This window comes from Paenibacillus sp. J31P190 (assembly GCF_059692075.1).
In genome coordinates, this window is the sequence record NZ_JCAUAS010000021.1 from 1 (window position 1) to 115,343 (window position 115,343).

93 protein-coding genes, 1 rRNA gene, 1 pseudogene and 1 riboswitch (1 of these 96 running past the window's edge) are annotated in these 115,343 nt (G+C 44.7%); of the genes and pseudogenes, 86 read left to right on the forward strand and 9 right to left on the reverse strand.

The genetic code is table 11. The annotated features are described in order from the left end of the window. From rrf to AC58U0_RS28120, 27 genes are all read left to right on the forward strand, one after another. A 5S ribosomal RNA gene (gene rrf / locus AC58U0_RS27990) occupies positions 1-110 on the forward strand; the annotation flags it as partial. A 502-nt stretch (positions 111-612) separates the two neighbouring features. Further along, complete coding sequence (gene chrB / locus AC58U0_RS27995) at positions 613-1,203, forward strand: chromate efflux transporter ChrB (RefSeq protein WP_497382137.1); 591 nt, start codon at positions 613-615, stop codon at positions 1,201-1,203. Beyond that, on the forward strand, positions 1,200-1,733 hold the full coding sequence (gene chrA / locus AC58U0_RS28000; protein ID WP_307551886.1) for a chromate efflux transporter ChrA: 534 nt from the start codon (positions 1,200-1,202) through the stop codon (positions 1,731-1,733). Before chrB ends, chrA begins: the two co-directional genes overlap by 4 nt. A 398-nt stretch (positions 1,734-2,131) precedes the next feature. Next, positions 2,132-3,637, forward strand: coding sequence for an ABC transporter ATP-binding protein (locus tag AC58U0_RS28005; RefSeq protein WP_497382240.1), 1,506 nt, complete (start codon positions 2,132-2,134; stop codon positions 3,635-3,637). Continuing rightward, on the forward strand, positions 3,634-4,755 hold the full coding sequence (locus tag AC58U0_RS28010; RefSeq protein ID WP_497382138.1) for an ABC transporter permease: 1,122 nt from the start codon (positions 3,634-3,636) through the stop codon (positions 4,753-4,755). The genes AC58U0_RS28005 and AC58U0_RS28010 overlap by 4 nt, the downstream gene beginning before the upstream one ends. 57 nt (positions 4,756-4,812) lie before the next feature. Then, positions 4,813-5,742 carry an ABC transporter permease gene (locus AC58U0_RS28015; RefSeq protein ID WP_497382139.1) on the forward strand — a complete coding sequence of 310 codons (930 nt, stop codon included), beginning with the start codon at positions 4,813-4,815 and terminating at the stop codon, positions 5,740-5,742. 26 nt (positions 5,743-5,768) lie between these two features. Further along, entirely contained in the window at positions 5,769-6,251 is a 483-nt protein-coding gene (locus AC58U0_RS28020; RefSeq protein ID WP_057301961.1) for a nucleoside deaminase, read from the forward strand. A gap of 189 nt (positions 6,252-6,440) precedes the next feature. Then, positions 6,441-7,574: a multiple monosaccharide ABC transporter substrate-binding protein gene (chvE, locus tag AC58U0_RS28025; RefSeq protein WP_497382140.1), complete on the forward strand. Its 1,134-nt coding sequence runs from the start codon at positions 6,441-6,443 to the stop codon at positions 7,572-7,574. A gap of 90 nt (positions 7,575-7,664) precedes the next feature. Then, the gene (mmsA, locus tag AC58U0_RS28030; protein WP_497382141.1) at positions 7,665-9,215 is read left to right on the forward strand and encodes a multiple monosaccharide ABC transporter ATP-binding protein; all 1,551 of its coding nucleotides are present in this window, start codon (positions 7,665-7,667) and stop codon (positions 9,213-9,215) included. Next, entirely contained in the window at positions 9,199-10,362 is a 1,164-nt protein-coding gene (gene mmsB, locus AC58U0_RS28035; protein WP_497382142.1) for a multiple monosaccharide ABC transporter permease, read from the forward strand. Before mmsA ends, mmsB begins: the two co-directional genes overlap by 17 nt. Before the next feature lie 92 nt (positions 10,363-10,454). Continuing rightward, positions 10,455-12,176: a methyl-accepting chemotaxis protein gene (locus AC58U0_RS28040; protein WP_497382143.1), complete on the forward strand. Its 1,722-nt coding sequence runs from the start codon at positions 10,455-10,457 to the stop codon at positions 12,174-12,176. Between the two features lie 38 nt (positions 12,177-12,214). Beyond that, positions 12,215-13,231, forward strand: coding sequence for a substrate-binding domain-containing protein (locus AC58U0_RS28045; protein WP_497382144.1), 1,017 nt, complete (start codon positions 12,215-12,217; stop codon positions 13,229-13,231). Between the two features lie 31 nt (positions 13,232-13,262). Continuing rightward, positions 13,263-15,122 (forward strand): cache domain-containing sensor histidine kinase, encoded by a 1,860-nt coding sequence (locus tag AC58U0_RS28050; protein ID WP_497382145.1) that lies wholly within the window; start codon positions 13,263-13,265, stop codon positions 15,120-15,122. Further along, the gene (locus tag AC58U0_RS28055; protein WP_497382146.1) at positions 15,119-16,336 is read left to right on the forward strand and encodes a response regulator transcription factor; all 1,218 of its coding nucleotides are present in this window, start codon (positions 15,119-15,121) and stop codon (positions 16,334-16,336) included. The genes AC58U0_RS28050 and AC58U0_RS28055 overlap by 4 nt, the downstream gene beginning before the upstream one ends. Before the next feature lie 261 nt (positions 16,337-16,597). Further along, a complete protein-coding gene (gene pucL / locus AC58U0_RS28060; RefSeq protein ID WP_497382147.1) occupies positions 16,598-18,067 on the forward strand; it encodes a factor-independent urate hydroxylase in 1,470 nt (489 codons plus the stop codon). Continuing rightward, positions 18,064-18,420, forward strand: a complete 357-nt coding sequence (gene uraH / locus AC58U0_RS28065; protein WP_497382148.1) for a hydroxyisourate hydrolase — start codon at positions 18,064-18,066, stop codon at positions 18,418-18,420. Before pucL ends, uraH begins: the two co-directional genes overlap by 4 nt. Before the next feature lie 48 nt (positions 18,421-18,468). Further along, a complete protein-coding gene (locus AC58U0_RS28070; protein ID WP_497382149.1) occupies positions 18,469-19,875 on the forward strand; it encodes an allantoinase in 1,407 nt (468 codons plus the stop codon). Next, entirely contained in the window at positions 19,872-21,152 is a 1,281-nt protein-coding gene (locus AC58U0_RS28075; RefSeq protein ID WP_497382241.1) for a Zn-dependent hydrolase, read from the forward strand. The genes AC58U0_RS28070 and AC58U0_RS28075 overlap by 4 nt, the downstream gene beginning before the upstream one ends. After that, positions 21,139-22,383: a pyridoxal-phosphate-dependent aminotransferase family protein gene (locus tag AC58U0_RS28080; RefSeq protein ID WP_497382150.1), complete on the forward strand. Its 1,245-nt coding sequence runs from the start codon at positions 21,139-21,141 to the stop codon at positions 22,381-22,383. Before AC58U0_RS28075 ends, AC58U0_RS28080 begins: the two co-directional genes overlap by 14 nt. Continuing rightward, entirely contained in the window at positions 22,377-23,972 is a 1,596-nt protein-coding gene (gene ggt, locus AC58U0_RS28085) for a gamma-glutamyltransferase (RefSeq protein ID WP_497382151.1), read from the forward strand. The genes AC58U0_RS28080 and ggt overlap by 7 nt, the downstream gene beginning before the upstream one ends. Before the next feature lie 34 nt (positions 23,973-24,006). Further along, complete coding sequence (locus tag AC58U0_RS28090; RefSeq protein WP_497382152.1) at positions 24,007-24,996, forward strand: XdhC family protein; 990 nt, start codon at positions 24,007-24,009, stop codon at positions 24,994-24,996. Between the two features lie 5 nt (positions 24,997-25,001). Next, the gene (locus tag AC58U0_RS28095) at positions 25,002-25,646 is read left to right on the forward strand and encodes a nucleotidyltransferase family protein (protein WP_497382153.1); all 645 of its coding nucleotides are present in this window, start codon (positions 25,002-25,004) and stop codon (positions 25,644-25,646) included. 668 nt (positions 25,647-26,314) lie between these two features. Beyond that, positions 26,315-27,235 (forward strand): FAD binding domain-containing protein, encoded by a 921-nt coding sequence (locus AC58U0_RS28100; protein WP_497382154.1) that lies wholly within the window; start codon positions 26,315-26,317, stop codon positions 27,233-27,235. Then, positions 27,219-29,657, forward strand: a complete 2,439-nt coding sequence (locus AC58U0_RS28105; protein WP_497382155.1) for a molybdopterin cofactor-binding domain-containing protein — start codon at positions 27,219-27,221, stop codon at positions 29,655-29,657. Before AC58U0_RS28100 ends, AC58U0_RS28105 begins: the two co-directional genes overlap by 17 nt. After that, positions 29,650-30,135, forward strand: a complete 486-nt coding sequence (locus AC58U0_RS28110; protein WP_057301944.1) for a (2Fe-2S)-binding protein — start codon at positions 29,650-29,652, stop codon at positions 30,133-30,135. Before AC58U0_RS28105 ends, AC58U0_RS28110 begins: the two co-directional genes overlap by 8 nt. Before the next feature lie 7 nt (positions 30,136-30,142). Further along, positions 30,143-31,288: a BMP family ABC transporter substrate-binding protein gene (locus AC58U0_RS28115; RefSeq protein WP_497382156.1), complete on the forward strand. Its 1,146-nt coding sequence runs from the start codon at positions 30,143-30,145 to the stop codon at positions 31,286-31,288. Positions 31,289-31,309: 21 nt separating this feature from the next. Next, positions 31,310-32,287, forward strand: coding sequence for an aromatic ring-hydroxylating dioxygenase subunit alpha (locus tag AC58U0_RS28120; protein ID WP_497382157.1), 978 nt, complete (start codon positions 31,310-31,312; stop codon positions 32,285-32,287). Positions 32,288-32,387: 100 nt separating this feature from the next. Here AC58U0_RS28120 and AC58U0_RS28125 read toward each other — a convergent pair whose 3' ends face one another. Together AC58U0_RS28125 and AC58U0_RS28130 are read right to left on the reverse strand one after the other, a co-directional pair. Further along, positions 32,388-32,825 (reverse strand): hypothetical protein, encoded by a 438-nt coding sequence (locus AC58U0_RS28125; protein WP_497382158.1) that lies wholly within the window; start codon positions 32,823-32,825, stop codon positions 32,388-32,390. 243 nt (positions 32,826-33,068) lie between these two features. After that, on the reverse strand, positions 33,069-33,269 hold the full coding sequence (locus AC58U0_RS28130) for a hypothetical protein (protein ID WP_497382159.1): 201 nt from the start codon (positions 33,267-33,269) through the stop codon (positions 33,069-33,071). A gap of 70 nt (positions 33,270-33,339) precedes the next feature. Here AC58U0_RS28130 and AC58U0_RS28135 point away from each other — a divergent pair, with 70 nt between their 5' ends. The 5 genes from AC58U0_RS28135 to AC58U0_RS28155 all read left to right on the forward strand — a co-directional run bounded on the left by AC58U0_RS28135 (position 33,340) and on the right by AC58U0_RS28155 (position 39,590). Beyond that, positions 33,340-35,661 (forward strand): ATP-binding protein, encoded by a 2,322-nt coding sequence (locus tag AC58U0_RS28135; RefSeq protein WP_497382161.1) that lies wholly within the window; start codon positions 33,340-33,342, stop codon positions 35,659-35,661. Further along, the gene (locus tag AC58U0_RS28140) at positions 35,658-36,296 is read left to right on the forward strand and encodes a response regulator (protein ID WP_497382162.1); all 639 of its coding nucleotides are present in this window, start codon (positions 35,658-35,660) and stop codon (positions 36,294-36,296) included. The genes AC58U0_RS28135 and AC58U0_RS28140 overlap by 4 nt, the downstream gene beginning before the upstream one ends. A gap of 11 nt (positions 36,297-36,307) precedes the next feature. Continuing rightward, a complete protein-coding gene (locus AC58U0_RS28145) occupies positions 36,308-37,228 on the forward strand; it encodes a polyprenyl synthetase family protein (RefSeq protein ID WP_497382163.1) in 921 nt (306 codons plus the stop codon). 560 nt (positions 37,229-37,788) lie between these two features. Further along, positions 37,789-39,252 (forward strand): catalase, encoded by a 1,464-nt coding sequence (locus tag AC58U0_RS28150; RefSeq protein WP_497382164.1) that lies wholly within the window; start codon positions 37,789-37,791, stop codon positions 39,250-39,252. A 65-nt stretch (positions 39,253-39,317) separates the two neighbouring features. After that, positions 39,318-39,590: a Fur family transcriptional regulator gene (locus AC58U0_RS28155; RefSeq protein WP_057301935.1), complete on the forward strand. Its 273-nt coding sequence runs from the start codon at positions 39,318-39,320 to the stop codon at positions 39,588-39,590. A 484-nt stretch (positions 39,591-40,074) separates the two neighbouring features. Here AC58U0_RS28155 and AC58U0_RS28160 read toward each other — a convergent pair whose 3' ends face one another. Beyond that, complete coding sequence (locus AC58U0_RS28160; protein WP_497382165.1) at positions 40,075-41,136, reverse strand: DctP family TRAP transporter solute-binding subunit; 1,062 nt, start codon at positions 41,134-41,136, stop codon at positions 40,075-40,077. Between the two features lie 116 nt (positions 41,137-41,252). Here AC58U0_RS28160 and AC58U0_RS28165 point away from each other — a divergent pair, with 116 nt between their 5' ends. From AC58U0_RS28165 to AC58U0_RS28285, 25 genes are all read left to right on the forward strand, one after another. Then, on the forward strand, positions 41,253-42,851 hold the full coding sequence (locus tag AC58U0_RS28165; protein ID WP_497382166.1) for an ATP-binding protein: 1,599 nt from the start codon (positions 41,253-41,255) through the stop codon (positions 42,849-42,851). After that, entirely contained in the window at positions 42,829-43,545 is a 717-nt protein-coding gene (locus tag AC58U0_RS28170) for a response regulator (protein ID WP_497382167.1), read from the forward strand. Before AC58U0_RS28165 ends, AC58U0_RS28170 begins: the two co-directional genes overlap by 23 nt. A 128-nt stretch (positions 43,546-43,673) precedes the next feature. Beyond that, entirely contained in the window at positions 43,674-45,098 is a 1,425-nt protein-coding gene (locus AC58U0_RS28175) for an NAD-dependent malic enzyme (RefSeq protein ID WP_497382168.1), read from the forward strand. A gap of 86 nt (positions 45,099-45,184) precedes the next feature. Then, positions 45,185-46,471, forward strand: a complete 1,287-nt coding sequence (locus tag AC58U0_RS28180; protein ID WP_497382242.1) for a dicarboxylate/amino acid:cation symporter — start codon at positions 45,185-45,187, stop codon at positions 46,469-46,471. Positions 46,472-47,182: 711 nt separating this feature from the next. After that, a riboswitch (purine riboswitch) is annotated at positions 47,183-47,284 on the forward strand. A gap of 160 nt (positions 47,285-47,444) precedes the next feature. Then, positions 47,445-47,930: a 5-(carboxyamino)imidazole ribonucleotide mutase gene (gene purE / locus AC58U0_RS28185; RefSeq protein ID WP_029198283.1), complete on the forward strand. Its 486-nt coding sequence runs from the start codon at positions 47,445-47,447 to the stop codon at positions 47,928-47,930. Next, complete coding sequence (gene purK, locus AC58U0_RS28190) at positions 47,927-49,108, forward strand: 5-(carboxyamino)imidazole ribonucleotide synthase (RefSeq protein ID WP_497382169.1); 1,182 nt, start codon at positions 47,927-47,929, stop codon at positions 49,106-49,108. Before purE ends, purK begins: the two co-directional genes overlap by 4 nt. A gap of 26 nt (positions 49,109-49,134) precedes the next feature. Next, positions 49,135-50,430 carry an adenylosuccinate lyase gene (purB, locus tag AC58U0_RS28195; protein WP_047676348.1) on the forward strand — a complete coding sequence of 432 codons (1,296 nt, stop codon included), beginning with the start codon at positions 49,135-49,137 and terminating at the stop codon, positions 50,428-50,430. Positions 50,431-50,465: 35 nt separating this feature from the next. Then, positions 50,466-51,356 carry a phosphoribosylaminoimidazolesuccinocarboxamide synthase gene (locus tag AC58U0_RS28200; RefSeq protein WP_497382170.1) on the forward strand — a complete coding sequence of 297 codons (891 nt, stop codon included), beginning with the start codon at positions 50,466-50,468 and terminating at the stop codon, positions 51,354-51,356. Positions 51,357-51,731: 375 nt separating this feature from the next. Then, entirely contained in the window at positions 51,732-51,971 is a 240-nt protein-coding gene (gene purS, locus AC58U0_RS28205) for a phosphoribosylformylglycinamidine synthase subunit PurS (protein WP_029198287.1), read from the forward strand. 151 nt (positions 51,972-52,122) lie between these two features. After that, complete coding sequence (gene purQ / locus AC58U0_RS28210) at positions 52,123-52,818, forward strand: phosphoribosylformylglycinamidine synthase subunit PurQ (protein WP_047676351.1); 696 nt, start codon at positions 52,123-52,125, stop codon at positions 52,816-52,818. Continuing rightward, a complete protein-coding gene (purL, locus tag AC58U0_RS28215; RefSeq protein ID WP_497382171.1) occupies positions 52,796-55,039 on the forward strand; it encodes a phosphoribosylformylglycinamidine synthase subunit PurL in 2,244 nt (747 codons plus the stop codon). Before purQ ends, purL begins: the two co-directional genes overlap by 23 nt. After that, entirely contained in the window at positions 55,024-56,556 is a 1,533-nt protein-coding gene (gene purF, locus AC58U0_RS28220; RefSeq protein ID WP_497382172.1) for an amidophosphoribosyltransferase, read from the forward strand. Before purL ends, purF begins: the two co-directional genes overlap by 16 nt. A 108-nt stretch (positions 56,557-56,664) precedes the next feature. After that, positions 56,665-57,705: a phosphoribosylformylglycinamidine cyclo-ligase gene (gene purM, locus AC58U0_RS28225; RefSeq protein WP_060645814.1), complete on the forward strand. Its 1,041-nt coding sequence runs from the start codon at positions 56,665-56,667 to the stop codon at positions 57,703-57,705. Continuing rightward, positions 57,705-58,316, forward strand: a complete 612-nt coding sequence (gene purN / locus AC58U0_RS28230; protein ID WP_497382173.1) for a phosphoribosylglycinamide formyltransferase — start codon at positions 57,705-57,707, stop codon at positions 58,314-58,316. Before purM ends, purN begins: the two co-directional genes overlap by 1 nt. Before the next feature lie 197 nt (positions 58,317-58,513). Further along, positions 58,514-60,061: a bifunctional phosphoribosylaminoimidazolecarboxamide formyltransferase/IMP cyclohydrolase gene (purH, locus tag AC58U0_RS28235; RefSeq protein WP_497382174.1), complete on the forward strand. Its 1,548-nt coding sequence runs from the start codon at positions 58,514-58,516 to the stop codon at positions 60,059-60,061. A gap of 67 nt (positions 60,062-60,128) precedes the next feature. Continuing rightward, the gene (gene purD, locus AC58U0_RS28240; protein WP_497382175.1) at positions 60,129-61,388 is read left to right on the forward strand and encodes a phosphoribosylamine--glycine ligase; all 1,260 of its coding nucleotides are present in this window, start codon (positions 60,129-60,131) and stop codon (positions 61,386-61,388) included. A gap of 294 nt (positions 61,389-61,682) precedes the next feature. Beyond that, positions 61,683-64,841, forward strand: a complete 3,159-nt coding sequence (locus tag AC58U0_RS28245) for an S-layer homology domain-containing protein (RefSeq protein ID WP_497382176.1) — start codon at positions 61,683-61,685, stop codon at positions 64,839-64,841. Between the two features lie 209 nt (positions 64,842-65,050). Next, a complete protein-coding gene (locus tag AC58U0_RS28250) occupies positions 65,051-66,787 on the forward strand; it encodes a sensor histidine kinase (RefSeq protein WP_497382177.1) in 1,737 nt (578 codons plus the stop codon). Continuing rightward, complete coding sequence (locus tag AC58U0_RS28255; protein WP_497382178.1) at positions 66,784-67,569, forward strand: response regulator transcription factor; 786 nt, start codon at positions 66,784-66,786, stop codon at positions 67,567-67,569. The genes AC58U0_RS28250 and AC58U0_RS28255 overlap by 4 nt, the downstream gene beginning before the upstream one ends. A gap of 159 nt (positions 67,570-67,728) precedes the next feature. Further along, the gene (locus AC58U0_RS28260) at positions 67,729-69,372 is read left to right on the forward strand and encodes an extracellular solute-binding protein (RefSeq protein WP_497382179.1); all 1,644 of its coding nucleotides are present in this window, start codon (positions 67,729-67,731) and stop codon (positions 69,370-69,372) included. A 91-nt stretch (positions 69,373-69,463) separates the two neighbouring features. Continuing rightward, positions 69,464-70,354, forward strand: a complete 891-nt coding sequence (locus AC58U0_RS28265; protein ID WP_497382180.1) for an ABC transporter permease — start codon at positions 69,464-69,466, stop codon at positions 70,352-70,354. An 18-nt stretch (positions 70,355-70,372) separates the two neighbouring features. Then, positions 70,373-71,260 carry a carbohydrate ABC transporter permease gene (locus AC58U0_RS28270; RefSeq protein WP_497382181.1) on the forward strand — a complete coding sequence of 296 codons (888 nt, stop codon included), beginning with the start codon at positions 70,373-70,375 and terminating at the stop codon, positions 71,258-71,260. Positions 71,261-71,297: 37 nt separating this feature from the next. Further along, on the forward strand, positions 71,298-72,077 hold the full coding sequence (locus tag AC58U0_RS28275; protein ID WP_497382182.1) for an endonuclease/exonuclease/phosphatase family protein: 780 nt from the start codon (positions 71,298-71,300) through the stop codon (positions 72,075-72,077). A gap of 27 nt (positions 72,078-72,104) precedes the next feature. Further along, entirely contained in the window at positions 72,105-73,385 is a 1,281-nt protein-coding gene (locus AC58U0_RS28280; RefSeq protein ID WP_497382183.1) for a CehA/McbA family metallohydrolase, read from the forward strand. Positions 73,386-74,039: 654 nt separating this feature from the next. Beyond that, positions 74,040-76,088, forward strand: coding sequence for a methyl-accepting chemotaxis protein (locus AC58U0_RS28285; protein ID WP_497382184.1), 2,049 nt, complete (start codon positions 74,040-74,042; stop codon positions 76,086-76,088). 14 nt (positions 76,089-76,102) lie between these two features. Here AC58U0_RS28285 and AC58U0_RS28290 read toward each other — a convergent pair whose 3' ends face one another. Next, positions 76,103-76,231 carry a hypothetical protein gene (locus AC58U0_RS28290; protein ID WP_497382185.1) on the reverse strand — a complete coding sequence of 43 codons (129 nt, stop codon included), beginning with the start codon at positions 76,229-76,231 and terminating at the stop codon, positions 76,103-76,105. A gap of 215 nt (positions 76,232-76,446) precedes the next feature. On the opposite strand from AC58U0_RS28290, the gene AC58U0_RS28295 reads away from it, so the two are divergent. Both AC58U0_RS28295 and AC58U0_RS28300 read left to right on the forward strand, forming a co-directional pair. Continuing rightward, positions 76,447-77,430 carry an N-acetylmuramoyl-L-alanine amidase family protein gene (locus AC58U0_RS28295; protein WP_497382186.1) on the forward strand — a complete coding sequence of 328 codons (984 nt, stop codon included), beginning with the start codon at positions 76,447-76,449 and terminating at the stop codon, positions 77,428-77,430. A 304-nt stretch (positions 77,431-77,734) separates the two neighbouring features. Then, positions 77,735-78,520: a DODA-type extradiol aromatic ring-opening family dioxygenase gene (locus AC58U0_RS28300; protein WP_497382187.1), complete on the forward strand. Its 786-nt coding sequence runs from the start codon at positions 77,735-77,737 to the stop codon at positions 78,518-78,520. 340 nt (positions 78,521-78,860) lie between these two features. On the opposite strand, the gene AC58U0_RS28305 is transcribed toward AC58U0_RS28300, so the two are convergent. Continuing rightward, positions 78,861-79,274, reverse strand: coding sequence for a thiol-disulfide oxidoreductase DCC family protein (locus tag AC58U0_RS28305; RefSeq protein WP_497382188.1), 414 nt, complete (start codon positions 79,272-79,274; stop codon positions 78,861-78,863). A 345-nt stretch (positions 79,275-79,619) separates the two neighbouring features. Here AC58U0_RS28305 and AC58U0_RS28310 point away from each other — a divergent pair, with 345 nt between their 5' ends. Further along, positions 79,620-80,864, forward strand: a complete 1,245-nt coding sequence (locus AC58U0_RS28310; protein WP_497382189.1) for a DUF3048 domain-containing protein — start codon at positions 79,620-79,622, stop codon at positions 80,862-80,864. 138 nt (positions 80,865-81,002) lie between these two features. Here the strand turns inward: AC58U0_RS28310 and AC58U0_RS28315 are convergent, their stop codons facing one another. After that, positions 81,003-81,635 carry an aminotransferase gene (locus AC58U0_RS28315; protein ID WP_497382190.1) on the reverse strand — a complete coding sequence of 211 codons (633 nt, stop codon included), beginning with the start codon at positions 81,633-81,635 and terminating at the stop codon, positions 81,003-81,005. A 239-nt stretch (positions 81,636-81,874) separates the two neighbouring features. Between AC58U0_RS28315 and AC58U0_RS28320 the strand changes: the two genes are divergently transcribed. The 5 genes from AC58U0_RS28320 to AC58U0_RS28340 all read left to right on the forward strand — a co-directional run bounded on the left by AC58U0_RS28320 (position 81,875) and on the right by AC58U0_RS28340 (position 86,774). Beyond that, complete coding sequence (locus AC58U0_RS28320; RefSeq protein ID WP_029198698.1) at positions 81,875-82,165, forward strand: YerC/YecD family TrpR-related protein; 291 nt, start codon at positions 81,875-81,877, stop codon at positions 82,163-82,165. A gap of 123 nt (positions 82,166-82,288) precedes the next feature. Next, entirely contained in the window at positions 82,289-83,122 is an 834-nt protein-coding gene (locus tag AC58U0_RS28325) for a sirohydrochlorin chelatase (RefSeq protein WP_497382191.1), read from the forward strand. After that, positions 83,101-84,087, forward strand: coding sequence for a diacylglycerol kinase (locus AC58U0_RS28330; protein ID WP_497382192.1), 987 nt, complete (start codon positions 83,101-83,103; stop codon positions 84,085-84,087). The genes AC58U0_RS28325 and AC58U0_RS28330 overlap by 22 nt, the downstream gene beginning before the upstream one ends. A 244-nt stretch (positions 84,088-84,331) precedes the next feature. Next, positions 84,332-85,762 (forward strand): 23S rRNA (uracil(1939)-C(5))-methyltransferase RlmD, encoded by a 1,431-nt coding sequence (rlmD, locus tag AC58U0_RS28335; RefSeq protein ID WP_497382193.1) that lies wholly within the window; start codon positions 84,332-84,334, stop codon positions 85,760-85,762. Positions 85,763-85,973: 211 nt separating this feature from the next. Next, on the forward strand, positions 85,974-86,774 hold the full coding sequence (locus AC58U0_RS28340) for an HNH endonuclease (RefSeq protein ID WP_497382194.1): 801 nt from the start codon (positions 85,974-85,976) through the stop codon (positions 86,772-86,774). Positions 86,775-87,196: 422 nt separating this feature from the next. Here the strand turns inward: AC58U0_RS28340 and AC58U0_RS28345 are convergent, their stop codons facing one another. Continuing rightward, positions 87,197-87,595, reverse strand: coding sequence for a helix-turn-helix domain-containing protein (locus tag AC58U0_RS28345; protein ID WP_497382195.1), 399 nt, complete (start codon positions 87,593-87,595; stop codon positions 87,197-87,199). A 328-nt stretch (positions 87,596-87,923) separates the two neighbouring features. Between AC58U0_RS28345 and AC58U0_RS28350 the strand changes: the two genes are divergently transcribed. The 5 genes from AC58U0_RS28350 to AC58U0_RS28370 all read left to right on the forward strand — a co-directional run bounded on the left by AC58U0_RS28350 (position 87,924) and on the right by AC58U0_RS28370 (position 94,416). Beyond that, entirely contained in the window at positions 87,924-88,979 is a 1,056-nt protein-coding gene (locus AC58U0_RS28350) for a DNA cytosine methyltransferase (protein ID WP_497382196.1), read from the forward strand. Between the two features lie 10 nt (positions 88,980-88,989). After that, positions 88,990-90,942 (forward strand): hypothetical protein, encoded by a 1,953-nt coding sequence (locus AC58U0_RS28355; protein ID WP_497382197.1) that lies wholly within the window; start codon positions 88,990-88,992, stop codon positions 90,940-90,942. Beyond that, positions 90,932-91,795: a hypothetical protein gene (locus AC58U0_RS28360; RefSeq protein ID WP_497382198.1), complete on the forward strand. Its 864-nt coding sequence runs from the start codon at positions 90,932-90,934 to the stop codon at positions 91,793-91,795. Before AC58U0_RS28355 ends, AC58U0_RS28360 begins: the two co-directional genes overlap by 11 nt. An 11-nt stretch (positions 91,796-91,806) precedes the next feature. Beyond that, on the forward strand, positions 91,807-92,547 hold the full coding sequence (locus AC58U0_RS28365; RefSeq protein WP_497382199.1) for a DUF6339 family protein: 741 nt from the start codon (positions 91,807-91,809) through the stop codon (positions 92,545-92,547). A gap of 171 nt (positions 92,548-92,718) precedes the next feature. Continuing rightward, on the forward strand, positions 92,719-94,416 hold the full coding sequence (locus AC58U0_RS28370; RefSeq protein ID WP_497382200.1) for a DNA cytosine methyltransferase: 1,698 nt from the start codon (positions 92,719-92,721) through the stop codon (positions 94,414-94,416). Positions 94,417-94,430: 14 nt separating this feature from the next. Here AC58U0_RS28370 and AC58U0_RS28375 read toward each other — a convergent pair whose 3' ends face one another. Continuing rightward, positions 94,431-95,108 (reverse strand): HhH-GPD family protein, encoded by a 678-nt coding sequence (locus AC58U0_RS28375; protein ID WP_497382201.1) that lies wholly within the window; start codon positions 95,106-95,108, stop codon positions 94,431-94,433. Between the two features lie 263 nt (positions 95,109-95,371). On the opposite strand from AC58U0_RS28375, the gene AC58U0_RS28380 reads away from it, so the two are divergent. From AC58U0_RS28380 to AC58U0_RS28445, 14 genes and pseudogenes are all read left to right on the forward strand, one after another. Further along, complete coding sequence (locus AC58U0_RS28380) at positions 95,372-96,799, forward strand: ATP-binding protein (RefSeq protein WP_497382202.1); 1,428 nt, start codon at positions 95,372-95,374, stop codon at positions 96,797-96,799. Further along, positions 96,789-99,428: a Z1 domain-containing protein gene (locus tag AC58U0_RS28385; protein WP_497382204.1), complete on the forward strand. Its 2,640-nt coding sequence runs from the start codon at positions 96,789-96,791 to the stop codon at positions 99,426-99,428. Before AC58U0_RS28380 ends, AC58U0_RS28385 begins: the two co-directional genes overlap by 11 nt. Next, positions 99,421-100,392, forward strand: coding sequence for a PD-(D/E)XK motif protein (locus AC58U0_RS28390; RefSeq protein ID WP_497382205.1), 972 nt, complete (start codon positions 99,421-99,423; stop codon positions 100,390-100,392). The genes AC58U0_RS28385 and AC58U0_RS28390 overlap by 8 nt, the downstream gene beginning before the upstream one ends. Next, positions 100,389-102,425 carry an AIPR family protein gene (locus AC58U0_RS28395; protein WP_497382206.1) on the forward strand — a complete coding sequence of 679 codons (2,037 nt, stop codon included), beginning with the start codon at positions 100,389-100,391 and terminating at the stop codon, positions 102,423-102,425. Before AC58U0_RS28390 ends, AC58U0_RS28395 begins: the two co-directional genes overlap by 4 nt. A gap of 433 nt (positions 102,426-102,858) precedes the next feature. Beyond that, positions 102,859-103,257, forward strand: coding sequence for an RNase A-like domain-containing protein (locus AC58U0_RS28400; RefSeq protein WP_497382207.1), 399 nt, complete (start codon positions 102,859-102,861; stop codon positions 103,255-103,257). A 15-nt stretch (positions 103,258-103,272) separates the two neighbouring features. Then, a complete protein-coding gene (locus AC58U0_RS28405) occupies positions 103,273-106,185 on the forward strand; it encodes a Z1 domain-containing protein (RefSeq protein ID WP_497382208.1) in 2,913 nt (970 codons plus the stop codon). A gap of 386 nt (positions 106,186-106,571) precedes the next feature. Beyond that, the gene (locus tag AC58U0_RS28410; protein ID WP_497382209.1) at positions 106,572-106,823 is read left to right on the forward strand and encodes a DUF8727 domain-containing protein; all 252 of its coding nucleotides are present in this window, start codon (positions 106,572-106,574) and stop codon (positions 106,821-106,823) included. Continuing rightward, complete coding sequence (locus AC58U0_RS28415) at positions 106,795-109,200, forward strand: DUF2357 domain-containing protein (RefSeq protein WP_497382210.1); 2,406 nt, start codon at positions 106,795-106,797, stop codon at positions 109,198-109,200. Before AC58U0_RS28410 ends, AC58U0_RS28415 begins: the two co-directional genes overlap by 29 nt. Before the next feature lie 122 nt (positions 109,201-109,322). Next, positions 109,323-109,592: a hypothetical protein gene (locus AC58U0_RS28420; RefSeq protein ID WP_047676411.1), complete on the forward strand. Its 270-nt coding sequence runs from the start codon at positions 109,323-109,325 to the stop codon at positions 109,590-109,592. Between the two features lie 512 nt (positions 109,593-110,104). Beyond that, positions 110,105-110,245: pseudogene (locus AC58U0_RS28425) on the forward strand (hypothetical protein); the annotation flags it as partial. Between the two features lie 33 nt (positions 110,246-110,278). Next, entirely contained in the window at positions 110,279-110,677 is a 399-nt protein-coding gene (locus AC58U0_RS28430) for a copper amine oxidase N-terminal domain-containing protein (protein WP_497382243.1), read from the forward strand. Between the two features lie 156 nt (positions 110,678-110,833). Further along, entirely contained in the window at positions 110,834-111,574 is a 741-nt protein-coding gene (locus AC58U0_RS28435) for a Fic family protein (RefSeq protein ID WP_497382211.1), read from the forward strand. A gap of 87 nt (positions 111,575-111,661) precedes the next feature. Beyond that, positions 111,662-111,973, forward strand: a complete 312-nt coding sequence (locus AC58U0_RS28440; RefSeq protein WP_056830839.1) for a DUF1806 family protein — start codon at positions 111,662-111,664, stop codon at positions 111,971-111,973. Next, positions 111,970-112,674, forward strand: coding sequence for a PIG-L family deacetylase (locus AC58U0_RS28445; protein WP_497382212.1), 705 nt, complete (start codon positions 111,970-111,972; stop codon positions 112,672-112,674). Before AC58U0_RS28440 ends, AC58U0_RS28445 begins: the two co-directional genes overlap by 4 nt. A gap of 13 nt (positions 112,675-112,687) precedes the next feature. Here AC58U0_RS28445 and AC58U0_RS28450 read toward each other — a convergent pair whose 3' ends face one another. Continuing rightward, entirely contained in the window at positions 112,688-113,848 is a 1,161-nt protein-coding gene (locus tag AC58U0_RS28450; protein WP_497382213.1) for an acyl-CoA dehydrogenase family protein, read from the reverse strand. 445 nt (positions 113,849-114,293) lie between these two features. On the opposite strand from AC58U0_RS28450, the gene cysD reads away from it, so the two are divergent. Continuing rightward, positions 114,294-115,217 (forward strand): sulfate adenylyltransferase subunit CysD, encoded by a 924-nt coding sequence (gene cysD, locus AC58U0_RS28455; protein WP_268795864.1) that lies wholly within the window; start codon positions 114,294-114,296, stop codon positions 115,215-115,217. A 1-nt stretch (position 115,218) separates the two neighbouring features. After that, positions 115,219-115,343 carry the beginning of a GTP-binding protein gene (locus AC58U0_RS28460; protein WP_497382214.1) on the forward strand. The gene runs 1,609 nt beyond the window's last position, so 125 of the gene's 1,734 nt are visible here — the first part of the coding sequence; it begins with the start codon at positions 115,219-115,221; the stop codon falls past the right edge of the window.

Here is a 115,343-nt window from a genome sequence, read left to right on the forward strand (position 1 = left end):
ATGATGGCGGAGGGGACCCACGCGTTCCCATCTCGAACACGACCGTTAAGCCCTCCAGCGTCGATGGTACTTGAACCGCAGGGTTCTGGGAGAGTAGAACGTTGCCAAGCAATTAAAACCTTACAAGGAGAAATCCTCGTAAGGTTTTTTTTATTTACAGGTGTTTGGATAGGTCAGAAAGCTTATCCTGTGTAAGAGTCTCTAAAGACTCCTATTTCCACGAAAAGCACCAGAAATACAAAAATAGCAGTCTCTAGAAGCTCTTATTCTGCTAAAAGCAACCCAACTCCAAGCCCTATCCCACAAATAAGAGTCTCTAAAGGCTCCAATTTCACAGAAAGTACCCATAAAATCAAAAATAGCAGTCTCTAGAAGCTCTAATATTTCCCAACGCTTACCCACACTAAGCGCCCGCGTACAGCTTTTACACAAATTCAAGCCAAAACCCAAGAAATTGAAGAATCTTTGTCATTTTTACAAAGATGAGAAAAGAATCGAATGAATCCTTTCAACTTATATTACAATAAAGCTTAGTTTACTTTGTGTAGAGATACTTTGGTTCGCAACCACAGATCCCGATAAATGGTGATACAGAGACAGGAGTGATACATAGTGGGGAATACCTATGTTCAGATAGGTATGGCGATGTTCCGGACGGGGATATTGGGATATGGCGGCGGGCCGTCGATTGTGCCATTGATACGGTACGAGGCGGTTACGCGGTTTCAATGGATGAAGGATGAGGAATTCATGGAAGTGCTGGCGATAGCTAATACGCTGCCGGGACCGATAGCAACGAAGCTTGCGGGCTATTTGGGATATCGGCTCAAAGGCGGATGGGGAGCGGCGATTGGTGTTTTAGCTCACATCGTTCCTACCTGTGTAGCCATGGTGGGGCTGTATTCGTTTATTAATTTCTTTAGTACTTCTCAAGTGATTAAAGGCATGATAGCGGCGGTAGTTCCTATTGTAGCGGTGATGTTAGGCGTGATGGCATATGAGTTCGGAGAGAAAGCGGTAAAAGGCTTGGGTTGGGTGGCAGGTCTCACATTTTTTGTTATTTCATTCTTGCTGCTGCAGACTTTCTCTGTGCATCCGGCTATCGTTATTTTTATGTTTTTACTATATGGTGCTTTTCATCATAAGCTAAAGGACAAGTGGGGCAAGAACAAGAAGCAGCTTGGCAAAGGTGATGGCGTATGAGTGAGTGGTGGCATTTACTTGTTAGCTTCTTTTTAGCCAATGTGTTCGGATATGGAGGAGGACCCTCGTCGATCCCGCTGATGTATCAAGAGATTGTTCCGAATCATGCTTGGATGACCAGCAGTGGATTCTCGAACATGTTAGCGCTTGGGAATGCGCTGCCTGGACCGATTGCTACGAAAATAGCCGCGTATGTCGGCTTTCAAATCGGTGGTTGGGTCGGCGTTCTAATTGCGGTGGCTGCAACAGTTGTTCCTTCTATTATTGCACTCATCATTTTGCTGAATATCCTCCAGAAATATAAGCAATCTTCGGTAATCAAAGGAATGACGCTGCTAGTCCAGCCTGTTATCGCGATCATGATGGTGTTGGTCACGTGGAGCAGTATGGTGGAATCTACGAAAACGATAGGATACTTGCAGTTTATTGGTATTGCCGCAGTAGCTTTCTACCTCATTCAAAAGAGAAAGATTCACCCTGCGTTTGTGATTGTGGCTGGTTTCATTTATGGCGGTATATTTCTTTCCTGATTTCTTTCCTGATTTCTTTCGTGATGAAAAGAATAGGATAGTAAAAGGAGCATTCTTCAAAGAGGAGTGCTCCTTTTTGTTGTCCGCGTAACTTAACATAACATTATCGGGAGGGGGAGCCTTTATACTTTGGGATCAAGCACAAATGAATCGTCATTTTTTGTTAGATGCCCAAATATGATGTAATGTTAATTGACGTGTTATTCACCTGAACAGTATAGTGGGTGAAGATAGATATGTACTAGGTTCGCGTAAGGTATGGCCTAAATGATACCCAAATTATGGTTTTAAGAAACAGCAGATCCCAAAATGGGAGATGCTGTTTTGAATATATAGGGGTGTGTAAAGGACGAGAAGGAGGGGGCTCATTGCTTAAAACGGAGGGTTATTCAGTTGAGATGAACCAGATCGTCAAGCAATTTGGTTCTGTTGTAGCTAATAATCATGTTGATTTCCGGGCAAAAGCTGGAGAGATTCATGCATTATTAGGTGAGAACGGCGCCGGTAAAAGTACAATGATGTGCATGCTCTCAGGTGTATATCGTCCAACAAGCGGAGAGATTCTTATCCACGGTGAGAAGGTACGAATTCGTTCGCCTAAGGATGCGATGAACTTAGGGGTTGGCATGGTCTTTCAGAATTTTCGACTTGTTCAAACGTTAACTGCCGCGGAGAATATTGTACTTGGGGAGTCGTCTTCGTTCTGGCGCGGCCCACGATGGTTAGCTAGAAAGTCCGAGGAGATCGAGGGAATATCGAAACATTTTGGGCTACCGTTTCCGGTGGACCGGCCCATTTGGCAGCTGTCTGTCGGGGAACAGCAGCGTGTTGAAATTGTGAAGACGCTCTATCGTGGAGCGGATTTAATTATTTTGGATGAGCCTACCTCGGTGTTGACGCCAGGTGAGGTGGATCAGTTGTTTGAGACACTGAATCGCATGAAAGAAGAAGGCAAGACCGTCATTATGACGACGCATAAACTCAAGGAGGTTATGTTTGCTTCGGATCGCATATCGGTCATGCGTAAAGGCGAGATGATCGCAACGATGGCGAAGTCAGAAACGAATGAGAGGGAACTGGCGCAGCTGATGGTCGGCAAGGAGAGCCTGGAAAGTCAGACGGCTGTTAGAGAGAAATCGCTAGGAAAGCCGATGCTTGTGGTGGGTGGTTTGGATGTGTATGCGGAGCATGGACGCAAGGTGCTGGATGGGCTTCATTTTCAAGTGTGTGAAGGTGAGATTGTTGGTGTGGCCGGGGTGTCTGGAAACGGGCAGAAGGAGCTTGCGGAGGTGTTAACAGGGCTTCGCGTCTGGAAACAAGGCGATGTGCAATTTGCCGGCAAGGCATTGCGTAACGGTTCGGTGCGCGCAGCCATTGAGCTAGGCATTGCCCATGTGCCGGAAAACCGCATGAAGAGCGGTCTAGCGGGCAGTTTGGGCGCCGTAGACAATCTGCTCTTCAAGACGTATCGTTCTCCAGAGCGATCTCGATTCGGTTTGCTTCGTACTGGGAGCAATCGAAGCTGGTCGCAGAAGCTTGTTGAGCTGTTCGATGTAAGGACATCGGGGATTGATGCACCTGTTCAGTATATGTCAGGGGGGAATCAGCAGAAGCTGCTTTTTGCCAGGGAAATTGATCAAGGTCCGAAGCTGATGGTTGCCGTGCATCCAACGCAGGGGCTAGATGTAGGTGCCACTGAGGGTGTGCACCAATTGCTAGAGGAATTGCGCAGCAAGGGGAGTTCTGTTCTCCTAATATCAGAGGATTTGGATGAGGTGCTGCAGCTAGCTGACCGAATACTTGTCATGTACGATGGACGCATCGTGGGCAATATTCCGCGAGAGGAAGCGAGCCGGGAATATATCGGTATGTTGATGGCGGGGTCTGAGGAGGATGCAGGGTGAGCGAACAACAAACGGCGGGAACCATTCCGATAGAAAAAAAGGTGCCTAAACGAGAAGCTGGTTTTCGTTTGCCTTACCGATTTGAGATTGATCCTGCGGGGCCAGCCAGTCCGTGGTGGGTGACGATTGTATCTATCGTCTTAGCGCTTGTGGCCTGCGGCATTTTTATAGCTTTGAATGGTATGAATCCGATTGTGGTTTATGCCAAAATGCTGAAAGGTGCCTTTGGTTCCTCTTTTGGCATTACGGAGACCCTTGTGAAGGCGATTCCACTGGTGCTTTGCGGTCTTGGCGTTTCAATTGCGTACCGGATTTCGGTATGGAATATCGGTGCCGAGGGGCAGTTCTTGGCCGGAGCGATGGCGGCTACCGCGGTTACGGTTTATTTTCCACAGCTGCCAATGTATATTTCGATTCCATCTATGGTGGTAGCGAGCATCGTAGCCGGTGGGGTCTGGGGATTGTTGACGGCGATTCCGAGGACCTATTTTCAAGTTAACGAACTAATTACATCCTTAATGTTGAATTATGTAGCTCTTCTTGCCTTAAATTATGCGGTATTCGGTCCATGGAAAGATCCGAAAGGCTTTAACTTCCCAGGATCCCCGATGTTCACCGCGGCGCAGTCTTTGCCTACTTTCGGAACAACCCGACTTCATTTTGGGATCATTTTTGCTATTATTGCCGTGCTGCTCTATGCCTTTATGATCCGATATACACGATGGGGTTATGAGCTGCGCCTCATTGGTGCGAATGCGGAAGCTGCGCGGAATGCAGGAATTCGAATTTCCAAACATGTTCTCGTTGTTATGATCATTAGCGGCGGGGTAGCTGGATTAGCGGGAATGAGCGAAGTTTCCGGTGTGGCGCACCGACTTATGTATGGTATTTCGCCGGGGTACGGGTACACAGCGATTATTGTGGCGTGGCTTGCGAAGTTAAATCCGACAGGGCTGGTAATTTCATCTGTGCTGTTTGGAGGGCTCATTGTGGGAGGATACAGTGTGCAGACGATCGGTCTTCCTTCATCGACCTCTTCTATGATTCAAGGGGCTATCCTATTTTTCCTTATTGCGGGCGGTATGGCTGGGAAAATCCGTATTCGCCGCAATCGATGATCAGTGAGCTGATGGATGAGCTTGGTTTGAAATCATGCTGAAAGGGGAGGGAATGTCATGGATATAGTCACACAATTAATTGTTTCGGCTATCTCTTCCGGTACGCCGCTGCTGTTAGCTGTATTGGGTGGAATTCTTATCGAAAGATCAGGCATCACACAACTGGGTGCAGAAGGACTGATGTTGATGGGGGCAGTGACTTCTTGCCTTGTCTTCATTCAAACCGGGAGTTTGGTGCTGACCCTTCTCAGTGTACTTGCAGTAGGCGGTGTTCTGGGTGTGCTTCATGGATTTCTTTGTGTAACCCTGCACGCTAATCAGGTCGTAAGTGGTCTGGCCATGACGATTTTCGGTACAGGTCTTAGCGCTTATCTCGGGAAACGTGTTAGCGGCATCCCATTACCCGGAGCGGTACCAAAGCTAGATTTGCTATGGCTGGAGAATGTGCCGTTTATTGGGAAGGTTTTTGCGCACTTGGATCTTTTTACTTGGTTTAGCTTTGTACTGGTTATTGTCATGCATCTCTTCATCCATCGTACTTCGTGGGGACTGCATCTAAGAGCGGTAGGGGATAACCCGGCCACAGCTGATGTTATGGGTATTCCCGTTATTGCGATTCGCTACGGCTGTATCATTATTGGTTCCATGTTGATCGGTATTGGCGGAGCTGATTTGCTGCTCGTATACACGCCGACTTGGAACGAAGGCATGACCTCTGGACGCGGTTGGATTGCGGTGGCGCTCATTATTTTCGCGAGATGGAATCCGGTTCGTGCTTTGGTGTGCGCTTATTTCTTCGGTGTGCTGGATACGCTGGGATTCCGCGTGCAGCTTATTGGCAGTCATATCCCTTCTTATTTTCTTAAAATGATTCCGTACATTGTCACCATTCTGGTTCTGATGTTTCTCGGTTGGCGTAATCGCAATAAGCCTTCGGGTGCACCGGAAGCACTAGGCGTTCCTTACATTCGGGAGCAAAGATTTTAATGTTGAAGGGGTGGAGGTATTTGGTAATGGACCGTGATAGGCATATTCCATTTTTGAAAAGATGTGTAGAGCTATCTCTGCTAGCCAGAGAATCGGGGAATACACCGTTTGGTGCGCTATTGGTTGGACCGCATGGAGAAATTTTGCTGGAGCAGGGGAATATCGAGATTACGGAGTCGAACTGCACCGGTCATGCGGAGACAACTTTGATGGAGGCAGCTTCCAAACGGTATAGCAAGAAAGAGTTGTGGGAGTGCACCTTGTATACGTCCGCAGAACCTTGTGCGATGTGTGCCGGATCGATTTATTGGGGAAACGTTGGGTGTGTCGTTTACGGAATATCGGAAAAACAGCTAGCTATTTTGACGGGTGATGATGAACAAAATCCAACACTCGATCTACCGTGTCGTGAAGTATTTGCCAGGGGGAATAAGCCGATTCAAGTGCTCGGTCCTTTCCCAGAGGTAGAAATAGAAGCTGCAGCCGCGCATGCTGGATATTGGTCTTAAACGTGTAAAGGAAAGCCGTCAGGATGATATCCTGGCGGCTTTTCTATGTATGGCCCAAAGTTGAAAGCGTTTAAATAAGTTTAATATTTATAAAAACGAGTTGTTTTTTTGAAAAGACGATGAGTGCCTCCAGCCCTATACTTAGGTCTATGAAACAAGAACCTGAGGTAAACGAGAGGGGTAGTTCAGATGAAAAAAATGTTTTCCGTATTTGCTTTATTATCTTTGATTTTAGTGATTTCAGCTTGCGGAGCTAAAACCGCAACGACGGAACAAAAAGATGCGGCAAGCACAGCGGCGCCGACAGCAGCAGCCAAAACGGATGCCAAAGCCGGAGGTAAAGTAGGAATCTCGATGCCGACGAAATCATCCGAAAGATGGGTGAGCGACGGGGCTAACATGGTGAAGGAATTCGAAAAGTTAGGTTATAAAACTGACCTGCAATATGCGGAAGACGTGATTGAGAACCAAGTCGCTCAAATTGAAAATATGATTACCAAAGGTGTTAACATCCTAGTAATCGCACCAATTGACGGAGAATCTTTGACGGACGTTTTGAAGAAAGCGCATGATGCTAAGATTGAGGTTATCGCATACGACCGTTTAATTAAAAAGAGTGAGTTTGTCAGCTACTATGCGACTTTCGATAATTTCAAGGTTGGCGTGCTGCAAGCTTCCTATATCGAGAAAAAGCTAGGATTGAAAGAGGGTAAAGGTCCATTCAATATTGAGCTTTTCGCTGGATCACCGGATGATAACAATGCACATTTCTTCTTTGATGGAGCTATTTCCGTGCTGAAGCCTTACCTCGATTCCGGTAAATTAGTGGTGAAGAGCAAGCAAACGGGGTTCGAGCAAGTGGCTACACTAAGATGGGACGGTTCGGTTGCCCAATCCAGAATGGATAATCTGTTAAGTAAAAACTATGCTTCTGAGAAAGTGGATGCGGTATTGTCTCCATATGATGGCATCAGTATCGGAATCCTATCTTCCCTTAAAGGTGTTGGCTATGGGACAGCAGGCAAGGCACTGCCTGTTATTACTGGGCAAGATGCAGAGCTTGCTTCCGTCAAATCGATCATTTCAGGGGAACAAACACAAACGGTATTTAAGGATACTCGTGAGTTAGCTAAAAAAGCGGTTGCGATTGCAGACAGTGTTCTAAAAGGAAGCAAACCCGAAGTGAACGATACGAAAACGTATAATAATGGCGTTAAAGTTGTTCCAGCATACCTGCTTGAGCCTGTATCCGTAGATGTATCCAACTATGAATCTACCCTGGTTTCCAGCGGTTATTACACAAAAGATAAATTAGGTAAATAATTGTTAACCTAGGAACTGCCTAAATGATCTAGTGATAGCCGAGCGTGACTATCGCTAGATCATTTATTACATGGAAGGCTTGGTGATCGCATGTCGGATGCCATATTGGAAATGAAAAATATTACGAAAACATTTCCGGGTGTGAAAGCGCTCAGTAATGTGAATTTACGCGTTCAAGAAGGTGAGATTCACGCCTTACTTGGTGAGAATGGCGCAGGAAAGTCCACGCTTATGAAAGTTTTGAGTGGCGTATATCCACACGGATCCTATGATGGCGACATTCTGTTCAAGGGTCAAGTTTGTGAGTTCAAGGATATCAAACAAAGTGAAAACTTGGGGATCGTTATTATTCACCAAGAATTAGCGCTTATTCCCTATTTATCGATTGCAGAGAATATCTTTTTGGGAAATGAACAAGCTTCACGAGGGATTATTAATTGGAACGATACGATTGTGAAGACAAGGGAACTACTGCAAAAGGTTGGATTAAGTGAGCAGCCCACAACATTGACGATCAATATAGGTGTCGGCAAGCAGCAATTGGTGGAAATCGCAAAAGCCTTATCTAAAAAGGTAAAGCTGCTGATCTTGGATGAACCTACAGCTGCTTTGAACGAAGAGGATAGCGATAATTTGCTAAATTTATTGCTGGAATTTAAAAAACAAGGAATCTCTTCTATTCTGATTTCCCATAAATTAAATGAAATTTCTAAGGTGGCGGATTCGATTACCATTCTTAGGGATGGTCAAACCATAGAAACGTTGGATATGAGGAAAGACCAAATTACGGAAGACCGCATTATTAAAGGCATGGTAGGCCGGGATTTAACACATCGTTACCCAGTGAGGGAGCCGCAAATCGGTGAGACGTTGTTTGAAGTAAAGGATTGGAATGTTTATCACCCTCTGCAAGACAATCGTAAAGTCATCGATCAAGTCAATTTGAACATTCGTAAAGGTGAAATTGTCGGCATTGCAGGATTAATGGGAGCAGGTAGAACGGAACTGGCGATGAGTATTTTCGGCAAATCCTATGGGAAGAAAATCAGCGGTCATTTATATAAAGATGGCAAGGAAATTCACCTGCCAACGATTGATAAGGCCATTCATCATGGTGTTGCTTATGTGACGGAAGACCGCAAGAACTATGGATTAATCTTGATTGATGATATTAAAAGAAACATAACGATGGCCAGGCTAGATAAGATTTCGAAAAATAAGGTCGTCAATGAGAATGAAGAAATTGTCCATGCGGAGAGCTTCCGCCAAAAGATGAATATTAAAACCCCAAGCATTTTACAGAAAACAGGGAATTTAAGCGGCGGCAATCAACAGAAGGTCGTTTTAAGCAAATGGATCTTTTCAGAGCCGGATATTCTCATTCTTGATGAACCTACACGGGGTATCGATGTGGGGGCCAAATATGAGATTTATACGATCATCAATCAATTAGCAATGGAGGGCAAAGGAATCCTGCTTATTTCCTCGGAGCTTCCCGAAATTCTGGGCATGTGTGACCGTGTTTACGTGATGAATGAGGGGAAAATGGTTGGCGAATTAAGTAAAGAGGAAGCTTCACAGGAAGAAATCATGAAGTGCATAACGAGAGCAGGGGGACACATGCATGGAAACACTGACTAAAATGTTTAAAAGCAACATCCGTCAATACGGCATGATTATTGCACTAGTCTTAATAACGGTATTTTTTCAAATTATGACGGATGGGGTTCTATTAAAATCACTGAATGTAACGAATTTGATTTTGCAAAATAGTTACATTTTGGTGCTGGCGATAGGCATGCTGCTGGTCATTATTACAGGAAATATCGACCTATCTGTAGGATCTGTAGCCGCTTTTGTAGGGGCTGTGTCAGCCGTTCTGATGGTCGATATGAAAGTGCCTTTTATCTTAGCAGTTATCATTTCTTTGCTCATTGGAGCATTGGTAGGGGCTTGGCAGGGCTTTTGGGTCGCCTATGTGAGAATCCCATCTTTTATTGTTACGCTGGCGGGGATGCTCCTCTTCCGGGGGTTGACGATGATCGTTTTGAAGGGGATGTCTATCGCACCGTTTCCGAAGGCTTTTCAGAAAATCAGCTCTGGCTTTATTCCTGATGTATTAAATGGTAGTACAATGCATAACACTACACTGATCATCGGAGTCGTATTATCCCTAATTTTGGTGTGGAGTGAACTTCGAAAAAGAAAGAATCAAGTCAAATATGACTTTGATGTTATGCCAATGGGATGGTTGATTGCTAAAATTGCCGTCATGGTCCTGATCATTAACGTATTTACGTATGTATTGGCTACCTATGAGGGTATTCCCAACATTCTGGTTCTTTTGTTTGTACTTGTTGTGATTTACTCCTTCGTTATGAATAGAACGGTCATGGGTCGCCATATTTATGCGCTTGGCGGAAGTGAGAAAGCGGCTAAATTATCAGGAATCAAAACGAAGCATGTGACCTTCTGGGTGTTCGTAAATATGGGAGTCATGGCAGCGCTATCCGGTCTCGTATTTGCGGCAAGATTAAATGCAGCTACCCCTAAAGCAGGTGTAAACTTTGAGCTGGATGCTATCGCTGCGTGCTTCATTGGCGGTGCTTCCGCAACTGGTGGAATTGGTACGGTTATTGGGGCTATCATCGGTGGACTTGTGATGGGTATCATGAACAATGGGATGTCCTTAGTCGGTCTAGGTATTGACTGGCAGCAGGGTATCAAGGGATTGGTGTTGTTATTCGCGGTAGGTTTTGATATTTACAATAAATCTAAAACTGCTTAGTAAGATAACTAGATAATAGAGGATCAAATAAGACTTTTCCTGAAAAGGAGAGTCTTATTTGCGGCTTACACCTACAGAGTGGGGGATAAATGATGAGTAAACGTATGACATGGCTAAGAAGTAATCCCTTCAAGGTGCTCTCTTTTTCTTTGCGTTCAAAACTGATGATAGCCTTTGTGGTTATCGCTTTATTAGTCGCAGTGACGAGCGGATTATCCTACTATTTTCTGAAAAAAATGAACCTATCCTATGTGAATTTATTAAATCATAATGCCATAATTCTGCAGCTTGCTTCAGATATCCAATACCAAACACAATTGCAGTATAGCCTTATGTCCAACTATGTCATTCAACCTTCTCCGGAGAAAGTTCAAGCAATTCACGAAAGCAATCAGAAGCTTAATGCTTTGGTGCAAGACATCAAGGGTATCGACGAGAATGCGGAAGATCAAACTTACTATAAGGTAATGGGGGAGTCCATCGAGACGATTGCCGGATTGGTGCTTGATCTTGAGAAGACGAAATCCAGTTTTCAAAGGACCGTACCCCTCACTCAAAATTTAACCAAGCTTGCTGAGAAGATTCAGAAAAAGCAAAAGAACATCATGGAATTGAAGAAAGTGGAAAATGGCAATAGGATGGATCAAACCATTTACAAGCTCATATGGGTAAGCATCACGGCTTTAGTGATCGCGTTAGCCATAGGATGGATGGTATCCAGAATGATTATCGCCCCTCTCAGGACGATTGTTAAGGCGGCGAGAGATATAGCTTCTTGTGATTTAACGGGTCGAGATATTAGAGTCCGCAGCCGTGATGAGCTTCATGACTTGGCGGAGGCTTTCAATCAAATGAAAGGCAATTTGTTTAAAATCATTAGCCAGGTTGACGATCATGCGAAGCATGTATCTGCAGCAGCAGAAGAACTCAGCGGTAATACCGAGCATTTGAGCCAAGCGTCGGAGCAAATTACGACAGTTGTGCAAGAGATTTCTGCAGGCTCCGAATCCCAGGTGCAGCAGATGATGACGGGTGTCTCTTTCCTTGCGCAAATGGATCATTCCGTACAACAAATTGCCAGGATTACGGAATTAACGAATGAAACGTCGTCTCACGCGTTGGCAGCTGTTAGTAGGGGGACGGATTCTATCGAATTATCCATTAGCCAAATGAACGCCATTTATTATAAAATGAAAGTGCTTTCGGAATCCGTTGAGCGCTTAGGAACACATGTCACGCATGTCCTAGCAGCGAACGATCTTATTGCCAATATCTCCAGACAAACCAATTTGCTTGCGCTTAACGCTTCGATTGAAGCGGCTAGAGCAGGTGAAGCGGGCAAGGGCTTCGCGGTTGTTGCTCAAGAAGTTCGTCATTTATCTAAGCAAACGACAGAGGCTGCGGATGAAGTGACGAGATTGGTAAATGCGATTCAAGAAGAAATGAGCGAAGTCGTACATTCCTGTGAGGCAGGTTCACAAGAAGTGAGCACAGGGATTTCAGTTGTCAATGAAGCGAACGTGGCGTTTGAACGAATAAAAAAAGAAATCGACGAGGTTAGCGCCCAAATAAGCGAGGTATCCCAGCAATCCTCAGACATTTCTCAGAAATCGCAAACGGCTCTAGAAGTTCTTCGTTCTATAGAAGATGTGGCCAAGCACACGGCTTCGGGAACGAAAGAAGTGTCCATAAACATGGAAGAGCAATTCGCGAGTATGGAAGAAATCGTGTCCTCTGCCAACGTTTTAAGCGGGATGGCGGAAGAACTAGATGAATTAATCGGTAAATTTCAATTAAGATCAAATGACATATAGAGCTCATCTGCGTGCAAAGGGTCATAGGAGGAACAAGTATGAAAAAGCTGTTGATGGTGTATGCGATACTGATCGCAACTTTTTTGCTTTTCCTTTATTTTTATCAATACAAGGAGTCTACGGATCAATCACTCAAGCAAATGAATCGCGGTCTCCAAGGGAAAATCGAAGAGAAGTATGTAATGGTCAACTTCCAGTCCGGCATCGATTATTGGAAAAGTTGTCTCAAAGGCTTCGAGGATGCCGCGAAGGCATTGAATGTTTCCGTGGAGTATCGAGGTGCTACACAGTACGATGTGTACGAAGAGATAACGGTTTTGGAACAAGTAATCGCCAAGAAGCCGGCAGGAATTGCGGTCTCGGCGATCAATCCGAACGCACTCGTTGTGACCATTAATAAAGCTGTCGAAGCGGGCATACCTGTCGTATTATTCGATTCTGGCTCACCTAAGAGTAAAGCCTACTCTTTTCTGGGAACGAATAATTATAATGCTGGCGTAAGCGCAGCTCACAAAATGGCTGAGTTGACCGGGAATAATGGAAAGCTTGCGATTATTACGCTGCCTAATCAACTGAATCATCAGGATCGGATGGCCGGATTTCAGGATACGATCCGAAGCAGCTACCCCAATCTACAAATTATAGCAGTAGAAGATGGTAAGGGGGATCAATTGGCATCCGAGCGGATTGCGGCTAAAGTTCTCAAGGATCATCCGGATTTGAACGGTATATTTGCTACGGAGGCCAATGGCGGTGTGGGTGTAGGTAATGCAGTGAAAAACTTGAATCGGCTGTCACAAGTGAAAATTATTGGTTTTGATACCGATAAAGGGACGCTCGATATGGTGAAGAACGAGACGATTTCAGCAACGCTTGCTCAAGGTACCTGGAATATGGGGTATTGGTCGCTTATGCATTTACTCCATCTTCAAAAGGAAGCCCAGAAATCGCATTTACCGCTGCAGAATGCTAAGGAACCGCTTGTACCTACCTACGTGGATACAGGAATTACAATCGTGACGAAAGAAAATGTCGATATCTATTATGCCAAATGACAGCTTTGAGGCGAATGATGAGGTGAAGCGCATGAAGATGTTCAAATGGATTAAACTGAATAACTGGCCAATCCGTTATAAGCTAATCATGCACTTCTTATTAATTAGCATTTTGCCTGCTATTTGTCTGGGTATTCTGATCGCGTTAGCGACCGATCGCATTATCGAAAAACAGGTTAATGAGCATACATCTCAATTAATCGGAAATGTGAATAAATCGCTTGAAGCGTATGCGGGAAATTTGCAGAATATTACCTATTTCACTTCCTTTAACCCACAAGTGAGGCGGTTTCTAAGCGGGGAGCCATCTATTCCGGCATCAGAAGCCTATGATATGCGGATATTCCTTCAAGGATTTACAACCCTATACTCGGAAGTGGCGGGTATCCTGGTGGTGAATGCGAAGGGGGATTACATCAGTAATGAAATGTATGCCCGAACAACTCGGAGCCTAACCGAAGAAGGTTGGTATAAGGAAGCAGTTGATCGAAAGGGGATATTCAGCATCGTGGGTCATCCCTCGGGAAGAAATGTCACTACGCACGTTGACTACAAGGATGAGGATATTGTCTCCGTAGTCAGAGCGATTCTGGATCCCGAAACTCAAGCGGTTAAAGGTGTCATCTTAATTGATTTAAAGCTTAGAGTCATCGCGGAAACCGTGCAGGATGTAAGCTTAGGGAAATCGGGCTACTTGATGGTTATCGATGATAAAGGCGAAAGTATTTATACACCGGAGCATCCACTTGTGAGCCAGTTTCAGCGAAGTTGGATGGACGAGAATCCCTCGGGTACTTTTTCTAAAACGATCGATGGCACCAACATGCAGTTCATTTATCGGAAATCAGCCTTTACGAATTGGACGACAGTAGGAGTATTTTCAACCCAAGAGACGGTCCGAGAGGTCCGAGAAATCCGCCTTTATTTGATCATGTTTGTTTTCGTTGTATGCTTGCTCGGTATTGCGGCTTCCTATTATTTATCGTATACCATCTCTTTCCCCATTTGGCAGCTAACATCATTCATGAGGAGAGCTGAGGATGGTAATCTGTCTATCCGCTTCAAGGATGAAAGAACAGATGAAGTCGGCATGCTGGGGCGAAGCTTCAATCATATGCTGATGCAAATTACGAAGCTGATCGGTTTGGTCGAAAAGGAGCAGCGGCAAAAGAGGGAAGCGGAGCTGCGAAGTCTGCAAGCGCAAATTAAACCGCATTTTTTGTACAACACACTCGATACGATTCTATGGTTAGCTCGTAAAAGCGGGGCGCATGAAGTGACGGAAGTGGTCGATTCGCTTTCAAGACTTTTTCGCATAGGTCTTAGCAAGGGGAATGAAGTCATTTCACTTATGGAAGAATTCGAGCACGTGAAGAGCTACCTCATCATTCAAAAAACAAGATACAAGGAAAAATTGAATTATTCCATTGTTATTGACCCTTCGCTCCATCAGCTGTATGTGCTCAAGTTGATTCTTCAACCGATTGTCGAGAATGCCATCTATCATGGGATTAAAGAGCGCCGTGGACCTGGTAATATCGACATAAACGCTAGGAATGAGATTGAAAAAGTGGTTATCACCATTAGCGATAACGGAGCCGGAATGTCCGAGGAAAAGCTTGAGAGATTAAGGCGAACCTTGGAAGCGGCTGCTTCTAAGTCGAACCCGGCAGCAAGTGAATATAAGCAGGATGCGCCTCCTGTAGGGCAGGAATCGTCATTTATACTAACAAATCCTCCATCGGGTGAGGGGTATGGATTAACGAATGTGCATGAACGAATTGTGATCAGCTTCGGAGAAGCTTATGGGGTATCCATTGAAAGCAAAAAGGGAGAGGGAACAACCGTAACGATCACACATCCTGTGCTAAAAAGAGAGGTGTCCGTATGATCGTAAGTCCGCCATGGAAAGTTTTGATTGCAGATGATGAATCGATCATTCGTGAAGGTATACTAAGTTCTTTGAATTGGCAGCAGCTTGGCCTAGAGGTTGTGGCAGAGGCAGAGGATGGCGAAGAGGCATTAGAGCTGGCACGTAAGCATAGTGTTCATATCCTGCTCGTTGATCTCAATATGCCCATAATGAACGGTATGTCTTTGATCAAGCATATTCGTGAGGAGCTGCCGGATTGCAAGATTATCATCATAACCGGACATGATGAGTTTACCTATGCGCAAGCAGCCATTCGCCTAAATGTGGATGATTATATCCTCAAACCTGTGAATCCTGCGCAGCTTGCAGATGTTTTGACGAAAATAATAAAGCAAATGGCTTCTTCTTTGGAGAAAGAAGAGCATCTGCAAATGGCTTCCAAACAGATCGAAAGGAACTTTTCGTTATTAAGAGAACGCTTCTGCCTGGAATGGATGGATGGGGGACTTAGTGAGGTTGAGATCAGAGAGCAGCTTGCGTTTCTGAAGATGCCCGATCGAGCGCCGAGTACACTAGGTGTTATTCAATGGTCAGGGAATTCAAGAGGTAAGGAACTTTTATCTGAAAGAGACCGTCAGCTTTACTTGTTTGCCATTGAGAATATCGTTGAAGAACTGTTATCTCCCTACACGCTGGTGAAATTTCGAGACCATTTGGGGATGCTGGTTGTATTGGTATGGGAACCGGTTCCGCTTGAAGCTATCGAGAAAATTGATGCGGCTGTGCAAACGTATTTGAAAATATCCATAGCTTCTCAATTCCTGACGGGCATAGAAGGCGTTACAGGTGTTTCTAACGTGTACCAGCAGGCGAGAACTTCCTTATATAAAGAAGCACATCTGTCTCCTTTTGTTCGTCTGGCGAAGGATTACATTGCACAGAGATATAGCGACCCGGAGATAACGCTGGAAATGATCGCCAATGAAATGAAGGTTTCCCCTGTGTATTTGGGAAGAATATTCAAACAAGAACTAGGTATACCTTTTGTAAATATGCTTACTCATACGCGTATTAAACACGCGATTCATTACCTGAGTACAACGGATATGACGATTATTGAGATTTCCGAAAAAGTGGGCTATGACTCCCAGCATTATTTCAGTACAGCCTTTAAAAAAGTAGTAGGCATAGCGCCAAATCAGTACCGCAAAGAAGGAACCATGCAGTCGTAATTGCCAAACAATGATAATAAACATACACCTTAGCTGAAAATGGTCAAATAGAAGCGTTAAGCTGCCTATTAACCAGAGAGCCGAGGTGTATTTTTTTCGTGATGATACGCGAAGGTGCAAGCTTACAAAAAAAGTTACTGATGTTATGAAAGTTTACAAACTTAATTCATATAAATTGACCATGATACAAAGCGCATTTACAATGAAACAAATCTTGATAAAGAATGGTTGGAATTTTCAGAGAAATAGAGGTGACGGGTAATGAAGCTGACGCTGCATAAAGTGAATGAATTGAATCAGGAAGATTTCATCGATAGGTTCGGCCCTCTATTTGAGCACTCGCCATGGGTGGCAGAGCGGGCATGGGGCTCGCGGCCTTTTGCGACGGAGAAGGAATTGATCAGTGCTCTGGAACGAGAGGTTTGGCTTGCTGAGCGGGTGGAGCAGCTGGCGCTGCTTAGAGCGCACCCAGACTTAGGAACGCGAGTGCGGATGACAGATCATTCTGTGCAGGAGCAGTCTGGGGCCGGTCTTGACCAGTTAACAGCTGAAGAATATAAACAGTTTCTTGGGCTCAACAAGCAGTATACGGATGCCTTTCAGTTTCCTTTTATCATGGCGGTCAAGGGCCAAACCAAAGAGACTATTCGAGAAGCGATTCGCACTCGGATACTTCGAGATAAAGAAGAAGAGCTTGGTAAGGCTTTGCAGGAGGTTTGTAAAATCGGGCGGTTTCGCCTAGAGGCTATGTTAGTCAATGAAGCGGAGGCGAATGCGATGAAGCAAGCGAACGGATCAGAGAGAATCATGTACTACGGCAAAGGTGATGTATGGGTATATCGTTCTTATGCGAAGCCGCTGACGAATCTGACGTTAATACCGGAATCGGGCTTTACTGGTCGAGATAATGTGCTGTTCGGGATGAATATCAAGGTGGCGGTAAGCGGAGAGAAGTTTTTCACTTCATTCACGGAGGGGGACAACTCGATGGTTGTTGCCACGGACTCGATGAAGAATTTCATCCTGCGCAAAGCTGGCGAGTATGAAGGTGCAACTGCTGAAGGGTTTCTGGAGTTCGCCGGCCGCCACTTTCTAGAGACGTACCCACAGATGACAGGTGTGAAAATGACGGCAGATCAAGTATCTTTCGAAGTGCTGCCGGTTCCTAGCGCAAAAGGTTTTGAAGGCAGTGATCTTGTTTACCGATATTCGCAAAATGAACATCCGACCGCTCTGGTTGAAGTCGTGCGCACAGACGAGGGAATAACTGTCGTGGAACATGCAGGCGGCATCGCTGACTTAAAGCTGATTAAGGTAAAAGGAAGTTCCTTTGCGGGCTACGTTCGCGATGAGTATACGACGCTTCCGGAATCTTTTGACCGTCCTTTATTTATTTTCTTAGATATGGCTTGGAGTTATGAAGAGGTGGCGGATGCCCTAGACTCTGACCTTGGACGCTATGTGGCTGCTGAGCAAATTCGTGATATTGCGCATACCGTATTCCATGAACAACATTCACCGTCGATTCAAAATCTTATTTATCGAATCGGGCAGCGCTCGCTCACTCGTTTTCCTCAATTAAAAGAAATTCGTTTTGAGTCTAACAATCGCACGTGGGAAACGATTTTGGAGCAAGCGTCCGTTGGTGAAGGTAAGGTGTTTACAGAGCCTAGACCGCCGTATGGTTTCCAAGGCTTTTCCATGACAAAGAGTGACCTGGAGGGACTATGAGCGTTGGTTTAACATCGCACGTGCTGGATATTAGCAGTGGACGACCGGCTAGTGGAGTGAAGATTGATTTGTTTCGTCTCCAAGACGGGCGCACAGAATTGCTTCGCTCGGAAGTAACGAATGCGGATGGCCGCGTTCAAGGAGCGATGCTTAGCGGGGATGATTTTATACCGGGAATTTACGAGTTAGTCTTTCATATAGGCGATTATTTCAGAGGAATATCTACTAACCTAGCCGAGCCTGCATTCCTGGATCAAGTACCGGTTCGGTTTGGTATATCGACCAGAGATGCACATTATCATGTGCCTCTACTCATCGCGCCATGGGGTTATAACACATATCGAGGAAGTTAACGCTGGCAGGATGGCTGCAGCATGAAAGACTCCGAGGGAGGGATTCGTATGACTAACCAATTTGACCTCGTAATTCGAAAAGGTACCGTAGTCCTGAGAGAGGAAGTACGCCAGTTAGACATCGGTATTCAAGGTGGCAAAATTGCTGCTCTAGGCGAAAACCTCGCGTACTCGGAGGATACACCTGTCTATGAGGCGGAACATTTGCACATTATGCCGGGGATGGTTGATGCGCATGTTCATTTCAATGAACCAGCACTTGGTCACTGGGAAGGGTTTGCTACCGGATCAGTGGCGCTTGCGGCTGGCGGATGCACGACTTATATCGACATGCCGCTGAATGGCGTGCCTCCTACGGTTCGGCTAAGTGCGCTTGAGCGGAAGCTGGCAGCAGCTGAAGGACATTCCTTGGTCGATTATGCGCTTTGGGGTGGTCTTGTTCCAGGCAATGTGGGCAATCTACAAGAGCTTGCGGAAGCTGGCGTCATTGGATTTAAGGCGTTCATGTCCTGTCCTGGCGGAGAAGGGGAAGATATTTTCGCTGAGGTGGACGACCTGACCCTTTACGAAGGGATGAAAGAAATTGCCCGCTTGGGGCTAGTGCTCGCGCTTCATGCTGAAAGCGAGGAGATCGTATCCAAGCTGGCCGCGCAGACACTCGCGGAAGGCAGACGCGGAGCGCTGGACTTCGTCGCGACGAGACCGATTGCAGCGGAGCTGGAAGCGGTGAATCGCGCACTGTTCTACGCCGAGGAGACGGGCTGCAAACTGCACTTCGTGCATATTAGCAGCGCGGAAGCTGTGCAAGCCATCACGGAGGCGAAGGCCAAAGGGCTGGACGTCACGGTGGAAACGTGTCCGCATTATTTAGTTCTAACTAGCGCTGATTTGGAGCGGCTAGGTCCAGTTGCCAAATGTGCGCCTCCGCTGCGCACATCGGAAGATCAAGCTCAGCTGTGGGCGGCGCTGGCAGATGGGCAGTTGGACATCCTCGCCTCGGATCACTCGCCTTGCCCTACTCATATGAAGCAAGGGGATTTCTTCGAGGCGTGGGGCGGGATATCCGGCGCGCAAAGCTCGCTGGAGCTTATGCTGGACGAAGGCTACCTACGCAGAGAGGTGCCGTTGCCAATGTTATCGCGGATGCTATCCCTTGAGCCGGCCAAGCGGTTTGGGCTGCATCCCCGCAAAGGTGAAATCGCTTTAGGTGCGGATGCTGATTTTGCTTTAGTAGACATGAAGCTGAGCTATTCACTTCAGGATAGTGATCTGCTTTACCGCCATAAACATAGTCCTTATGTAGGGAAAGCGTTCGGATGTCGGGTGAAAGCAACCTTTTTACGTGGTACAAAGGTGTATGAGCTTGGTGAAGGGGTAGCGGAGAAAGCGGACCGAGATGGGATTTGGTTGCGCCACGCAGCAGTGATCGGAGGTGAAGAACGGTGGCTAAAATGACACCGAACTCGCTGGATTTGCTGTCACAATACGCCGAACAGATGCTCGAAGCACTGGAATGGCTTTCCTCGTATGGCGCTGACCCAGAGGGGGGAGTCACCCGTTTGTTATATACGCAGCCATGGCTGCAGGCGCAGCAGGCTCTTATTGGGGAAATGCAGCAGCTGGGGTTAGAAGCTGGCTTCGATGCCGTTGGTAATGCATTTGGAAAACTGCAAGGGAGTAACCTTGCTTTGAAGTCGGTTCTCACAGGTTCTCATGTAGACACGGTAAAAAACGGCGGTAAATACGATGGGGCATACGGCATAGTGGCCTCTATGATGGCGCTTGGCTATTTGAAGGCTGCTTATGGAACTCCAAAACGAACACTTGAAGTGGTTTCATTCTGTGAGGAAGAGGGAAGTCGCTTCCCGTTGGCTTATTGGGGCTCTGGGCATGTGACCGGTGTGAGGTCGCTGACTGGAGTCTCGGGAATTGCTGATCTTGAGGGTGTGACTCTGCTTGAGGCAATGCAGCAAGCTGGATTCGACACTGTGAGTGTAAGTGAACACCCAGCGAAGCGCGAAGATATAGGAGTGTATATTGAGATTCATATCGAGCAAGGTTCTGTCCTGGAGTATAAGCAGAAGCAAATTGGCGTTGTTACAGCGATTGTAGGTCAAGTAAGGTTGACGGTAGTTGTAACGGGCACCTCGAATCATGCCGGGACGACTCCGATGACGATGCGAAAGGATGCTCTTGCAGGAGCAGCGGAAATGGTGGCTCTGACAGAGCGGATGGCGCTGGAAGAGGGGGAACCGCTTGTAGCTACCGTTGGTCGTTTGGAAGTAAAGCGGGGAACATCGAATGTGGTACCGGGGGAAGTTGAATTTACGCTGGATATTCGGCATACTGACGAGTGGAAGATGGATGCTTTTCGTGCAAGATTGCTAGCTGAGTTTGAAGTAATCGCGAAGCGAAGAGATCTTCAAATAGATACGCTTGAAAATTTACATGCTTCGCCTGTGGCTATGCATGAAGGGATTTCGGCAGAAATTGAAGCTGCCTGTGATACCTATGGGCTCCGGAGTACGCGGCTGCCTAGCGGGGCAGGACATGATGCTCAGTTGTTCGGGCCGATATGTCCGACAGCGATGATCTTCGTTCCAAGTCGCGCTGGCATTAGCCACAGTCCTGATGAGTTTACGGAACCGGCTGAACTGGTCGCTGGATTCCAAGCACTGGTGCATGTGCTATACCAATATGGCTATGGGGGGAAAGTAGATGAAATCTTATAAAGACTTGTCGCCCTCGCTGCGAACGATAATGACGCCAGGACCCGTTGAGGTTGACCCGCGGGTACTGCGGGCAATGTCTTATCCGATTCTGGGACAATTCGATCCTGAATTCACTGAACTGATGAATGAGACGATGGAAATGCTTCGTGATGTCTTTCAAACAAAAAATCAATGGGCTTATCCAATAGATGGCACCTCACGTTCAGGGATTGAGGCAGTTTTGGTAAGTGTAATTGAACCGGGGGACAAGGTACTTGTTCCTATTTATGGGCGCTTTGGCAATCTGCTTGTGGAAATCTCGGAGCGCTGCGGTGCAGAGGTTGTCCTGCTGGAGAGAGAATGGGGCACGGTGTTCGACCCTGAGGAAATCATCGCAGCTATACATCGGGAAAAGCCGAGTATCGTTGCGATCGTCCACGGAGAAACATCCACGGGTTGTATCCAACCGTTTGATGGCATCGGAGCAGCCTGCCGTGAAGTGGATGCCCTGCTTGTTGTGGATGCCGTCGCTACGATTGGTGGAGTCCCGGTACAAACAGACGAATGGCAGCTGGATGCTGTTATTGGCGGAACGCAAAAGTGTTTATCCGTCCCATCCGGCATGTCGCCAATTACGTATAATGAGCGAGTTGAAGCCAAGGTTATGCGACGTAAAACCATAGAACGAGGACTCCGTGAGAAAGGTTCGGCGGTGTCAGCTGGCAAGCCAGTCGCGAGCAACTATTTCGACCTGGGCCAGCTTCAGGACTATTGGAGCCCGAAACGGCTCAATCATCATACGGAGGCAACCTCGATGCTGTACGCTTTGCGCGAGGGCTTGCGTCTTGTCCTGCAGGAAGGCCTAGAAAATCGATATCGTCGTCATCAGTACCATGAGGCTGCATTAGTTGCAGGCCTTCAAGCAATGGGCTTATCGCTATACGGGAATCCGGACTGTAAGCTGACGGTTGTGACCTGCATCCGTATTCCAGATGGAATCGCTGGTGAATCTGTGAGGTCGATGCTGTTAAATAGTTTCGGGATTGAAATCGCCAGTTCTTTCGGACCGCTGAAGGGTCAAATTTGGCGAATCGGCACGATGGGCTTCAGCTGTAATCAAAAAAACGTTCTCCACGTGCTTGGTGCACTGGAAGCAGTTCTCCTATGGCACGGCGCCGATATTACAGTCGGCAAGGCATTGCAAGCCGCGTTAACGTTATATGCTCGTAAAGAGGAGGAGCTGCCATGTTAAATATCATGCCGCGAGCCGAGCGTGCTATGATTGCTACGCCTCATTATTTGGCTAGCAGTGTGGGGAGTGCCATTTTGCAGCAGGGAGGCAATGCATTTGATAGCGCGATTGCGATCAGTGCGGCACTAGGAGTCGTCTACCCGCACATGACGGGGCTTGGCGGGGATGCCTTTTTCCTCATGCATGATGCAGCGACGGGTACTTTTACGGGATTTAATGGAAGCGGGAAGTCAGCTGCGCTGGCGACGCCTGATTTTTACAAAGATAAAGGGTTAAATACGATTCCGCAAAGAGGAATTCTAAGTGCGATAACTGTTCCGGGCATGGTCGATGCCTGGTGGCAAGTATGGGAGAAGTACGGGAAGCTGCCGTGGGAGAAGCTGCTCGACCCAGCTATTGCTTATGCGGAAAACGGTTTTCCTATCTCGCGCAATTTGCTTTTTTGGATGCGTAAGGATGAGGCTTTCATTCGGGCTTCTGAGCAGCTGAGTGCCTTGTATATGGCGAACGGCGAGCTTTTGAAGGAAGGGGATCGTCTTGTTCAGAAAGACATGGCCCAAACGTTACGTATCGTTCAACGTGAAGGTAGAGAGGCCTTTTATAAGGGTTCCTTCATGCAAAAGGTTGTTGATCACATTCAGCGAGATGGTGGATTGCTGCTGGAAGAAGATTTCCGTACTTATTCGGGAGAATGGGTGGAACTGCTTTCAACAACATACCGTGGCTATGAGATTTATCAAATGCCGCCGAATTCACAAGGATTCACAGCGCTAATGATGATGAATATGCTGGAAAATATAGAGGTTAGTGCGGTTCCGCGGGCGTCCGCGAATTTTTATCATATGATGTCAGAAGTGATCAAAAAAGCGTTCAAAGACCGTGATCTTTACTTGACGGATCCCCGTTTTCGGGAAATTCCGCTGGAGCGTTTGCTTTCTAAATCCTATGCGGTGGAGCGCTGGAATGAGATTCAAGCGGAACCTCTCAAGGTGAGTGAACACCTATCACCAGCGATCGGGCAGGATACGGCTTATGCGGCCGTTGTTGATGATGAAGGGAACTCGGTCTCGTTTATACAAAGCTTGTATTTCGACTTCGGTGCTGCTTATGTGCCAGGAGATACGGGCATTATTATGCAAAATCGAGGTTCTTATTTCTCGCTGGATCCCGCATGCGCGAACGTTCTAGAGCCGAACAAAAGGTCATTTCATACGTTAATGCCTGCCATGGTGAGCAAAGCGGGGAAACCTTACATGCTTTTCGGTACACAGGGCGGAGAAGGTCAGCCGCAAACACAGCTGTCCATCCTGACAGGCGTGTTGGATTATGGTTTGTCCATTCAAGAAGCCATATCGCTGCCGCGTTGGGTATACGGCCGTACGTGGGGGGAAGATGGCGATGCGCTGAAGCTCGAGCACCGTCTGGATGGCGATGTTTATGCGCGTTTGAAAAGGTGGGGACACCGTGTTGAACCTGTGAACCCTTGGGATGGGATTATGGGGCAAGCGCAGGGCATTGTGATTGATGAGAAAGGTTTCATGAGCGGTGCTGCGGATCCTCGCGGCGACGGTTTAGCGATCGGCTGGTAGGACGATAAATCCATAAAGCGAGGTGCGATGAGTGATGGAGGCTTATGACATTTTGCAAGCGGTGGAGAGTAATGCTCAGGCGCGTGTATTAGCGACAGTTATTCATGTGGAAGGTCATGCTTATCGCAAGCAAGGGGCGGTTATGCTGCTGATGGCGGATGAAAGCTCGCTAGGCAGTATTTCTCCCGGCTGTTTGGAGGCGGATCTGTCCGCATACGTCTCTGCTGTATGGGAGTCGCAAAAACCGCAAATGGTGGAATACGACATGAGACCGGCAGACGATTTCGGCTGGGGTGAAACGATTGGCTGCGGAGGGTTGATTCGTATCCTGCTGGAGCCTGTTTCCGGGGAGCTGCTTGTCAATCTGCTGGTGGTGAAAGCCAGCTTGGATCGCGGGGAGGCCGTGCAGCTGCTTCGCACATACTCGGATGGGTATTCGAATATAACGTATACGCTGTGTCATCCCGATGAGGGTGTGCCTTCAGACCGGCACGCTGTATACGTCTCGTTGTTTACGCCGAAGCCGAGGGTGATTGTGTTTGGGGCGAATACAGATGCAATTCCGCTTGCCCAAATGGCGGCAAGTGTTGGGTTTCGCGTGGTGGTAGCGGACTGGCGGGAAGCTTTCTGCAATGTGGAGCGTTTTCCGGAATCGGAGACGGTCGTAGCTTTTCCAGAGCAATTAGTGGAACAATTAAAGCTGAATGCGCAGGATTATGTTATCGTGATGAGTCACCAGTTTGAGAAGGATGCAGCATTTGTACGTGGAGCTATGGAGTCAACCCTGCGCTACCTCGGTATCATGGGTTCAAGGGATCGAACGGAGAAGATGCTTGAAGGACTAGAGCAGCCGGATTGGCTGCACTATCCCGTTGGTTTAAACATTGGCTCAGAAGGCCCTGTCGAAAATGCAGTCAGCATAGTAGCTGAATTGATACGTATGAAGCGTGGTGTTAACACGACTGGAGAGTGGACCTCCTCTGTAGCCATGGGGCGAGATATCCAAAGCTGCCGCCCTTGGTGAGCATTGTGAAGAAGAAAATCGTCGGTGTGTACTTGGCTGCAGGCAGCAGCAGACGGATGGGGACAGCGAAGCAGTCGTTAGAAATGGCTGAAGGCGTACGGCTTGGTGGTGTTGCTCTGCTTCAAGCTCTTCATTCTGAACTGCATAGTGTGGTTGTTGTCGTGCGTGTTGGGGATTCCTTGGATTGGTTACCGGAAGAAGCTCACATGCAGATATTATTGGGCAGATGCCGGATTGAGATATGTGCAGACGCTGAATGCGGGATGGCGCACTCGCTGCGCACGGGGATCCGGGTGGCGGAAGAGATGAGTGCTGATGGCATTTTAGTCTTGTTGGCGGATCAGCCTTTCGTAGATAGTCAGATGCTATTTCGCCTAACGAATGCGTTTAATAAGGAAGCGGGCTGCGATTACATCGCCAGCGGGGATAAGGGGATGCCGAAGCCTCCTGTTATTTTGGGGCGAGGAATGTGGCCAGCGGCGGCTGCTTTGGAAGGGGATGCGGGGGCTCGATCCTTGTTACGCTTACCTGTGTACCGCGGTCAAATTGTGGAAGAGAAAAACCAGTTGAAATTTATGGATGTTGACACAGTAGATCGCTATGAACAGGCGAAAAAATATTTTCGCACCAATTTATGTGAACTTAAATAACATAAAAGAGAGTTTGAGTGCATTATTACTAATAATGCGCTATTTTTTTATACAAAAACACAAAGTAGTGTTAAGTTAGTTGACGCGGTTTTCGGATATTGTTTATAGTATATCTAATTTATATGCGGATGGCTTTTGAAAAACGGAGACAACTGGTATTCAAAACTCCAAAATTGGATTGTAGAGTCATTCAGCTTTCGTGAGGGTAGATGGGCTATCGTGGTTACCAATGTTGTATTTTCTACAACAAATAGTACGCCCAAAGGCTAGTTTGCAACTTGAAGTTGCAGTTCGTACAACATTTTGAGTCCATTTGTTACGAAATGGTCTGAATAGGACCAAATTGTTGTACATGATGCAACAACGAAGGGAGATAGGCGAGATTTAGGCAGCAATTGTTGTACTTTCTACAACATCATTCAACCGAGAATAGGGATTCACTCATCCAGCAACCTCTCGCGAAAATGGGTTCATTGATCTAGCAACATCAATTGAGCATATATGACGATTGATACGATTTAAGACACCTTCATGTAGAGCAAAATTGGAAGAATGAATCGATGGTCCTTAAATGATTACAACTTCTATTGAGATTATCCATTAGAAGTGGCTTGAAGCAAGATAATAACGAACCAATCGAATCTATTGTGATTTAAGGAGGGTTGTTGATGTCAGTTCCTTTGTATCAGCTGCCAGAGCAGCAGCCTTCCGTATGGCAGCCTACGAGTGTAGAGGAAGCCATGCGTTTGAAGCGCAAATGGGGAGATGACTCGGTACTCATAGCTGGGGGAACCTGGCTGCGTACTCGCTGGGAAAACGGTCACTCACCGCTCCCGCAGCATCTGATTAGCCTCGGTAATATCTCATCGCTATCGGGATTAACGGTTGATTCTCTTGGACACATTCATATAGGGCCAGCTCTTTGTTTAGCAGATTTGATGAAAAATGAGCTGGTTAGGCAAAGATGCGGGCTCCTAGTGCAAGCCTGCTCGGAGATCGCAGCGCCTTCTGTCCGGAATTTAGCTTCTATTGGAGGCAACGTAATGTCACGAACGGGGGACCTGATTCCTGTATTGCTTGTGATGGACGCCCAAATCATTTGCTCGGATGGGCAGAATGAACGTTCATTGGCGTTGACGGATTGGCTGGAAAGTCCAATTACGACCCAGAATGAGGTAATGACAGGGATCGTGGTGCCAACGGCAGCTCAGATTAATGTGGAAGAGGGAAACAGCCACGCGTTTTATCTAAAGGTGGGACGCAGAGAAGCGTTCACCCCATCGGTTGTAACAGTAGCTGGGAGACTAGCGCTCGGAACGGATGGAACACTCACAAGCATTGCATTAGCTGCGGGTGGAGGAAGCGCTGTTCCCGCAAGGTTTAAGGATTTGGAGGCCGCTGCCATTGGCCAGCCTTTATCCAAGGAGCTTCTGAAGTATCTGCATAAGGGCCTGTTCGCGGAATTTGATGCTGTGGCTGATGATTATGCCGGTGTAACCTATCGCAAGCAGACAGCGGCCAATCTCATCGTTTCTGAATGTTATAAAGCGTGGCAAAAAGGGGGCGGAGCGGATGCTCCTAGGTCGTGATACGTATGCAAATAAGTGGATTATCCGACCTGACGGTGAGGAAAAGGTAACCGGAAAGCTCCGATATCTCACGGATTTAACAGCACCCGGCATGCTGCATGGGAAGGTACTTCGCAGCCGTTACCCACATGCATGGATTCTTTCCGTCGATACAAGCAAGGCGATAATGATTCCCGGTGTGCGCGTCGTGGTAACGGCAGAGGATGTGCCTGGGATGAATTTATTCGGCATTGCCTTCCCGCATCAGCCTGTGTTCTGTCATGAACGTGTTCGTTACATGGGGGACGCTTTGGCGGCAGTAGCTGCGGATACGGAAGAGATCGCTGAATATGCGCTTAGCTTAATTGAAGTTGATTATGAGCCATTACCCGTTGTAGATGATCCAGAAACGGCGCTAGACGCGGGTGCGATTAGGCTGCATCCCGATGGCAATCTGCTTCACCGAACTAGCTTGAAGCATGGGGAGGCAGAAACGGCGTTCGAGGGGTGTGCACATATTGTTGAGGAGACATACTTTACGCCTCGTCAAATGCACACTTACATGGAAACAGAGGGCGGCTTATTTATCCCAGAGGATGATGGTCGATTGACAGTTTACTCGCCGACGCAGCATGGTTACAAGGATCGGATGCAGCTGTCAAGGATTCTAGGGATGACTGAGGAGCAGATTCGGGTCGTATCCAGTCCGATTGGCGGATCGTTTGGCGGTAAGGATGAGCTCAATGTGCAGCCCTTCGGTGCCCTGATGGCATTGAAGACGGGATCTCCAATCAAAATGCACAATTCGCGGCGTGAATCGGTCATATCAGGCATCAAACGGCATCCGATGCGGATTAGGATGAAGACCGGCGCGGATCAAGAGGGACGTCTCGTCGCGCATCAAGTCAGCATTCTTGCGGATACAGGCGCCTATGCAACCTTGGGTTGTGAGGTATTGAATTTTGCTACAGAACATGCGATAGGACCTTATAACATTCCGAATGTAGATGTTCAGGGAACGAGTGTCTATACGAATAACGGTGTTTCCGGTGAGTTTCGGGGCTTTGGCGGCAATCAGGTGATTTTTGCCGTTGAAAGCCAAATCGAGCGGTTAGCCGAGAAGCTCGGTATGGACTCCTGGGAGCTGCGCAAGCTGAACTTGCGCGCTCCGGGCGACCCGGGGCCGATGGGACAGCAGATAGTGCAGACCGAAGGCGCGAGCCAAGTGTGGAGCAAGGTGAAGGAGTCGCCGCTCTGGGCGAAGCGCGGGAAGCTGAAGCGGGAAGGCGATGGAGCGGTAAAGCGGGGCGCGGGCGAGAGCAAGCAAGATGAAGCGGTAAAGCGGGGCGAAGGCGAAAAGCAGCAGGATCAAGCGGAGAGGCTGCAGGGGGCGGAGCGGGACGACGAGAGCGAAGATCACAAGGGCGAAGATCAAGCCCCGTGGATCCGCCGAGGCGTCGGCGCAGCGATGGTGATGCACGGCGCCGGGCTCGGCCTGGGCATCCCGGATCACTCCGGCGGACGCATCGAGCTTACGCCGGAGGGCAAGATCCAAGCCTCCTTCGGCTTCGAGGAGTTCGGGCAAGGACTTTATGCAGCGCTGACGTTGATGCTGCAAGACTTTTTCGGCTGCGCCGCCGAAGACATCCGCATCGTCATCGGCGATACGGATCGCGTGCCGAGCAGCGGATCCAGCACCGCTTCGCGCGCCACCACGATGATGTGGCGCGCACTGCAGCGGCTGAAGCCGCCGTTCGTGCAGGCGCTGCTTCAGCAGGCGTCTGCGCTCGCCGGCCTCGCAGCCGAAGAGCTGGCAACCGGCGCAGGCGGGATTCATCGCAAGGGCGATGAATCGGGTAAGCCGGTTGTGACGTATGCGGAGTTGGCGGAGGCTGCTGAGGCAGCGGCCCAGCCGATCATCGCGCATACGGAGTTCGACTACCCGACGACGCCGGAAGGGCTGGTCGGCGCTCATTATTTATACTCCTACGCCTCCGTCATCGTGGAAGTGGAAGTGAACATGCTGACGGGGCGAGTGAAGGTGCTGCAAACCGATCACGTTATTGCAGCAGGTCCTGTCATTAATCCGATGGGGTACCTCGGACAGATCGAGGGCGGCAGCGTCATGGCGCTGGGATATACGTTAACCGAGGATGCCGTCATGAAGGACAGCAATTATGTCCGGCATAATTTGGACACGTACTTGGTTCCAACCTTCAAGGATAGCCCTCATACCATTCGGGTAGAAGCGATCGAAGATTTGCCCGAGGGGGATACATTTGGCCCGCGCGGGGTTGGTGAAATCGGCTCCGTCGGTTTGGCCCCGGCCATAACCGCAGCGGTCCGGCAAGCAACGGGGATTTGGGTAAATCGACTTCCGATTTCACCGGAGAACATCGTGCAGTCCATCGACTGGTTAGAAGGGGTGGAGGCCATTGATTAATACAACTTATGTGCTTGAATGTTCCATTAACGGTAAGGCTGTTGCGGTACCGGTCCCTGCTTCCAAACGGATGTCGGATATCCTGCGCGATGACTTGCTTTTAACAGGAACCAAAGTTTCTTGTGAGATAGGGCGATGTGGAGCCTGCATGGTACTGCTTGATGGTAAACCCGTTAATTCTTGTCTGCTCATGGCTTATCAAGCGGCGGGTAAGGAAGTAACGACCATTGAAGGGATATCGGCAGGGGAAGAGCTGCATCCTGTTCAGCAAGCTATGTTAGAGGAAGGAGGGCTGCAGTGCGGTTATTGTACCGCTGGTATGGTCGTTACGCTTACGGCTTTATGGGAAAAGAATCCTACCCCGACTAGGGCGGAGGCCGAAGAGGCACTGTGCGGCAATATATGCCGGTGCACGGGCTATGAAGGCATTTTCAGAGCGGTAGAAAGATGTGGTTTGTCGATAAAAAGAGAGGGGTAGAACCATTATGACAAAAAAAGGGATGTTTTCCTTAACAGCTATTTTACTTATGCTCCTAACCGCTTGCTCTGGACAATCAACTACGACTAGCACCACGACCGCACCTAATGCATCCCCTGCTTCAACCCAAGCTGCCAATGCAACGCCACAGACCGAGAAAAAACTGCCTAGAGTCGCCTTTGTCTATATCGGTGTTCCCGGTGATGGAGGCTGGACCTTTGAGCATGATCAAGGCCGTTTAATGTTGGAAAAAGAGCTCGGCATCAAAGCGACAACGGTTGAAAATATTCCTGAAGGTCCTGATGCGGAGCATGTTTTTGAAGAGTTAGCACAGAAAAACGATATTATTTTCGGAACGTCCTTTGGTTATATGGACCCGATGTACAATGTAGCTCAAAAGCACCCGAAGGTCACATTCCTACACGCAACTGGCTATAAAACACTGCCTAACCTAGGGACTTACATGGGGCGCGAATACCAAAGTGCTTATCTCGTAGGTATGGCGGCTGGTAAAATGACCAAGAACAATCACTTAGGTTATGTCGGTGCATTCCCAATTCCAGAAGTTATTTATACCATTAATGCTTTTACACTCGGTGCGCAAAGCGTTAATCCGGACATTGATGTGTCTGTGGTTTGGAGTAATACTTGGTTCGATCCAGCGACGGAGAAGCAAGCTGCGATTTCTTTGCTGGATAAAGGCGTTGACGTTTTGGCTGCGTACCAAGATTCGCCTGCAAGTATTCAAGCGGCAGCGGAACGCAAGGTGTGGGGGATTGGAAACGATTCGGATATGGGCCGATTTGCGCCTGAGACGTACATTTCTAACCCGAAATGGAATTGGGGACCTTATTATGTGCAGACGGTTAAAAGTGTCATGGACGGGACTTGGAAATCCAGCGCATATTTCGGAAGCATGAAAGAAGGCATTACAGATATAGCTCCACTGGGTAAAAATGTGCCAGCCGATGTTAAAGCTCTTGTCGAGAAGAAGAAGCAGGATATCTTGAATGGTACCTTCGACGTATTCCAAGGACCTATCGTGGATCAAGATGGCAAGACGCGTTTTGAACAGGGTAAAAAGATGACAGACGAAGAGATTTTGGGCACAACCTGGTTTGTTAAGGGCATTAAAGGTGTCATTCCTAAATAAGTATGAGAGGACGTAAGGGCGATGACGATACAAGATATTGCTTTGATTGACGAGTGGCATCCGGTGTTGTTGTCGTCAGAACTGTTAAATAAGCCTATACCTGTCATCGTGTTAGGTGAAAAAGTGGCTGTATTCCGCACTTCGCAAGGCGTCCACGCCTTCAAGGACTTATGTATTCATCGGGGAGTACCACTATCGCTGGGCAAAGTGAAGGGGGATGAGCTTGTCTGTGCTTACCACGGTTGGTCCTATAACGGCTGCGGTACTTGTACGCGAATTCCGTCTCTGCCTGCTGATCGAGCGATCCCCTCCAAGGCGAAAGCGTTCGTCTACGCATGTGTAGAGGCACATGGTTTTATCTGGGTGAGCTTAGGTGCACCGGTTGATTCTCTGCCAAAAGTAAGTGCGTATATCCCTGACGGCTTCAAAGAAGTCATCATGGGACCTTACACTCTGCAAGCTGCAGGACCTCGTATTATAGAGAACTTCCTCGACGTATCCCACTTGATGTTTGTACATGAGGGTCTGCTGGGTGATAGTGAATTTGCTGAAATTGGGGATTATCAGGTTTCCGAGGAGGACGGTGTCCTTACTTCAGAGGAAATCGTCGTCTATCAACCCGACCCGGATGGAACGGGGCGCGGCGTACATAGCCGATACGTTTACGAAGTGTTCGGTCCGCTCTGTGTCGCTTTTACCAAAAGAGATCGCGATACGGATCATATCTTCCGGTTGTTCTTGATGGTGCTGCCGGAAACGGAGCAGACGAGCAAAGCGTTCATGTTGAAGCAGAGGAACTATGCTTATGAGGAACCTGACGAGGTTTTCGTTCAGTTCCAGGATCTGCTCATCGAGCAGGATCGTGAAATGGTCGAAAACCAGAAGCCTGAGCTGCTGCCGCTCGATCTTCAAGCGGAGCTGCATCTGAATACAGATCGCTTGAGCATCGCGTACCGCAAGCGGCTTCGGGAACTGGGCGTCACCTTCGGGACGGCTTAGGGGTTGAATTGAGCACTGCGGCGCATGAGAGAATAACCGAAATGGTTTTTCTTCCATGCGCCGCAGCGTTCTTTATGAAGTGATTCCATATGTTTTCTCGTTATCTTTTTTTCCTGCTATTCTTCATTAGCGTCATTCTCCTGGAATGGCGCAGCCAAGAATAATAGGAGCGTAAGTCACGCAATTCCATGGTTTTAGACATAAATCCAAGGAAGGTGATGACAATCATTCTATGTAAGGGTTTGCCGATCAGATCGGTTTGGTTCTCTACCTCAGTAAATTGCACGACCATTAGTAAATCATCATCGATAACGTATACTTCTTCTTCTTTGCGGTAGTAGGGCGCTATTTTGCCGCTCTTAAGCTTATCCCATAAATACTTACATATATCCTCAAGACTCGTTTCTTCATCTTCCACACGAGTGATCCATCGACTATGGGCATGATGGGTGATGACAATATCGACGATCTTTTTGTCAGCTAGTTCGATATAGAAGGGCTCATAGGTACTCCATCGGTTCATTAGTTTATCTTTCATACCTTGAACTCCTTTCTTCTCATCCATACAAAGAACCAAGTGTGTTTTCCATATATATACTTATTATCATAAAGTTAACTTGTATGAAGGGCATCACATAAATCATTTCACTGATTTCTGAGTATTTTTCATACTCGTGCAAAAAATGCAAAAACCATTACATGAAAGCGAAAAAAAGGATTGCATAATTAGCCGGGGCTAATTATACAATCCTTTTTTTATTTGGTAAAATAATACTAGGCATCAATCCCATTTACTTCTTGGTTCAGATGGTCCTTTTTTTCTAGTATCTACAGTAGAATAAAAGGTTTTAAACACTGCTACTGACTCTTTTTTAGATAAAGATAGCTCATTTAAGAAAGGGCTTGCATCTTCGCTTGAATTGACGCGTGTCAACTTGTGAACAGCATCATGTAATTGCGGGGTTAATTGGATGATAGGCATATAGTCACTCCTTTCTCGAACGATTAGACTACAATTGTATTATAGCAAATAAATGGTAGGGTGGTAGATTATGAGAAATAAATATGGAGTTGCGTTTTGTATATCGATTTTCATTATATTGCAAGTGTGGTTCTCGTATATTACCTTTCAATCCCCCTATATAGGGATTTATCTTGAATTAACTCCGCAGCAAAATTGGGTGATTAACGAATTGGATCAGGAAAGCGCCAGTATGAAGCTGGACGTTAAAGTAGGTGATATCGTCAAGCAAGTAGACGGTAGGCTTCCCGATGAATTCCCGAATGTTCAAAAATGGAGAACGGTAGAGCAAGCCCATACATTGTTGATTAGTAGAGGCGGGGATGAGCACAGAATCGATGTAAACATCAATAGCACGGCCATATACGATGTGGTTCCGCTAGTAGAGGAATTCGTGTGTCTGTTTATGGCTGTTTTCCTTTTTGGAAAAATGCGCCGTTCTCCATCAGCCAGGCTGCTCGGAGCTGTTTTTCTGACCATGACGATCATTTACACGAGTCTAGGTGCTTCTGTGAGGGGAGATACTGTTGGAAAAATTGTAATCACCAGCATGATGATGGTATTGCCGATTGTATTTTTTCACTTTCTAATTGTCTTTTTCAAGGAAAAAGGTAATTTGAACTTGTCGTCAAGGATTTTGAAATATTTGTATGCGATAGCGATAGTAGGATTTTGTATAAGATGCTTGCTTCTTTATCCTTCGATAGCATATACGATTCATAGTTATAATGGCTCAGTAACTTTAGGCTTTTTCATTAGCGTCACTTTATTCAACATGTGTGTGTTAACGATTATGTATTTCAAAGTCCGTAAAGAAAAGTCCTACGTGTCCAGCATTGTAAAGAACGTGTGGTTATCACTGTTTATTTCTTTTTTACCGGTCATCAGCTTCTCCTTTCTTCCACAGGTAATCGTTGGACATTGGATTATTGACGCCATATATACCAATGGGTTTATTTTATTGTTTCCCATCTCTTTTGCATACCTGATTGCTTCCAACCAGTTATATGATATCGGTCTTGTGTTCAGGCGATTTTTATTCGCTGGTCTGTTGGCCATTTTACCAGCCAGCCTATTCACAGGGGCATATGCTTTCTTATTTCGCCATGTAGTGGATGAAAAGCAAATTCTGTTCGTTTTCGTCGGGTCGATGCTACTAATTTCTACGGTGCTGTATGCCGCCGAATATTTGACAACGAGGCTAGAACCGTTTTTGTTCCCACGAAAATTCGCCCTGCAGTTGGCTTTGAAGAAAATCTCCAAAAACCTAGGAACCATTTCCAGTTTCCGTGAGTTGAAAGAAATTATACTCTTGGATATTGTTGGTACACTTCAGGTGATGGGCGGAGCCATTGTGTTCCAATATAAGAATGAAACCGAGATCATTCACGAAGGGGAAATAGATACTTCAGAGGTTAAGCAGCTTGTCAACTCATCATCCTTGCTCGATCATCCACTTTATACATGCTTGGAGATGAATAGCCACGAAGAATATACGAGTTATTTAATAGTGACACGCAAAAAGACAAACACGATGCTTTCAAACGAAGAGAGACAGTGGTTGCAGCTAATTACATCCTATTTGGAAGTTAGCTTGGAAAATGTCCACTTGATCCGCAAGTTAACAGCTAGATTGCAGCAATTAGCTTCCGAGCTTCCTCAAGAAACGGCTGCGAATGATATTTTATGGTTTCGTAAGGTGATGTTTGAGCTTCAGGAAGAGGAACGAATTCGAATTGCTAGCGATCTTCATGATACGACGATGCAGGATCTTTTCTTTCTCAAAAGAAGAATATCCTCTCTTGCAGATAAGTCAACGATGCATCAAGAAGATCAGGTGCAGTTGAAAAATATGAATAATTTTGTGGAAATGATTAATGCCAGCCTGCGCCAAAGCTGCTTTGAGTTAAATCCCCATTTGCTAAAAGAGGTAGGTCTGATTCAAACGTTGAAGATGTATTTGGAGAAAGAGTCTTATACAACGCCATTTGAGCTTGAATTTGATGCAGGACATTCTGCTGTCATCGAAACCAAAGATTTGCTTACTAAGCGGCATATATTCCGAATCGTCCAAGAGCTGCTTAATAATGCAAAAAAGCATTCTCAGGCTTCCAAAGTTAACTTCCGTATAATGGAAAAAGATAATCACTTCTGCTTAATATATGAGGATGACGGGGTGGGATTTCGTGACAGAGACGAAGTTCACCTAGAGATTGGCGCATCAGGCATGGGGATTGAACAAATGAGAAGCAGAGTCTTGCATGTGGGTGGACGCTTTGAGCTCAATACACATAACGGAAACGGAACGAAATTTATAATTACAATACCAACGGAGGAAGTGATTTCAGCATGATTGAGGTCGTCAAGACATTGGTTGTTGATGATCATCCTTTATTTGCGCGTGCGACCAAGACATTATTAGAAGAAATCGATGGTATAGAAGTTATCGGTGTTGTCGCTAATGCCAAACAATGCTTGGAACAAGTGGAGCTGCATCACCCAGGCCTCGTATTTCTAGATTATCAACTTCCTGATGTGTCCGGCACAGAAGTCGCTGCTCAGTTAAAGGACATTTATCCGAATATGCATATTGTTATTTTTACGGGAATTGATATACAGGGCATCTTAAATAAACTAATCGAAATCAAAGTAAGCGGCGTTCTATCGAAGGAGTCGAGCGAACGAACGATTAAAAATATGGTGAATTGTATTTTGGATGGCCATACGATGCTGCCGTTATCATTCTTTCACCAGATGCAATTAAGCGGAGAATCTGCCAAGGATGACTGTGTGTTACTAGAGGAAGAGGTACTCATGATGAACATGTTGGTCAAGGGGGCGACTCACGATCAAATTGCGGAACGCATCTTTATGAGCAAGCGGACTGTTGATAATTATTTACGCAAGATTTACGACAAATGGGGCGCTAAATCAAGAACGGAAGCACTGGAAAAGTTTATTAAAAGCAAATATTACACGCAGGCTTAGGGGAGAAAATGATGCAGGACATCCAGCAGCATATGCATCATGTTATTGATGACTATATTTATGTAGAAGATTTAAATACTCTGCTTAAATCTTTTATAGATGACAAAGAAAAGGAAAACTGTACATGGTCTAAGATCACGATTTGCACGCACAGGATGTTAGGAGGAGACTCCCCTCACATTCATCGACTTGCTGCGGTGACGGAACTGGTCATTCTAACTTTGGATATTATGGATGATTTGCAGGATCAAGATCAAGGTAGTAAGCCATGGATGCGATGTCCGCAAGCCATTACGTTGAATGCTGTTATGGCGCTGTTCATGGGAGTTGTAGGTGAATTGGGGCACTTGCAGGTCAAAGATAAGCTGCTTGTCGAGGTCAGTAAAATCATTTCGAGATCGGTTAACGGCCAACAAAAAGATATAACCAATGCGATATCAACTGTAGATGATTATCTAATGATGACGCAAGAGAAATCAGGTTCCTTATTCCGGCTTGCCTGCTTCATGGGCTATTCTTCTTTAGAATGCACGGAGGAAACCATTGAACAGATTCATCAATTAGCTGACTGTATTGGCCTTATTCATCAAATTCAAAATGATATGAGAGATCTGGTTCGGTTTGATGTGAAAAACGATTTGATTGGAAAGAAACGAACGCTTCCTGTGTTGTATTTACTATCCATTGAAGATACGGCATTCAGCCAATTGAAAGGTTATTATGAGGGTGAAATTACTACAGAGTTCCTTTTGGAAAAGAAAGAGGACTTTTTGCAAATGATTCAAGATTCCGGATGTATGGAATATGCCCGAATTGTCCAATCGGTTTGCATTCAAAAGGCGGAAGAGATTTATGAGAATTTGCAAGCCATCTCTCCTTGGAAAGAAAGGTTTAAGGAATCTACGTACGGGGATTTTCTGGATGCGGACTAGGTGGTTAAATGCACGCTTTCATGTTTTTACAGATGGGGAGTAGAGTGGACTATTGTTTCATAGGCTTAAATTTTGAAGGCTATTAAGTTCGTCCGCATGTGCGGTGGGATTTGATGGCCTTTTTTTTAGTAAGTGAAGTCATGAGGAACGACGATCCTCTATTTTGTGAAAATGAGCTAGAAATTGAATTAGGCGGAACGTAAGGACTCTATTTCTTGAAATAATGGCAATCTGGAGGAAAAACTATGAAATAGAGGATCTACGTTCCTCCTATTCCTGAAATTCGGTTTTTTTCGTACAAATAGCGGCTTCACGTTCCTTTAAAAGACACTCACATATGTAAATTGCGGCAATCTGAGGTTAACAGGCGTAGGTAGAAATGAAAGGGATGAGCAGGAGGTTGGAGAAGTGTCCAATTGGAGCCATTAGTCGAAGAAAGAAGAAGATATATGTTATTGACAATGCTTCTCAATTAAAATAAAATAGGTATTACATAATAATTATTCTAAATAAAGAAATGTGCTATCTTACCACAATTATACCTACGAAGGAGAATGCAGATGTCCCATAACCACTTAACTACGAACCAGGGCGCGCCTGTAGGCGATAACCAGAATTCACGGACAGCAGGCCAGAATGGCCCGACGCTATTGGAGGATTATCACTTATTAGAAAAGATCGCTCATTTCGATCGGGAGCGTATCCCGGAGCGTGTGGTTCATGCGCGTGGAGCGGGGGCTTTTGGAACCTTTATAGTTGAAAATTCCATGAAACGTTATACGAAAGCGGGCTTCCTAGCTGAAGCGGGGAAAGAGACGGCGGTATTCGTACGCTTTTCGACCGTTATTCACGGTCAAGGGTCACCTGAAACAGCGCGTGATCCGCGCGGATTCGCTGTTAAATTTTATACAGAAGAAGGCAATTACGATCTAGTCGGCAATAATCTTCCTGTTTTCTTTATCCGCGATGCGATGAAATTTCCTGACATGGTTCATTCCTTGAAGCCAGCGCCTGATACGAATGTTCAGACACCCGACCGCTATTGGGATTTCATGTCACTGACACCGGAATCGACGCATATGCTGACTTGGGTTTTCTCGGACTACGGCACACCGGCGAATTACCGTGAAATGAATGGTTTCGGTGTCCATGCGTTTAAATGGATTAATTCCGTAGGGAATTATGTGTATGTGAAATATCACTGGAAACCGCACCAAGGGGTTCGCAATTTGAGCAAAGCGGAAGCTTCAGCCATTCAGGGCGAGGATTTCAGCCATGCGACAAGAGATTTGTACGACCACATAGATCGCGGCGAATTCCCGAAATGGGATCTGCATGTGCAGCTGCTGCAGCCTGAGGATTTGGACGCTTACGATTTTGATCCGCTGGATCCAACAAAAGTGTGGCCAGAAGATCTTATTCCATTGCAAAAAGTAGGGACAATGACGTTAAACCGCAACGCACAGAACTTTTTTGCTGATGTGGAGCAAGCGGCTTTTGCGCCAAGTGTGTTGGTATCCGGGATAGAGCCTTCGGAAGATAAGCTGCTGCAAGGCCGACTTTTCTCCTACCCAGATACACAAAGACATCGTCTAGGTGCCAACTACCTGCAAATTCCGGTGAACTGCCCATATGCAACCGTGCAAAATAACCAGCGCGATGGCGCTATGCAAATGAAGCAGCAGCCTGGCAGTGTGAATTATGAGCCGACTCGTCATGCCGACGCACCGAGAGAAGCGCATGAATTCCGCGACAGCAGCGCTCCGCTTAACGGAACTGTTGTTAGACAAAAAATCGCGAAAACGAATGATTTCGCACAAGCCGGAGAGACATTCCGCAGCTTCAGCGAGCAGGAGCAAGCGAATTTCATTTCGAATCTAGTAGGTGATCTCTCGTCTGTTCACGAGAAATCCAAACTGTTGGCGATTTGTAACTTCTATAGAGCAGATAGCAGGCTGGGAGAAAGCTTGGCTGCAGGCTTGAACGTGGATATTTCGGGTTATTTACAACATTTGAACCGCTAATGGCCATCATAAATTCAAATAAATATGTGAATAAATTCCAATAAATCGAAGAGGAGGTTCCCGTCATGGTACAACATGATCTGAATCAAGCGCTGCAGCGGATGCGCGCCAAAAACATTCCTTTAACACCTCAGAGGTGTGCAATACTTACGTTTCTATATGCGCAGGGCAGCTACACAACGGTCAAAGACATATGTGAGGCGTTGATCGTTAAATATCCCCATATGAATGCAATGACGGTTAACAGCAGCTTGCATGTGTTTAAACAGCTTGGTTTAGTTAATGAGTTGCCTGTAGTTGGTGCCTCCTTACGATATGAAGCGGCAATTTGTTCGTAAAAGGTTGATCATAGGTAAGGCGCTGAAGTGTAAGAAGAGTAAGATGGTCTCTTCTCAGGCTGCAGCGCCTTATTTTAACATAATAGTATAAGTTTCAGGTTGGACCTAGAGGTTCCCTTTATTACAGGTGGTATAAGGCTTGATATCCGCGCTGCCTGGGCTTGTAAGGCAATTTTCCTACGAAGCTTGTGGAGGGAAATGTACCCGGAATATTTCAAGGGCGTTTATAGATATGAAAACCGAATAGGGAATAGAGAAGTGGAAGGAAGTACAAAGTAGAACAGAAAAGGGAATGGAGATAGGGTGGAAAAGCGATAGCGGCCGTATTTGAAATCATGTTATAACCGTTAAATAAATTCAAAGAAACACGATTTCAAGGAACGGTTGGAACCCCCTATCCAATTCCCTCCCATGCACAAAACGTATCGCATAGCATAACAAAGGACCTAGCGGTGATCTTCCGCTAGGTTTTTCTTAGTCCCGCTTATTTTTTCGTGCTCTCGCGTCGGAGTTCGTTCACGGCATCCATTAGATCTTTACTTAGATAGGATTGAGCTTCTTCATAGACAGGTTCAAGCGCTTGCTGCCATTCATCCCGTTCCTCTTTGGATAGGAGGCGAACGTTCATCTGGCCAATTCTCTGCAGCTCGTTCCATTGTTTACGGTTGATCTCGATCGCATTTTGGTTAGCCCAAATCGTCGTTTCCTGCATGGCCTCATGAATCGTTTTTTGCTGATCAGCGGATAGCTTCTCCCAGAATACCTTATTCATTAGCACGCCATAACCTAGATAAGCATGATTGCTGATGGTCAAATATTTTTGGACCTGATACAGCTTTTTAGAGTAAATGTTCGAAATCGTATTCTCTCCACCGTCTACCAGACCGGATTCCATACTGCGGTAAACTTGGTTAAAAGGAATGGGGACTGTCTTCGCATTCAGATGACGAAATTGGGATTCGATGATCTTGCTAGGAAGAATTCGAAATGTCAAATCTCGAAAATCTTCCGGATGGACGAGCATGCCGCGGCCCGAGGTCATCTGCTGAAAACCATTTGCCCAAAAACTTAGACCGATAATGCCTTTTTCTTCAAGTTTGCTCATTAGGATATCTCCGATCTTCCCTCGGAACGCCTTTTCTACAGCCTCTTCATTTGGGAAAGCAAATGGGAGGTCCATCGCCATCCACTCAGGTACGACCTCGGATATATTAGAGAAGCTTGGCGCAATCATTTGAATGCTGCCTCCCTGCAAAGCTGCAACTTCTTCCGTTTCATTGTATAAAGTGCTGTTTGGAAACAACTCTACTTTGATGGTGTCATTTGTTTTTTCTTTAACTAATCGGGCGAACTCTTGAGCGGCTAAACCTTTGGGTGTATTCTCCGCTACACTAAAGCTGAATCGAATGATCGTTTGTTGGCCGAGTCCAATCTGCTCATCATCACCCACAAGCGGGCCGTTATTAAATTGCCAGGAAAAACCGAATCCCACCGCTGTCAGGAGGCCGATTAAAATAAACAACGTAATACCGAAAAATGTTCTCATAATGGACCCCCAGCTGTTGTATATCATAAATTCAGTGTAACATAATGTATGATAATCGTAGAAATAAACGGTAAGCTAGAAAGTAGGTGATGGCTTTGAAGATCAAGGGGCTTCGTATGAATTGGAAAATTACGATCCTGTCGTTCGGTATCGTATTATTTGCGATTTGTATCGGCGGTATCATTTTAATAGGCCGTGTGATTCACCTTCAGGAACAAGAGCTTGGACAGAGACTGCTTGTTACTGCGCGCACAGTTACCCAATTGCCTTCTATCCTCAGCGGGCTTACGGAACAAAGCCGTAGGCAGGAAATTAATCCGATCACTGAACGTCTACGCATTATTAATGACGTTGATTATATTGTTGTCTTGGATATGAACAGCATTCGTTGGTCTCATCCGTCATCCTCCCGGATCGGGGAGCTTTCGCAGGGGGAGGACGAGCATGCTGCCTTTGCCGAGCATACGTATCTTTCCAGGGCAAAAGGAGAGCAAGGGACAGCGCTTAGAGCCTTCGTACCTGTCATGAATGAGCAGCACGAACAAGTAGGTGTCGTATTGGTGGGGAAGCTGGTACCGGGACTAACCGGGATCATTCTCGACATGCGGGGGCAAATTTATGTGACGGTATTTTTATCTTTGCTTTTTGGTGTTTTGGGTTCGTGGATGCTCTCAAGGCATATTAAGGAGCAGATGTTTCGCTTGGAACCTGAGGAAATCGCCCAGCTGCTCGTAGAGCGAACCGCCACTTTCAATGCGATGCATGAAGGCGTTATTGCCATAGACAGCCAGGAATACATCACGGTTTTTAACGATAAAGCAAAAAAAATGCTGCAAATCGAAGGAGAAGTACTGGGACGCCATATTCGGGAAGTGCTGCCGGATACGAGACTTCCGGAAATTTTGCAGATGAATCATGCTGTTTATAACCAAGAACTGCATGTTGGTCCTGCTCATATTTTGAGTAATAGGGTTCCTATTAAAGTAGGGCATCATACGGTTGGCGCCGTAGCTATTTTTCAAGATCGCTCAGAGGTGACGAAAATCGCGGAAGAATTGACCGGAGTAAGGGCATTTGTTGATGCACTTCGTGTGCAGAATCATGAATATATGAATAAGCTGCATACCATCGGCGGCTTGATCCAACTTGATCATAAGCAAAAGGCGCTTGATTATTTATTCGAAACGATGGAGGCGCAGTCCGAGCTTAGCAGCTTTGTCTCGAGCAAGATTGCGAATGAGAGTGCTGCCGGTTTACTTTTGGGAAAAATCAGCCGCGGCAGAGAGTTGGGTGTCGACGTGCGTTTGGACCGGGCAAGCAGGTTGATGAGATTTCCAGATAATTTAGACCAGCACGATGTTGTGGTCATCTTGGGGAATCTGATTGAAAATGCTTTTGATGCCCTGAGGGGGAAGGAAGGGAAGAAAGAGATCTTTATCAGTATTGAGCAGGATGATGAGGTTTTATCGATTTTGGTCGAGGATAACGGGAAGGGCATGAGTGAGGAAACCAAACAGCGTAAGTTTGAGCGTGGCTTCTCCACAAATGCAGGCGAAGGCAGGGGCATTGGTTTGTATTTAATCCATAATATTGTAAACAAATGCGGTGCTCATCTGGAAGTAGAGTCCACGGTTGACGTGGGGACGAGCTTTATTCTCACTTTCCCGATGCATACAAGAGAGGAAGAAACTCATGTACAGAGTCGTACTGATTGAGGACGATCCGATGGTTCTTGAAGTGAACAGGCAGTTTGTTGAGAGAGTTCCCGGCTTTGGAATTGTAGGGACATCCTCTAACGGGTTAGATGGTATCGAGAAAGTTCGTGAATTGAAGCCTGACCTTGTCATTCTAGATATCTATATGCCGGGGCAAAATGGAACCGAATTGCTGCAGCAGATTCGAAACGAACAGTTGGACATAGACGCCATTGTCATTACGGCGGCTAATGACATTCCAACGATCCAGCGGATGCTTCATCAGGGGGCCGTGGACTATATCATGAAGCCTTTTAAGTTTGAAAGGGTCCAAGAAGCGTTGGAAAATTACCAACTAATGAAGAGGCGATTAGGTACAGAATCGACATTATCACAAGTTGAATTGGATCAACTATTACACGGTAACAACGGGGGAGAACCGCTTCCTGAATCACCTGCGTTCAGTGTGCAAAGGGATTTGCCCAAAGGTCTGCAAGCACTGACGATGAAACAAGTCATGCTGTTTCTGATGCAGCAGCACAAATCTTTATCCGCGGAAGAAGTAGCCGAGGGCGTTGGATTGGCAAGAGTTACGGCGCGCAGGTATCTGGATTTTCTGGAGAAGAATAAGCAGGTGAAGTTAGACCTTGAATATGGCGGGATTGGGCGTCCGATCAATAGATATGTATGGATGGCAGACGATAAAAGATCATAACTCAAAGTGAAGACCAAAAAGACCATAAGTACCAATATGGTCAAATTCTTCACGCCTTCTTTTGAAAGCGATATCATGAAAACAGAAATAGCTGCAACAAAGTCTACTATCGCTTGAGGTGAAGAAACGTGTCAATCCCATCGGGAGTTAATACAAGTATTATTTTGAGATTAGAATTGGATAAGGATACTGCGTCGTTCGGCAGTGTGGCTACGGCCATTAGTGATGCAGGTGGAGATATTATAGCCATTGACGTCGTTAGAACAGATAAAAACATCACGGTTCGGGATATCACGATCAATGTATACGATAACAAGCATACGGAATTGATTGCCGCGGCCATCCGCAAATTGGCGGGAGTGAAAATCGTCCATGTTTCGGATCAAACGTTTCTGCTACATTTGGGCGGGAAGATTGAAATGAGTCCCAAGTATCCTATTAAAAATCGGGATGACCTCTCGAGGGTGTATACACCGGGTGTTGCTAAGGTTTGCATGGCGATCCACGAAAAGCCGTCGCTTGCTCATACACTCACAATCAAACGCAACACAGTCGCGGTCATATCGGATGGAACTGCCGTACTTGGTCTGGGGCATATTGGACCTGAAGCAGCGATGCCCGTCATGGAAGGAAAGGCAATGTTGTTTAAGCAGTTAGCTGGTGTTGATGCATTCCCGATATGTCTAGCAACACAGGACACAGATGAAATTGTGAATATCGTGAAAGCGCTATCTCCGACGTTCGGCGGAATCAATCTAGAGGATATATCTGCACCTAGATGCTTTGAGATTGAACAGCGGCTTATCGAGGAATTGGATATTCCCGTTTTTCATGATGATCAGCATGGTACAGCTGTGGTGCTTTTGGCAGGATTGATTAATGCCGTTAAGATCGTGGGAAAGAAGCTTGAGGATTGCAAAGTTGTGCTTTGCGGCGTTGGCGCGGCAGGAACGGCTTGCACCAAAATGCTGATGGCTGCAGGAGTTCGAAATATTATCGGTGTCGATCGACAGGGTGCTATCACGCGTGATGGCGTTTACGACAATCCGTTTTGGCAATGGTATGCGGATCATACGAATCCGAAGCAGATTCAAGGATCGCTGTCGGAAGTTATTGAAGGAGCAGATATTTTTATCGGTGTATCGGGTCCTGGTGTACTGAAAAGAGAAGACGTCGCCAAAATGGCGGAAAATCCGATCGTCTTTGCAATGGCAAACCCGACGCCGGAAATACTCCCCGAAGAGGCAGAGCCTTATGTGCGGGTTATGGCAACTGGCCGTTCGGACTACCCGAATCAAATCAACAATGTGCTGTGCTTCCCGGGCTTGTTCCGTGGACTGCTGGATTGTAGGGCTACCAGAGTGACTGAGAATATGAAGCTTGCAGCAGCCAAGGCGATCGCATCGGTTGTTCAAGAGGATGAGTTGAATGAGTCTTACATTATTCCAAGTGTGTTTAATCAATCGGTCGCAGAATCAGTGAGAGATGCGGTTATAGAAGCGGCTTATGAAGACGGGGTCGCCAGAAGACGTAAAGAGAAAGTCCAAGCCTAATAAACCCCACAAAGTGACGCTAAGCCCTGAAGTATATTCCGACTACTTTGCGGGGGCCCCAAATAACTTTAGGAGGAATTAAGATGATGATGAAACTTAGAAAAAACTTAACACTGCAGGTACTGCTAGCGATTGTGCTCGGGATTGCGGTCGGTCAGTTTTTCCCTCATCAGGGAGAGAGCTTAAAAGTACTTTCCGATGTGTTCGTGAAAATGATCAAGATGGTCATAGCTCCAATTGTGTTCTTTACCATTGTAATCGGGATCTCTGGTATGGGGGATATGAAAAAAGTAGGTCGAATCGGCGGCAAGGCGCTGCTGTACTTTGAAGTTATTACTACATTTGCAATGGTTATCGGGGTAGCTGTCATGTACATCATTCGCCCTGGCGCAGGAATGAGCACGGCTGGTGTGAAGGCCGCAGATGTTGCGAAGTATACGAAAGACGCGGCAGCAACTAGTCACGGCTTTGTCGATTTCCTTACAAGTATCGTTCCGGATAACGTGATGGGTGCCTTCTCCAAAGGTGATATGCTGCCGGTTCTATTCTTCTCTATCTTGTTTGGTTTGGCGATGGCTGGTCTTGGGGACAGAGTGAAACCCGTTACGAATTTCCTAGAGAAAACGAATGAAATATTCTTCCGCATTGTAGGAATCATCATGAAGTTCTCTCCAATTGCTGCTTTTGGTGCAATGTCTTATACGATCGGCAAATTCGGCGTTCATTCCTTGTTTTCTCTCGGTAAAATGATGGGGTCCGTCTATATAACCATGGCATTGTTCATCTTTATTGTGCTCGGATCCATTTGTAGAATGTATGGGTTTAGCTTAATTAAGCTTTTGCGATTCATTAAAGAAGAGCTGCTGCTTGTATTAGGAACGTCATCGTCCGAATCCGCATTGCCGCGCGTTATGGAAAAGCTGGAGAAGTTCGGCGCATCTAAGTCCGTTGTAGGTCTTGTTGTTCCTACTGGTTATTCATTCAATCTTGACGGTACATCGATCTACTTATCTATGGCAGGGTTATTCATTGCGCAAGCCTATGGTATTGAACTAAACTGGATGCAGGTACTGACCTTCATGGGCGTACTGATGCTAACTTCAAAGGGTGCTGCGGGCATTACCGGATCAGGCTTCGTCACACTGGCAGCCACAATTGCCGCAATTCCGAACAATGTCATTCCCATTGAAGGCATGGCGCTTTTGATTGGGGTAGACCGGTTCATGTCCGAAGCAAGAGCAATTACGAACATCATTGGTAATAGCGTAGCGACAATTGTCATTGCGAAGAGTGAAAATCAGTTTAATGCAAATCCAGAGGAAACAGATATGTCTCTGCAAACGGGGGCTGTGAAAGAAGTTTCTGCTGTGTAAAATGGTAAAAAGAGGGTATTCCATTTGATGGAATGCCCTCTTTTTATATTTTTTGGGTTAGAGGGTAAAGTAGAGCTTACCACCTATAATGCATGCTCCCAACTGGCATTCAAAACTCCAAATTCGATTTTTAGAGTCATTCAGCTTTTGTGAGGGTAAATGGGCTATAGTGGTTATCAGTGTTGTAGTTTATACAACAATTCAGCTGCCAAAGGGCTATTTGGCAACTTGAAGTTGCAGTTTCTACAACATTTTGAGCCCTTTTGTTGCGAAATAGCCTGAATAGGAGCAAATTGTTGTACGTTATGCAACAACGAAGGAGAGAAGCGAGATTTAGGCAGTAATTGTTGCACTTTTTACAACATCATTCAACCGCGAATAGGGATTCATTCTTACAGCGACTTTAGGCAGCATGTTTTCTCACCGAAGAAAGACGAAAGCCGTTTATTTATGCAGATAAGTCATATATAAAGGTCTTGTCGAAAAATATTAGCATGATAAACATCTGCTTAACGAGAGTATTTATAGCTTACAGATGGGTCTCAGAAGTTGATGAGAATCTCATCTGAGGTCGCAAACCGTTTAAATGATAGAAAATGCGCCAAAAAGCGAACTATCCAAAAGATTTAGACGAAAATTGTTCGTTTTTTGAAATTGACATCGCACGTTAGTTGGTAGTAAACTAGGGAAGCGGGAAACGAAGCCGCACTAATTGAAAATGTCGAATCAACTCGTATAAAATCAGGGATAAGGCCTGAAAGTTTCTACCCAAAAACCATGAATTTTTGGACTACGAGGAAGCGAATGAGGGAAACCATAGGAAGACGATGGTCTTTTTGCATTCGGTTCTTTTGCTGTCCAGCGGATAGAATCATGTATTCTAGCTCTGGGCGTTTTTTGGGTTTAAGGTGATAGATGATGTATGGAATCTGGTTTGAAAACTACTATATAAGATGAGAGTAGGTTTGTTGTGATGACTGTACGTGTTGGTGTCATAATGGGAAGCCAATCGGATTGGGAAACGATGAAGCACGCATGCGACATGCTGGAAGAGCTGGGAGTGCCTTATGAGAAAAAGGTGGTTTCTGCGCATAGAACGCCGGACCTTATGTTCGAATATGCAGCCTCGGCTGCAGGGCGCGGCATTCAAGTGATTATTGCCGGAGCAGGAGGAGCGGCGCATCTACCAGGGATGGTAGCAGCCAAAACGGAGCTTCCGGTTATTGGTGTTCCAGTCAAAACGTCCACGCTGAACGGACTTGATTCCTTGCTTTCGATCGTGCAAATGCCAGGCGGCATTCCCGTCGCGACGGTGGCAATCGGTCATGCGGGTGCAACGAATGCAGGCCTCTTGGCGGCGCAAATTCTGGGCGCATTCGAGCCGGAGTTGCAAGCGAAGGTCAGAGCGCGTCGCGAGCGAATTGCTCAGACCGTGATTGAAAGCAGTGACTTGTTATGAGCGAAGCCTCAAACTTAAGCGATAAGGTTATCAAGCCAGGGGGCACCATCGGCATCTTGGGCGGTGGGCAGCTAGGTCGAATGCTGGCCTTGGCCGGACGCAACATGGGGTATCGCTTCGTGACGCTCGATCCTACGGATGACGCGCCTTGCGGTCAAGTTGCGGATGAGCAAATTCAGGCGGATTTTGACGATGTGGAAGCGGCGAGAAAACTCGCAGCCCTGTCGGACGTCATCACCTACGAATTCGAGAACGTCGATGCGCATGTGACCAACATATTAATGAATGAGTCCTATGTTCCACAAGGAAGTGAGCTTTTATACACGACCCAGCATCGTCTGCGTGAAAAGAGAGCAATTGAAGCAGCAGGCGTACCTGTGGCTCCATATGCTGAAATCACCAGCGCAGCTGATTTGCGTGAAGCGGCTGAACGCTTCGGGACACCGTGCGTGCTCAAAACAGCAACTGGCGGCTACGACGGCAAAGGACAGTGGGTGCTTCGCTCGCTGGACGAGGTAGAGGAAGCTTACGAAACGCTCAGCCGCGCCAAAACAGAGCTGGTTCTCGAACAATTCATTCATTTTGACAAAGAATTATCCGTGATTGCAGCAAGAAGTCCACGCGGCGAGGTAAAGGCTTTTCCCGCTGCTGAAAATATACATGTACATAACATCCTGCATCAATCGATCGTTCCGGCGCGAATCCCTGCTCAGGTGCAAAAGGAAGCTGAAGAGCTTGCAGTGCGCATCGCAGAATCGCTTGGTGTAATTGGTTTGATCGCAGTGGAGTTATTCCTGACGAAGGATGGACAGCTTTACGTTAATGAGCTTGCGCCACGTCCGCACAATTCAGGTCATTACACGATGGAAGCATGCCGAACTTCACAGTTCGAGCAGCACGTTCGCGCGATTTGCAACCTGCCGCTTGGTTCTACCGAGCTGCTGTCACCTGTTGTGATGGTCAATTTGCTTGGCGAGCATATCGAACCGCTGCAAGAATTGATCGACCAACCCGATTTCCTGGAACACAGTGAATTAGGCGTTTCCGCGAAGGTTCATCTATATGGCAAGAAAGAAGCGAAAGAAAAACGCAAGATGGGACACATCAATCTCCTTACAAGCGACGTCGCGAAAGCACTGACTTGGATAGAACAGACAAGCATTTGGGAAAGTAAGTAAAAGAACTCATTGGAGGAACGGCTAACATGATTGAACGTTATACACGCCCAGAAATGGCACGCATTTGGACAGAGGAAAATAAATTCCAAGCTTGGCTTGAAGTCGAGATTCTTTCTTGCGAAGCATGGTCAGAGCTCGGAGTTATTCCTAAGGAAGATGTGAAAGTACTGCGCGAGAACGCAAGCTTCAACATTGACCGCATTTATGAAATCGAGCAAGAGACGCGTCATGACGTAATTGCCTTCACTAGAGCGGTTTCCGAAACGCTGGGACCTGAGCGCAAATGGGTTCACTACGGTTTGACTTCGACAGATGTTGTCGATACGGCTCTTGGCTACTTGCTGAGACAAGCGAACGAGATTTTGGACAAAGACATTCAGAATTTCATCGAAATCCTTCGCAATAAAGCGATCGAACATAAAGATACAGCCATGATGGGCAGAACGCATGGTGTGCATGCAGAGCCGACGACTTTTGGTTTGAAAATGGCCCTTTGGTACGAGGAAATGAAGCGTAACCTGGAGCGTTTCCGTTTTGCCGCTGATGGCGTACAATTCGGTAAAATCTCAGGTGCAGTAGGCACCTACGCGAACATTGATCCATTCGTTGAAGAGTATGTGTGCGGTAAGCTGGGTACAAAAGCAGCTCCGATTTCTACACAAACCTTGCAGCGTGACCGTCACGCTGAATACATGGCGACACTTGCATTGGTTGCTACGTCCCTTGATAAATTCGCTACAGAAATTCGCGCGCTTCAGAAGAGTGAGTTCCGCGAGGTTGAAGAGCCGTTTGCAAAAGGTCAAAAAGGTTCCTCCGCAATGCCGCATAAGCGTAACCCGATTGGTTGCGAGAGCATTTCCGGTCTGTCCCGTGTGATTCGCGGGCACATGGTTTCCGCTTATGAGAATGTGACGCTTTGGCATGAGCGCGACATTTCGCACTCCTCCGTTGAGCGTATTATCCTGCCGGATGCGACGCAGCTGCTGAACTACATGCTGAACCGCCTAGGCAACATCATCAAGAACTTGACTGTGTTCCCTGAAAATATGAAACGCAACATGCGCAGCACCTATGACGTTCCTTTCTCTGGCCGCGTGATGACGAAGCTGATCGACAAAGGCTTTGCTCGTGAGCAAGCTTACGATACGGTTCAGCCTAGAGCGATGCAAGCATGGGAAGAACAGCGTTCATTCCGTGAAATCGTGGAGAATGCTTCCGTGATTACGGAAGTGTTAAGCCCAGAAGAAATCGCAGATTGCTTCGATCCGAGCTGGCATTTGAAACACGTAGATACGATCTTTAACCGTTTAGGTTTGAAATAAAGCAGGGCATTTTAGCAGGAAAGGATGTGTGGTTCGTGGCTAACAATATCTTGGATTCAGCTATTGAATTGATTAATGCTCCCCTGGTTCATAAGGGTAAAGTACGTGAACTGTATGATCTGGGCGAACATTTCCTTATCGTGGTAACGGATCGGATTTCGGCTTTTGATTACATGTTGAAGCCTGGAATTCCTGATAAGGGCTACGTTCTGAATGCGCTAAGTAAATACTGGTTCGGCGTGACGAGCGGTTATATGAGCAATCACATTGTGCACACGGACGTGGAAAAGCTCCACGCGATTATTCCGAGTGCGGAAGATAGAGAGCTTCTAAAGGAACGTATTATTGTAGCGAAAAAAGCGGAGCGCATCTCCATTGAATGCGTGGTTCGCGGGTACATCACAGGCAACGGCTGGAGACAGTACGAGAAAACCGGCGAGATTAACGGTCGCAAACTGCCTGAAGGCCTGCGTAAGAACGAGCGCTTGCAAGATCCTATTTTCACACCTGCGGCTAAAAATGATGTCGGTCATGACGAAGACATTTCCGTGGAACAAATGATTGATTTAGTCGGCGAAGAGCTGACGTATGCGCTGCAAGAGCGAAGCATCATGCTTTACACGTTGGCTCATTCGATTTGTGAGCAAAAGGGCATTATTTTAGCAGATACGAAGTTTGAATTCGGCTTCTACGCAGGAGAACTTATTATTATTGATGAAATTTTCACGCCGGATTCCTCGCGTTACTGGTCACAAGATAAATACGCCCTGGATATCGAGATTGATTCGATGGACAAAGAGCCCGTTCGCACTTATTTAGCGGGATCGGGCTGGGATAAAAATAGTGAGCCGGATGAGCTGCCAGCTTCCGTAGTGGAAGAAACTTCGAACCGTTATAAAGAAATTTTACACCGCTTGGTGGATTAGTAGAAAAATGATTGGGAAATACTCGCTGAGAAATTAGCTGTAGTGATGAAGGGCGAGGATGGCGGCGATTAGTTTCCCTCAAGTCCCACTCAATCCCGCCCAATACCCACCCAATACCCACCAGGTTGAGAATAAGAGTCTCTAGAGGCTCCTATTTCTAAGAAAAGAGCAAAAAATTGCGGATAAGAGTCTTTAAAGCCTCTTATTTCCATGATTATCAGTAAAATAGTTGCTTTTTGGGGAAATAAGAGTCTTTAGAAGCTGCTATTCCCGGATATCGTAAGAAAAATGAGAAATAAGAGCCTTTAGGGACTTCTAAATGGGCTCCAGTCCATGCCAGCTGCTCTGGCGAATAACGCTAAGGAGAGATTAGAGATGAAAGCAACGGTCTACGTAACGATCAAGCAGAACGTATTGGATGTTCAGGGAACTGCGGTGCAAGGAGCGCTTCATTCCATGGGCTTTGACGAAGTTGGCAAGGTGCGCATTGGGAAATACTTGGAGTTAGAACTGGATACAACGGATAAAGCAGAAGCAGAAGCGCGCGTAAAAGCAATGTGCGAGAAGCTGCTCGCGAACACGGTTATCGAAGACTACCGCTACGAGTTGGCGTAACATACCAGATTTTACCAAGGATAAACGACTCCGCCGTCCTTCTGGGACGAGAGCGTTTGTCAAGGTAGATGCGAAGCAAAAGTATAAAACTTATACTTTCTTATCTACGAAAAAAGTTTTGCCAAGGCAAAACTCTAAGGAGGAAAACGTCATGAATTTTGCGGTTCTTGTATTTCCGGGATCGAACTGCGACATTGATATGTACAAAGCAATCGAAGATACCATTGGTCAGCCGGTTGAGTATGTTTGGCATACAGATGGCGACTTGTCCAAATACGACTGCATCCTCGTGCCGGGTGGATTCTCTTATGGAGATTACCTGCGTTGCGGAGCGATTGCACAATTTACGAACGTGATGAAAGCTGTGGTTAAGGCTGCGGAAGAAGGCAAGTACATTCTAGGTATTTGTAACGGATTCCAAGTGTTAACGGAAGCAAGATTACTGCCAGGCGCTTTGCTGCGCAACAACGGAATGAAATTCCGCTGCCACCAAACGATCCTCAAAGTGGAGAACAACACGACGGCTTTCACGCGTGATTACGCGGAGGGCGAGCTGATTGAAATCCCGATCGCTCACGGCGAAGGCAACTACTATTGTGACGAAGCTACGCTAAAAGAATTGCAAGAAAACAATCAAATCGTATTCCGTTATGAAGCGGGCAACAACCCGAACGGATCACTTGATGATATCGCTGGAATCAGTAATAAAGCAGGTAATGTCGTTGGTATGATGCCTCATCCGGAGCGTGCCGTTCATGAGATTCTTGGCTCCGCAGATGGTAAGAAAATGTTCACATCAATTCTAAGCGCTTGGAGGGAGAAACATGACGCAGCAGCTATCCGTTAATGAACCAACAGCCGAGCAAATCGCGGAGCAGAAAATATACAAGCAAATGGGCGTAACGGACGAAGAGTTTGCCAAAATTTGCGGCTTCCTTGGACGCAATCCGAACTATGTAGAAATCGGTGTATTCAGCGTTATGTGGTCCGAGCACTGTTCATACAAAAATTCCAAACCTGTACTTCGTAAATTCCCAGTGACAGGACCTCGTGTTCTAATGGGACCTGGCGAAGGCGCAGGGATTGTAGATATCGGAGACAACCAAGCGGTTGTGTTCAAAATTGAAAGTCATAACCACCCTTCAGCGATCGAGCCTTATCAAGGCGCGGCGACAGGTGTGGGCGGTATTATTCGTGATATTTTCTCCATGGGCGCGCGCCCGGTAGCGCTTCTGAATTCCTTGCGTTTCGGTAAGCTGGAAAACGACCGTGTGAAGTACTTGTTCGAGCACGTTGTATCCGGAATAGCTGGATACGGCAACTGTATCGGGATTCCGACAGTCGGCGGCGAAGTCATGTTCGACGAGAGCTACGAGGGGAACCCGCTCGTGAATGCGATGTGTGTGGGTCTTATCGACCACAACATGATTCAACGCGGTGTTGCCAAAGGTGTTGGCAACCCAGTATTCTACGTCGGACCGGCAACTGGCCGCGACGGTATCCACGGTGCGACGTTCGCATCCGAGGAGCTTACGGCTGAGTCCGAAGCGAAACGCCCAGCGGTACAAGTGGGCGATCCGTTCATGGAGAAGCTCGTGCTGGAAGCGTGCTTAGAGTTAATTAATTCCGGCATCGTGCTCGGAATTCAAGATATGGGCGCTGCGGGTCTTACTTGCTCCAGCGCAGAGATGGCTAGTAAAGCGGGCAACGGCATGGAGCTTTACCTTGATGAAGTTCCGCAGCGCGAAGAAGGCATGACAGCGTATGAAATGATGCTGTCTGAGTCTCAAGAGCGTATGCTTTTCGTTGTTGAGCCGAAGCATGAGGCGCAAGCTAAGGGCATTTTTGAGCGCTGGGGTCTCCACTGCGCCAAAGTCGGCAAGGTAACCGATGACGGTTACCTGAAATTGATCCACCACGGTGAAGTCGTGGGGAACATGCCTGTCGGCGCACTCGTCGACGAGTGCCCGGTGTACAATAAACCGAGCAAGGTGCCGGCTTATTACGAAGCTAGCGCATCGATCGACACGACTCGTTACCCTGAGGTAACGAAATTGACAGAAGCGCTGAAATCGGTGCTCGCGTCTCCGACGGTAGCGAGCAAAGAGTGGGTGTACAACCAGTATGACCATATGGTTCGTACAGATACGGCAGTGCGTCCGGGTTCGGACGCAGCGGTTGTGACCATTCGCGGTACCCGCAAAGGCCTCGCGATGACAACCGACTGCAACGGACGCTACGTATACCTGGATCCAGAAGTAGGCGGACGGATCGCTGTATCAGAAGCAGCACGTAACGTGGTTTGCTCCGGTGCTGAGCCGCTCGCGGTTACGGATAACCTAAACTTCGGCAGCCCAGACAAGCCAGAAATTTTCTGGCAGCTGGAGAAATCCACAGACGGTATGGCAGAAGCTTGCCGCTTCTTGGATACGCCAGTTATTGGCGGTAACGTCTCGCTTTACAACGAGAACGCCAAAGGTGCGATCTACCCAACTCCGGTTATCGGGATGGTTGGTCTTGTTCATGACATCGACCACATCACGACGCAAAGCTTCAAAAAAGAAGGCGACATCATCATCCTGCTCGGCGAGACGAAAGCAGAGCTCGGCGGCAGTGAATTCCAATATGTCATTCACGGTGTAACCGAAGGCCGTCCTCCTGAATTGGACTTGGCTACTGAGAAACGCCTGCAAAATGCAGTACTAAAAGCAATTCAAGAGGGTCTTGTTGCTTCTGCGCATGACTTATCCGAAGGCGGCTTGGCCGTTGCTTTGGCTGAAAGCTGTATCGGTGGTAAAGTAGGAGCAGCTGTTAATGTAACGTCTGACCTTCGTCCTGACTTCACGCTATTCAGTGAAACACAATCCCGTATTTTGCTGAGTGCTTCCCCTGATAAAGCGGACGCTCTGAAACACTGGATTGCTTCACAAGGCGTACCTTATCAAGAAATTGGAACAGTAACAGGTTCAGATCTGACCGTTAAAATTAATAACGAACAGCGTCTCCAGTCTCCGGTAAGCGAGCTGGCGAAAGTCTGGAAGGATGCGATTCCATGTCTAATGGCGTGAAACAATCAGAGGCCCTAAAGCTTCCTGCTGCTCCTGTTGTCCAAGTGGGCGACGGGCAGCATGAACTTTGGACAGGAGAGTATTTCAACGAAGGTGTAGGCGGCCATGGCGGATTGTTTGATAAGCTGAATGAGGAGTGCGGGGTATTCGGGGTTTATGGTCATCCCGACGCTTCCTCTCTGTGCTACTACGGGCTGCATGCCCTGCAGCACCGCGGACAGGAAAGCGCTGGTATCTGTACAGTAGAAGATGAAAAGTTTAACTACTATCGCGGGATGGGACTTGCCAAAGAGGTGTTCACTAACGAGAATTTGTCGCCTCTGACAGGTTCCACAGCGATTGCGCATGTGCGTTATTCCACAGCAGGCGAGAGCAAGCTGGCGAACGCGCAGCCTCTAGTTTTCAAATACCGCGAGGGCGACCTTGCGATTGCGACGAACGGTAACCTCGATAATGCCAACATTATCAAGCGCGAACTTGAGAAGAAGGGTTCGATCTTCCAAACGACGAGCGACACCGAGGTTATGGCGCATTTGATTGCGCGTTCGGAGCATGACGATATCGTGGAAGCCGTCAAAGATGCCATGAATCAAGTCATCGGCGGCTTTGCCTTCCTGATCACTACCAAAGATAAAATGATTGCTGCGCTAGATCCGAATGGACTTCGTCCCTTCATGATCGGCCGTCTGGGAGATGCGTACTTGTTCGCCTCCGAGTCCTGTGCATTCGATGCGGTGGGAGCAACTTATTTCCGTGATGTACAGCCGGGGGAAATCATTGTGATTGACCGTGACGGCTTCCGCTCGGAGCGGTTCACGGAAAGCGGCCGACGCGCGATTTGTGCAATGGAATATATCTACTTTGCTCGACCGGACAGCGACATCGATACGGTGAACATTCACTCCGCACGTAAGCGGATGGGTAAAAAACTGGCGATGGAGGCTTTCGTCGATGCGGATGTGGTAACGGGTGTACCGGATTCGAGTATTTCCGCTGCGATTGGTTTTGCTGAACAAACGGGTATCCCTTATGAGTTGGGTCTGATCAAGAACCGCTACACAGGCCGGACGTTCATCATTCCAAGCCAAGAGCTTCGTGAGCAAGGTGTTAAAATGAAGCTTAGCGCCGTTCGCAAAGTCGTCGAAGGCAAGCGTGTTGTCATGATTGATGACTCCATCGTGCGAGGGACAACGTCACTCCGAATCGTCAATTTACTTAGAGAAGCTGGGGCAACAGAAGTGCATGTGCGTATCTCTTCGCCACCTTTTATGAACCCATGCTACTACGGAATTGATACACCGGATCGGAAAGAGCTGATCGCTGCGATGAATTCTATCGAAGAGATTCGTAAAGCGATCAACGCGGATTCCTTGCATTTTCTGACAAAAGAAGGATTGTTAGATTCGATCGGCCAAGGTTCCGCAGGGGCGGAAAGCGGCTACTGTACGGCATGCTTCGATAACACCTATCCAACAGAAATTGTGGATGTTACGAAGGTTGGTTGTGCTTGCGATTAATTGGTTAATAGATAGATAAATGCAAAAAAATGGAATAGACACAACGGGTGGGTCTCGCTTAGGCGAACGACCTCCCGATACATAGACAAACTAAGGAGTGGAAGCGAAGTGTCGGATGCTTACAAAAAGGCTGGAGTCGATATCGCGGCAGGGAACGAAGCAGTAGAACGGATGAAAAAGCACGTCAAACGGACTTTCCGTCCTGAAGTGTTAACTGACCTCGGTGGCTTCGGCGGGCTGTTCAGCTTGAACAAAGACAAGTATGAGGAGCCTGTGCTCGTATCTGGTACGGACGGCGTGGGCACGAAGCTGAAGATCGCTTTTGCAATGGATAAGCATGATACGATTGGGATTGATGCTGTCGCGATGTGTGTGAATGATATTATCGTTCAGGGCGCGGAGCCGCTTTTTTTCCTCGACTATCTGGCTTGTGACAAAGTAATTCCAGAGAAAATTGAAGCTATCGTTAAAGGGATCGCTGACGGTTGTGCGCAGTCTGGCTGCTCACTGATCGGTGGCGAAACGGCGGAAATGCCGGGCATGTATGCGTCAGGGGAGTATGACATTGCCGGGTTTACAGTTGGAATCGTCGACAAGAAAAAGATCATCGATGGTACAACGATCCGTCCTGGAGATGTGGTTCTAGGTCTGGCATCGAGCGGTGTGCACAGTAACGGGTTCTCTCTTGTGCGCAAGCTTTTGCTGGAAGATGGCGGTTATACGCTTCAAGGTCATGTGGATGAGCTGGGCGATAAGCTTGGTAACGTGCTGCTTGAGCCAACGAAGCTTTATGTGAAGCCAGTTCTTGCGATGCTTGAAGACGTTGCGATCAAAGGGATGGCACACATTACAGGCGGCGGTTTCATCGAAAATATTCCGCGCGTTCTGCCTGATGGCGTGAACGTCGAGATCCAATATGGATCGTGGCCGATCCTGCCGATTTTTGAGTTGATGCAGCGTGAGGGTGGCATTTCGAACAACGATATGTTCCGCACGTTCAACATGGGCATCGGGATGGTTGTTATCGTGGGCGCGGACGATGCGGAGAAAGCTATTGCCGCAGCAGAAGCGCAAGGCGAGAAAGCCTACCGTTTAGGCGTTGTTACTGAAGGCGAGCGTGTAGTGACGTTCCAAGGAGCTGAGGTTTAATGCAGCCTTACCGAATTGCGATTTTTGCTTCGGGCAGCGGCTCGAATTTCCAGGCCATCGTAGATCAGGTACAGAAGGGGAAGCTTGATGTCAGCATCGAGCTTCTTGTCTGTGACCGCCCGCAAGCATATGTGGTGGAGCGTTCTGTAGAAGCGAAGGTGCCTGTATTCACGTTTGTTCCGAAGGAATACGAGAGTCGTGAGGCTTACGAGGCTCTTATTCTTAAGGAGCTGCAAGATCGTCAGGTTGATCTGATCGTAATGGCCGGTTACATGCGGATTATTACGAATGTGCTTGTTGAGCCGTTTTTCGGGCGCATGATCAACATTCATCCTTCGCTGCTGCCTTCGTTTCCAGGCGTGCGTGCGATCGAGCAAGCCGTCGAATACGGCGTGAAGCAGACCGGCGTGACCGTTCACTTCGTGGACGGCGGTCTCGACTCCGGGCCGATCATCGCGCAGCGCGCCGTCGAGATCCACGAGCACGAGACTGCGGACTCGCTGGCCGAGCGCATCCATGCGGCTGAGCACGTGCTGCTGCCGCAGGTGATTCGCTGGCTTCGCGAGGACCGCGTGAGCTTGGATGGCCGCAGGGTTAGCGTACGATCGTAGGTTGATGCCGTAGGTCCGTAACTGCTGAGATTAAGGTTCCTTGTGGATAACTCGGCTGTGCGCGCTGCTGTTTTATATCACTTAAAGTAGCTGTTTTATGCCAATTGCGTGAGCTTGGTCGAAGTTAACGATGTTTTTCATCGCTAAGCTGGGCTGAGCGGGAGAGTTACAAATATTATTTTCTGGGAGGAAGCATAGTGGCAATCAAAAGAGCACTTATCAGCGTTTTCGATAAGACGGGAATTGTTGAATTCGCGAGCGAGCTGTCGAAGCTGGGCGTTGAGATCATTTCTACGGGCGGTACGCTTAGTTTGTTGAAGGATAAAGGGGTGCCGGTTATCGGTATTTCCGAGGTTACAGGGTTTCCGGAGATCATGGATGGCCGCGTCAAAACGCTGCATCCGAATGTTCACGGCGGACTACTGGCTGTTCGTGACAACGTGGAGCACCAAGAGAGCATGAAGAAGCTCGGTTTGGAGTATATTGATCTGGTTGTCGTGAACTTGTATCCTTTTGCCGAAACGATTGCGAAGCCTGATGTGACTTACGAGGATGCGATTGAAAACATCGATATCGGCGGGCCGACGATGCTTCGTTCCGCAGCTAAGAACCATGCGTTCGTCTCGGTTATCGTAGATACAACCGACTATGCGAAAGTGCTGGAAGAAGTGCAAGAGACAGGCGACACAACGCTGGAAACGCGCAAACGTTTAGCTGCCAAAGTGTTCCGTCACACAGGAGCTTACGATGCATTGATTGGTGACTACTTGACTGGCCTGCAAGGCGAGCCTTACCCAGAGCGTTATACAGTGACTTATGAGAAAATGCAGGAGCTTCGTTACGGAGAGAACCCGCACCAAAGCGCGGCTTTCTATCGCAAGCCGAACGCGGCTGCCGGTAAAATTACAACGGCTGAGCAATTACATGGTAAAGAATTATCCTATAATAATATTAATGATGCGAATACAGCACTGCAAATCGTCAAAGAATTCAGCGAGCCTGCGGTTGTAGCCGTTAAGCACATGAATCCTTGCGGCGTAGGTATTGGTACAAATGTGCTTGAAGCTTACACAAAAGCGTACAATGCAGACCCGACTTCCATTTTCGGTGGTATCGTGGCGGCGAACCGTGCGGTTGACGAAGCGACAGCACAACTACTGCATGAGATTTTCCTGGAAATCGTCATTGCGCCTGATTTTACACCGGAAGCACTCGATATCCTTTCTAAAAAGAAAAACATTCGCCTACTCAAAGTAAGCGGCTTAGATACAGTAGCTGGCCGCAAAGCGGAGCCAGTGATTACAACGGTTGAAGGTGGTATGCTCGTACAAGCTAGCGATGCCTACCAACTCACAGAAGCTGACTTGAAAGTTGTTTCTGAGCGTCAACCGACGGCTGAAGAGATGAAACAATTACTTTTCGCATGGAAAGTAGTTAAGCACGTTAAATCTAACGCAATCGTACTCGTTGCGGACGACATGACGGTTGGCGTGGGCGCTGGTCAAATGAACCGCGTTGGCGCAGCCAAAATCGCTATTGAGCAAGCTGGCGACAAGGCGAAAGGCTCTGTCCTTTCTTCCGATGCTTTCTTCCCAATGGGCGACACGCTTGAAATGGCAGCAAAAGCGGGAATCACAGCGGTGATTCAACCGGGCGGCTCCATTAAAGACGAAGAATCCATCCGCGTAGCGAACGAAAATGGCATTGCGATGGTAATGACAGGCGTTCGTCACTTTAAACACTAAAACAATTGAGAATGCTCACGATCGATTTCCAGACCGTGGGCATTCCCCATGAGAGGGGTTATCCTAAATGCGTGTACTAGTTATTGGACGAGGCGGGCGCGAGCACGCGATTGTATGGGCACTCAGCAAAAGCCCGAAGATCAGCAAATTGTTCTGTGCACCGGGGAACGGCGGGATTGCTGGTTTAGCGGAATGTGTGCCGATTACAGAACTGCAATTTGAAGAGATCAGCACATTTGCGAAGGAGCAGGCGATTGACCTCGTGATGGTAGCACCTGATGATCCGTTAGCAGCAGGTTTAGTTGATCACTTGGAGTCCAAGGGGATCGAGGCTTTCGGACCTCGCGCGAACGCGGCGATTATTGAGGGCAGCAAGGTGTTTATGAAGGAGCTTTTGAAGAAATACAGCATTCCTACGGCAGCTTACGAGTCTTTCGATGCGTATGAGCCAGCGCTTGCTTACTTGCGCAGCCAATCAGCACCGATTGTTATAAAAGCGGACGGTTTAGCTGCAGGCAAAGGGGTTACCGTTGCGCAAACGATGGAGGAAGCCGAAGCAGCACTTCGCGATATTATGGTGGATCAAGTGTTTGGCAAATCCGGAGCTAGCGTAGTCATTGAAGAGTTCTTAACAGGACAAGAAATGTCACTGCTAGCTTTTGTTGATGGGTCCACGGTTCGCCTCATGGTGCCGTCACAGGATCATAAACCTGTTTTTGATAACGATAAAGGGCCAAACACGGGCGGAATGGGTACGTACTCGCCGCTGCCGCATATCCCTGAGTCGATTGTACAGGAAGCGCTTGTGAACATCGTTCAACCTACAGCTGATGCCATGGTAAAAGAAGGCCGTCCTTTCAAAGGCGTACTTTATGCCGGTTTGATTTTGACCCCGAATGGCGTGAAAACAATCGAGTTTAACGCGCGTTTCGGTGATCCAGAGACGCAGGTTATTTTGCCTCGCCTCAAAACTGATCTGCTCGATATTTTCCAAGCTATCAACAACGGAACGTTGGCTGAACAGCCGATCGAGTGGAGCGAGGAAGCGGCAGTTTGTGTGATCGTAGCTTCACCAGGCTACCCAGGCCCGTACCCGAAAGGGCTGCCGATCACTGGACTGGATCAAGTCCAAGACTCGCTTGTGTTCCACGCTGGGACAGCCATCGAGGATGGTCAAATTGTCACCAACGGCGGACGCGTGCTTGGAATCACAGGCCTTGGCAAAGATATCATTGAAGCTCGGCAGAAAGCTTATGCGGATGCGGACCGGATTCATTTTGACGGGAAGCATTACCGTACGGATATTGCGATGAAAGCTTTGAAATAGGATGAAAAAACACAGCCTTTGTATCAAATGGGGGCTGTGTTTTTTTACATAGCTATGCCTTATTTATGTTGAAAATCGAGGGGAGCAAGATAGTTTAACCGTTCAACAAGGCTTGCTCCCGTATGCGAATGATTGGCTGCAGCGTCAAAGAAATTAGAGATTATAATCTAAAAGATACTTCCTATCTAGTGCTTATCCCCCAAATGGGGGATTTTTTTATTTCGAAAATAAGCTTAAAGTAGGAAGTGGACGACATTAGTCGACAAAATTCTCGGATTAGGGAGAGGAATTGACATGAGAAAGTTTTCAACACGTTATATAGGTTTAGTTTCGGCTTTCGTTATGCTCTTGTTAGGAGGGTGTGTTAGTACATTACCTCAAGTTACTTTTTATTTTAATAATCAGCTAAGTGGAGCAGAGCAATTATATGTCAGATATTCAGATGGAACTGTATCTAACGTACCTACAAGCACGACTTCAACAGTCTTCAATAATGAAGTCAATAAAACAATGGTAGGCGGATATATTAGCGATGGTTCATTTAGTTGGGTTCCAATCTATTCGTATGGTACGGGTACAGTAAGCCTAAGCAGTGTTGCAACAACCAAACCAACGGTTACGGCAGACCATATCAAATTGGCTAGCCAACCAACAACGGTTGGTGATTATGTCAATGTTACATTTGCTGTATATGGTAATGAAGGTCAGCTTGTAAATGGTCGAACTGAGGTGTTTGCCCAGTCAGCGGACTTAACCTTCTATAATGCAGATGGAAATGATAATTCTAATCCTTCGCCACCTTTTAATTACACACGAACTGATGTAGTAAAAGGAGGCTTCTCCTCCTATACTGTCGGCGGATACGTAACTTTTCGAGTGAAATCCAATTTGAATGAGATCTCTTCACAACCGATCTCCTTGTACTCGGGTTCAAGATTAATCTCGAATGACCCTTTCCATACGGGAACTAACCTTGTAACGAAAATCGAGATAGGTAGCGATGATGGTGTATCTAATTTAAAAGTGGGGAATTCTTTAGCTATGCACGCTGATATACAACCAGTAGAAGCTACAAATTCAACTATTACGTGGTCCGTTGAGAATGGTACGGGTTCTGCCACTATAGATAATAATGGTCTATTGACAGGCCTCTCAGCAGGTACGGTCACCGTGAAGGCGGCAGCCTTGGATGGCACTGGGGTTTTTGGAACGAAATTAATGACAGTAGTTACGAATCCGGGAGCTTTAAATAGAGGATCAGGTACAATTGATGATCCGTATCAAATTGCAAACGTGGATCAGTTGAACGAGATTCGATACCATTTGGATACGTATAATTATTATCAATTAACAGCGGATATCACTTCATTCCCAGATGGAGGTTGGCAGCCAATCGGTGATCGCAACACAGAATTCCAAGGGCATATGGATGGTAAGGGTTTTAAAATTAAGAATCTATCCATTGGAAGTTCAATAAATGCATTGCGTATGAAATCAGGCGGTAGCGGTACAGGATTATTCGGAATAACAAGTACGGATAGTGTTATTACGAATATGATTTTAGAAAATATAAATATGAATGGCGAAAGTTATACAGGCGGATTGGTTGGATACAACAAGGGAACGATTAGCTACAGCTCATCTGCAGGTAGTGTGAATGGCGGTTCTAGTCTAGGTGGTTTGGTTGGATACAATCATGAGGATGGAACAATCAGTAACAGTTTCTCGTCAGTAAATGTGAATGGTAGTAATGATACAGGCGGCCTGGTGGGTAACAACGATGGAACGATCAGCAGCAGCTATGCCACAGGAAGTGTAACATCTAGCTATAATCAAGGTGGTCTGGCAGGGAATAACTATGGCACAATCACTGATTCCTATGCTACGGGTAGTATAAGTGGTTATTATGGTGTAGGCGGTTTGGTTTCATTTAATAACGGAACGATCAGTAACAGCTATGCAACAGGACTTATAGACGGGGATTCCAGTTTAGGTGGCCTGGTTGGATACAGCAACGGAACAATAAGTAATAGCTTCTACGACATGGATACATCAGGACAACATGACAATGAATATGGCGTTGGGAAAATAACGACACTGATGAAGACGCAAAGTACATATACCCAATGGGATTTTGCAAGCAAATGGGGAATACAAGCTTCGCGGAACAACGGATATCCTTATTTGCGGGCTGTTCAACTATTCGTGGATTATGATGGAAATGGCAATACCGGTGGTACGCCTCCGATTGACAGCAACACATATGCATCAGGAGTAACAGCTAATGTGTATAGTCATGCCGTAGATTTAGTCCGGACGGGCTATACTTTCGCGGGATGGAATACGCTTGCAGATGGAAGCGGCACTAGCTATGGAGCAAATGATGGATTCAAGATAGTAGGAGCTACTACCTTATATGCGAAGTGGCTGAAACGCGAGCAAGCCAGCGAGCCCTCTGGTGGCGGTGGAGGTCCATCCATCGTTACTTCCACGGATGGTAAATTAACGCTTCCCGTAGGTAGCGAAGGGGAAGTCAGTTTGGAAAATGAGGTCAAGATTACAATTCCGGCTGATGCTACAGGTAAAGAATTGAAACTAACGATTGAAAAATTGTTAAATACGCAGAACCTTTTAAATAATACGAATGTTGCAGCCAGCCCCATCTTTGAAATTTTGAAAAACTTCACGGAGAATTTCAGTAAACCGGTCACGCTGAACTTTGTGTTCGATCCGAAAGTAGTGAAAAATAATCAAAAAGCGTCTGTCTTCTATTTTGACGAATCGAAAAAGGTATGGGTGGAAGTTCCTGGCGGTAAAGTGAACGGTGACAACATTACAGTCCAAGTAGACCACTTCACTAAATATGCGGTATTTGCTGTAGGTCAAGAGCCAGTAGTTCCTGTAAATCCGCTAATTACTTTTAGTGATATTACTGGACACTGGGCAGATGCGCTCATTAAGCAAGCGGTAAGCAGCGGCATCGTTACGGGTTATCCGGACGGTACGTTTAAACCGAATTATACAGTCACGCGAGCAGAGTTTGCTGTGATGTTGATGAACACGTTGAAGCCGAAAGGTGAAGGAGTGGCACTGACATTCACAGATACAGTGAAAATCGGATCATGGGCGCAGAAAGCTGTTGCCCAAGCGGTACAAGCAGGTATTATTAAAGGCTATGAGGACGGCAGCTTCCGTCCAGATGCTCAAATTACACGTACGGAAATGGCAGCGATGCTTGCAAAAGCGCTTGGCCAGTCGAATGAAGCTAGTGTTGCAACTGGTTTTGCGGATGACCAGGACATTCCGGTGTGGGCGAAAGGCAGCGTTGCTTACGTGAAGCAAGCCGGTATTGTGCAAGGGAAAGGCGATAACAAATTCGCCCCACAAGATCATGCAACGAGAGCTGAAGCCGTAACGGTTCTGCTGAAAGTAAGCGTAGAAAAGAGCAAGTAAGGTTGGAGGAAGAAGGGGCGTTTGAGCTCCTTCTTTTTGCTATTCCGGCTTAATTGTATAAAGCACAGCCTTTTGTTCATCAAAGGGTTGTGCTTTTTCATTTTTCTCTGTTCGTTTGACAAAAAGATGCAATTAATTGACCGTTGTAAGCGTTTTATATGTTAGGTATACTAGGCAATATTAGGTAAGTAGCAAAGCGAGGCTGAATCATGACCATACTTAAAATTGCGGGGCTGCATCCGAAGCCGCATTCGTTGAAATATCGTCTAATCCTGATCCTGTTTATCAGCTCACTCGCACCCTTAATTATCATCGGGAGTATTTCCTATTTCTCCATGTATGCGATTTTACAAAATAAAGCAGAGGGCGGGGTCCAAAGCAATTTGCACCAAGTAAGGCTTTTGCTTGAAGATACGCTCGGTCAGTTGAATCATGCTTCTCAGCAGCTCGCCTTTGACGGAAGGGTTGGCAAAAGCCTGGAGAACTATTTAGCAGCTGATTTATTTGAAAAGAAAAGATTGAACGATGAGATCAGAAGCGAGTTAGGCTTGATTCATTTTACGAATCCGACTCTTGGATTAATGTTTTATTACTTCGAGAAAAACAACCAGCTATTATTTGAGAATTTTAACGTTCGTGACGATTATGACCTTAAACAGCTGCCTGTCCTTATCAAATTCGATAAACTTACTTATATGGGACCGCATCTTTCTTTAAACCCGATCGACGGCAATGAAGTGCTGTCTATCCTTCGCAAAGTCGAGCTGCCGGATCGTGACGATGTGTATGTCTATATTGAAACTAATTTTAAATTGGCCGAAAGCATACTCAAAGACAACGAGCAATTCGGCGGCAACTTGGTACATCTGATCGTCGATAATCAGGGAAAAATTGTTTATAGCGAGAATTCAACTGATTTTCCTGTGGGGATGCAGCATAATGCCAATAACCAATCGAATAAAAACATTTCGGATAAATATATGATGTTTGAGGAGACCAGCAATCAATCGTGGAAGGTGTTGGCCGCTGTCCCCAAATCGGTATATAACCTCGAAGTAAATAGGTGGATCAAGCAGTTCGCCTTTTTTGCCGTCTTAACGCTTATAGCAAGCTTCTTCATTGCCTGGTTGATTTGGCGAACAGTATACCGCCCGCTTAAGCTGCTGAGTACGGATATTCGCAATGTAAAAAGCAACAACGAGGTTTTCCCGAGAAGACAATCTCAGATCTTGGAGTTTGCCGTTATTTATAAAGAGTTTGCAGAGATGAGAAGCCGCATCTTCGAATTAATTGGCGAGGTGGAGCTGAAGGAACAAGGCAAAGCATTTCTCGAAGTTGAGAAATTAATGACGCAAATTAATCCTCACTTCATTCACAATACGCTCGATACCATTCGTTGGCTGGCTCGTGCCAATGGGCAGAAAGATATTGACCGTTTGGTCTCCACGTTGAACAAAGTGCTCTATTATAATCTCGGTAAAGGCGGACCTGCCCGAATTAAAGATGAGATTGAGGCATTAAAAAATTATGTTGAGCTGCAAGGCATCCGCTATAACTTTCAATTTGATGTGAAAATCCATGCCGATTCCGAGGCGCTTGAGCTGCCGGTTCCAAGGTTCATTCTACAGCCGCTTGTTGAAAATGCGTTGTATCACGGCTTGGAGGATAAAGGCATTATCGAGGTCAGTGTCATAGAAGACGGTGATTCGCATGTCATTATTGAAGTTAGAGACAATGGAGACGGGATGACAGAGGAAGAAATTGATCAATTAATGAGCGAGAACACGTTAGAGAAAAAGAAGGTAGGTATGGGGATCGGGCTGCAATATGTAAACCGTATGGTGAAGTTTCAATTCGGGGCAGCCGCTAGTTTTCATATTAAAAGCACAATCGGCTCAGGGACGACGATCATACTTCGTCTTCCAATAGGAGGTTTACTCGGATGATAAAAGTTATGGTGGTGGACGATGATCACTTGGTGCGTAAAGGCTTCATCGCTATGATGCCTTGGCGTGAGCATAACCTAGAGGTCGTAGGTGAAGCAGGTAACGGTAAAAAAGCTTTGGAGTTTCTGGAGAATAATCAGGTGGACCTGCTCATTACCGATTTAGCGATGCCTGTCATGTCAGGTATTGATTTGATGAGGTGTGTGAAAGAACGTTATCGGGATATTAGCATGGTCGTATTGACGTTCCATCAGGATTTTGAATTGATTCAGGAAGCGCTTCGCCTAGGGGCGCTGGATTATATGACCAAGGTCGAGCTTGAACATGAGCAGATGGACGAAATTTTAAGAAGAATTGTAGGTAAAATGCAGGAGCAGCATGTACGAACAAGGGAAACGAAAGTAGAGATCCAGGCCACTCCTGCGTTTGCTGAGGAGGATGATGGGCCGTATTCTCAGGAAGTGAAAGCAAGTATTTGGAAGGCAGTAGACATCATTCATCAAGAGTTTCAAAATGAGCTGCTTCTGCCGGACATCGCGAAAAGGGTAAACATGAGCCGCAGCTATTTCAGCCGCTGTTTTCGAGATATTGCCGGGAAAACGTTTAACGATTATATCCGGGAAGTGCGGGTGAATCACGCAAAAGTACTCCTTAGTCAAAAAGGGAAAACGATTAGTTGGATCGCCACGCAGGCTGGTTATCCGAATGAGAAATATTTTGGCAAAGTATTCCGTGAGCTGACGGGGATGCTGCCCGGTGAGTTTCGCAAGAGCCAGAATTAGCACAAATCGTCTCCAAAGAAGTGCACTTTTGTCTCCTATAACGTTCCCAGTATATCAATTAGGAGACGATTTGCTCCTAAACGTAAGACATTAACTGACCCGAATGTCTTTCATTTTCTTTAAAATGTAAGTGCAGGGTTATTAATGAGGAGGGGCAATATGAAAAAGAAAACAACGCTAATTTCTATGATTGCATTGGTTGTTCTGATGACGGCATGTTCAAGCAATAACGTAGGGACCAGCAAGGATGGCGGGCAAGCAGCTAGTCCGAACGTTAAAGTGGACCCGTTTAAGATGCCGAATCCGATTGAAGTGACCACCTTCAAAAGCTTAAGCCCAGGCGCAAAGTTACCTGCTGGCGATACCGTAGAAAGCAACCAGTACATGAAATATATCTCACAAAAAACAAATATCAACTTTAAAATCCTATGGTATGCAGCTTCACAGGACTATGAGCAAAAGATGAAACTGGCCATCGCGAGCAACGATCTGCCGGATGTCATGCTTGTAAATGAGCAAATCTTCCTTGCCCTCGCCGAAGCCGGACAAATTGAGGATTTAAGCAAAGTGTATGACCAATATGCTTCCCCGTTAGCAAAGGAATTGTATGCATCAACGAACAACAAAGCGATTGAGAAAGCAACCTATAAAGGCAAATTGATGGGTATTCCGAATATTAGCGTACAAGCGGATGCGGCAAGTATGGCGTGGGTACGCAAGGACTGGATGGATAAATTGGGACTCCAGCCGCCAAAGACGATGGACGATGTCGCTGCGATCGCTAAAGCTTTCGTAGAGAAAGATCCAGACGGTAACGGCAAAGCGGATACGATTGGAATCGCCGGTTTCGAGAAAGCTTTAACGGTAAGCGGTAAAGCGCAGCGAGGCGACTTCAAAGGTATTTTCCAAGCGTTCGGCGCTTATCCTTCCAACTGGATCAAGGATAGCTCCGGTAAGATTGCTTACGCTTCGATACTTCCTGAAACGAAGCAAGCACTCGGCAAGCTGCGTGACATGTATGCAGCAGGTGCAGTTGATAAGGAATTTGCTTTGCGCAAAGATCCAAACGAGAACATCGTATCCGGCAAAGCGGGTATGTTCTTCGGACCCTGGTGGTCCGGCGGGTTGGCTGCTGATGCTATGAAGCTCAATCCGAAGGTTGATTTCGTGCCTTATTTGATCCCTGATGCCAAAGGGACTGTGAACACGATGATGGTGCCGGTAAGTACACAGTTTATTGTTGTGAAGAAAGGGATGAAGAATCCTGAAGCGGCTATGATTTACGCAAACACATTTATCAATGCTCAGCGTAAAGTAGATCCAGACGCTTTGAACTTAGACTTCACAGTAAGCGCAGAGTACTGGCCAATCGGGAATTCCACCTACGATTATGCGGATGCTGTGGAAAGAAAATCCGATACATTGAAAAAGGCGATGAGCGGACAGATCAAGCCTGAAGAGCTGAATCCGGAAATGAAAGAATTGGTTGCGAAGGCAACTCGCGACAAAGCCAATCCGAAAGCAGATTTGAAAGATTGGTCCGGATATTTCGGGTACACCGTTCCAGCAGATTTGTTGAAGATGAACATGAATAAGGTGTACAGCGAATTTACTGCAAATACGAAGACGATGGAAAGAAAATGGGCTAATCTACAGAAATTAGAAACTGAAACTTTCTTCGGCATCGTAATGGGCGAGAAACCGCTGGATTCGTTTGATAAGTTCGTTACGGATTGGAAGGCGCAAGGCGGCGACGAAATCACGAAAGAAGTAACGGATGAAATCAGCAAGTCCAAAAAGTAACATGTAAGGTAAAGAGCGCATCACCTAACCGAATGGTGGTGCGCTCTTTCTACCATAAAAATGTATAAGTTTGAACAGAGGTGTATCGCTTATGAACATAAAATCGTTTTACAAGCACTACCATTTGATGCTCCTGCCGGGTATCGTGCTTCTTATTATTTTCCATCTCGTGCCGATGTTCGGAGTCGCAATTGCGTTCCAAGACTTCAAGATCGGTTTGGGAATATGGGACTCCCCCTGGATCGGCTTTGAAAATTTCACGTACATGTTTCAACTGAGAGACAGTAAAGTTATTTTCTTTAATACGGTATTTATTGCCGTGTGTAAAATTATCGCGCACCTCATCATTCCGCTTACATTTGCCATTTTGCTTAATGAGATTAGATTCCGGATATTCAAAAGATGGGTTCAGACGGTTGTGTACCTGCCTCATTTTATATCCTGGGTTATCCTGGCGGGTGTTGTGATGGATATGCTGTCGCTCGACGGCATTATCAACCATGCGTTGAAAGCGTTAGGCTTCGAGCCGATTATGTTTATGGCCAAAAACAGCTTGTTTCCTGGCATTGTCGTTAGCACAGACATTTGGAAAGAATTCGGATTTGCTGCCATTATTTATTTAGCTGCACTAGCTGGCATTAATCCTTCCCTCTATGAAGCGGCCGAAATGGACGGAGCAAATAGATTGAAACAATTGTACTATGTTACGCTGCCGAGCTTGGTTCCTACTGTTGTTTTGCTGGCTACTTTGAGCATAGGCAATATTTTGAATGCAGGTTTTGATCAAATTTTCAATTTGTATAATCCGCTTGTCTATGAATCAGGTGATATTATCGATACGTATGTGTACCGGGTAGGACTTGTGCAGGCTCAATATGGCTTAGCTACGGCCGTCGGTCTGTTGAAATCAGTGATCGGTTTCATTCTCATCTTTATTTCGTACAGAGTTGCCTATACGTATGCGAATTACAGAATTTTCTAATGAAGTAGGTGAATGTTAGTGGTACGTAATAAAACGATTTCGGCCCGTATAACCGAAGCAGCACTAGTCTTGGTGATGCTAGCCATCTCAGCCATGTCGCTTGCGCCAGTTGTGCACGTATTTTCCGTCTCGTTTAGTGATAACGCGGCAGCGGCTGGGGGATTCGTTAAGTTTTGGCCCGTTGGCTTTTCTTTGGAATCGTATCGTAAAATTTTGGAAGAACCGCATTTTTTTAATGCGTTCTTAGTTTCCGTCAAACGGGTTTTGCTGGGCGGGGGAATCAATTTCATATTGACCGTCATGATGGCGTACCCGTTGTCGAGAAGCAGCAAGGAATTCCCATACCGGAATGTGTATATGTGGTTCATGCTGTTTACGATGCTGTTCAGTGGCGGAATTATTCCGTTGTATTTGACCGTAAAATCTTTAGGGATGTTTAACTCGATATGGGCTCTGGTACTGCCAGGTGCGGTGCCGGTGTTTAACGTTATTTTGTTAATGAACTTCTTCCGGAACCTGCCGAAGGAGCTGAGCGACGCGGGTTACATGGACGGTGCGGGACCTTGGTATATGATGGTCAAAGTCTATCTGCCGCTCTCGCTGCCAGCGATGGCAACGGTCACTTTATTCAGTATTGTCGGTCACTGGAATTCGTTCTTTGACGGCATGATCTTCATGCGCAGTGCGGAAAATTATCCGCTGCAAACGTATATTCAGCAGCTTGTCGTCAACCAGAACGCATTGTTGGAACTTGATTCGACCAAGCTTGAGTTACTGATGAAAGTATCGGATAAGACACTCAACGCTGCCAAAATCGTAGTTTCGATGGTGCCGATTCTTATCGTTTATCCATTTCTGCAAAAGTATTTTATACATGGAATCATGCTTGGTTCTGTAAAAGAATAGTCAAAGAAGAGGTGCAAATGCGATGGAGTGGAAGGTCATGACTTTCAATTTGCGATACAATGAGCCGAAGGATGGGGACAACGCATGGCCTCATCGTGTGAGGCGTGTTTCCCATATAATCCAAGAGCACGACCCTATTCTTGTTGGCACGCAGGAAGGCTACTATGACATGCTGACCGAGCTTCATGGGGAGCTGGAAGCGTACAATTGGATCGGCATGGGCCGATTTGGCGAGCACGACAATGAGCATTGCGCTATTTTTTATAAGAAGGATGAGCTTGAGGTGCTGGAGGAAGGTCATTTCTGGCTTTCGGAAACACCAGAAGTAACGGCATCCAAAAGCTGGGACAGCATGTTCCCTAGAATGTGTACATGGGTTCGATTCCTGGACAAACACAATCAGAAGGCATTTATCGTGTACAACACCCATTTGGACCATCACAGTAAAGAAGCTAGAGAAAATGGTGTTAAAGTGATTTGGGATTATATTCGTTCGCATAAGTCCGAGCATTCTTTACCCGTTATTTTAATGGGGGACATGAACAGCCATCCTGGCTATCCGCCTATCCGTTATTTGAGGGGGGAATCTGGGGGAGAAGGTCCGAAAGGCTGGCTGAAAGACGCTTATACTGTTGTAGAAGGGGATGTAGGCTGCACTGCGCACGACTTCAAAGGCGGATCAGACGAGGCGCCAATTGATTATATTTTCGTATCTCCCGAGGTAGAAGTGCTGGAAACGATCGTCGATAGAAGGCAGGTCGAGGGGGGCTACCCATCCGATCATTATCCGATTATTGCTTCTTTGCGCTTATATTAAAACAGAGCAAATCAAGGAGAGCAACAGATGAAACCTGTAGAAAGAATACGATCAGTTACAACAATTACGAAAAAAATTGCTCATACAGAGCAAAGCACCTATATTGAAGTGCCTTTTGAAATGCCCGAGCACGTTGAGGAGATTGTGGTCACTTATGTGATCGAATCACACGGTGAACAGAAGGCCGTGATCGACTTGGGCCTGAGGGACACCGTAAGAGTGAGAGGTTGGAGCGGAGGAGCGCGCAAAACCTTTCGACTTGGAAAGGAACAATCCACTCCCGGCTATTTATCAGGTGATTTAACGCATGGAAACTGGGCGGTTCTGCATAACGCCTACAAGGTACCGAACGAAGGTTGTTCCGTTACCGTTACCATCGAATTTCTTTATATGACACCTCGCTGGCTGAAAGGCGATCTACATACGCACAGCGTGAATAGCGACGGCACTTTTACGCTGGAAGAGAATGCGGCAAGGATGGAGGAACTCGGCTGTGATTTCATCGCCATGACGGATCACAATACAGTCAGCCAAAACATGACCTATCCGCGCCATACGAGCGTTGTCATGATACCGGGGATGGAGTTTACAACGAATTTTGGACACAGTAATTTCTTGGGCGTTACCGATCCGATCCGAGATTTTCGGGTGAAGAGTCAAGAAGACGTCAATGCCAAAATTGCCGAAGCCCGTGCTAACGGAGCTAAAATCGTGATTAATCATCCGCACTGCGAGTATTGCCCGTGGGAATGGGATTTGGGTGTCGATCACGACTGGGTCGAGGTATGGAATGGCCCCTTTACGGAACGGAATGTTAGAGCGCTGAATTGGTGGCATAGTCAACTCGTATCTGGCAGAAGGCTTGTTGCTGTTGGCGGCAGCGATATCCATCGTCCAGATCCGTACGTCAAACATGCGATGCCATGTACATGGGTATACGCTTCTGAAAAAACCGTGGATGGCATTTTGAACGCCATCGGGCTGGGTCACGTGGTGATTACTTATGCGCCAAACGGACCTTTTGTTGAACTAAACTGCGGCTCTTATAGGGTTGGAGACATCGTCCCTGCAGGAGAGTGGAGCAGAGAAGTGTGTTTGCAAGCCGAGGATTTGAAGGCCGGAGATATGATCAAACTGTTTAGCAACATCAGATTGGAAAAGGAAGTCCTAGTGTCCTCAGACGGGGGGCTTACCATCCATTTTGATGCACAGGGAACAACGTTTATACGCGCTGAAGTATGGCGGCATTTCGACGAGGTCAACATGACGCTTATGGCTGCGTTAACGAACCCGATTTATTTTGATTAGTAAAAGGATATCGGCATCCGCGACGCGATGAAAACCTTGAAATAGATTGAAAGCAGAAACACAACCTTTTGCATGGTAAAAGGCTGTGTTTTTCGTTTTTTCAATAGATAAGAATTTATATGTTTTGGGTTTTGGAGTAATCTATGCAGTTCATTGTGCGGATAAGGCAACTGAAGTAGCTTATTTGTCTTAAAGACCCCGGCTATGATTGCATAAGCAAGCTAGGCTTGCTTATTGTTGGCTACTACACCATGGAAGTCTCGTTTATCAGCTAATAAGCATGCGCTGTGGTCTTATCTGACGAGATGCTCCGATATTAGAACGAATAAGCAAGGTAAGCTTGCTTATTCGTTTCTAGCTAAACCGCTATTCGTAGAAGGCCCGGGTTGTGCAAGACAGCTTGTAAGAGCGGATGCGAGTTGTACCAGAAGCAGGTCGTAATAGCTTCATCTGAGTAAGCTTATTTTGATTCGTAATAGTTACAGACTAGGTTTATCTTGCGATAAACCACTTCTAATGAGGTCGATTACTAGTGAATGACCTTAATAATAAATTTACTCAAATAATGTCTAAAATAAGAGGTATTTGTCGAAATAACGCGGAATTCATAGTGATAATCAGTAATCATAGAGATAAGCGGGGGCGATGAAGATAATGAAGCTAAAAAGTATTCAAAGTAAATTTATGTTGCTGCTTGTTCCTCTGATTGTTGTTACTCTGTTTGGCATTGTGGCGTTCGCATACGTAAATAGTAAAGGACTAATTAATAACGAAATTGGGCTCAAAATGCAGCAGCAGCTAGAAAGTGTGACCAGCAGCATTAATGGGAAGCTTGTTGCGCATCGTAAAGTGGGAGAAGTGGTTGCCAGGACGGTTGAGTTTGCACCTAACCAGTTAACTTTGGACAACTATAATAAAATACTAAGTAATGATTTGGCCATGAGTGAAGATACATTTGGTTTAGGAATTTTCTTTGAACCTTTCAAGTACAATGCCAAAACGAAATATTTTTCGTCTTACGCGTTCCGAGAAGGGGATAAAATAAACTTAACGCAAGACTATAATGCAGCCGATTACGATTATCCGCACTGGGATTGGTACAAAGTGGCTCAGGACACGAAACAAGCGTTTGCGTACTCTGATCCTTACTATGACGAACCGACGAAAGTCACCATGGTGACGGCGAGTGTGCCAGTCTATGATCAAAAAAAGCAATTTCTCGCTGTTATCACCGGCGATTTTAACCTGGCTCGCTTGCAAAAGCTTGTTGAAGAAACAAAGGTAGGCCGCACAGGCTGGGCGTTCATGGTCGATGCCAAAGGCAACTATCTAGCTCTGCCGGATAAGTCCAAGGTAATGAAGGTCAGTATGGATAAAGACCCGAACTCGTCGATAAGTGCGCTGGCGCCAACACTGCTTTCACAGTCAAATGGCCAGTCCACCATCACAGATGACAAGGGGATTAATCGTGTTTATTATCAAAAAATACCGGAAACCGGCTGGACGATTGCGCTCGTTATGCCAGAGAAAGAGCTGCTAGAGCCTGTGAATAAGCTTGTCGTTTCTTTGGGTATAGGCGGACTGATCGCGCTCGTCATCATGGTGCTTGTGATTATTTTATTCAGCCGATACCTGATTAACCTAATACGAAAAGCCAAAGTGATGGCAGGTCGCATCGCGGAAGGTGATTTAACGCAGCATATGGAAGTGAAAACGAGTGATGAATTAGGTCAAATGGGGCATTCCTTCAATGAAATGATTCAGAGGCTTCGTACGATGCTGGGATCTATTTCCATGCACACGCACACCGTTGCTTCTATGTCCGAGCAATTATCGGCAAGCGCAGAGGAAACTTCGAGAGCGACGGAGCAGATTGCAGATTCCATCCAGCAAGTCGCTGCAAGCGCAGATGAACAGAGCCATATGAATGATACGTCGAAAAAGACGGTTACCGATATCGCCAAGCGGCTTGTATCGATTGTGGACGGCGTTAAGAAGGTAAATGTTTCGACAGAAAAAACCGCCGAGACAGCTGAAAAAGGGAACAGAGCCGTAGGCGAGGTAACGGAGCAAATGAAACTCATTCATCGCAATATGGAGCAATCCTCCATGATTGTAGATGAGCTCAGCGGGAAATCGCTGCAAATCGGGGAAATGATCACGCTGATTACCTCTTTATCCAGCCAAACGAACTTGTTAGCGCTCAATGCCTCGATTGAAGCAGCACGGGCTGGCGAGCACGGTAAGGGCTTCGCCGTCGTTGCGACCGAAGTTCGCAAGCTGGCCGAACAATCCGCGACAGCAGCGGACCGTATTCGCAGCTTAATCAGTGACATCCAAGCTGAAATTAACAGTGCGGTAGCTTCCATGAATAAGGGTACTCAAGCAGTCAATGATGGAACCTTAATGAGCGAAAGTGCGAAGGCTGCGTTCCTGGCTATTCTTCAAGCGGTGGAGGATGTTTTTGGACATGTGAAAGAAGTGTCTCAATCGGCTGTCTTCATTCAATCCGACTCGAAACATATGGTTGAGGTTGTCGAGCAAATTTGTGCGATTTCCAGTAAATCGCTAGAGAGCACACACAGCATAGCCGCAGCAGCTGAGCAGCAGCTTGCTTCCATGGAAGAAGTTAGCGCAGCTTCTCAATCGCTGTCCAAAATGGCTGACGAGCTCCAAGAAGTCGTCAAGGTATTTAAGGTATAATAACAAGAAAGAAATTAATTGTCATCGGTGCCTCTGATATACTTGTCCTTGTTTTTGTATTCGTACCAAAAGGCAACGAGTACACCGATGATTAAAGCAATCGATATCCAGTGGTGAGCAATGAAGTACCAGAGGGTATTCATGTGAGTACCTCCTTCTATTTTGTTTATATAAAGGATAGTTTTGGCAGGAGATGTTTGTTTCATGCATCGGGTGATTCGCCCAGGGCGAAGAACCAGTATAATGAAGGCGGAGAACCGTGTGAAAGCAGCAACCTGAAAGGCGAAGAACCCCTGTGAAGCAGCACCATGAAAGGCGGAGAGCCGTGTGAAAACAACAACATGAAAGGCGGAGAACCGTGAAGGTAACAAAAAATCGGAAGCTGTGGATGGCTTTCATAAGTGTTGCCGTATGGATGGTCCTAGTTCTGGTCGCGGCTGGTTGTTCGGCTCAAGTAATGGAAGGATCGGCTGTACCGCAGGAAACGCCCATAGTAAATAAGGAAACGTCTGCGGTCGCGAGCAGCGTGACCAAGCAGCCGGTGGCGGAAAGTCCTACCGCTGAAACATCATTGCAGTTGCCTGCAGCAGAGGCTAGGATAGAGGCTGCACCAGCGCCTAAAACAAAGCCTGCAGCAGATCTTACAGCAGAGCCTGCGAAAGAGCCTAGAACAGAGCCCGCGGCTTCCAAAACCGCTGCCAGGCCACACCAAGGAAAGCTCGTCATGCTGGACCCCGGACATCAGCGCCAAGGTAATAATGCGCCTGAGTTGGTAGGTCCGGATACGCGGGAAACCAAGCCAAAGGTCAGCTCCGGCACGGTCGGTGTACGAACGAAAAAACCGGAATACGTGCTCAACTTGGAAGTTTCTCTGTTGATCAAGGACGAGCTGGTCCGCCGTGGCATAGAGGTCGCGATGACCCGCGAGTCGCATGAGGTCGATATCAGCAACAAGCAGCGCGCGGATATGGCAAACGAAGCAGGAGCAGCGCTGGCTGTGCGCATTCATGCGGATGGCGATAGTTCACCGAAGACCAAAGGGTTTTCGGTGTTGTATCCGTCGGCTTCCACAGCAGCGGTGAAGCCTATCGCATCTGAAAGCCATGAAGCAGCTGGCTTTATCCTACATCATCTGAAGGCTGCGACCGAAAAGGCTGGAAGAGGACTGTCAGCACGCAGCGACTTATCAGGCTTCAATTGGTCCAAAGTGCCAGTCGTGCTGGTAGAGCTAGGCTTCATGACCAATCCGGAAGAAGATGAGCTGATGTCGGAGGCGGAATATCAGAAGAAGCTGGCCCGAGGTATCGCGGACGGGATTGAGCAGTTTTTGAATATCCGATGAGCCGCCTCTATACCCTGCAAAGTGAGCAGTAACCTATAGCCAGTGCACGAGCTGTAAAGATGTTTTTCATCGTTACAGATGCGAAGGGGAAGTGAAATCGTGTCTGTAGAGATATATTTCATCTTTACAACTGAGAAGATTATCTAAACGAGCGAGTGATACCAAAGTAAAGTTCGTTCCCCATGCTCAAACATAGGCTTTAGACAAGAACCTGGCCATCGGTCAGGTTTTATTTGTGCCCAAAGGCGTATAATGTATAGTATATTGGTAAAAAGTTACCATTTAGGAAGAAAGGGGATCTGCCATGCTGCCATCTTTTTTCATTGCCCATGGAGCACCGAGTTTGGCGATCGAGCAGCATGCTTACACTGAGTTTTTGCAGAAGCTGGCCAAGAGCATTCCTGCGCCCAAAGCCATCGTGCTGTTCAGTGCACATTGGGAAAGCCCCGTGCAGAAGATTAGCTCGGCGGTTCATCTAGAAACGATTTATGACTTCTCGGGCTTTTCAGAAAAGCTTTATGACATTAAGTACCCAGCTAAAGGGGATTTGACGCTAAGCTTACATATACAGCGATTGTTTCAGGAAGAAGGCATTCGTTGTGAGCTCGATGATGAGCGAGGCTTGGATCACGGGGCGTGGGCACCGCTGCACATTATGTATCCAGATGCGCAAATACCGGTGGTGGCGCTCTCTGTGAATCCGCGTCTAACGGCGGAAGAGCATTATCGCATCGGCGCGGCATTAGGCCCCTTGCGGGAAGAGGATGTTCTCATCCTCGGCAGTGGCGGGACGGTTCACAACTTACGCAGGTTGGATCAGAATAATCCTGTGCCGCAGGTGTGGGCGGTGGAATTCGATGAGTGGTTGGCGGAGCAGCTGGAGACGTGGAATTTGGATGCGCTTGTTCGATATGACGAAAGAGCGCCTAACGCTCGTGAGGCGGTTCCGACGCCGGAGCATTTTGCGCCTTTGCTTCTTGCACTAGGTGCAGCAGACACTGCACGCAGGGCAAAGCTGCTGCATCATAGCTTTCAGATGGGCACGCTGAGCTTGTGCTGTTGGATGTTTGGCGGGATGAGGAAGTCGTAGGGACAAAATAGTTCTGCCCAAATCGTGCTTGAACAGAGCTGGAACGTACGAGAAGCGCATGGAATACTAAGCAAGAGCCAAGCAGAACTGAGTGGGGAACAGCGGAAGACTAAGCGAGAACCATAAGGAAATCGAGCGGGAACTGCGCGGAAGACTAAGCGAGAACCATAAGGAAATCGAGCGGGAACTGCGCGGAAGACTAAGCGAGAACCATAAGGAAATCGAGTGGGAACTGCTCAGAACGCTAAGCGAGAACCATAAGGAAACCGAGCGAAACAGCGGTAAACTAGCGAGTATCGGTTGGAGCCTGAGCGAAACTGAGTTGAAAACATCCCGGTCGCTAATCCAAGAATCGTGCCTTGAACTCAGGCTTCGGCAGCATGCAGTGCTCGGCTTTGCCGAACCAGCGATAGCGGTTGCGCGCTACGAACGAGTAGCCCAGATTCCTCAGCGGAGCGGGAATGATGATGGCCGCATATGCTAGAGGCCAAGCGCCACGCAAACGCCGGGCAATACGCAGTGCAGCGGTCGAACGGGTATAGGAGCGGCCGCCCTCGATCAGGACGATCGTGCTGATGATATCCATAGGCAGGTTGTTTTGCTCGAGCAGCTTTTGGCCGCTATCCGATTGTAAGGAAGCGAAGCGGAAAATCCCCTTCGGGTCGTTCCGCAGGATGAACTGAACCGCTCCGTTGCACAGATTGCAGACCCCGTCGAACATTACGATGGCATGGTCATCGGTAAGCTTGGTCATGGAATAGCCTCCTTTTTGGCGAGTAGGGAAAAGTTAAGTGCTTGATGCAAAAAGTGCATCTAATTCCGGTGATCAGACCGTCTATAAAGGTAGAAGCTGCAAAAAGTGCAGCAAAAATGGTCCATTTTAGCCAATTTAACGTGTATTGAAGAAATTAGCTGTAGTTTTTGCAGCAGATCTGCTGAAAACGCCTTTTTGAGCTGAATTTGATGCACAAAATGCATTAACTTGTTTTAAACATACTCATCGCGCGAAAAGTAGCATTCCAGCAGCCAAGCTCAAGTCCATCATGCAACCCGTAAACAAGCTAATTAACCAACCGGAAGCAATCCGGTAAGCACGTCTATGACTCAGCACTTACCTAGCAACATACACATCATACATCTCTCCCTACTATATCACAGTCGCGGGTCCAACTACCTCAGCACCATTAGCACAAAAAGTCTTCTACCTATCGCATCACTAGCATATACATTTACTAGAACGATTAAGAGAAGAGGTGCAGCCCTGTTGAAATCATTGCCTTTATTCCGTAAAAAAAACCTTAGCGCCTGGCTCGTCCTTGGATGCTCTGTCATAGCCATTGTTGGTTGCAGCGATACGCCTGCCTCCTTACCATCCGCCAGCCCGAATGCTGCTGAAGCCACGTCCGCTGCCGCATCGCCGCCTTCCAAACCTGCGACCACAGCTGTGGAGACGGAGCTGCCGTACAGATTCCCGCTAACGGGTTTGCCAACCGATAAAGAAGTGAAGACCCGGCCCTTCATGGTCATGGTCGAAAATGCCCCGCAAGCCAGGCCCCAAACCGGCCTAGATCAGGCGGACATCGTCTATGAGATTCTCGCAGAGGGCGAGATTACGAGATTCGTCTCCGTGTTCCAGAGCCAAGCAGCGAAGACCATTGGTCCCGTGCGCAGCATACGCCCTTATTTCGTGGAGATCGGCGACGCGCTCGATGCGGTTATCGTCCATGCCGGCTGGAGTCAGGAAGCGATGGATATGATGGCAGGCCGCAAGCTGGCCCATCTCGATGAGGTGTACGGCGATGGCGCCTACTACTGGCGCGCGACCGATCGTAAAGCACCGCACAATCTTTATACCTCTGTGGATAAAATGAAGCAGGGCGCCGAGGCGCGTAAATTCCGCTCCGAATGGAACGGGCCTCTGCTCACTTTTGCCAAGGATGGTCAAAGCAAACTTACGGGCGCAGCCGTGAATTATATTCAAATTCCTTATATCCAAGGGTATTTCGCTTCCTATGAATACAATGCCGCTGAAGGTGTGTACAAGCGCAGTATGGAGGGCAAGCCGCATCTCGACAAGGAGACGGGCAAACAGCTGCAAACCAAAAATCTGCTCGTACTCGAGAGCAAACATAAGATTGTGGACAAAGAAGGGCGCCGTGAAGTCGACGTGTTTGGACCTGGTAAAGGTCTCATTCTGCAAGAGGGCAAATCTCAGCAGATCACGTGGGAGCGCAAAAATGGCATGCTTCGCGCCTATGCGGAGGGTGGCAAGGAAGTGCCGCTGCTGCCGGGCAACACCTGGATTCAGATCGTGCCGGAGGGCACAGCGCTGAAAATGGAATAGCACTAGATAGGCGCAGAGAAGCCGCCCTGCTTGGGTTTAGAACCAAGACGAGGCGGCTTTCTCGTGTGCATATTTTTGAATTATTTTAACCTGCATATGACTAGAGGTTGACCTGAGAGTGATCCGTGTAGGATAATCTTATCGGCGTTTGCGTTTGGTTAAGGAGGTTTTGGAGACTCCTTTTCTTCTAGGGCCTGAGCTTGATTTCTTACGGCGTTTGCGTTTGGGTTTAAATATTTCTTCCAAATCGTCCGATGAATTTACTTTTCCTTTGCCAATCGCACCAAAAAGGGTTTTCACCATAGGTGCCATTTGTTGAAAGGTGCTCATAAACTTCTGGACCTTGCCCATTGTGCCGAGGATGCCGTCAATACCACCCATACGTTCAACGAAGCCGGAGATTTGCTTCAAATTCAAGCCGCTCAGTGGGTTAGACGAGGCCCCGCCAGCTGCAGCTCCACCACCGCCACCGCCTAAGAGGTTGCTGAGGAAATTACCGCCTCCGCCTCCGCCAGCACCGCTGGGGTTCGCGCTGCCGCCTCCAAACAATCCGCCGCCAGCACTACCGCTGCTAGGGCTGCCGAAGAAATTACCACCTCCTTCAAAAGGGGTAGGAAATCCTCCGCCTTGAGAAAATAGATTGCCGCCACCGCCTAAGCCTGGATATTGGCCGAAGCCGCCATCACCAATTTGCGGAGGTAAAGTTAAGCTTCTTGTATACACCTCAGGACGATTACCGCCATTGCCAATGATTTGTCTTTGGTTGCTCACGAGGATTCACGATCCTTTATTATCAGATTTGTCTCCTACAGGATATGTCACTTGCCTACCGTTGGTATGGACGAATGTCACGGGTCTAGTTAAATGTCACAATTCACCTCATTAACGCATAGAAATTTTAACGTTTCGCAATCCTAAAGGAAGGATTTATACGTGACGTGTCGAATGATACACAGGAGCTTAACTGAACTTATAAGCTAACATGCTTTTCTACCGGGAGTTGACAACCTATGCAATTAAAAAAATTAAATGATAAAGCAATAGACCAGCTTTTTGAAGCCGTGCTGACGCTCAAAGATATTGAAGAGTGCTATGTCTTTTTTGATGACTTATGCACCGTGAACGAGATTCAATCGCTTTCCCAACGCCTTGAGGTTGCTCGCATGCTGCGCAAGGGCTGTACGTATAACCAAATCGAAGCCGAGACGGGCGCATCAACAGCAACCATTTCTCGTGTCAAAAGATGCCTGAACTACGGAAACGATGGCTACGTGCTGACACTGGATCGTTTAGGTCGTTAATGAAGTCGTTGTTCGAAAAAGAATTCAAGATCCTGCGTTACTTGCGTAATGCGGGATTTTTCCTGTTTATTTGCAGGTCAATTGACATGTGTGAACACATTCGTTAGCATAGGATTTATAGGCATGGTTAGAACGGGTGGGGAAAACAAAATGAGTGAGTATGGTGTGCTAGTCATAAGCCATGGATCTCGGGATGAGGGCTGGGTTCAGCTGGTCGATGATGCCGTGTCTGCCGTCAGGATGCCGATGAATGTTCCAATCTACGCTTCTTATTTAGAGTTGGTGGAAGGCCGATTAATTCAAGATGGTATTTACAGTTTAGAGGCACAAGGCGTGACGGATATTATCGTCGTGCCACTGTTCGTGTCCTCTGGGAGTACACATATTGATGAAATCAGCTACGCCCTAGGTGTGATTGAGCAGCCACTGCTCGAGACAGATATGGAACCATTTGATATCAAGGCGCGCATTCATTTCACATCACCAATTGATGACGACCCCGTTATTGCTGAGATTATTTATGCGAAAATCAAAGAGCTTTCCGAATCGCCAAGTCAGGAAATCGTCCTGCTCATCGGTCACGGAAGTAAAGAGAAGGGCTTCCATCTTAAGTGGCGCCAAGGCTTAGAGCTGCTCGCAGAGCGGTTGAAAGTGTTAGGCGGCTACGACGAGGCGGATGTCGCTATGCTTTTGCCAGATCAAGTGAAACGGAAGATGACAGGGTGGGCTCAGAAGAAGCCTGGCCATACGATCGTCGTTGCGCCGCTTTTTCTAAGTGAAGGCTATTTCACGACGCAAGTCATCCCTTCCCGCATGGAAGGGTTCGAATATCGGTACAATGGACGGGCGCTGCTGCCTAGTCCGCTAATTTCCAAATGGATCGAGAAGCAGATTGCTTCAGAAATCGCAGAAGGCGAAACAGGTGATGAGACGCAATGGTCAAAAGAGCAAGACTGATCTATAATCCGACTTCTGGCCGGGAAGAAATGAAAAAACGGTTGCCAGAAATTCTTCAGCGCCTAGAGCGGGGCGGCTTCGAAACATCCACTCACGCTACCATCGGTGAAGGCGACGCAACACTCGCAGCGGCACAGGCCGTTAGCCGAGGCTTCGATCTGATCATCGCTGCAGGTGGAGACGGTACCCTGTGCGAAGTCGTCAACGGCATGGCCGAGAGGGAGGGCAGGCCCCCGCTGGGCATTTTGCCGCTGGGAACGACCAATGATTTTGCCCGAGCGCTGGGCATTCCTAAGAATTTGGAGTACGCCTGCGACCTGATCGTTCAACAGTATACAACCGACATCGATGTAGGCAAGATCAACAACCGCTACTTCATTAATATCGCCGGCGGCGGCTCGATGACCGAGCTGACGTACGAAGTCCCAAGCAAGCTCAAGACCATGATCGGCCAGTTGGCCTATTATATGAAGGGACTCGAGAAACTGCCTAGGCTGAAGCCGATTGAGCTGTACGTCAAGGCAGGCGACAAGGAATTTCATGAGGAAGTCATGTTGTTCCTTGTCGGCAACTCCAACTCCGTTGGAGGCTTTGAGAAGCTGGCTCCGGAAGCGAGTATGAATGATGGATTGTTCGATGTGCTGATTCTACGCAAGTGTAATCTTGCTGAGTTTATTAGAGTGGTTACGCTCGCACTGCGCGGCGAGCATTTGAGCGATCCGAATCTGATTTATTTCCAAACGAATCACATTGAGATTAATTCGCCGGACTACGTCCAGTTGAATCTGGATGGGGAGTTCGGGGGCACGCTGCCTTGCGTAATGACGAATTTGAAGAGTCATTTGCAGATTATTGTGGATGAGTCGGGGCAGTCGATTTATAAGAAGACGTTCCTAGAGACGTTGACTACGCCGTTTCATTTGAGAGGGAATGGGCAAAGTCATGGAGATGAGGAGCAGGAGTAATACAACCTTTTCGTCCTGCTAACTAAATAAGAGATTGAGCTATTGTTTAATTTTAGGTTTTTATTAAAGTGAGGGTCTTATGAGAGCAAAAGGTAAATCTGGCTCTGTGTCAGGTAAAGATAGAGGAACTGGGAAGTTTGGGACGGCAGGGAATAGAGGGAATTCCGGTAGGACAGGGAATTCAGGAAATGTAGGGAATTCAGGGAATAGAGGGAAGTCCGTCGCGAAGGTGGCTCCGGCTTGGATGGCGGATCTGCCGGTGCAGATCGGGCAGCAATATGAGGCTGAGATCATTGGGATCAGCCATGATGGCGAAGGGGTGGGCCGTGTGAACGGCTTTACCCTTTTTGTCGCTGGTGCGCTGCCTGGAGAGCGTGCTCTTGTGCGGGTGGGGCATTTGAAGAAGCAGTATGGTTATGCTGCGCTTGTGGAAGTGCTGGAAGTGAGTCCGGATCGGGTGAAGCCGGATTGTGGGATATATGAGGAATGTGGCGGCTGTCAGCTGCAGCACCTGAGTTATGAGGCGCAGCTTCGCGTGAAGCGCCAGCAGGTTGTGGATAATTTGCAGCGGATTGGGAAGCTGCAGGTTGCGGGGGAGCCAACAATAGGTCATCATGATGCTGGTGCTTCAGATGAAGGAATTGTTGTTCATCCTACGCTCGGGATGGCCGATCCGTGGCGGTATCGGAACAAGGCTCAGGTTCCTTTTGGGGAAGAGCAGGGCGGCCTCATCGGCGGGTTCTATGCGCAGGGTAGCCATCGCATCATCAATATGGATGAGTGCTTGATCCAACATGAGTCGAACGACGAAGTCGTTGCTCGTGTGAAAGAGATCGGCGTGCGGCTTGGTATTCGCGCTTATAATGAAGAGCGTAATGACGGACTGCTTCGCCATGTCGTCGTTAAAGTCGGCTTCCGCACGGGTGAGATCATGGTCGTTTTGGTGACCAATGGTGTGGAGATTCCTCGCGTCGCCGAGTGGGTTGCTGGCATTCGGGCTGCACTGCCCGGCGTGAAGAGCATTTGCCATAACATTAATGTGAAACAGACGAATGTTATTTTTGGGGATGAGACTCGCGTCCTGTGGGGCAGCGAGGTCATCTATGACTATATCGGCGATGTGAAATTTGCAATTTCCGCGCGATCCTTCTATCAAGTGAACCCCGTCCAGACGGAAGTCTTGTACGGGAAGGCACTGGAGTACGCCGCGCTGACAGGCGGCGAGACGGTGGTCGATGCCTACTGCGGCATCGGTACGATTTCCCTGTTCCTCGCCCAGAAGGCGGGACAGGTGTATGGGGTTGAGATCGTCGAGGAGGCGATCGCGGATGCCCGGAAGAATGCCGAGTTAAACGGCATGACGAACGTGCACTTCGAGGCAGGCCCAGCGGAAGTGGTCCTCCCCGAGTGGACACGTCAGGGCGTCCGGCCCGACGTGATCGTGGTGGACCCGCCGCGCAAGGGCTGCGATCCGGCGCTGCTGGCGACGATCCTCGAGCTGCAGCCGCGGCGCGTCGTCTATGTGTCGTGCAGCGCATCGACACTGGCGCGCGACCTGCGCATGCTCGTCGATGGCGGGTACGGCGTCGCGGAGGTGACGCCGGTGGATATGTTTCCGCATACGGTTCACGTAGAATCGGTGGCTTTGTTGACTAGGAATGATACAGATAGCTGAGATTGTTGTGATGGAGTGGCTTTGAGACTAGTACAGATTCTACATTGTTTATCCTCCGTAGCAACTCCCAACAAGCCATGACATCGGCAAACGTTCGGAGACCTCGTAGGTTTCAGTGCTGGTTAGCCTTAATGTAGGATAGTTTATGATTATTTTGAAGATAAAGGAGCAGGTAGTCGGTGCTGTTCAAGGTTGAGGAGAAACATTAATTATGATAACATTTGAGCACTTGATTATCGGTGGAGCATACGAAAGACCCGTACTTGCTAAGATGTGGGGATACAAGGGTTGGCAGGCACTTGGAAAAGGTATTGTTACCCCGAGTGGTAAAAATCTTATAATCCTGTTTGTGACAAAAGAAAAACAGTCAAGCCTAACACAGTATGAGGATTATTTTGAGGATGATTTGCTTCATATGGAAGGCGAGGAAAATCATCAAAATGACATGCGCTTAGCTTATACTATGCACTCGAGTGATGAAGTTTATTTGTTCTACAGGGAAAGGCATCATTCTCCATTCATTTACTATGGTCGTGTTTATTTAGCTGATTATTCAATAAACAAGGGACCTGCTCGTAGTAAGTTCTTATTTAGTGTTTCGAAAGGCGAAGCTTCTGCTATCCTTAATATGGTCTCCGAAAGGGCTACTCATGGAGGTACCAAAGAAGATGTATTTGTTCCTGATCCGGAAGGAGAGCAACGGAGAAGAACTCATCTGATCTATGAGCGCTCACGAAAAAATAGAGCTAGGGCATTAGAAATTCATGGTTTCATCTGCAAGGGATGCGGGTTTAACTTTAACGATTTTTATGGTCAAGACTTAGCCGCTGACTTTATTGAGATACATCATGTTATCTCTATAACAAAAATAACTGAAATGTTTAATCCGGAGACGGATTTAGTGCCTTTGTGTTCTAACTGTCATAGTATGGTACACCGGAGAAAACATGAAATTATGACTGTAGAAGAATTGAAAAGCAGGATACATTGCCAAAGTAAAAAAAACATTTAATTTCATAATATGGCAAATATAATTCCCAAAAAGCAATGCAACGAATGAGAGATATTCCATTAATATTTCGATATCATAGTGATGATGTTAATATTGAATGTTAAAGGGCACTTAAATACTAAAATACCTTAAAGTTAGCCCTTAACTCCACGTATAACAACCAATATAAGAGAACCTTTGTGCTTTACCATGCCCACTCACCAAATTATAATGATCAAATCCATCATCTCTGCCATCTATATGAATACGTACAGAAGAAGAGGAGAAAGAAAACGGACCTTAATCTCCAAACTCTAGTACCTATTTACACCAAGATTATTTTGGTGCTTAGTTGTATCAAGTAGAAACTTCTTCAAACTCTGTTTCATTGCTAATGGAGGCCAAATTCTTCCCTATAATTACTAAATGGACCCTGTAACAGATCAGGGTCCATTTCTTTTTTCTCTCTTCTTTCTATTCTCTTTCAACAATCGGAACATTTCCAATTCTTCTTCTAGTCTAGAGACCTCTTCTTTTGATAACTTTATTTCAACTCCACTACTTAAACTTAAGTATGCCTGAGGCGACTCTCTCAATATTATATTTGATTTATCAAACTCGTTGTTGAGGCGTTCCTCACCATATGTTTCGCGTCCTAAAAGATGATCAGTAGAAACTGATAAAGCATCAGCAAGTTTTATTAGAGTGTCTACGTCAGGTTTTCTTTTTCCTTTTTCGTAACCTGATATAGAAACTTTAGAGACATTTATTTTATTTCCTAGTTCTTCTTGAGTTAAAATGTTTTTTAATCTAAGTTGCTTTAAACGTGAAGGAAAATCCATTATTACTTTCTCCTTTAAAACTATTATAAAAACATTATAAGTTAACTATAGGTGAATCGTAAATAAAAGCTTGACGTTAACTTATGGTTAATTTAAAGTATAAGTTAACTAGTGGTTAAAAATAATTTATGAATGCAAAGTATTAATACCTTTCTTGAGGAGGAGAAATATAGGTTGGTCAGTTGGAATAAAGGAGGCAAAAATTTATGGTAATAATAGAGGTTTAAAAGGAATTAAGTCACTTTTAGTCGAAATATATAAGAAAATGCCTCGAGATTATTAAAACATGTTAAACACTAATTAAGATGTTAACAATGGAGTTGGAAAATTGAAACAAGACGATAATCACTATACATATACTGTAGGTAGTTTATTTGCAGGAATCGGTGGCTTTTGCAGAGCCTTTAAAAATGAAGGTTTTAATGTAATATGGGCAAATGAAATAGATCCGCATGCTTGCGAGACATACAGACACAATCACCCGGAAACAAAACTTTTTGAAAAATCTATTGAAGAATTGTCTGTTATTACTGATAAATTAGAGCCTGTAGATGTTCTTACAGCAGGTTTCCCATGCCAATCATTTTCTCTTGCAGGGAACAAGCTAGGATTTAAAGACCCTCGGGGTCAATTATTTTTTGAAATTATTAGATTGTTAAAAGAGTTCGGTAAGGATAGACCCAAAATACTGGTTCTAGAGAATGTTAAAAATTTAATTTATCACAACAACAAGAAGACAATTAATATTATTGAAGAAGAGATAAAGAGGGCTGGATATTGGTTTCGAGTTCCCTTAGACAGTAAGGGAAACCTATTATCAGATAAAAGCAATGCAAATGTGCTTAACACAAAGGAACATACAGATATTCCACAGAACCGAGAGCGACTATACATGGTTGCTTTTTCACAGGAATACTTCAAGCAAAACAATTTTAAGTTTCCCGACCGCGATGAATCTGGTTTAAAAGATGTAAGGGATTTTCTAGATCTTGATTTTAAGGCAGAACCCGAGTTTTATTTCGATGAGAATTCAAAGTACGGTAAGATGTTTGCGGAAAAAATGGCTGAAGGAAATGAAGACTCTGTATATTTATTACGTAGGGCATATGTCAGAGAAAACAAAAACGATTGTACATTTACCCTTACAGCTAATATGGGTGAAGGTGGCCATAATGTACCTGTTATACGTGATGAATGGGGGATTCGAAAGTTAACTCCCATTGAATGTGTGCGTTTACAGGGATTTAAAGACAATCAATTTTCATTTCCGAGAGGTATGCCTAAATCAAAACAGTATAAGCAGATTGGTAACGCAGTCACAGTAGATCTTGTTCAAAGGTTAGCAGCTGAATGTTTAAATAAGCTATCGAGTATGCAGAAGTAAGGAGAACAGTATGATTAATTGGAACTTTCCATCTAATAATTACGGTCAGGTGACAGGTTTAAACGATGCAGGAATTGAGACATTTAGAGGAAATCCTTGGGACTCTTTAGCTAGGGAAATTAATCAAAATTCTTGCGATGCTAAGGATAAGAAAAATCCTAGACCGGTGGAAGTTCACTTTAATTTGTTTCGGGTTCCATCTAGGCAATTTCCCAATAAAGATGAATTTATAAGAATCCTTAAATCCAGTTTAGAATACTGGAGAGATAACGCGAAGACTGTACGTTTTTTTGAAAATGCTCTTTCAATTATGGAATCGGATCAGATACCTTTTCTGAAAATTAGTGACTATAATACTACGGGACTAACTGGTGCTGATGAAGAGCATAGGGGTGGTTGGCATAATCTTATAAAATCGGTTGGTTCATCGGATAAGGAAGCGCAATCTGGAGGGTCTTTTGGAATCGGGAAGCATGCTCCTTTTGCTTGCTCTGATTTAAGGACGGTATTCTATGGGACAAAAGAAGTAGAAAGCGGTTCTGTTGCATTCCAAGGTGTGGCTAAACTCGTAACTCATCTGAATGACAATAAAGTGCCGACACAAGGTACAGGCTATTTTGGAGAAGTTGAAAAAAACAAGCCGATTACTGAGCCAGAAGAAATGCATGAGTTTTTTAAAAGATCGGAAGTTGGAACTGATATATTCGTTGCAGGTTTTAATGAAAATAGCGGCTGGGAAGAAAAAGTAATAAAGTCCGTTCTTGAAAATTTCTTTATTGCTATATTGGACGAAAGATTGATTGTTAGAGTAGAGGAAACGATAATAAATGCAAATTCTTTATCAGCTCTGTTAGAAAAGTATACAAAAAATGATCCCGATTGTCTTTCATACCAGTACTATGAAGCATATACACTTTCCACCAGACATCATTTTCCTAAAGAAGATTTCTTTGGGCTTGGTGAGCTTGATCTGTTTGTGCTACCAGGAAAAAACCTTCCGAAACGTGTGGCAATGGTAAGAGGAACTGGTATGAAAATATACGATAAGGGAAGTTTTCGAACTCCTTTTAAATTTACTGGGGTAATGATCGCAAAAGGTGAGAAGATCAATGAATTTTTAAGGCAAATTGAACCACCTACACATAATGCATGGGAACCTGATCGGCATGAAAACCCAGAACACGCGAAAGGTATGATTAGAAAACTTTATTCCTGGATTAATGATCAGGTTCGCTCTATTTCAATTGCTGATAGTGTAGAGGAATTGGATGTTGAAGGATTAAGTCAGTATCTACCGGACAATTTCGATGCTGTAGTCACAGATAAAGCTGAGCTATACTCTCAGCATGATTCTGAAGGAGAGAAAACGACTCCTAAAGATATTGAAATTGAATTTAACCATCGAAGAATTAAACCAAGTGCGTCCAATAGTATAGGCGAGGGATTAGCAACGTATGATGAAATTGCTACCGGAATGGAAGATACGGAATTGTCACAAGGTGGTCAACAGGGCATCTCAGAAGGCAAAAATGGGGGTTCTGATTTGGGAGAAGATGGAGGAGGCCGCGGACAGCATGGGAAGGATGATAGGAGTGACCAAGGAAAACTGGGAAATGAACCTGAAGGTAATGAAAATCCTATTTCCAACTCAGTAAATAGAAACCTACGATTGTTACATTCACGTATATTTTGTATAAATCCCTCTTCTGGAACTTATAAGGTATCACTGCAGGCTAATGAAGATGGTGCAGGGTATATAGGAATCAAAGTTGTAGGAGAAGTAGGTGGCGAAGCTGCTGCTGTTATTTCTGCGGTGATACAGCAGACTGGACAAAATATAGAATTAAGAAGTAATGGTAAAATTGGACCGGTCTCATTTTACAAAGATAAAAAATGTGATTTAGTAATCACGTTAAAAGAGTCGCTTCGCTGTGCTTTGGAGGTTTCAATTTATGCAAATTAACTACCGACAGTATCCACACCCGGTATTATCTTATTTTTCAGATGATGTAATAGACAGTGACTTCCAGGCATCACTTAAAAGCAGCAAAACACAAAATACCTACATCTTTGAGGCCTCATGTGTGACAAGCTGCGAAGGAATTAATCAGCTTATAGCAGACAAAAAAGCCCGCTTCGCCTTTCATTTTGAATGTCCAACTACTCGGTTTCGTAAAGTGTTCGCTTCTTTTGACATGAATTTCACTTTCCAGCTGGCTGCTAATTATATAGAAGGAAAAGTCCAAATATGTTCTTTTATTTTGGCAGCTGAAGACGTTCAAGGTTACTCCTTGCCTGATTTTCATTCCGATTATGAAGGTCATTCCTTTTATATAAAAAAGGGTGATGTGTTGGCAATAGATGCGGAAAGGACCTTTTTTGCAGAAAAAGAAATTGATCCTTTAAAAAAAATACCTTCTATTTTTTCTGTTCAGCCTAATCGAAGCGAAGATGCTTTGCCCCTCGATATGGATTCATCAGGTCACAAAATTATCATTAAACTCTCTGAAGATAATTTTGCACATTACAAAACTATTTCATTGAATCAAAATTTACAACCTTTGCTTTCCTCATTAATTATAATGCCAGCCTTGGTATCTATATTGGAAATGATCAAAAGTGGGGAAGAACAAGAGTATGATCCTGAAGAATGCAGATGGTATCAAGTAATTAACAGCAGGCTCAAGGAGCTAGGGATTGATATTGGAAATAAACACCACTTTTCTGACTCGACAATAGCTGTTGCTCAAAAGCTTATAGGTGACCCGTTAAATATGTCACTTTTAGCCCTTGTGAATTTTGAAGATGAAAATTGAGGTGTTAAGTTGTGGATTTAAATTATATCAGTGATAGTTCACTTGAAGAATTAAAAGTAAATATTATCAGTAATCTTGAACAATATAAATCGGATAAGATATGGATTGATCATTTCTTTGAAGGAACAATGTGGAGTTTTCCATCTACAGTTAGAATTGATACGGTGGATTTGCATATGCCACAGAGCAGTACGCTCCACTTTGATTTCGAGAATACGAAGAAGATTTATACTGCCTTAAAGGGGATTTCAGTTATACAAGCAACTGACGAAAGATTGTGGGCGTACTTAACTCATACTACTTTTTGGAGTTATATGAGAAAACGCTGGCCTATTGAGTCATATTTGGATAAAGATAAACCTGCTGATGCAGTGAGAGAACGTTATTTTTTTATGGCAAATAGAGATAGAGCTCTAATACGAAATGGTATAGCCCGATTATGGTGGTATGGCTATGTTTCTTACGACGAGGAACGGGATGATCCATTTGAACTTACACGGATGCTTCTTTCTAAGTTAGATATTGCCCAGAGCCTTCTTGAACGAAGTTTTTCTCGAAATCCAGATATCACAAAAGCAGTGCTGTCAGTATTAAAGCAAAAAGAGCAGGAAGGCGCATCCTTTATAGATCGAGATCGGTTTAGAAGTCTAATGATGTATATCAATCAGCTCGGAGGAGTGACCATTTTGGACACCTTGGAGAAAAAGGATCTAGAGGAGCTGGTGCGAGAAAAAATTGAGATGCTCGCTTAAAATAATCCTGTCCGAGAGAAATGGGCGGGATTTATTATTTTCCTGTAGAATGTTTTTTTGTTATGTAGTACTCTATTATTTTATGATTCAAAGCACTTGCAAATAATTAAAAGAGATGGTAAGCTGCTTATATAAAGAACGGATGTTCGGTGTAGGGGGGCGAATAAATTTATGAACGATGAGAAAATTTTAGCAGTTGATTTGTTTTCTGGAGCGGGCGGACTAAGTTTAGGTTTTCTACAGACAGGACAGGTTCGAATTGTAGCCGCGGTCGAAAATAATAAGTCAGCTCAAAAGACATATCGTAGAAATCATCAAAGTGTAAACAAGGTTTTCGGAGATATAAGGAAACTAAACTATAGTGAAATAATAGAAGAATGTAAAAACTTTGGTCAAAATCATGTGAATCTTGTTTTTGGGGGACCGCCGTGTCAAGGGTTTTCGAATGCTAATAGACAGAAGACAGAATTGATTTCAACCAATAATCAGCTGGTCAAAGAATATGTAAAAGCGATTGAGATGCTCAATCCAGATGCGTTTGTTATGGAAAATGTTAAAGCAATGAAATCACCTAAGCATAAGTTCTTTTATTCTTTAAAAGATAATGAAGAAATCGTAAATGAATTGGGATTATTGCTTACAAAAGAAAAAATTTCTCTTGGAAAAGATTGGGGACTTAGCGATGAGTTGACTAAATTCCTAAAAAAGGTAATAAGGGAAAAATCAGATCTATCCGAATATACTTTAAAAGACAAAGACTTTTTCTCAAGGATTAGTCATTTTGGTAGAAAAGAAAAGGAATTCGCTACTTACATAGATAAAACCCAAACTGCTTTAAATAAATTCTTTCCTAATTGGCTTGATCTTCACAATAAGTACTGGTGTAATGGGTATATGGAAAAATGGATACTTCTTGGGGAATGGTTTCAGAAAGAAAATTTATCGGAGACATCTTCAGATGAACTTTACAGTTGTTTAAATGAAATAATACAAGTTCAAAAGATTCTGATGAAGATGAATGAAATAGCTTTGAACAATATCGAAATAATCGATATAGTCTCAGAAAATAAGAATGTTTATATTGAGGTACAAACATATGGTGTGCTAGATTATTTAACTGCTAAATTCAAGAAGCTGGGGTATAAACTTAATGATGATCCACTTTTTCTTAATGCAGCTAATTTTGGTGCACCCCAACTGAGAGAAAGATTATTTTTGATTGGGGTAAAGAGTAAGATTGTTGGGGATGAAGTTGTAGAGTTACCAAAGCCAATCATAGTTGATGAGTTTTACACAGTTGAAAATGCCATTGGAGATCTTGAGAATTTAGAGCCTCATACAGCAATAGAGGAAGATATACCGCTAGAGAAGCCCTTATCTTATAAGAGTAATCCACTAATAAAATATCTTAGTGGAACCGTAAAAACGGTTAGCAACCATGTGATGACAAAAACAACGAAGACAGCTTTAGATAGATTTAAGGTGCTAGAACCGGGACAGAATTTTCATCATTTAGATGAGTCTTTAAAACATACTTATACAGATCCAGGAAGAACTCAAAATACCGTGTATTTGCGTCTTAACTATAGTACTCCTTCTGGCACAGTTTTGAATGTTAGAAAGTCAATGTGGATACATCCAATAAAAACACGGGCTATCAGTATTAGAGAAGCAGCACGGCTGCAAACATTTCCTGATAATTTTGTATTTGAAGGTTCCAAAGATTCCCAGTATCAGCAAATTGGGAATGCTGTCCCTCCCCTGTTAGGTAGGGCAGTTGCTGAGCAAGTATTGAAATATATAAAAAAACCTATCAAGGAACCGTTAGCTAGTATTATCAAACCACTCGAAGCAATTACAAATTCTTAGAATACAGAGAGCCTCTACTCGCCATGAGTATGAGGCTCTTTGTTATAAAATACACAATGCTCATTTATCGGACAAATTGTACATCTTGGAGTATTCGCAGTGCAAATTAATCCAGCAAAATCAAGAACAGCGAGGTTTGCAGTTTTGTAGCCTAAATCAGGAAAGTACAACTCTCTTATATCAGAAAAAAGCAGTTTATCAGTTCTAGGGCGTGATTTATCAGAAACCAGACCGAAATATCTGCAGAATAATCTAATGACATTAGTATCAATTGGTACTGTATCTTGATTATATGCATAACACAGCACTGCATTAGCAATGTAATCTCCAACCCCGGGTAATTTGATTAAATCACTATAGTTGTCAGGAATCTTTCCGATATAGTTAAAGTGTATGATTTGGGCTGCTGTCTTTAGACGAGATGCACGATAAATTAAGCCTATAGGTCTTATAATTTCAATTAGTTCATCTTCAGATGCACTTGAAAGTTTATCGATAGTTGGGAACGTACTAAGTAATGAATAATAAACTGCTTCTACTTTTCTGACGTGTGTTTGCTGTAGAAGAAACTCTGCAATCAGAACATAATAAGGATTATTCGTAGATCTCCAGGGATAAGTTCGTTTATGCAACTCAAACCATTTCTTAAGGAGGGTCCAAAAAAGTGATGTTAAATCTTTATTAATAATCAAATAGATCACACCCGTATTAATTTTATCACTAAAGTATGTGACAATGTTATTGTAGAAGATATCTATTCGTAATAGAAGTTTTTTGATAAGGTAATTATTGGAATTGTAAAATAAATTTGGTGTGGCAGGATATGTTTTGTTTTATGTCGAATAATGGAAAAGTAGTGCTTTAGTATGATCCTTTTTCTTTTGTAATAGTTGGAGTTTGAGTTGTTAGTCCCAGGTCTTAAAAAATTATTGGGGAGCAAGGTGAGGGGTTAAATATGGAAACCGAATTAGTTAATCCCAATGTAAGAAATTTTGTTAAATCCTTAAGGGATATAGGTTATACATTGGAAGTTGCGGTTGCAGATATATTGGACAATAGTATTGCTGCAAATGCATCTAATATAAAAATATATACTGTGTCAGAGCCAGAGATGATATTTAGTATGTTGGATGATGGATTTGGTATGTCAAGTGATGAACTTATTGAAGCAATGCGTTTAGCAACTAAAAATCCTGAATCTGAAAGAGAAAAATTTGATCTTGGTAGATTTGGATTAGGACTTAAGACCGCTTCATTCTCACAATGTAAAAAATTAACTGTTATATCAAAAAAAAATGAAAGCATTTCGGCAAGACAATGGGATCTGGATTTTATAGCTCAAGAAGATAAATGGTTACTGATAACACCTGAACCTGCTTGGATTGAGGCAATACCCTTAATGAAGGAACTTAAGAAACAAAAACATGGTACTTTGGTTGTGTGGCAGCAGATTGATAGCTTTAATAAAGAAAATTTTTCTGAAGATATTGATAGACTTAGAAAACATCTATCACTAGTCTTTCATCGTTTTTTAGAGGGTTCTGTTGGTGTTAGATCATCATTTAAAATTTTCATAAATAATAACCTTTTAAAAGCGTTTAATCCATTTAACATTAACCACCCTGCAACACAACAAATTTCAAGTGAAAAAATAAAATTAGATAAGTTTACAATAAACATCCAGCCTTTTATCTTGCCACATCACTCAAAAGTTTCACAACAGGAGTACGAACAATATGCCACAGAGGAAGGTTATACTAAATCACAAGGATTTTATCTGTATCGGGCTAATAGGTTATTGATTTATGGAACTTGGTGGGGGCTTCATAGAGCGATCGATGCTCATAAATTAGTAAGAGTAAAGATAGATATTCCTAATAATCAAGATAAATATTGGGGAATCGATATAAAAAAGTCTTCTGCGAATCCAATTGCGGAAATAAAAGCAGATTTGAAAAAAGTTATAAAACAGATTACAGAGATAGGTTCAAGACCATATACTGGAAGGGGGAGGAGAATCGAAGATAAATTAACCACGAGGTTTTGGGAAATGGTTGCATTTAATGGGGGCATTAGATTTGCATTAAATCCAAAACATCCAGTCTTAAAAAAACTTATTAATGAAATTTCTGATAATAATAATGAATTGTTGAATATATATCTCATGGGATTACAGGCTTATTTGCCGTTAGAGGCAATCCAAGCGCAGTTGCAGCAAAGTCCACATAAAATAAATCAGGAAGCAGCCTTAACAGAGGAAGAGATAATAGCTCTAGCCGAAAAATTAAGATCATCAGGTATAGATAAAAGTTATATTGAAAGCTTACTTAAGACCGAAATATTTAAAAATCATAAGGAGCTGTTATTAATAGATGGAGAGTAATAGTAATAGTTATCAGTTAATTAAAGATTTTATCTTTAAAAAATTACAAGATATCGATGGGGTTTTGCCACAAAATAAAATTGAAGTAGAAATTAATAATACTAAAGATTTAATGTCAAAGGTTGGTGTAGAGATATTTGCTCAAGTTTTATCTGTTAATACAATTTCATTTTTATCAGATAATGATTGGGAGCGAATGAAGAGAGAGCTAGAAACACATTTTAATGTTGAAATGGAAAGTGGAATTTTAGTTCAGGGAGAAGAGCAGCAGCTAAGAGATAACTCATGGTGGACAAGTAAAGAGAAACTGAAAAATGAGAATTATTACTGGAATAGATATAAAGAACATATCAAAAAGTCACTTGCGCCAGATGTAGTTAAAACTATCAATGAAGATACTGATATAGTAATGGATAATATTGAAGATCCATCAATTGAATTCTTTTCAAGATATGGGATGGTTGTTGGACATGTTCAATCAGGTAAAACAGCTAATTATTCAGCATTAGTGTGTAAGGCTGCTGATGCAGGATATAAATTTATTGTAGTCATTGCAGGCGGAATTAACAACTTGAGGAATCAAACTCAAGAAAGACTAAATGAAGCATTTGTAGGGGTCGATAAAGGAGTGCCTGTTGGGGTTGGAAAACTTGGTGATTTGAGGAAGGAATTATTGCCAATAAGTTTAACAACAACAGAACAGGATTTCAATAAACAAGATGCTAATAAAAATGCTCAAGGTTTAAATTTTGATAATATCAGCAGTCCGATTATATTGGTAATTAAAAAACATTCAAGTACTTTAAATAATGTAATTACTTGGCTGGAAGCACAATATAAGCATCAAATTTCTAAACATGCAATGTTATTAATTGATGATGAGTCGGATTATGCTTCAATAAATACTAAGAATGAAGAAGATCCAACAATTATTAATAAAAGGCTCAGAAAGTTACTTAGTTTATTCCGGAAGAGTGCGTATGTTGCCTATACCGCAACACCTTATGCTAATATTTTCATTGATCATGAAGCGGGAAATGAAGACTTAGGTAAAGATCTTTTTCCTAAAGATTTTATTTATGCACTTAAAGCTCCTTCTAATTATTTTGGTGCAAGAAAAATATTTTTAGATACCAATAAGAAACATTTAATTCCAATTGATGATTACCTGCATGATATACCGTCCGATCATAAAAAAGATTTTGATTTACCAACTGTTCCAGAAAGTTTATATGACGCTGTACGTTTATTTATTATTAATATAGGAATCAGGAATTTAAGAGGACAGAGAAATAAACATAATAGTATGCTAATCCACGCTACTCGGTTCACTTTAATTCACCAAAGATTAAGTAGTCATATAGATAATTATGTGGCAATTATTAAAAAAGATATTAATGCTTACGGAAGGCTAACTGATTCAATAGAGCGCAGTTCACATATTAGAAGTATGAAAAAAACATATGAGGAACAGCATCATGATATAGAATTCAATTGGAGAAATGTATTAGAAAGTATTTGTGAGATCATTAATACAATTATTATTAGAGAGGTACACACAGATACAAAGATACCGTTAGAGTACCGAAAAGATAGAGTAACTAACGCTATTGTCATTGGTGGTACAAGTCTTTCTCGAGGTTTTACTCTAGAGGGATTGAGTGTTAGCTATTTCCTAAGGAATACAGTATTTTATGATACATTAATGCAAATGGGAAGGTGGTTTGGTTATCGTTTAGATTATGAAGATATATGTCGAATCTATATGACGAAGACGATGATTGGTAATTTTGCTCAAATAATCGAAGCAACAGAGGATTTAATTGATAATTTCTTTAGAATGTCTGAAGCTAAGATGACACCCAACGACTTTGGATTATCAGTAAAACATCATCCAGATAGTGGTTTACAAGTAACCGCTAGAAATAAACAAAAGAATAGCAAAGATATTTTCTTTGAGATGAAATTAGATGGACATGCAAAAGAAACAAGTTGGCTTCATAATGATGTTGATATAAAAAAAGGGAATTTGCAAGTTATTAAGGACACCGTAAGAAGATTGCAAATTAATAATAAAAGTTCTTATCTTAAAGTCGGTAACAATCACCTATGGAAGGATATTGATAAAAAATTAGTGATAGAATTTCTGGAAAATTTCCAAGTCTTTTCACCAGATCCTTTTGGAATAAAATCTAGGATGCCAATTGACTTTGTTAAGAGGTATGTAATTGAAGTTGATACTTATTGGGATGTTGCTTTATATAACGGTGAAAGTGAAAAATCTTGTCAGATAGAAGATATTTACGTTAAGAGAGAACAAAGAAAAATTACCACTAAGGAAAAATATTATGAAATTCAAAATAGACAAGTATCATCTGGAAGTGCTGAAGCTATAGCGCTTTCAGATATTGATCGTAAAAAGTCCGGAAGTAACCGTAAGACTATTAGGGAAATAATGAAAAAACCTCTTTTGATGTTACATGTATTGGATACAAAGGAAGATGATGAGTTAGCGGCATTTGGTATTAGTTTTCCAGGTGGGGTTAATAGCGGAAATAAAACCATAAAACTTAAGATAAATACGGTGTATATTCAAGAGTTATTGAATGAGGAGGAATTTGATGATTAACATTGAATGTCCATGGACTGGTATGGCTGACTCCTCTCAAAGGCGTGTAGACTCTAATTCTCCATATAATCTATTTTGGATAACTGATTTACAAGGGAATTATGGCTTTTGTATAAGAGCAGAGGATACGGTTATATTTACTGATAATAAGATCAAGCTTAAAGGCATCTCCATTATTAAAAGAAATTCTAATAACAAGAACTATATAGAATTATTCTTAATACTAAATAAAAAAGAAGATTGGCAGGTTTTCCTTTCACTTTGTGAGGATTTAATAGCAGTATCTAAACGTTATGATACCAATGAGACAATGATTAGGGCGGTTGAGATTCGTCTAAAGCGGTGGCAACAATTGTTAAAGCAAGATATTAATCAAGCATTTACAATTGAAAAACAAATGGGATTGTTTTCGGAATTATTATGTTTAAAGGATACAGTAGCGGTTAAAAGTGGTATTAAACAAGCAATAGTTTCATGGGTTGGTCCTGAATTTGATAAGCAAGATTTTTTAATGGATAAAGCTGTTATAGAAGTGAAATCTCATCGAACATCCAAAGGTGAGGTTGTAAATATTTCTTCACTTCAACAGCTTCATTGTGAAAAAGAGCCGTTATTCCTGATGTCTTATGCTTTAACTTCTACAGAAAATGGTCTTTCAGTAGAAGATATTTCACGGAGTATTAGAGAACAGCTAATAACAGAATCAAATGCGATATTAGATTTATTTGAAAATAAATTAATACAGTATGGGTACATTCCGGAAATCATTAAAGAACCGCTACAAAAATTTATTGTGGATAAAACAAAATTGTTTAAAGTCTCAGATTCATTTCCTAAAATTGTTCCCCAGGATGTAAAAAAGCAAATTTTACAAGTTAAATATTCTATTGATCTATCGTTATGCTCTGAATTTGAAATAGAAGTTGAGGCATTTTTGCAGGAAGGAGGCTATCAAGAAGTATGATTACTTTACAGGAGTTTCATCAAGATTTTTTACAATCAGTCTTGTCTGATGCTGACAGCAGAGGATTAATGAAGCCGCAAGCATTCTTTGAAAATATTTGTGAAGAGTTAGTTAGTACGGGAGATCTAACAAATAATTACACTGCAGCTGAATATATCAAGACCGGCATCGAAGTGCACGGATATGATTTTGATGAGGAGCGTAAAATTTTATCCGTATTAGTGCATCAATTTTTTCAAGAGGACGAAATAGCAACTCTTACAAAAAGTCATATTAACACAAAAATAAATCGACTAAAATCATTTTTGAGAAAGTGTACACAAGGGCTGTATAGAGATATGGAAGAAACTTCCGATGCATATTCTATGGCCTATAATATATATAAATATAAGATTAATAATGAAATAAATAAATTTCGCTTGATAATTTTAACTGACGGCAAGGCTACCAGAACGCTAATAGAGATACCAACAGAAGTGCTAGAGGAAATCCATACCGAATTTAGAGTTATCGACATAGAGTATATTTATAAAATTTATATGTCAGAGCAAAACAATAACCAACTTGAAGTGGAAATCGATTTACCTTGTTTAGAAATTAAAACTACATCGGATGAATATCAATCGTATTTATGTGTTGTAACAGGTAATCAATTAGTGGATATATATGAGCAGTACGGCCAAAAATTGTTTGAGCAAAACGTAAGAACGTTCTTGCAATTCAAGGGTGGCGTAAATAAGGGGATTAGAAATACGATAGAATATAAACCTGAGATGTTTTTTGCATATAATAACGGTATTACCGCAACTGCAAACGACGTTGAATTGGATGGCGCGGGTCATATAACGAAAATAACTAATTTCCAAATTGTTAACGGTGGCCAAACAACATCAGCCATATATGCCGCTAAAACAAATTCCAAACTGGATGTGTCTAATGTTTCTGTGCAGATGAAATTATCAGTTGTTAAGGATAATGATAAACAAAATGACTTTGTATCAAAGATATCTGAATATGCAAACACACAAAATAAAGTTAATAAATCGGATTTCTTCTCAAATAGTCCATTTCATAAAGAGATGAAGAACTACTCCAAAAGAAATTGGGTATCAACAGTAGGTGGTTCTCAACGACGTACCCGCTGGTTTTATGAGAGGGTAAGTGGAGAATATTTAAATGAGCAAGCCTATCTATCAAAAGCTGAGAAACTAAAGTTTCAATTAGAACATCCTAAACAACAACTATTGGATAAAACATTCTTATCTAAGAGTGAAAATGCGTGGTTGCAAAAACCTGAAATTGTTGCAAGAGGCGCTCAATATAGTTTTTCTGCATTTGCAGATTATATAACTAATTGGTTAGAAAAAGATAATCTTGCCATCACTGAAAGCTATTTCAAAGATGCTGTAGCACGTGTTATTTTATTTAGGTCTGTCGAAAGGCTGGTTTCTCAAGCCAACTGGTATGATAATGGATTTAGAGCTCAAACAGTTGCATATACTGTTTCGTATCTGTCTTATCTAATAGAAAAAAAAGGTCAGTTTTTAAATTTCAATTTAATCTGGGAAGAGCAGAAGTTACCAACTAATTTAGTCGACCCAATAAATATTATTGCAAAGGCAATATACGATAAAATTACTGATCCACCAGAAGGATCAGCTAATGCCGCGCAATGGTGTAAAAAGACAAGCTGTTGGGAATCAATTAAACAATTAGAGTTGGGCGTAGTAATTGATAGTGAATCACTTATGGACAAAGACGAGAAAAAGTATATTAAAAAAGAAGATAAAAAAGAGAAAAAGTTAGACAGTGGTATAGAGATACAAATATTTGTGGTTAATATCGGAAAAGAAAACTGGAAAAACTTGCATGAATATTATAAAAAATATGAATCAACATCCAATATATCTCTTACTCAGTTAGATATATTAGAAAAAATGGCTTTAGGATATTTAAATCCTCCTTCTGAAAAACAATGTAAAACATTATATCAATTATACGAGAAAGCTATAGATGAAGGGGCTACTGCTTAAAGTATATTAGACGCCTGCTAGTAATTTTGGCAGGTGTCTTTATTTTATCTACTAGTATGGAGAAAAACGGGGCTAAATTGTCTGAAGGACAATACATCTTTCCAAACTTGTTAATGTTGATAAACCCAATCCACAAAAGATAGGTTTATATTCGCTAGCCCTTGTCTGATCAAAACAGCGGAGTAAGATCTATTATTTGTATAGAGCGTGTAGTTTTAATAAAAAGAAACACTTTTTAATATTAAATGGCTAATTGTTTAGCATAGTAAGAATACTTTCACACATTTTCGAGGGTATTTTTAAATTCGTTTGAATTCTGCCATTTGCTAGGACTAATACCTAAACTTTCAGAAAGAGTATAGATACAATTACACTAAAATGTATTAATATGGATATAGGTCTATATACTATTATTTAGGGGGATCATCTTTAAATGTCTATTGCAGATATCCATAACCCTCTTCCTCATGGTCTTAGAGTTCATGAGGGTATCGGACGAGGGCATCTTATTACTAAGCATGTAGAGGTTAATGATAATGATCTTCTTCACAGATTAGCTACTGAAAGTATTAGCGGTGCAAGCAGATTCAATGATCTACCCACGGCAGAAACTGTCGTACGATCAGCCTTAATTTCAAATAATGCCAATATTATATCATGGCTTTCTAGTCGAGGGATAAGAACATCGATAACTTATACAGGTGATGGCACAGTTATTGGAAGAGGTGTATTCGAGGGCTCAGATGAGTTCCATGAGTTGTATAACGCAGAAGTTGTTATTAAGAGAAATAGTGATGGTGGGTTTATTTTAACCGGCTACCCAACTCTTTAACTTTGGAGGTGTCTAATGAACGAACAGGAAGAATTAAGGGATATTTTTAAATCATACTTTAACCAAGATATGGTATCAGTAGAGGTTGCAACAGAGGAGTTTCTTAATGAAAATGAGTTGGACTATAAGATCGAAATTGCTAATAGCATTGAAGGATTATTGAACTCCGCCTTCAGGGGAGAAGAGCTATCAAATTTTATTAGAACAAATACTGCAATAAGTTTCGCTAAATTAGACAGGGAACCAGTAGAATGGTTACAGTATTTTCGACAGAGCGTAATAAATAACATCCAAACTTCTGATTATTATGTGGATCTTTTTAAACGTGCTTTGAGAATTGGTGAAAATTTCATCGGTGAACCTGTAGATAATATTGAAGAAAAAATAGACAATGCCGTAGCTCTTATCACTGGCAATAGGGAATTTAGTATCATTGATAAAAATCGTTTAAGTGCACAGCTTCGTGACAATGCTCCAGAAAAGCCAGATCAAGTAGCTATGATTATCGATGGCGATAATGAGCCTTCGCCGTGGTATAATGCTAGATACGACCAAATTACTTGGAAATTCTGGAGAAGATATCGTAAATACCTTCTCGAGGTACAAAACAGAAATAGCCTATTTGTTGATAGTTTAGATAGTAGCACTGAGCAGATTATTAAAAGGTTAGAGGATCCAGAGGGAGTAAAGCCTTTTGATATTAAAGGATTGGTAGTAGGCCACGTTCAGTCAGGAAAAACAGCAAATTATACTGCATTGATTTGTAAAGCATTGGATGCAGGTTACAGGTTAGTCATTGTTTTGGCCGGACTACATGATGACCTTAGAACTCAAACTCAAATCAGGTTGGATGAAGAGGTTCTTGGGTATATGCAAGTTAGTGGTGCAGATCACTTTAGTAAAAAAGTTGGTGTCGGCCACATCGAAGAATTACCTATATATTGTCTTACTTCTCGGGAAGAAGGAGGCGATGTTAGCAGTAACCTATTAAGCAGAATTAATGTATACCCATCAGATACTACTCCATTATTACTGGTTGTAAAGAAAAACAAATATTTGCTCCAGGCGGTAATTAATTATTTCCGGCATAGAGGCAATGACCAGCCACTTTTACTGATAGATGATGAGGCTGATCAGGCGTCAATTGATACAGCAAAATATGAGGATTCTTTTTTGGATGAAGAGCAAGATCCATCCACAATTAATCGTCTAATCCGAGAATTATTGATGCAGTTCTCAAAGAAGGCGTATGTTGGCTACACGGCAACACCATTCGCGAATGTTTTGATTGATCATGAAGCAGATCATAGTGTATATGGACCAGACTTGTTTCCAAGAGATTTTATCGCTACGCTGTCTGTTCCAAAAAATTATATGGGACCCAGTGAGGTTTTCGGAATTTCTGGAGTAAGTAAAGGATTACCAATTATCAAGGAAGTTAGAGATGAATTTAATTTCTCGCCTGATGCTGAGGGTTACCCGACCCAAATACCTAATTCTCTAGTTAAATCAATACGATCTTTTATACTTTCTACGACATGTAGGGCATTGAGAGGTCAGGGAAATGATCATAACTCCATGCTTATACATGTGAAGAGATCCGTAGATTACCAACGAGAATTGTCCACTTTAGTTAAGGAGCAGTTGGATCGTATTGCTATTGCCTTAAAATATGATGACAGACCAGAAAGAGAAATAGAACTACAAGAACTACACAGCCTCTGGGCGAAAGACTTTATACCAACCAGTGAGACAATGTATGGAGATGTAAAAGAGAAATGGGAAGATATTGTTCGTGAAGTTAATAAAATTATCGCGCGAATAACAATCCAAATTATCAATGGCGAGTCGAATGATAGTCTTAATTATAAGGACAATACTGAAAAAGGTCTTTACGTTATTGTAATCGGTGGAGATAAGCTTTCACGAGGATTAACCTTAGACGGGCTAACAACAAGTTATTACCTTCGTTCAAGTAACTTATACGATACACTTATGCAAATGGGGCGTTGGTTTGGTTATCGTGAGGGCTATGAAGACTTATGCAGGGTCTACTCAACTCCCGACCTTATTGAAAGCTATCGTCATGTAGCTTTAGCTACGGAAAATCTGCGTAAAGATTTAAAACATATGCAGGCATGGGGTCTAACGCCAGTACAATTTGGATTAAGGGTTATGTCCCATCCATCTCTAATGATAACGAATGCGATGAAGTTGCGAAATGGGGTTACGGTCAATGAGACCCTATCTTATTCAGGAACGACTTCACAAACTGTACTATTTGAGACCAGTGATAAAATCATCGAACACAACTATTCGGTAACGGAAGAATTTATCACATCTACATCAAGCAGTACCCTTCAAACAGTATCGGGTAATTACATTTGGGAAAGTGATCATGCATTTGTGGTTGAGTTCCTGAAAAAATTTGTTACACCTGAAAATGCAATTACAGCAAAATCTGATTTGTGGGCGAGATATATCACTGAGCAAGTAGCTCATGGGGAACTGACAAATTGGACAGTAGCGCTGATGTCTAATATAAACAGCAATGAGTACAGTTTTAAATTTGCCAATAATAAACAGTGCAATCCTTTACTTCGTCAATATTTGATTAGAGAACATGATTCGGTTTCAATTGGAGCACTGACCAGTCAAGGAGATGAGTTTATTGATATTGACTTAGAAGGAATGGATAAAATGAAAGTAGAGGCTAAAAGGAAATTGCGGGATTCCAAAAATGCCCTACTGCTAATTTACCCATTAGTAATAACTAATAGGTATGAGACAGATGGTAAAAAACTTCCACTAGGGGATTTTAAGCAACAGATTTTTGGTCTTGCAGCTGCCTTCCCCTTTAGCCCCACGGCAAAATCGATAGATTTTGTTGCTAATAAGATCTATATTAAAAATAATCGTGAAAGTTAGTGAAAAAAAGGCAACCATAAGTGGTTGCTTTTTTTTATCCTATTCGCTTTATGTAACTCCTTTTTCCTCTTTCCTGAAAAATGTTGTTTTTTGAAGTATTCAATGAAATTTAGTTTTCAAGCTTGTTTACGAAAGTCGTCTACAAGGAGCAAGCTTCAAACAAATAGAACAATCTACAAACAATAGATCCTTATAAATCAAAGCCTTTAACCAATTAATACGGATTCTATCAAAATCATACATTTTTCCCGTGCGGAGTATGACTCAATCTACAAATAAATAGGATTATTCTAGCTAAGAGGCTTCCTGATCAGGAAGCCTCTCAGTTATGTTAGCGCCTATAAATTGATCGGTTTGCTTTGCTCAGTAAGGAAGCGGCATTCGATATGCAGTTGTTGCAGAAGATTTTGCCTCGTATTCAAGGGAGTAATCCGTCTGTGAAAAAAGCTTTGCTTCAATTGATGCAGGTGGCTCAGGATCGTAGTTTACCTATTACGGAATATATGGAGGATGCCTCTAAGCTTTATCTCTCTCCGGAAACGTTAGCGGCGTTCAAATATCCACAAAGCGCAAGGAAAATCGCCTTCATGCTACGGAGGTTAGAAGAAGATGGCTTTACCTCATACTGGCTCTCTTAGTCAAAGTACGGAATTGCTGCGAATCGAGACGAATCTGTTCAATCTCTATATTCAGGGCAAGCCGTTCCATCCCACGGTTGAAACTTTGAATCTCCATCGTAATGTGGATGAGGAGTGGGTAGATGCCCATTTTCACGCTGCGCAACTGGTGGATTCGTTGGTCATAGATTCTATTTCTGTTTTCTCTCATGAGCACAGGGCGATGACGAGTTGGAGTTCGGGCGTTGTGTGTGCGCCGAATTTTTATGAAACGCAGGCATATGAACTGGTCATTGAAAAGAAGGCAGATATTGCCTTAACCTTTTACCACGACAATATCCATGTGAGACAGGCGATTAAGCCGCTGGGGAAGATGATTTTATCAGGCATTCTTAATTTTCAAAATGAAGTTGGACTCTCTGAACTTGAGCTTCGATTGAATGGTGAGGCTATTTTTCGTCTCCAGTTAGAGATTTTTCCATCGAAAATAGATTATAAGAACGACTATCAGATGATCCTTAACGATGTTAATGAGCAGATTTATAATCTATCGTTCGATTTTCTGCGGAAAACGTACAACCTGACAGGGTTAAAAGAAACGAATCATCGGAGTTTGACTGAGTATTTTACGATTTTGCAGCATGTATTTACGCAGCTTGTGCAGGCTATTGAGAGAATCAAATTATCGCCACATTCTAAGCTTCAAAGCGAGAATCGTCTAGTAGATGCTGCACGTGTGAAAAGAGCTGGAAAAGAGAACATCGCTTTCCTAGCCAAGCGCCCACATCTATTAGCCAAGGATCCGGTGAACGGGGTCATTGAGGTAGGAGGCCAGCGTTATACACCGACTCATTTGCTTGAGACTAGACGCCATGTTCATTATGATACGGCTGAGAATCGCTTCGTAAAATGGGTGCTTGTACGCATTGGGCAGAAGCTGAAGGATGTTAAAACGCGTTTAGCTCAAAAAAGCCGTGTGGAAGATCCTAATCTTACGAGGAAGCTTAATCTTATGCAGAGTCAGGTGCAGCGGTTGTTACAGCATGATTTTTTGGATGTTGGCGAGATGAGGCAGCTGTCTATTTCTCTGGTTTTGCAAATGGCATCGGGGTACCGAGAGGTATACCGTTATTATTTAATGCTGTTAAAAGGTTTGTCGATTCAGAATGATCTTTTCCGATTATCGATGAAAGATTTGGCCCAGCTTTATGAATACTGGTGTTTCTTGAAGATTCACCATCTTTTAAGCAAAAAGTATGAGCTGCTCAAGCAAGATATTATCAAAATCAATCGGAGTGGACTGTTCGTCACACTGGATAAGTCCCAGCAGGCGAAGATGGTGTATAAAAACCCGTTGAACGGGGAGATTTTTACGCTGTTTTATAATGCGCTGCCCAAAGGGGATTGGAGTCCAACTCTGTCTCAGCGGCCAGATAATGTCCTGACTTTGAAAAAGAACGACGCCGCGGCGGAGTATAAATACATTTTCGATGCCAAATATCGCATTAATCCTGCTTATGAGGGTACGCCTTACTTCGAGAGGTACCGGATGCCGGGGCCGGAAGAGGATGATATCAATACGATGCACCGCTATCGGGATGCGATTGTGTATTCGGAGGGGCAGGGGAAAGAGTACGAGCGGAGTATGTTTGGGGCGTATGTGTTGTTTCCCTATCATGATGAGGAGCGGTTCCAGCAGCATAAGTTCTATAAAAGTGTTGAGCTCATTAATATTGGGGCTTTTCCATTTTTGCCGAATTCGACGAGCTTGATGGAGAAGTTCCTGGACGAGATTATCATGGATAGTCCGGAGAAAGCCTATGAGCGGACGACGAGACCGAGAGGGACGAAGGAGTATTACGGGAACAAGCTATCCGGGAAGAATGTGATGGTGGGGGCTTTGAGTAAGAAGCCTCAATTGGAGGCTGCGTTGGAGCATGGATTTTACCATACTCCTCTGCGAAATATTACGGATCATAAAGTGTTGACTAGACTAGAATACGTCACGTTGTATCAGTCGATTCGTTTGTTCGGTGCGGATGAAGCGGGTATCTCGTGGTATGGAAGAGTTAGAGAGTGGAAGGTTGTTCCACGCTCTGAGATAACGGCTATTCCTTCTAGTAGAGGTGCTACAGATGAGCTTTATGTTGTGTTTGAGGTGGAGGAGTGGGTTAAAAGAGAAGAAGCTATTGTTCCTGCGGGGCATGGGATTTATCGGATTTTGTATACGACGGATTACATGCTTAATAGGGCGAAGGAAGTCTCCGAACTGCGTTTGGAGACGGAAGAGGAATTGCGGGATTGGCGTGAGAAGCGGCGTGTGGGTAAGGTGAAGGTGACGCTGGATCGGGAGCATTTGGATTTGGGTAGTAATGTTTTGAAGATTGGGTTTGAGTAGGAAAAGGAATGATCTTTTTTCGGCTAAATAATAAGATGTTAATGGTTGAAAACACTAATGCGTTTATTGCCATTGTGTAATATGGTATCATAATCATATATATTCAATTGGCGGTGATAAATATGGATGAAGTACGAACTACAGAAGACTTAATGGAACAGTTATCAAACATGAACAGAGAGAATTCTGTGCGCCAGGTCTTTATTCCTGGAAAAGGGAAATTCACAATTGTTCTTCAAGAGGAAGATCCTAATTCCATTGCCACGGATGTTGAATTAAATCCTTACCTAAAACAAATGATGAATGAGAGTATGGAAGCATATAAAGTAGGGCGAACAAAGTCTACTTCTGAATTACTAAAATCCTTATCTCCAAAGGATTTTAGTAAATGAAATCCAATCAGGTAATTTGGCCTGAACCCATTGTCGAGAAATTGCGTTCTTTTCACAGCGAGCATTTTACACCTGAAGAAACATCGATTTTATTGTACAACTTATTTTAGAGTCTGAGGATTTTCTTATGAACCCAATCCTTGGCCGTACGTATGTTGAGGAATTTGGAGAGTTTAAAGGTTACTCAAGATTAGTCTGTAGGAAGTTTAGAATTTATTACAGAATGATCCAGAATGATATCGTGGTCATTGCTTTAATGTTTCCGGGTGAAAGATGAAATGAATAATTCGTAAGCCCTCTTGAGCATATTCTATGGCTCTAAGGGCTTATTTGGCATTCCGTAGAGAGACGTATTACTACTAGAAAACCCTAGATGCCCTCTAGGGTTTATTACTTTCACTCAAGCCCATCCTGATTGTCAACATCAACAATATCAGATGGGTTGAATATTTCAGGAAATGAAGTGGAGAACTTAAAACCTTTTGCAAGTGCTGACCTAATTAACAAGTCTTAATATAAGTTGGAATAAAGTTCAGGATGTATCACCTATATACACAATGTCCAAGCTAAAAAGTTTAAATCTAGAGCATAACCGTATTTCGGGTATTGATGCTCTTCGAGAACACCCTAATCTCTGGGAGATTAACCTGATTAATAATCCTTTAAATGAGCAAGCCATCCAAGTAATAAAAGAGAAACAACGCCTGGGGGTTGTTGTTAAGCACGGGGATCAGATCGTTTTGAAGTTAAATGACAACATATTGGAGTTCTCAGCTAATGAAGAGCCTCTACAGGAGAATGGAACTGTTCTTGTACCTATGCGACGAATTTTCAGTGTGTTGGGAGCAAGGGTATCTTGGGATGAAAATACACAAAGCATTACGGCTGAAAAAGGAAAAACAATTGTTAAGTTAACAATTGATTCATCCAAGGCTGTTATCAATAATAAAGAGGTTAGTCTAGATTTGGCACCACGCTTAACAAATGGAACGACATTAGTTCCAGTACGCTTTGTTAGCGAAGTCTTTGGCGCAAAAGTAGGTTGGGACGAGAAGGAACGCATGGTTATTATTGATAAACAATAAGAATTTATAAGATGAGGTCGTAAAGCTAAAGCCATCCTAATAAGAATGGCTTTAGCTTTTATTTTGTCGATAGTAATATAAAGGTAGCAATCACAATGACAGTCTAATTATTGTTCCTTGTGATATAATGGTAATATTGTGATGGGGAGGGGTATTATGGATTTTGTTAAAATAGATCATTTAAAAAGAGAACTGGATGATCTCAGACCTTTACCATCCGCGGCTGTAAGGAACTTAGATGAGGTATATCGCGTTGAGTGGACATACAACTCAAATGCAATCGAAGGTAATACGTTAACTCTACTAGAAACCAAATTAGTCTTAGAAGAAGGACTAACCATAGGTGGCAAAAAGCTACGTGAACACTTCGAAGTTATCAATCATTCGGAAGCAATCAACTATGTTCAGGATGTTGCAACTCGGAACATTGAACTTACAGAATATGTAATAAAGTCAGTTCATCAACTCGTTCTTAAGAACATTGACGATGAAAACGCAGGGCGATATCGGATGATTAATGTTATGATATCAGGCTCACAGCATACCCCACCGCATTTTACAGTGGTTCCTGAGCAAATGGAAAAGCTAGTTCAGTGGTATCATGAACAAAAAGATAAACTACATCCAGTTGAGCTAGCTGCGCAGTTCCATTTCCGCTTCGTATACATTCATCCTTTTTCTGATGGGAATGGGCGTACAGCACGACTATTAATGAATTTAATTTTAATGGCATACGGATTTCCGCCTGCAATTGTAAAAGCTGAAAATGATGCAAGACTGAAATATTATGTGACTTTAGAAACAGCAAGTATAGGCAATGATCTAGGACCATTCGTAGAACTAATTGCCGGATGTGTAGAGGATAGTTTGCAAAGATATATTGGAGCTGTAAAGTGACTTCGATTAACCCTGCCTTTATTATGGATGGGGTTATTTGGTTGCAAACATAGATTTAAATCCTTTCAGAAAAGAGAGCCAAACGCGATGATCAAAATAATCAGGTCGAAAGTAGAAGCCGAGCTTCAGGCCTTCGTCGGGACTGACGCTTATATCCACAGCGAAGCGACTTCATTTGTCTTCGTTCGCAATTTCAAAGTCAAGGTTACCCATGTCTTTATAGCGGGGGAAGGCCCTTTTCGTGCCGCTCTACGGTTCGATGGGCATGGCTGGCTGCGAATGGAGGCGCTCACGCATTATGAGGTAGATGGGAATGGTCGTCTTTTGCTGGCTGGCTATGATGACAGAGGTCGGATGAATGTTGCTCTGCACTTGGGAAAGGAGCCGTTTCCAGAATGAACAAAATCGATAAAGCCAAAAAGCTGCTCGCGGTGTTTGCCCATCCTGACGACGAGTCGTTTATTTGTGGAGGTACTCTCGCCAAATATGCCAGTGAGGGGGTGGACATTACGCTGGTGAGCGCCACGCGGGGTGAAATGGGACGACGCATGGGTAATCCACCCTATCTCAACCGGGAATCGATGGCGGCTGCGCGCGAAATGGAACTACGGCAGGCCTGCGAGAGCCTGGGCATCCGGCAGCTCCTATTTTTGGATATCCGCGACAAAACAGTTGAGTTTGCCGATGAGGATAGCCTGATAGCACGGATTGCGGCTCTCATTAATGAAGTGGATCCCGATGTCGTGCTTACGTTTCACGAAACGCTGGGTGGACACCCAGATCATTGCGCAATTGGAAAAGCGACGACGAACGCTTTTGGGCGAACAGGACATCGGGGCGCTTTATATTTCATTACGTTCGGTGACGCAATGGAGCGTCCGGAGCGTTTCGGGTATACCCGTAAGGATGTCTTTAAAATCGACGTGCATGTTCATCTGGAAGCAAAGCTCGCCGCGTTTCGGGCCCACCGCTGCCAGACTGAAATCGACGAATGGGTATGGCTGCCCGACCAAGAGGCGCTGACGAAATTCGGCAGATATGAATACTTTTTGAAGGCGGATAGGGAGGCTCCGACGCGGGTTCTCGATGATTTGTTTTAGCGTCTCTCTCGGATCACAAGGATGTCTCGGCTAAAGCGGCTTTAGCCAAGGTATGAAGCACTGTACTATCCATTGGCGGATTATGCAGGCCTGCGCGAACATCCCGGTAATACCGTTCCAAAGGCCGATTGCGGGATAAACTCGCGGCACCGACAATTCTCATCGCCAAGTCCACGATTTTGATGGCGTTGTTGGTGGCAACATACTTGGCCAAGCCGAGCTCTGGTTTCAACGCGGGTCGGTCTTCCTTCTCCAGATCCCAGCGATCCGCCACCGCATAAAGGAGCGAGCGTGCGGTTCGCAATTCGATTTCCATCTCTCCGATCGACTGCTGGACGGAAGGGAGTGCGGCGATCGGTTCGTTCATATGGTTGGGTCGATAGGAGCGGGCAAATTCAAGGGCGTAATCACGTGCCGCCATGGCAATGCCCATGTAACATGCCGGAATATGCAGAAGCCAACCACCCCCGTCATCCATGCCATTACCGGAGAGCCTCATGTCTTTGTCTACAAAAACGCCATCCAGCACCACATCGTGGCTTCCGGTCGCGCGCATCCCGAGTGTATCCCAGGTTTCCACCAAGGTCACCTGGTCCGTCCGGTGAATCAGGAAGTCGGCCGTACAGTCTTCATCCGGGATATACGCCGATACCACAAAACGATCGAGGATCGGTGAAAGCGTACTAAACGTTTTGCGTCCCGTAATCCGCCATCCGCCGTCCGTAGGGACCGCTGTCGTTTCGGGCTTTCCGCCCCGGCTGGGACTGCCGGATGCTGCTTCGCTAGCAAAGGTGTTGATCATCGTCCCGTCGCTCACGACGGAACGGCACAAATCGGCAAATATAGCCTCCGGCCATTTCCGGGTTGTCCCGAGATGAAGGATCTGACCGACATGCCAGCCAACGGCCAATGCGGTCGATCCGTCTCCGTAAGCTAGCCTCTCCTGCAGCAAGACGAGGGCATAAAGCGAGAGTCCATTCCCGCCGAATTCTTGAGGGACGGTTAGCTTTAAGTACCCGGCCTCGCGCAGGTCTGCGAAATTTTCAAATGGAAATGATCCCTCTTGGTCGTGCCGCGTGGCCCTCCCTGCAAAATGGGCAGCCAGCTCCTCTGCTTTTCTGGCCCAAGCCCGCTCTTCCTCGTTGCGAATATATTGATCAATGACTCGATTCATCTATTACACACTCCTTTTCTTACTTATTATATCAGCTGTTGTATAGCGAGTTATAACAGTCTCTATCAAACTCGATGGTTTTTATTGTGAAGAAACTTTAATTTATTTCGAGTAGAATGTTTAATGTTCGTATGGAAAAATGAACAGGGGTTCGACTCCATGCTTTTGTTACATTACGAGCTCTTCAAAGTAATCCTTATCGACCCAATCCTTTTTCAAACGTAAAGAACCCACTGTTCAGGCGAGACAAAGTGAACTTTAATGTCACACAGTGATTATTGCGACAAAAAAAGTGACAGTCTCGGAAAAAGCCCGACAGAATTCGACCGAAATGCCAGAAATCTTAAGTTTTTCACTTTCTTCCACTTTGCATTAAAGCCAGAATCTGATAGGATATAAAGAAAGACGATAGTTTTAGTAAGAATTAAAAGGAGGCACCTTTTCCATGGAAAAAATGATGCTTGATTCTATAGATGAAATGACGCATCTGGATCAACTTGAGGCTGAAGCGATTTATATTATTCGAGAAGTAGCGGCGGAATGTGAAAATCCCGTGATGCTGTATTCAATCGGTAAGGATAGTTCCGTGATGCTGCATTTGGCGCTGAAAGCTTTTTATCCGGAGAAGCCGCCATTTTCTTTTATGCATATTGATACAACGTGGAAGTTCAAAGAAATGATTGAATTCCGTGATCGTAAAGCCAAAGAATTCGGAATTAACATGATTGTTCACTCCAATCAGGAAGGGATTGATCAAGGGATCAACCCGTTCGATCATGGTTCCGCGTATACGGATATTATGAAAACCCAAGCTTTGAAAGAAGGATTGGACAAATACGGATTTACGGCTGCGTTCGGCGGCGGAAGACGTGACGAGGAGAAGTCGCGTGCGAAGGAGCGGATTTTCTCTTTCCGGAATAAGAATCATGCCTGGGATCCGAAAAACCAACGGCCGGAAATGTGGAAACTTTTCAACACAAGAATCAATAAGGGAGAAAGCATCCGCGTTTTCCCAATATCCAATTGGACGGAAAAAGACATCTGGCAATACATTCGCAGAGAAAACATTGATATTGTGCCTCTCTATTTTGCCAAAGAAAGACCTGTACTCGAACGCGACGGACATCTTATCATGGTGGATGATGATCGCTTGAAGCTCGAGCCTCATGAGAAAATTGAAATGAAGAAGATGCGCTTTCGCACATTAGGCTGCTATCCGCTTACAGGAGGAGCAGAGTCGGAGGCTGATACGATAGATGCCATTATTGAAGAAACGCTTGGTGCGGTCTCATCCGAACGGACAACGCGGGTAATTGACCAAGAAGCGGCGGGAAGCATGGAAAGACGTAAACGGGAGGGTTATTTCTAAAATGAAAAGTCTGCTTAAATTTATTACTTGCGGAAGTGTAGACGACGGAAAATCCACCTTAATTGGACATATGCTTTATGAGGCCAAGCTTTTATTCGCCGACCAGGAAAAAGCGTTAGAGCTGGA

What these genes read in the sequence shown, in the direction of transcription:
- chvE (WP_497382140.1), top strand. Translation starts at nt 6,441, where the DNA reads ATGAAAAAAATGTTTTCCGTATTTGCTTTATTATCTTTGATTTTAGTG.
- AC58U0_RS28045 (WP_497382144.1), top strand. Translation starts at nt 12,215, where the DNA reads ATGAAAAAGCTGTTGATGGTGTATGCGATACTGATCGCAACTTTTTTG.
- AC58U0_RS28150 (WP_497382164.1), top strand. Translation starts at nt 37,789, where the DNA reads ATGTCCCATAACCACTTAACTACGAACCAGGGCGCGCCTGTAGGCGAT.
- purE (WP_029198283.1), top strand. Translation starts at nt 47,445, where the DNA reads ATGACTGTACGTGTTGGTGTCATAATGGGAAGCCAATCGGATTGGGAA.
- AC58U0_RS28435 (WP_497382211.1), top strand. Translation starts at nt 110,834, where the DNA reads ATGGATTTTGTTAAAATAGATCATTTAAAAAGAGAACTGGATGATCTC.
- cysD (WP_268795864.1), top strand. Translation starts at nt 114,294, where the DNA reads ATGGAAAAAATGATGCTTGATTCTATAGATGAAATGACGCATCTGGAT.
- AC58U0_RS28305 (WP_497382188.1), bottom strand. Translation starts at nt 79,274, where the DNA reads ATGACCAAGCTTACCGATGACCATGCCATCGTAATGTTCGACGGGGTC.
- AC58U0_RS28390 (WP_497382205.1), top strand. Translation starts at nt 99,421, where the DNA reads ATGATTAACATTGAATGTCCATGGACTGGTATGGCTGACTCCTCTCAA.
- AC58U0_RS28165 (WP_497382166.1), top strand. Translation starts at nt 41,253, where the DNA reads ATGAATTGGAAAATTACGATCCTGTCGTTCGGTATCGTATTATTTGCG.
- AC58U0_RS28410 (WP_497382209.1), top strand. Translation starts at nt 106,572, where the DNA reads ATGCAGTTGTTGCAGAAGATTTTGCCTCGTATTCAAGGGAGTAATCCG.
- AC58U0_RS28320 (WP_029198698.1), top strand. Translation starts at nt 81,875, where the DNA reads ATGCAATTAAAAAAATTAAATGATAAAGCAATAGACCAGCTTTTTGAA.
- AC58U0_RS28280 (WP_497382183.1), top strand. Translation starts at nt 72,105, where the DNA reads ATGAAACCTGTAGAAAGAATACGATCAGTTACAACAATTACGAAAAAA.
- AC58U0_RS28250 (WP_497382177.1), top strand. Translation starts at nt 65,051, where the DNA reads ATGACCATACTTAAAATTGCGGGGCTGCATCCGAAGCCGCATTCGTTG.
- AC58U0_RS28405 (WP_497382208.1), top strand. Translation starts at nt 103,273, where the DNA reads ATGAACGAACAGGAAGAATTAAGGGATATTTTTAAATCATACTTTAAC.
- AC58U0_RS28330 (WP_497382192.1), top strand. Translation starts at nt 83,101, where the DNA reads ATGGTCAAAAGAGCAAGACTGATCTATAATCCGACTTCTGGCCGGGAA.
- AC58U0_RS28345 (WP_497382195.1), bottom strand. Translation starts at nt 87,595, where the DNA reads ATGGATTTTCCTTCACGTTTAAAGCAACTTAGATTAAAAAACATTTTA.
- AC58U0_RS28275 (WP_497382182.1), top strand. Translation starts at nt 71,298, where the DNA reads ATGACTTTCAATTTGCGATACAATGAGCCGAAGGATGGGGACAACGCA.
- AC58U0_RS28445 (WP_497382212.1), top strand. Translation starts at nt 111,970, where the DNA reads ATGAACAAAATCGATAAAGCCAAAAAGCTGCTCGCGGTGTTTGCCCAT.
- purS (WP_029198287.1), top strand. Translation starts at nt 51,732, where the DNA reads ATGAAAGCAACGGTCTACGTAACGATCAAGCAGAACGTATTGGATGTT.
- AC58U0_RS28245 (WP_497382176.1), top strand. Translation starts at nt 61,683, where the DNA reads ATGAGAAAGTTTTCAACACGTTATATAGGTTTAGTTTCGGCTTTCGTT.
- AC58U0_RS28300 (WP_497382187.1), top strand. Translation starts at nt 77,735, where the DNA reads ATGCTGCCATCTTTTTTCATTGCCCATGGAGCACCGAGTTTGGCGATC.
- AC58U0_RS28020 (WP_057301961.1), top strand. Translation starts at nt 5,769, where the DNA reads ATGGACCGTGATAGGCATATTCCATTTTTGAAAAGATGTGTAGAGCTA.
- AC58U0_RS28255 (WP_497382178.1), top strand. Translation starts at nt 66,784, where the DNA reads ATGATAAAAGTTATGGTGGTGGACGATGATCACTTGGTGCGTAAAGGC.
- AC58U0_RS28115 (WP_497382156.1), top strand. Translation starts at nt 30,143, where the DNA reads ATGACAAAAAAAGGGATGTTTTCCTTAACAGCTATTTTACTTATGCTC.
- purD (WP_497382175.1), top strand. Translation starts at nt 60,129, where the DNA reads ATGCGTGTACTAGTTATTGGACGAGGCGGGCGCGAGCACGCGATTGTA.
- AC58U0_RS28100 (WP_497382154.1), top strand. Translation starts at nt 26,315, where the DNA reads ATGTCAGTTCCTTTGTATCAGCTGCCAGAGCAGCAGCCTTCCGTATGG.
- AC58U0_RS28090 (WP_497382152.1), top strand. Translation starts at nt 24,007, where the DNA reads ATGGAGGCTTATGACATTTTGCAAGCGGTGGAGAGTAATGCTCAGGCG.
- AC58U0_RS28015 (WP_497382139.1), top strand. Translation starts at nt 4,813, where the DNA reads ATGGATATAGTCACACAATTAATTGTTTCGGCTATCTCTTCCGGTACG.
- AC58U0_RS28170 (WP_497382167.1), top strand. Translation starts at nt 42,829, where the DNA reads ATGTACAGAGTCGTACTGATTGAGGACGATCCGATGGTTCTTGAAGTG.
- AC58U0_RS28260 (WP_497382179.1), top strand. Translation starts at nt 67,729, where the DNA reads ATGAAAAAGAAAACAACGCTAATTTCTATGATTGCATTGGTTGTTCTG.
- purF (WP_497382172.1), top strand. Translation starts at nt 55,024, where the DNA reads ATGTCTAATGGCGTGAAACAATCAGAGGCCCTAAAGCTTCCTGCTGCT.
- AC58U0_RS28040 (WP_497382143.1), top strand. Translation starts at nt 10,455, where the DNA reads ATGAGTAAACGTATGACATGGCTAAGAAGTAATCCCTTCAAGGTGCTC.
- AC58U0_RS28265 (WP_497382180.1), top strand. Translation starts at nt 69,464, where the DNA reads ATGAACATAAAATCGTTTTACAAGCACTACCATTTGATGCTCCTGCCG.
- AC58U0_RS28145 (WP_497382163.1), top strand. Translation starts at nt 36,308, where the DNA reads ATGCAGGACATCCAGCAGCATATGCATCATGTTATTGATGACTATATT.
- AC58U0_RS28285 (WP_497382184.1), top strand. Translation starts at nt 74,040, where the DNA reads ATGAAGCTAAAAAGTATTCAAAGTAAATTTATGTTGCTGCTTGTTCCT.
- AC58U0_RS28360 (WP_497382198.1), top strand. Translation starts at nt 90,932, where the DNA reads ATGCAAATTAACTACCGACAGTATCCACACCCGGTATTATCTTATTTT.
- AC58U0_RS28415 (WP_497382210.1), top strand. Translation starts at nt 106,795, where the DNA reads ATGGCTTTACCTCATACTGGCTCTCTTAGTCAAAGTACGGAATTGCTG.
- purN (WP_497382173.1), top strand. Translation starts at nt 57,705, where the DNA reads ATGCAGCCTTACCGAATTGCGATTTTTGCTTCGGGCAGCGGCTCGAAT.
- AC58U0_RS28325 (WP_497382191.1), top strand. Translation starts at nt 82,289, where the DNA reads ATGGTTAGAACGGGTGGGGAAAACAAAATGAGTGAGTATGGTGTGCTA.
- AC58U0_RS28135 (WP_497382161.1), top strand. Translation starts at nt 33,340, where the DNA reads ATGAGAAATAAATATGGAGTTGCGTTTTGTATATCGATTTTCATTATA.
- AC58U0_RS28070 (WP_497382149.1), top strand. Translation starts at nt 18,469, where the DNA reads ATGACTAACCAATTTGACCTCGTAATTCGAAAAGGTACCGTAGTCCTG.
- AC58U0_RS28440 (WP_056830839.1), top strand. Translation starts at nt 111,662, where the DNA reads ATGATCAAAATAATCAGGTCGAAAGTAGAAGCCGAGCTTCAGGCCTTC.
- AC58U0_RS28125 (WP_497382158.1), bottom strand. Translation starts at nt 32,825, where the DNA reads ATGAAAGATAAACTAATGAACCGATGGAGTACCTATGAGCCCTTCTAT.
- rlmD (WP_497382193.1), top strand. Translation starts at nt 84,332, where the DNA reads ATGGCGGATCTGCCGGTGCAGATCGGGCAGCAATATGAGGCTGAGATC.
- AC58U0_RS28400 (WP_497382207.1), top strand. Translation starts at nt 102,859, where the DNA reads ATGTCTATTGCAGATATCCATAACCCTCTTCCTCATGGTCTTAGAGTT.
- AC58U0_RS28380 (WP_497382202.1), top strand. Translation starts at nt 95,372, where the DNA reads ATGGAAACCGAATTAGTTAATCCCAATGTAAGAAATTTTGTTAAATCC.
- AC58U0_RS28290 (WP_497382185.1), bottom strand. Translation starts at nt 76,231, where the DNA reads ATGAATACCCTCTGGTACTTCATTGCTCACCACTGGATATCGATTGCT.
- purL (WP_497382171.1), top strand. Translation starts at nt 52,796, where the DNA reads ATGACGCAGCAGCTATCCGTTAATGAACCAACAGCCGAGCAAATCGCG.
- uraH (WP_497382148.1), top strand. Translation starts at nt 18,064, where the DNA reads ATGAGCGTTGGTTTAACATCGCACGTGCTGGATATTAGCAGTGGACGA.
- AC58U0_RS28120 (WP_497382157.1), top strand. Translation starts at nt 31,310, where the DNA reads ATGACGATACAAGATATTGCTTTGATTGACGAGTGGCATCCGGTGTTG.
- AC58U0_RS28155 (WP_057301935.1), top strand. Translation starts at nt 39,318, where the DNA reads ATGGTACAACATGATCTGAATCAAGCGCTGCAGCGGATGCGCGCCAAA.
- AC58U0_RS28080 (WP_497382150.1), top strand. Translation starts at nt 21,139, where the DNA reads ATGAAATCTTATAAAGACTTGTCGCCCTCGCTGCGAACGATAATGACG.
- AC58U0_RS28160 (WP_497382165.1), bottom strand. Translation starts at nt 41,136, where the DNA reads ATGAGAACATTTTTCGGTATTACGTTGTTTATTTTAATCGGCCTCCTG.
- AC58U0_RS28385 (WP_497382204.1), top strand. Translation starts at nt 96,789, where the DNA reads ATGGAGAGTAATAGTAATAGTTATCAGTTAATTAAAGATTTTATCTTT.
- mmsA (WP_497382141.1), top strand. Translation starts at nt 7,665, where the DNA reads ATGTCGGATGCCATATTGGAAATGAAAAATATTACGAAAACATTTCCG.
- AC58U0_RS28355 (WP_497382197.1), top strand. Translation starts at nt 88,990, where the DNA reads ATGATTAATTGGAACTTTCCATCTAATAATTACGGTCAGGTGACAGGT.
- purB (WP_047676348.1), top strand. Translation starts at nt 49,135, where the DNA reads ATGATTGAACGTTATACACGCCCAGAAATGGCACGCATTTGGACAGAG.
- AC58U0_RS28140 (WP_497382162.1), top strand. Translation starts at nt 35,658, where the DNA reads ATGATTGAGGTCGTCAAGACATTGGTTGTTGATGATCATCCTTTATTT.
- AC58U0_RS28055 (WP_497382146.1), top strand. Translation starts at nt 15,119, where the DNA reads ATGATCGTAAGTCCGCCATGGAAAGTTTTGATTGCAGATGATGAATCG.
- purQ (WP_047676351.1), top strand. Translation starts at nt 52,123, where the DNA reads ATGAATTTTGCGGTTCTTGTATTTCCGGGATCGAACTGCGACATTGAT.
- AC58U0_RS28310 (WP_497382189.1), top strand. Translation starts at nt 79,620, where the DNA reads ATGACTCAGCACTTACCTAGCAACATACACATCATACATCTCTCCCTA.
- AC58U0_RS28340 (WP_497382194.1), top strand. Translation starts at nt 85,974, where the DNA reads ATGATAACATTTGAGCACTTGATTATCGGTGGAGCATACGAAAGACCC.
- purK (WP_497382169.1), top strand. Translation starts at nt 47,927, where the DNA reads ATGAGCGAAGCCTCAAACTTAAGCGATAAGGTTATCAAGCCAGGGGGC.
- AC58U0_RS28180 (WP_497382242.1), top strand. Translation starts at nt 45,185, where the DNA reads ATGATGAAACTTAGAAAAAACTTAACACTGCAGGTACTGCTAGCGATT.
- AC58U0_RS28105 (WP_497382155.1), top strand. Translation starts at nt 27,219, where the DNA reads ATGCTCCTAGGTCGTGATACGTATGCAAATAAGTGGATTATCCGACCT.
- AC58U0_RS28370 (WP_497382200.1), top strand. Translation starts at nt 92,719, where the DNA reads ATGAACGATGAGAAAATTTTAGCAGTTGATTTGTTTTCTGGAGCGGGC.
- AC58U0_RS28420 (WP_047676411.1), top strand. Translation starts at nt 109,323, where the DNA reads ATGGATGAAGTACGAACTACAGAAGACTTAATGGAACAGTTATCAAAC.
- chrA (WP_307551886.1), top strand. Translation starts at nt 1,200, where the DNA reads ATGAGTGAGTGGTGGCATTTACTTGTTAGCTTCTTTTTAGCCAATGTG.
- AC58U0_RS28130 (WP_497382159.1), bottom strand. Translation starts at nt 33,269, where the DNA reads ATGCCTATCATCCAATTAACCCCGCAATTACATGATGCTGTTCACAAG.
- AC58U0_RS28075 (WP_497382241.1), top strand. Translation starts at nt 19,872, where the DNA reads ATGACACCGAACTCGCTGGATTTGCTGTCACAATACGCCGAACAGATG.
- pucL (WP_497382147.1), top strand. Translation starts at nt 16,598, where the DNA reads ATGAAGCTGACGCTGCATAAAGTGAATGAATTGAATCAGGAAGATTTC.
- AC58U0_RS28005 (WP_497382240.1), top strand. Translation starts at nt 2,132, where the DNA reads ATGAACCAGATCGTCAAGCAATTTGGTTCTGTTGTAGCTAATAATCAT.
- mmsB (WP_497382142.1), top strand. Translation starts at nt 9,199, where the DNA reads ATGGAAACACTGACTAAAATGTTTAAAAGCAACATCCGTCAATACGGC.
- AC58U0_RS28450 (WP_497382213.1), bottom strand. Translation starts at nt 113,848, where the DNA reads ATGAATCGAGTCATTGATCAATATATTCGCAACGAGGAAGAGCGGGCT.
- AC58U0_RS28395 (WP_497382206.1), top strand. Translation starts at nt 100,389, where the DNA reads ATGATTACTTTACAGGAGTTTCATCAAGATTTTTTACAATCAGTCTTG.
- ggt (WP_497382151.1), top strand. Translation starts at nt 22,377, where the DNA reads ATGTTAAATATCATGCCGCGAGCCGAGCGTGCTATGATTGCTACGCCT.
- AC58U0_RS28050 (WP_497382145.1), top strand. Translation starts at nt 13,263, where the DNA reads ATGAAGATGTTCAAATGGATTAAACTGAATAACTGGCCAATCCGTTAT.